A 111,572-nucleotide genomic window follows, 5' to 3' on the forward strand; every position below is an offset into this window, starting at 1 on the left:
CGCTGTGGATCAGGCCGCGGGCGGCTTCAATACGCGTCTTCATATCGGCGATTTTGAAAGAGGTGCCCTGGAATTCGCCGATCTTCTGGCCAAAAGCCTCGCGCTCGCGCACGAATTGCACGCTGGCCTCGTACGCTGCTTCGGCAATGCCCAGGGCCTGGGTGGCGATGCCGATGCGGCCGGCGTCCAGCACGGTCATGGCGATCTTAAAGCCTTCGCCTTCTTCGCCCAACCGTTGGCTGGCCGGCACGCGGTAGTCCTCGAACAGGATCTCGCTGGTGGCCGAAGCGCGGATGCCCAGCTTGGGCTCTTTCTTGCCGCGTGTGAACCCGGGTTTGTCAGCCTCCACCAGGAAGGCGCTGATGCCTTTGGCGCCTTTGCTCGGGTCGGTGATGGTGAAGAGCAATATGTAGTCGGCCACCGGGCCGCTGGTCACCCAGGACTTGCGGCCGGTGATGAGATAGTCATCGCCGTCGCGCAGCGCCCGGCTGCGCATGGTGGCCGCGTCAGAGCCGGACATGGGTTCAGTGAGCGAATAAGCGCCGATCTTTTCGCCGGCGGCCACCGGGCGCATGAATTGCTGCTTTTGCTCTTCAGTGCCAAATTTATAGATGGCGTAGCAATACAGCGAATTGTTGACCGACATGATCGTGCCGTGCGAGGCATCCGCCTTGGAGATCTCTTCCAGCGCCAGCACATAGGCCATGGTGTCCATCCCGGCCCCGCCGTACTGCTCAGGGATCTCAATGCCCATGAAACCCATCTGGCCCATTTTGCGGATGGTCTCCAGCGGAAATTCGCCGCTTTCGTCAAACTCCGCAGCGATCGGGGCGATCTCGTTCTGGGCGAACTCGCGGGCTGCCTGGCGAATCATTTCATGTTCTTCGGTGAGCTGTCCTGCAGGGGCTTTTGTAGCCATGCACTGGCCTCCAAATGGCGGATGGAATTGTGATTTTTGGATTATAGCAGAGGGCAAAACTCGCGATGGTATACTGCCCCAATGGCCGAGGAAATTACCCCCGAACTCTTTAATCACCTGGTTGAACTGGCTGCTTTGGAGCTGACGCCCCAAGAGGGCGAGTACCTGCGTGGCGAGTTGAACAACCAGCTCAAATCCATTGACGAATTGGCAGCCATCCAAATCCCCGAAGGCACGCCGCTGGCCGCCCATGGCGTGCCTTTCCCGCCTGAGCTGCGCCCAGCCGCCCGCCCGGATGAAGCCCAGCCCTCCGGCCTGAACGCTGAGATCGTGGCCGGCGCCCCGGAAACCGCCGAGGGCTACCTGCATGTGCCCGGCATCCCCCACCAGGAGCTGGACTAGGCATGACCCATCTGGCTGATCTGTCCGCCCACGAACTGGCCCGGCGCATCCGCGCCGGGGAAGTCACCGCCGTGCAAGCGCTGGAGGCGGCTTTGGAGCGCATCCAGGCCGTAGATGGTGCGCCCGGCCGCCTGGGCGGCGACCGCAACGAAGGCAGCGACAAGGTGCATGCCTTTGTGACCCTGACCGAGGCGCGCGCCCGCGCCCAAGCCGAAGCGGTGGATGCCCAACTGGCCCGCGGCGAAGACCCCGGCCCGCTGGGCGGCGTGCCTTATACGGCTAAAGATATTTTTACGGTCAAAGATGTGATTTCGACCGCCGCCTCGCGTATCTTGTCCAATTTCAAGCCTCCCTACACGGCCACGGTGGTGGAGCGTATGGAAGCCGCCGGGGCGGTTATGCTCGGCAAGGTCAACCTGGACGAGTTCACCTACGGCTCCTCCAATGAGTCTTCGGCCTACCAGCCTTCCACGCGCAACCCCTGGGATCCCAGCCGCGTGCCCGGCGGCTCCTCCGGCGGCAGCGCCGCGGCGGTGGCGGCGGGTGAGGGCGCCATCTCGCTGGGCACCGATACCGGTGGCTCCATCCGCCAGCCGGCTTCGTTCTGCGGCGTGGTCGGCCTCAAGCCGACCTACGGGCGCGTTTCGCGCTATGGGCTGATCGCTTTCGGTTCCTCGCTGGATTGTCCTGGCCCGGTGACGCGCAACGTGCGTGATGCGGCGCTGACGATGAACGCTATCGCCGGCCCGGACCGCCGTGACAGCACCGCCGCCACGGCGCCCGTGCCCGATTACACCGCCGGGCTGGACGGCGGCGTCCAAGGCTTGCGCATTGGCCTCTCGCCGGATTACGATAAGCTGACCTTCTTTAACCACGACAGCGGCAAGATGGAAAGCCGCCAAATGCCGGAAGAGATCTCCAAGGCCGTGCTGGACGCGGCTGAAGCACTGGCCAAGCAAGGCGCCGAGATCGTGGAAGGCGTGCCCATGGCGCACACACGCTACGGCATTCCCTGCTATACGGTCATCTCGCGCGTCGAAGCCGCCTCCAACCTGCACCGCTACGACGGCGTCAAGTTCGGCTACCGCAGCGCCGCCAAGGCCAAAGACCTGCGTGAGTTGTATCGCCGTTCACGCAGTGAAGGCTTTGGCCAAGAGCCCAAGCTGCGCATTCTGATGGGTATGTACGTCAGCGCCGCCCAATACAGCGAGCAGTACTACCGACGGGCGCTGCAGGTGCGCTCGCTGATCCGCGACGATTTTGATGCGGCCTTTGATGCCAAAGGCGCCTACAAGTTGGACGCGCTGCTGACTGCCACCACGCCCACCACCGCATTCGGAATGGCCTCCATGTATGGCGATTCGGTGCTGATGCAGTTCGCCGACCAGCTGACCGTCACCGCCAACCATGCCGGCGTGCCGGCCCTCTCGCTGCCCGGCGGATTGAGCGCCGAGCGCCTGCCGATTGGCATCCAGCTCATCGGACCGGATTTCAGCGAAGCGGCCTTGCTGCGCATCGCGCAGTCTTACGAAACCGCCACGGCCGACGCGGCTTGGCGCGTCGAACGCCCGGCGGTGCTGGCCGGCGCGTAGGGTCATTGCGAGCGCTGGACGCATGGAATGCGGCCAAGCGCAGCAATCCCCAGCGCAGGCTTGAAAGCCACCGAATTTTTGTTCTATAATTGTGGCGATGTCTGAACGCATCGTCGTGGACAAAGCCCAGGCCCGGCGCTTTCTGCTGGGCCACCAACACCTGCTGCCGCCGCGCAAGCTCAGCGGCAAGCAAGGTGTCCTTGACTTCATCCGTAAGCTCAACTGCATCCAGTACGACCCCATCAACGTAGTCGGCCAGAACCCGCACCTGGTGCTGCAGTCGCGCGTGCGCAGCTACAAGCCCGCTATGCTGAATGCCCTGCTCTACGCAGACCGGGCGCTGGTGGACGGTTTTGACAAGCAAATGGCGATTTACCCGGCCGAAGATTGGCCGGATTTTGCCTATCACCGCAGCCATATGGCCAAAACCTACATGGAGGCCTCCAGTACCGCTCCGGCGGTCAAGCTGGTTGAGGCGATCCGCCAGGCCATAGAGCAGCGCGGCCCGCTGTCTTCGCTGGAATTTGAAGACAAAACCAAGATGGATTGGTGGTTGACTGGCTCTGCCCGCGCGGCCCGGATCGCCATGGACATCTTGTTTTACAGCGGAGCCACGCTGGTTCACCATCGCGTCGGCACCCGGCGCTATTTTGATCTTAGTCACCGACTGTTGCCTGCGGCCCATAGCCAATTGCGCCAACATGCTTCACATGAAGACTACCTGGAATGGCACGTCTTACGCCGGGCGGGTGGCATTGGCCTGTTGCACGATAAGACCACCGCGGAATATGGCGGGCTTGTGGGTTGGGCGGCTGGCAAGGTCAAGGCGGCCGTGACGCGTCTGTTGCACAAGGGGCACTTGTTGCCAGTTGAGGTCCAAGGTGTCTCACGCCGGGTGTTCTATATTCGCCCAGCAGACCTGCCGGCGCTGGAGGCGGCGGCCAAGCCGCCCAAGGGGAAGCCAGGCGCCGCCCTGATCGCCCCGCTGGACAACTTAATGTGGAACCGCGATCTGGTCAGGTCCCTTTTCGATTTTGATTACACCTGGGAAGTGTACGTCCCTGAGCCCAAACGCAAGTATGGCTATTATGTGTTGCCGGTTTTGTATGGGGATCGGTTGGTGGCGCGCATGGATCCCGAGTTTGAGCGCAGCAGCAAAGCTTTCGGCATCAAGAACTGGTGGTGGCAGGAGGGCGTGGACCAGAAAGATGAGGCGATGCTCTCCGCCATTGCGGAGTGCCTGGCGGCCTTTGGCAAGTATCTGGGCGCCAACCAGATTCGCTTGGGAGATAATGCCCGGGTGGACGCGGGACTGAAACGGGCGATTGCCGCAGCCAACAAGGGCTAGCCGTAATGACGCGAGCGCTGGATGCAATTCTTGCAGAGCTAAAGCAACATGGCAGCCAAACCGACCGGGCCGGCATGGCGCGCTTCGGCATCGCTACCGAGCGTGCCTTCGGCGTCAAGCATCCGCTGCTGAAGCAAATCGCCCGCCGCCACCGCAAAGACCATCCGCTGGCCTTGGAACTCTGGGACAGCGGCTATCACGAAGCCCGCCTACTCGCCACGCTGGTCGCCGACCCGGCGCAGGTCAGCGAAGTGCAGCTGGAAGCCTGGTTGGCCGATATCAATTCCTGGGACCTCTGCGATGGCTTCACCGGCAACCTGGTCGACAAAACGCCTTTCGCCTACGCCAAGGCAGTCGAATGGGCGCGGCGCGCCGCGGAATTTGAACGCCGCGCCGGTTTCGCCTTGATGGCTTGGCTGGCGGTGCACGACAAACAGGCGCCCAATGAAAAGTTTGCGCCGTTCTTCGATCTCATCCAGCAGCAAGCTGCGGATGAGCGTAATTACGTCAAGAAAGCCGTGAACTGGGCGCTGCGCCAGTTGGGCAAGCGCAACCGCGCCCTGAATGCGCAGGCCATTGCGGTTGCCCAGCGCATTGCACAGCAAGGCAGTAAATCGGCGCGTTGGATCGCCGCCGATGCCTTGCGCGAGCTGCAGAGCGAGGCGGTGGCCGCACGCCTGGCGGCAAAGGAGCTATAGCAATGGCACAGGATTGGCGAAAAGTGCTGCTCAGCAAGCCGGGGGCCGAGGCCAGCTACCCCTTCGGTCCCGGCGCGTTGGTCTTCAAGGTGGGCGGGCGCATGTTCGCCCTGCTGGGCGAAGGGGAGCAGATCGAGAACCTAAACCTCAAGTGCGATCCCCAGGATGCGCTGGCCCTGCGGGCGGCCCACAAAGCCATCACGCCCGGCTACCACATGAACAAGCAGCATTGGAACACGCTGCTGCTGGACGGCAGCTTGGCGGATGATCTGGTGTTGGAGTTGATCGACCACTCTTACGACCTGGTCACGGCCAAACTTCCCAAGGCCAAGCGCAAAGAGCTCGGTCTCGAGCTTTAGCTAGACTGCCGCCGGTGGCAGATAGATCGTGAATTCCGTTTCCGGCTGGACCAGCAAGCTGTAAGGCTGCTGTTGCTCCTCAATATCAACAATGCCCATGCGTTCAAGCACATCAAAGCGCGCCGCCAGCAGCCGCGCCGGTTGCATGTGCAGCCGGTCGTGCCAGATCGAGTAACTGCCCAGCCGTCCGTCCCGGCGGTAATAGTAGCCAGTCAGCGGATGGGTCAGGGTTACCAGCGCGCTCTCCTCGTCGGGAAATCCGGGGTGGTTTTGCGTCAAGCCAGGCTCCTGGCGCAGTTCCAGGCGGGCCTCGGCCCAGCGTGAGTGCGTCTTGAGCTGGTACTGCGTATACTGCCCATCTTGCAAAGTGCAGTCGAACTGCATGCGGCCGTAGTGCCAGGGTAGTTTCCACAAATAGCGCGGCACCACCACCGTCGGCGAATCCAACAGGCTGCCGATGAACCATACGCAAGGCTCACCGGTTTGGCGGTCAGTCACATAGAAGCGGTAGTTGGTTTGGTTGAAACGAAATTGCGGTGAGGGGTAGGCGGCCAGACGAAAGTCCAGTTCACAGAACGGCACGATCGAAAGCAGGGCGCGCGGCTGGCCGCCGGCTTGGATGGTCAGCAGTTCAAAGCGCTCGTCCACCCAGGGCCGCAGGCGCGCCGGGTCCACTGCGTAAGTGCAGATGGCGAAGTGGCGCAACGTGCTGACCACGTCGATCCCGCTGGGCCGCGGGCGCGGCCGCTCGTAGTCGGCGAAGCGCAGCACTTGCGGAGCGGCCATCTCAGCTAAGCGGGTTCAGGCTGCCGTCTGGCCCCAACTGCTGTACGCGTTGTTCGGCCTGCGCCAACAGTTGGGCGCAGTGGGCGGCCAGCTGCTGGCCGCGGGCGTACAGGTTGACTGAGGCGTCCAGGTTGCCCAGCTCGCCTTCCAGCTGGCGCACCACGGCCTCCAACTCTTGCAGGGCTTGTTCGTAGCTCAGGGTCTCGATTGGCGTTTCGCTCATCGCTTCCTTTAGGGTTTCGGGTTCACTGTCAGGCCCAGGCGGCCGTCGCGCAGGCGCGCCTCCAACGCTTCCCCGGGCTGCGCCTGGCTGGCGCTGGACAGCACCGCGCCGTCCGGCCGGGCCAGAATGGCATAGCCGCGCTGCAAGACCGCTTCAGGGTTCAACGCCGTCAGGTGGGTTTCAGCGGTATTCAGGCTGGCGCGTACTTGCTGCAGGCGGCCGCCCAGCGCCCGGCTGGCCCGCAGGGCCAGCTCGTCCAGGCGTTGCTGCTGGCGCGCAATTTGTGCTGCCGGTGAATAGCGCCCCAATTGCTGGCGCACGGCTTCCAGCTGGGCGACCAGATCCGCCTGGCTGGGTGTGGCCAGTTCGGCGGCGGCTGTTGGGGTCGGCGCACGCAGATCAGCGGCAAAATCGGCCAGGGTGAAGTCGGTCTCATGACCCACGCCGCTGACCACCGGCGCGGCCGAAGCGGTCACGGCGCGCACCAGACGTTCGCTGTTGAAGGCGGCCAGGTCTTGCGGTGAGCCGCCGCCGCGCGCCAGCAAGATCACATCCGGCTGGGCGAATTGGTTGAGCGCTGCCAGGGCGCGCAATATCTCCGTCGCGGCTTCTTCGCCCTGCACAGCCGCGGGAGCCAGCACGACCTCGGCCATGGGAAAGCGGCGCGCCAAAGTTTGCAGCACGTCGTGCAGGGCAGCCCCGCTGGGCGAAGTAACGATGCCGATGCGCTGCGGCCAGGCCGGCAGGGCGCGCTTGCGCGCCGGGTCAAACAGGCCTTCGGCTTCCAGCTTGGCCTTGAGCTGCATAAAACGTTGGTAGAGCGCGCCTTCGCCGTCGGTGCGGATCTCATCCACATACAGTTGGTAGCGGCCGCCGGCTTCGTACACGCTCAGGCCGCCGTGCACTTCCAGCTGATCACCGTCCTTGGGGACCTGTGCTTGCAACTCGGCGGTGCTGCGCCACATCACGCACGGCAACTGGGCATTGTGGTCCTTGAGGGTGAAATACCAGTGACCGGACTTGGGTCGTGAAAAATTGGAGATCTCGCCGCGGATCCACACATCTTGCAGCATGCCTTCCGATTCAACCAGGGCGCGCAGCAGCCGGGAAATATCGGTCACTGTCAGGGTGGGGCGCGGCCCTCTGAACATGGACAACTGTTCCATGATCTGAGGATACTACAGATCGTACAGGGGCGGTCTGCTACAATGGGTGTGGAGCCCCATGAAGCGTCTCTTTTCTCCTTGGCGCAAGCCGTACATCGAACGCGAAAAGACCCAAGAGCAAGCTTGCGTCTTTTGCTTGGCCCTGCAGCAGACGGACGGGCCGGATAATCTGATCGTGCACCGCGGTCAGCACGCCTTTGTGATGCTCAATCGCTTTCCCTATACCAGCGGCCATCTGATGACCCTGCCCAACACGCATCTGGCTGATTTGGAAGAGCTTACCCCGGCGGCCCGGGCCGAACTGTTTGAGCTGGCCAACACGGCGATTGGCGTGCTGCGCGGCGTGTATGCCCCCGGCGGATTTAACCTGGGCGCCAACCTGGGCGCGGCGGCCGGTGCCGGCATTGCCGAGCACCTGCACCTGCATGTGCTGCCGCGCTGGAACGGCGACACCAACTTCATTTCCACTCTGGGCCAGACCCGGGTACTGCCTGAAGAGCTGGAAGATACCTGGCGGCGGGTCAGCGCCGCCTGGCCGCAGACATAGCCACGCTTTATAATTCAGGAGTTCTTCCCGAACACTCTCTTTCCTCAAAGGAAGGTCCATGTCCAATTCCAACTCGCAGAACCAACCGATCATCCTTAGCGCGGTGCGCACGCCGATCGGAAAATTTCTCAGCAGCCTCAGCAGCCTCAGTGCCCCGCAGCTCGGCGCGGTGGCGGTGCGCGCGGCGGTGCAGCGCGCCGGCCTGACCGGCGAGGCGCCCTTTGACGAGATCATCATGGGCAATGTCGTCTCCGCCGGGCTGGGCCAAGCCCCGGCCCGCCAGGCCGGTATTTTTGGCGGCGTGCAGGCCGCCAGCGGCGCCACCACCATCAACAAAGTGTGTGGCTCCGGGCTCAAGGCAGCTATGCTGGCCAGCCAGGCGATCAAGGCCGGCGACGGGGAGCTGTTCATTGCCGGCGGCATGGAGAGCATGAGCAAGGCGCCCTTCCTGGTGGACGGCCGCGGCGGCGGGCTGCGCTACGGCAACGCCCAACTGACCGATGCGCTGCAATACGATGGTCTGTGGGATCCTTTTGAGAACTGGATTATGGGTGAGGCGGCCGAGTTCATTGCTGAAGAATATGAAGTCACGCGCCAGGCCATGGACGAATACGCCCTTAAGAGCCATGAAAAAGCGATCGCTGCCATCGACGGCGGCAAGTTCAAGCACGAAATTGCTCCCGTGGAAATTACGGACAAGAAGGGCAAAGTTACCCTGGTCGATACTGACGAGAGCCCGCGGCGCGATACTTCGCTGGAGGTGCTGGCCAAGCTGCCGCCGGCTTTCAAGGCCGACGGCCGCGTGACCGCCGGCAATGCGCCCGGCCTCAACGACGGCGCATCGGCCGCCGTGCTGGCCAGCCGCGCCAAGGCCGAACAACTCGGCCTCAAGCCGCTGGCCCGCGTGGTGGGCTATGCCCAGGCGGCCGTGGATCCCAAGTATATTTTCATTGCTCCCGCCCGCGCTATCCCGGTGCTGTTGGATAAGGTCGGCTGGACGCTGAAAGACGTGGATCTGATCGAGCTCAACGAAGCTTACGCCGCCCAGGTGCTGGCCGACGGCTATGCCCTGGCCGATCAGGGCTGGGATTGGGACAAGGTCAACGTGAACGGCGGCGCCATCGCTCTGGGCCACCCGCTGGGGGCCAGCGGCACCCGCGTGCTGGCTACGCTGATCTACGCACTGAAAGACCGCGGCCTGAAGCGCGGCATCGCTTCGCTGTGTCTGGGCGGGGCCGAAGCGGTGGCCATGGCCATCGAGATCGAGGACTGAGATGGACGCGAATGAGCGCAACCAATTGATCGAAGCCTATCGCACGGCTTTTGATGAGTTTGAGCAAGCCCTGGCAAGTATCCCGCAGGAAGCTTGGCAGTTTCGGCCAGCGCCGGGCGAGTGGAGCGTGCACGAGGTGATCATCCACCTGGCCGACAGTGAGACCAACAGCTACCTGCGGGCGCGCCGTTTGGCCGTGGATCCGGAACTGCCGCTGATGGCCTACGACCAGGACGCCTGGGCCGCCAAGCTGGACTATCACAGCCAGGACACCGACACTGCGCTAGCACTTACGCGTTTGGCGCGCGCAGCGACCTATGATTTCATCAAAGATCTACCCGATGAGGTCTGGGCGCATGTGGGCGTTCACCCTGAATACAAAGATCCCTATACCTTTGAGCGCTGGCTGAGCATTTATGCCAACCACCCGCGCCAGCACACAGAGCAGATCTTGAACAATTACGCCGCCTGGCAGGCGGGGCAGGAGTAGCGCATGGCGATCGAGCATATCTTCGTTGTAGGCGCCGGCACGATGGGCAACGGCATCGCCCAAACCGCGGCCGTCTCCGGCTATCAGGTGACCATGATGGACGTGGCCGCTGAGCAGGTGCAGCGCGGCAAGGCCGCCATCGAAAAATCTGCCGCCAAGCTGGCCGAAAAAGGCAAGCTCAGCGCCGAGCAGCAGGCGGCCGCCGGCGCCATTGCCATCACCACCCAACTGGCCGGAGTGGCTGAGGCAGACTTGGTTATCGAAGCCGCCACCGAAAACCCGGAGCTCAAGTTCAAGCTCTTTCAGGATCTGGACGCCATCGCCCGCCCCGGTGTCATCCTGGCCTCCAATACCTCTTCGATCAGCATCACCAAACTGGCGGCTGCCACCGGGCGCCCGGGTGAAGTGATCGGTATGCACTTCTTCAACCCGGTGCCGCTGATGAGCCTGCTGGAAGTGGTGCGTGGCTCGGCCACCGCGGACATGACTGTGTCTGCCATACTGGAAGCCGGCGCCCAAATGGGCAAGACGGCCGTGGTGGTCAAAGACTCGCCGGGCTTTATCTCCAATCGCATTCTTTGCCCCATGATCAACGAAGCCATCCTGGCTTTTGAAGAAGGCGTCGCCGACGCCGAAGGCATCGATACCATCATGCGCCTGGGCATGGCCCATCCCATGGGACCGCTGACCTTGGCAGACCTGATCGGCCTCGATGTGGTGCTCTTCATCATGGAAGTGCTGCACCGCGACTTTGCCGACGACAAATACAAGCCGGCTGAACTGCTGCGCCAGATGGTGGCTGCCGGCGAACTGGGCCGCAAAAGCGGCAAAGGCTTTTACAGCTACTGATCGCAACGACGCATCAAAAAAGGCCGGGCGAAAGCCCGGCCTTTTTTGTTCGGGTTAGGTGATGAAGCTGGGGTAGATCTTGGCGGCAATCGCGATCAGGATAGCTGCCATCACGGCCAGCAAACCCAGGTCGAAGGCCAGGCCAAACTGGCTCTGCGCCCCGACCAGGATCAACGAACGCAGCGCATCCACCATGTAGGTCAGCGGGTTGTAGAGTGAGATGTTTTGCAGCCACCCCGGCATCATCTCGATGGGATAGATGGCGTTGCTGGCGAAGAACAGCGGCATGGTCAGCACCTGACCCACACCCATGAAACGTTCACGCTCTTTCATCCAGATGGCGATGATCAGCGAGAGTGTGGCGAAAACGATCGCCCCCAAGATCACCGTGACAAAAACGCCCAGCAGGTTGAGCAGGTTCCAGTTGGCCTGGATGCCCAGCAGGTAGATGGTCAGCATCACAATGGCAGCTTGTGAGCAGCCGCGCATGCTGGCGCCCAGGCCCTTGCCCAACACCAGGGCGGCGCGCGGCGCCGGGCTGGCCAGGAACTTGTGGATGATGCCCAGATCACGCTCCCAGATCAGCGCCAGGCCGTAGAAGATGGCCACGAAGAGCACGCTCTGCGCCAGAATGCCCGGCGCCATGAATTCGATGTAGCTGTACTCGCCGGTGGGGATGCCGCGGGCGCCCGCCAGCACCTGGCCGAAGATCAGCAGCCACAGCAGGGGCTGGATGGCGCGCGTCAGCAGGTTGAACGGGTCATGGCGGATCTTGCGCAGCTCCATCTCGAAGATGTTAAAGGTCTTGCTCCAGAAATAGGCGAAGCTGGCCAGGGGTCCACGGGTGGTGATGGCTGGGGGGCTAGCGGATTCTGCGAACGTCATCTCGGGTCCTCGATACATTGATATAAGAGCCGCTGGCCTCGATGGCCCCGCCGGCATAATGGCTGAACACGTCGTCCAGGCTGACCCCATTGCGGTTGAGGCCGGCTTTGAGCTCGCTAGGCCCGCCAATGGCGGCCACCTGGCCGTGGTGCAGGATGGCGATGCGCTGGCACAGTTCGTCGGCCTCATCCATGTAGTGGGTGGTCAGCAGGATGGTGGTGCTGAACTCCTGGCGCAGCCGCTGGATGTGCTCCCAGACCGAGGCGCGTGCGATCGGGTCCAGGCCCACGGTGGGCTCGTCCAGGAAGAGCACCCGCGGCGCATGCAGCACAGACTGGGCAATTTCCAGCCGGCGGATCATGCCGCCGGAATAGGTCTTGACCAGCTTGCCCGCCGCGTCTTGCAGGCCCATAATCCCCAGCAGGTGGTGAATGCGCTCGTCGCGCTGGGCGCGCGGCAGGTCGTAGAGCTTGGCGAAGATCAGCAGGTTCTCATAGCCGGTCAGCGTGCCGTCGGCGGAGAGCAGCTGGGGTACGTAGGCGATCACCTGGCGCACCAGATTCGCCTGCCGGGCGATGTCATAACCGGCGACTGTGGCGCTGCCGCGAGTGGGCGGAAGCAGGGTGGTCAGCATGCGCAGCATGGTAGTTTTGCCGGCCCCGTTGGGTCCCAGCAAGCCAAAGATCTCGCCCTCAGTCACGCTCAGATCAACCTGGTCCACGGCGGTGAACTTGCCAAACTCACGGGTGAGTCCCCGGGTTTCGATGATGTTCAAGGCTTCTTCCTGTCTTGCTGCTCCGGGCCTGCAAAGGCCTCCCGCAGCATCTGCAATGATTCCAGCAGCTGTTGCTGCTGTTGTGGTGAAAGGTGTGCCAGCTTGGCAGAGATAAAGCGCCGGGTGTGCGTGTTGGCTGTCTCGATGCGCTGCTTGCCTTCCGGCAGGATGCTGAGCTGTACCCGGCGGCGGTCGCTGCTGTCTGTTTCCCGCGCCACCAGCCCGCGGCGCACCAAATCGTCCACCTGCTTGGAGGTGGAGGGCGCCTCCAGGCCGATGTGCTCGGCGACCTCATTGAGGGAGCAGCCCGGATTGCGGTTGATGTAGGCCAGGGCGCGGAACTCCGGCAGGGTCAGGTTGGGGTCGCGCTGCGAACGGAACTCCTTGCGCAGCACGCGCATGACCCAGGGAATGACTTCCAAGACACTGTCGACTGCCGATTTGGTTTCTGGCATAGTCTGAATTAGTTTCTTTTTGAAACTATTTGATAATGAATATACTTCAGTGGCCCTCTACTGTCAAGCCGCCCAAACTCGTTTCCCGCTACCCAGCGGTTGGATGTATTCCTTTACAGGTACAATCGTAAAGAAAGCGAGGTAAAGATGGGTATTCTAGGTCAAATTGGCCAGTTCACGTTTTGGATTCTCCTGTTCCTGTTTCTGTTCTTTAGCGCAGTCTTCACGGTGCAGCAGCAGACTGCGGTCATTGTGCAGCGTTTTGGTAAGTTCGTCCGCATTTACAAAGCCGGTCTGAACTTCAAGATCCCCTTCATCGAGATGATCGCCGGGCGCGTCAACCTGCGTTTGCAGCAACTGGATGTTGAGATCGAAACCAAGACCCGCGACAACGTCTTTGTGCGCATGGTGGTCTCGGTGCAGTACTTGATCCGCGAAGACAAGGTGTACGACGCTTTCTACAGGCTGCAAGAGCCGCTGACCCAGATCCGTTCCTTCGTCTTCGATGTGGTGCGTGCCAACGTACCCAAGATGCTGCTGGATGAAGTCTTTGAGAACAAAGAAGACATCGCCACAGCCGTGCGCAATGAACTCTCTGACGCCATGGACGACTTTGGCTATGACATCCGCCAGACCCTGATCACAGACATCGATCCGGATGATAAGGTCAAGCAGGCCATGAATGAGATCAACACTCAGCAGCGCCTGCGCCTGGCGGCTACGGAAAAGGCTCAGGCCGAGTACATCATGACTGTGCGGGCGGCCGAGGGTGAAGCAGAAAGCAAGCGCCTGCAGGGTGTGGGTATCGCCAACCAGCGCAAGGAAATTGCGCAGGGCTTGAGTACGGCAGTGGCCGACTTCCAGAAGGAGATCAAAGAAGTCGCTCCGCAAACCGTGATGGACTTGCTGATGGTCACCCAGCACTTTGACATGCTTAAGGACATCGGCGCCCACGCCGGCAGCAAAGTAGTGTTGATCCCCTATTCCCCCAACGCGGTCTCTGACCTGACGGACCAGATGCGCAATGCGATCTTCGTCGGCGAAGAAATGACCCGCGGAGACAAGTAACCTCGTTTGCGATTTGCCAAGAGGCGGGCCAACTGGCCCGCCTCTCTTTTTTAACCCAGTACAATCAAAGGCATGGACGACTCTGCTCTCTTGGCCGAACAACTGGCTTACTACCAGGCCCGAGCACAGGAATATGACGAATCTGTCCAGCAGACCGGGCGCTTTTCCGGGCCGGGGATGCCTGCGGTGGACGCCGAATGGAACCACATCGTGCAGGCTGTGCTGGCGCTGGGGCCACAGGGCACGGCCCTGGAACTGGCCTGCGGCACTGGCCTGTGGACCCAGCACCTGGCCGAAATCGCCGGGCAGCTGACTGCTCTGGACGGGGCGGCGGAGATGCTGGCGACCAACCGCCGCAAGCTGGGCAACCCGGCCATCCAGTATGTTCAGGCGGATCTGTTCGATTGGCAGCCCCAAGCCCAATACGACCTGGTCTTTGCGGCTTTTTGGCTCTCGCATGTGCCTGCTGACCTGCTGGCCGGCCACCTGCAGCAGATCCGCCGGGCTGTAGCGCCCGGCGGGCGGCTGTTCCTGGTGGACGAGCCCGCCCGCGGCCAGCAGCTCTCCGGATCCACTGAAGGCCAAGTGCAGGAGCGCCAGCTGCATGACGGTAGCCGCTTCCGGATCGTTAAGGTGTACTACGACCCCGACCAGCTTGCCGAGCAACTGGGCGCCTTGGGCTTTGGGCAAGCTGATGTTTGGCAGGGCGACTATTTCTTTTGTTTGCAGGCGCGCGCCCAAGAGTGAGGCCATGATGACCCATCCCTCCTTTTCTGACCCCGTGGTCTGGCAGCCGAGCGAGGACTATATTGACAATGCGCGGCTGACCGAATTCATGCGTCTTCACGGCATTGCCGATTACGCCGAGTTGATGCAGCGCTCCACCCAGGACGTGGCCTGGTTTACCGAAGCCGTGCTCCAGTTCCTGGATATCCAGTTCTACGAGCCTTATTCCCAAGTGGTGGACCTCTCCAAAGGCATTGCCTGGCCGCAGTGGTGCGTAGGCGGGCAGATGAACATCGTGCACAACTGCCTGGACAAGTACATCGGCACGCCCACGGAGGCGCAACCGGCGCTGGTGTGGGAGGGCGAAGATGGCGCCACGCGCACACTGAGCTATGCCGAGCTGCACGCCCAGGTGAACCAGGCGGCCAACGCCCTGCGCAGCCTGGGGCTGCGCAAGGGCGATGCCATCGGCATCTTCATGCCGATGGCGCCCGAGATCGCCGTGGCCCTGCTGGCCATCGCCAAGATCGGCGGCATTATCCTGCCGCTGTTCTCCGGCTACGGCATGGAAGCCATGGCCAGCCGCCTGGCCGACGGCGACGCCAAGGCGCTGTTCACCGCCGACGGCTTCCCGCGCCGCGGCCGGCGAGTGAACATGAAAGCGATCGCCGACCTGGCTGCCGCCCAGCTGCCGCAGCTCAAGCACATCATCGTGCTGAACCACGCCGGGCTGGATGTGCCCTTCACCCAGGGCCGCGACCATTGGTGGCACGACTTAGTGGCCACCCAGTCCCCGCAGGCGGAAACCGAGCGCACCGCGGCGGAAGACCCGCTGATGATCATTTACACCTCCGGCACCACCGGCCGGCCCAAAGGCGCGCTGCACACTCACTGCGGGTTCCCCGTGAAAGCCGCTCAGGACATGGCCTTTGGCACCGACGTGCGCCCGGGCCACCTGATCTATTGGATGACCGATATGGGCTGGATGATGGGCCCCTGGCTGGTGTTCGGCGCCCTGCTGCTGGGCGCCAGCTTCTTCCTGTACGATGGGGCACACGACCATCCCTCCCACGACCGGCTGTGGGCCTTGGTGGCACGCCACCGCATCACCACGCTGGGCGTTTCGCCTACATTGATCCGGGCTTTGATTCCGTTCGGCGCCCGGCAATTGAACGGACACGACCTCTCCAGCCTGCGCTACTTCGCCTCGACCGGTGAGCCGTGGAACCCGGACCCCTGGCGCTGGTTGTTCGAGGTGGTGGGCGAATCGAAGCGGCCGATCATCAATTATTCGGGGGGCACTGAGATCTCCGGCGGGATTGTGATGGGCAACCCTATCCTGCCGCTGAAGGCGACCGGCTTTGCGGCGGCCTGCCCGGGGATTGCCGCCGATGTGTATGACGAGAACGGTCAGCCGGTCACCGGCCAGGTGGGCGAGCTGGTGATCACTGCGCCGTGGATCGGCATGACGCGCGGTTTTTGGCAGGATGCGGCGCGCTATAAGGAAACCTATTGGTCGCGCTGGCCGGATGTGTGGGTGCACGGCGATTGGGCGGCGCGTGATGCGGATGGGCAGTGGTACATCCTGGGCCGCTCCGACGACACGATCAAGGTAGCCGGCAAGCGCCTGGGTCCAGCTGAGGTCGAATCGGTGCTGGTGGCCCACCCGGATGTGGTGGAAGCCGCGGCGATCGGCGTGCCGGATGAGTTGAAAGGCAGCAGCGTGGTGTGCTTTTGCGTGCTGGCCGCCGGCGTGGCGGCGGATGATGCGCTGCGGCGGGAACTGCGCGCCAGCCTGGTGGCTGCGCTGGGCAAACCGTTGGCGCCGCGGGCGATCCTGTTCGTGAGCGACCTGCCCAAGACGCGCAACGCCAAGGTGATGCGCCGCATGGTGCGGGCGGCCTATCTGGGTGAAGACCCCGGCGACACCTCCTCCCTGGTGAACCCACAGGCGATGGACGAGATCCGCCGGGCGCTTTAGCCTTACAGCCCCCAAAAGATATATTAATCCCCGCGGGGGCGGGGGTTTTAATATAACTTGACAATTAATACAACTTTTCATCGCCGGTTCCAGGCACCTTAAGATACAACGCTTGGACGACAGGCGCGCATCGCTCCCTCAAAATGTCAAGCGGTTGGCGGCCCTGGACGACTAAGCCACGGTATGATTGCCAGCATATTTTTCCGCGGAGATTTCTATGGCTTTGTCTCGAGAATCCCTTACCCAACAGTTCAGCGGCGAGATCGTTTTGCCGGAAGACAGCACTTATGCCGAGCTGACCTTTGCTTTTGGCGCGTCCAGCGCCCCGGCGGCGGTGCTGCTGCCCAAGGACACGGCGGAAGTGGCGGCGGCGTTGGCGCTGGTGCGCCAACTGGGCCTGCCGCTGGCGGTGCGCAGCGGCGGCCACAGCAATGCCGGGTTAAGCACCAACGTGGGCGGCCTGGTGATCAACTTGAGCCGCATGAATACGGTGGAGTTGATCGACACCGAGCAGGGCTTGGTGCGGGTAGGCGCCGGGGCGACCTGGGGCCAGGTGGCGGAGACGCTGCGCCCGCATCAGCTGGCGATCTCCTCCGGCGACACGCGCAGTGTGGGCGTAGGCGGTCTGACCCTGGGCGGCGGGATCGGCTGGATGGTGCGCAAGTACGGCCTGGCGCTGGACCAGCTCCAGGCCGTGGAGCTGGTGACGGCGGATGGCCGCGTCTTGCGGGCCAGCCGCGCTGAGAACAGCGAACTGTTCTGGGCTTTGCGCGGGGCGGGCGGCAATTTTGGCATAGTGACCTCCTTTGAATTTGAGGCGCACCGCGTGGAAAAGGTGACCTATGCCACGATCATGTATCCGGTGGATGGCTTGGCGGGGCTGCTGAGCGCCTGGCGCCAGGCGGTGCGCGCCAGCCGCGAGGAGCTGAGCAGCTCATTTTCGCTGCTGCCGCCTTTTGGCGAGGGCGATGTGCCCAAGGCGATGGTGCTGGCCTGCTACGCCGGCGGCGGGGCGGAAGCCGAGGCGCAGCTGGCGCCCCTGCGCCAGCTGGCGACGCCGATGTTTGCGGACATCAAAGAGATCGACTACGCGGATGTGCTGGAAGAAGGCCAGCCTCCCGAAGGCATGCAGATCGTGGTCAAGAACATCTTCTACCCGGCCTTGACCGACGAAGTGATCGCGGCCATCACGGCGGCGCAAAGCCAGCCGGGCATGCGCGTCTTCCAGCTGCGCCATCTGGGCGGCGCCTACGGCCGGGTGCCGGCCGAGGAAAGCGCTTTTGCCTTCCGCGACAGCGAGATCATGATGTTCGGGGCGCACTTCTTCCCTGGGGATGCCACGCCTGCGGATATCGAGGCCGGTTTGCAACCCTGGCGAGAGGTCTCGGCGCTGGGGCGCGGCAGCTACATCAACTTCCTTAGCACGGCGACGGCAGAGGATGTGGACTTGATCTACCCAGACGAAACGCGGCAGCGGCTGGCGCAGCTGAAGCGCACCTATGACCCGGACAACCTGTTCCGGGGCAATTACAACATTATTCCAAGTTAGAAGAAGGAACCCATGGCCGCGATCTTTTATGCGCTGTCCGCAGCGCTTTCTTGGGGTGTGGGCGATTTTGCCAGTGGCCTGGCCGCCCGGCGGGTTGGCCCGGCTTACACGCTGCTGCTGTCGTTCTATGCTGGCATCGCTACGTTGGTGGTGCTGGGCCTGGCGACCGGGGAGCCGCTGCCGTCCAGCCGCGACCTGTGGATTTCGGTGGCGGCCGGCGCAGTGGGCGTGGTGAGCTTCTTCGCTTTGCTGCACGGCTTCACCACCGGGCGGATCAGTGTGGTCTCGGCAGTGTCTTCGATGCTGGCCGCCGGCGTGCCGGTGCTGTTCACGATGTTCACCGACAGCCTGCCCAGCTCGCTGCAATTCTTCGGCTTTGGCTTGGCTCTGTTCAGCATTTGGCTTTTGTCCCGGCGGCATGAGAGCCACACTGGCCCCAGCGGTTTTGGCGTGGCCGTGCTGGCCGGTTTTGGTTTTGGGCTATTCTTCATTCTGGTGGGGCAATACGCACAGGGCTCGATCTTTTGGCCGCTGGTCAGCGGGCGGGTGGTGGGCATTGGCCTGCTGATCGCTTATTTCCTGATCAGCCGCCAGCCGCTGTCGCCGCCAGCCCCGCCGCTGGGGATGCTGGCGGCGGTCGGCGTGCTGGACGCGTTGGGCAACCTGTTCTTCGTCAGTTCGGTACAGTCCGGGCGGCTGGATATTGCCTCGGTGCTGGTGTCGCTGTACCCGGCGGTGACGGTGCTGCTGGCGCGTTTCGTGATCCAGGAGCACCTCAGCCGGCTGCAGGTGCTGGGCATTCTGCTGGCGATGACGGCGACGGTGCTGGTGAGCTTATAGGCTTATCAATGCGAAGTATTCTGCATAGAGCCTAAGAACCTGCCATCGGTAAGCCTGGCTTATAGCAAGCGTAAGGATAGCCCTTCGCTCACGCTCAGGGCGACACAAAATTTACCACTGCACCGGCTCGATGCTGTAGTTCTGCAAATACTCGTTGGTTTTGGAGAATGGCTTACTGCCGAAGAAGCCGTTGTGCGCCGAGAGCGGCGAGGGGTGGGCTGACTCGATGACCAGATGCTTCATGCGGTCAATGAAGGCGCCTTTGCGGCGGGCGTAAGCGCCCCATAGGATGAAGACCAGGTTCTGGCGCTCGCGGGAGAGCACGCGCAGGGCGGCGTCGGTGAACTCTTCCCAACCCTTGCCCTGGTGCGAGCCGGCCGCGCCGCGGCGTACGGTCAGGGTGGCATTCAGCAGCAGTACGCCCTGCTGGGCCCAGCGCTCCAGGTTGCCGCTGGCGGGCGGCTGGACGCCCAAGTCATCTTTGAGTTCCTTATAGATATTGATCAGGGAAGGCGGCAGCGCCACGCCGTCGTTGACCGAGAAGCACAGCCCGTTGGCCTGCCCGGGGCCGTGGTAGGGGTCCTGGCCGAGGATGACAACCTTGACCTGCTCGAAGGGGCAGCTGTCGAAGGCGTTGAAGATCTTGCCGCCAGGCGGGTAGATGGTGAACTGTTTGTACTCGTTGCGCACGAACTCAGCCAGCTGCTGGAAGTAAGGCTGCTCGAATTCGGCGGCCAGCCTTGCTTTCCAACTGGCTTCAATGCGGACATCAGCCATGATCCAAATTCTACTCGCAAAGCCGCAGGCATCCTTCGGTATACTCAAGTTATTCCCCCAAATCATGAGGTTGGATGTTCCATGAATTTTGATCTGAGCGAAGAGCAAATCCTGTGGCGTGACGCCGTGCACGACTTTGTGGCCAAAGAGGTGCAGCCCAAGGCCAGAGAGGTGGACGAGCGCAGCGAATTCAACTGGGATGCGGCGCGCAAGATGGGGCCGCTGGGCCTGCTCGGCCTGAATGTGCCGGAGGAGTATGGCGGCAGCGGCATGGACGCGCTGAGCGCGGCGCTGGCCGTCGAACAGCTGGGCTGGGGCTGCGGCAGCACGGCGCTGGCCATCGCTGCCCACAACGGCCTGGGCTGCGCGCCGATCGCCAACTACGGTTCCGCCGAGCTCAAGCAGCGCTTTCTGCCAAAAGCCGCAACCGGTGAAGGCCGGTTAGCCGCGTTAGCGCTGACCGAGCCGGGCGCCGGATCCGACCTGAAGGGCGGCGTGCAAACCCGGGCCGAACTGCAGGGTGACGAGTGGGTGATCAACGGCAGCAAGATGTGGTGCACCAACGCTTCGATCGCCGATTTTATCGTGACACTGGTGCGCAGCGAGCCCGAAGCGCTGAGCCTGATCGTGGTACCGACGGATGCGCCTGGCCTGTCCATCGGCCCGGCGGAGAAGAAGATGGGCCTGCACGGCTCGCCGACCCACGCGGTCAGCTACCAGGACGTGCGCGTGCCGGCCGCCAACCTGGTGGGCGAGCGCGGCAAGGGTTTGGCCTATACACTGGCCACGCTGGACGGCGGGCGCATCGGCATTGGGGCGCTGTCGCTGGGCCTGGCCCAGGCCGCGCTGGACGAGGCGCTGAAGTACGCCCAGGAGCGCCATACCTTTGGCCAGCCGATCGCCCAGCACCAAGCCGTGCAGTGGATGCTGGCCGACGCCGAGACGCAGCTGCAGGCCGCCCGCCTGCTGGTATACAAGGCGGCCTGGACCAAACAGCAGGGCCGGCCCTTCAGCCAGCTGGCAGCCATGGCCAAGCTGTTCGCCACCGAGGCCGCCGAGAAGATCTGCCGGGACGCCATCCAGATCCACGGTGGTTACGGCTATTCGAGTGAGTATGCGGTGGAGCGCATTTACCGCGATGCGCGGCTGATGACGATTGGCGAAGGCACCAGCGAGATCCAGCGGCTGGTGATCGCCCGCCACCTGCTGGCGGGCAGTAATTAGCTGCTGACCGCCGGCTTAGTTGGCGGAGGCCATCGCTGCTGCGAACATGATGAAGGTGGCGATGAACCAGTGGATCAGGAACGGATAGACGAATGAGCGCGTGCGCCAGGCGATCAGCCCGAACATGAAGCCGCCGAAGATGGTGGAATAGGTTTCCAGGGCCGGTTTGCTGACGTGCGCCAGGGCGAAGGGCACGGCGTGCAGCCACAGGGCGTGCGCGCCGAAGACGCGGGCGTAGCCGAAGAGCAGCAGGCCGCGGAAGAAGAATTCCCAGCCAATCAGATCGAGAAGGGTCAGGATGGGCGTCTGCACGCCCCAATGGCGGGCATAGTAGTGCTGCAAACTGGCGTCGGTTTGGCCTAAATACCAGAGCAGCGGGGCGGCCAGGCCCACCACCAGGGCGGTCAGCGCCAGGCCGGCTTTCCAGTCGCCCAACTGGAAGCCGAATTCCCGAGGGTGTTTGCGGAAGCCGAAAATGATGACCAGCAGCGGCACGAAGAGGTAGAGCCCGACGCGGTCGATTTCCTTGAGCGGCGTGAGCCGTTCGTAGTAATCCACCAGCAGCAGCAGCGTGCTGAGGATGGTGATGGCCACCACCTCGCGGTCGAAATGCAGGTTCTCGAATTTGAAGAGATGGCGCATTAGTAGGAAAATCCTGCCCGGTTGCCTTCGGGCCCAAACAGTATCGTCAATTTCTCCCAATCGCGCCAGATCTCGCCGCCCCAGTTGAGCCACAGCAGCGCCAGCAGCAGAGCCGCCAGACCCAGCCGCCAGCGCTGGGCGCGGGCCGCGGCGGTCAGTTCGGCCCGGCGGGTCCAGGTGTCGCCGGCCAGGGCGGCGATGCCGGGCAGCAGGGCCATATGGAAGCGGTCCTCGGCGATCAGGATCAGGTGCGGCAGGGTGTAGCCGGCGATGAGCAGGTAGAGCAAAACGCGCTGGCGGGAGATGTGCGCCAAACGCCCTGCGAAGGGCAGCCCGGCGGCGGCCAGGCTGGTCAGCAGCGGGAAAGGCAGAGTGAACACGGCGAAGAGCGCCGCCAGCGGCAGGCTGGGGATGTGGCCGAAGAAATCGTTGCCGTAGAAATAGGTCAGGGCGCGGCGCTCCAGGCTGAAGAAGAAGCCCAGCTTGTCGGCCGCCAGGCGCAGAGCGCGGCCGGGGTCCTGGCGGATGAACTCCAACCCGGCCTGGGTGCCCAGGTCATTGCGCAGGCTGTCGTCCAGGTAGGGCACCAGCTCCAGCGAGATGCCGAACTGGAAAGTGCCGTTGCCCTGGGGGTGGAAGCCCATGTGCAGGTTGTAGCCCATCGAATTCTCGACGAAGGTCGGCTTGCCGTGCAGCAGGCTGTTGCGCAGGCTCCAGGGGACGACGAAGACCAGCACGGCCAGCAGGAAATAGAGCGCCGCCGAACGCCGCGGGGCGTAGAACCACAGCCAGAGCACCGCCAGGCCGACGAAACCGAAGATGACCGAGCGGGTCAGCGTGGCCAGGCCGAAGAGTGCCCCGGCCAGCAGGTAGTCACGGGCGCGGTCATGTTCCACGGCGGCCAGGGTCGCCAGCAGGCCGGCGGCCACCAGCGGGATGAAGAGATTCTCGGTGGCCAGCGCCAGCGGGTAGAGCAGCAGCATGGGGTAGACGGCCAGCGCGCCGCCGGCGAAGCGGGCGGCCTGCTGATTGCCCGGGAACAACCGCTGGGTCAGCCAATAGGTCAGCGGGGCCAGGCTGGCGCCGAGCACGGCCTGCGCCAACCGGGCGGCCAGCAGGCGCCACTGCAGGCCGCTGATGGCGTAAATGGCGGCCAGCAGGGCCGGGTAGCCCGGGGCGCGGAACGAAGTCAGCACGCCGCGCGGGTCGTAGTCGCCGATGAAGTCGATGGCGATGAATTGGCGGATCAGGTCAATGTCTTCCTGCCCGTACCAGCGGAAGCCCTGGCCGGCGGCCAGGCTGCGGGCCAGCATGTCGTATTGGAACATGTCGTCCAGCCCGATGGGCAGGTGCACGGCGAGAAGCACCGGCAGCAGGCGCAGCAGCAGCGCCAGGCCGAACAGGCGCAGGGGCAAGGGCAGGGAGCGGAGTTTATTCACGCGGCAGGCGCCCGAACCAGCGATAGCGGTTGTGGGCGATGAGATTGTAAACCGGGTCGCGCAGGAAGGGCGGGATGAGAATGAAGGCGTACAACAGCGGCCAGGGGAAGCGCAACTGGCGTAAGGCGCGCAGGGCGGCCGCCGAGCGCAGATAGGCGCGCCCATCCTCCAGCAGCACTACCGTGCTGGTGGAGAGGTCCGCCAGGCCGGCGGCGGCCAGCAGCTGCTGGCCGCGCGGCGACTGCTGGGCGACGTACTGCAGTGCGCCGGGCTTCTGGCGGGCTTGCAGGAACTCGACCACGCCGTTGCACAGCACGCAGTAGCCGTCGTAAAGGATGGTGGGTTTCATGCGGGGCGCCACATCACCAGCAGCTGCTCGTCTGCCTTCTTCAGCGAGAGTACCACGCCGGCCAGCTTGCTGACCCGGCGAAAGTAGGTCGGCATGTCCGGCGCGGCCACGGGCTGGAAACCGAATTTGGCATACAGCGGACCCAGGCGCGACTGGCACATTAGGTACAGCTCGCCGTGGTTCCCCGCCAGCAGAGCTTCAAGCAGGGCGCGGGCCAGGCCGCGCCCCTGCCAGGCGGGGGCGACGGCCAGCGAGGCCAGCTCGCGGCTGCCGTCGGCGTGCGGTTTGATCTGGATACAGCCGATGAGCTCATCTTCCGCTGAGAGGGCCACCAGGAAACGCTCCCAGGCGAGGCCGGTGGGGTTGATGCCGGCGGCGCGCACCAGCTGCCGGATGGCGGCCGCGTGCGCTTCTTGTGCCGGAACAATGCGGAAATGGGGCGGGGTGGGCTGTGGTGCGGCGCTCATCCGTCCAGCAGGGCGCGCAGGATGGCTTGCACCGCCTTGGGGTCGGCTTTGCCGCCGGTGCGCGCCATGACCTGGCCGACGAACCAGCCGATCAGGGCTTGCTTGCCGCTGCGGTAGCTGGCTACGTTGTCCGGGTTGGCGGCCACGATCTCTTCGGCCAGGGCGCGCAGTTGGCCTTCATCGCTGACCTGGCCCAGGCCCTCCGCTTCCACGATGGCGGCCGGAGCTTCTCCGCTGGCCTGCACTTTGGCCAGCAAGGCCTTGCCGGTAGGCGTGTTGACCGTGCCGGCGTCCATTAGCTTGAGGATCTCCGCCAGGTACTGCGGGGTCAGCTTGAGCTCGGCGGCACTCAGTCCGCTTTCGTTGAGCATGGCCAGGATGTCGTTCATCAGCCAGTTGGAGACGCGTTTGGGGTCGCCGGCATAGCTGGCCACGGCCGTCTCGTAATAGTCGGAGAGGGCGCGCTCGCCGCTGAGGATGTCGGCGTCGTATTCGGGCAGGCCGTATTGCTGCACAAAGCGCGCCCGGCGGGCCAGGGGCAGCTCGGGCAGGCCGGCGTGCACGGCGGCGCGCCAGGCTTCGTCCAGCACCACCGGCAGCAGGTCAGGCTCACGGAAGTAGCGGTAGTCGGCTTCGGTTTCCTTGCTGCGCATCTTGCTCAGCGTGCCGCTGTTCTCGTCCCAGCCCAGCGTCCAAGGTTGAATGGTCTCGCCGTTCTCCACGGCGCGGATCTGGCGCTCGATCTCGACCTCAATGGCCGAGCGCAGCGAGTCGATCGAGTTGACGTTCTTGATCTCGGTCTTGGTGAACAGCTCAGTGCTGCCGGCCGGCCGGATGGAGACGTTGCCGTCGGCGCGCAAGTGGCCTTTTTCCATGTCGGCTTCGGAGATGCCCAGCCAGCGCAGCAGCTGGCGCAGGCGGATCAGGTACTGGGCCGCCTCCTCGGCGGAGCGCAGGTCCGGCCCGGTGACCATCTCGACCAGCGGCACGCCGCAGCGGTTGAAGTCGATCAGGCGGCTGCCGTCGGCGCGGTGCACGGTTTTGCCGGCGTCCTCCTCGATGTGCAGCTTGTGGATGCCAATGCGGCGCACGCCGTCGGCGGTGGGCAGGTCCATGCCGCCGCCCAGCGCTAAAGGCTGGTCGAACTGCGAGATCTGGTAGCCCTTGGGCAGGTCCGGGTAGAAATAGTTCTTGCGGTCAAAGAATGACAGCGGATTGATCTCGGCGCCCATGGCGGCCGCCAGCACGGCAGCTTTTTCCACTACGCCCCAGTTGAGCACGGGCAGCACGCCGGGCAGGCCGGAGCATACCGGGCAAATGTTGGTGTTGGGCGCATCGCCCCAGGAGTCGGCCTTGCAGGCGCAAAAGATCTTGCTGGCGGTGTTGAGTTGGATGTGGGTTTCCAGACCAATGACGGCTTCGTAGGCAGGCATGCAGGGGATTTTACCAGTGGGTTGGCAGGTAGACGTGTGATCCTGAGCTGGCAGCTTGAGCGCCAAAGTCGCCCCGCACCTGTGTCACCCTGAGCAGGCAGCATAGCTGCCGGGCGAAGGGTAATTCTGGTGCGGAGTTGATCTATTCGCTTGCAGAAGAGAGGTCGTACCAGTCAGCACTCAAATCCGCAAATTTGGGATTGTGCTGGCGAACCAGGGCCAGCTTCTTGCTGCGCAACCAGCCTTTAATGCGTTTCTCGGCCGTAATCGCATCCAGTATGTGGCCGAATTCTTCAAAGTACCATAGTTGATTGATGGAGAATTTGCTGGTATAGCCAGGGATGGCTTTGGTTTTGTGTTCGTACACACGTCGTTCCAGGTCGTTGGTGACACCGACGTAGAGCATGCCGCCGTTGTTGCCGAGGATATAGACGTAGGCTTTGACCATTGTGGGTTTCCCCTCTGCTGCCCGCGTGAACGTTTTGGCAATTGATTACCCTTCGTTGGGCAGCTGCGCTGCCAACTCAGGGTGACACGGTTGGAATGTGTGTAAAAGGCATACTCATGTACATGAGTTGATTTTCTGGCCAGCTGACTTGGTTTGCGATCCCCTGCAGTGGTTATTCTTCGCGGGCGGCTTCGCTGCCGCTCAGAATGACACGCGAGGCGAAAGGATCAGCCTTGTTGCTGCTTGGCACTGCGGCGCACGTAGAGGATGCGCTGCAGGGCGGTCAGGTTGGCGCCCAGGGCCATGATGATGACCATGATCAGCGGCTGGCTGAAGAGCAGACCCAGCACCAACACAAAAAAGCGCTCCACGCGGCTGAACCAGCCGCCCTTGGCCTCAAAACCCAGGCTCTGGGCGCGGGCGCGCACATAGGAGACCAGCACAGACCCCATCGCCGCGAAATACGTGAACATCGCCAGCAGCGCATCGCCCTGCGTCTGGGCCACCCACAGCAGGCCGGCGAAGACGGCCAGCTCGCTGTAGCGGTCGGTGACCGAGTCGACGAAGGCGCCCAGGGCCTGCGGCTCGCCGCGGCGGCGGGCCAGGGCGCCGTCCAGCGCATCCAGCGGGGTGCTGAGCAGCACCAGCAAGCCGGCGTGCAGGTAATGCTGCTGGGCCACCAGCACCGCCGCGCCCCAGGTGCCCAGCACCCCGGCCAGGGTGATCTGGTTTGGGTGCACGCCCAGCTTGTACAGCGCTTCCACCAGGGGGTTCAGCACCCAGGTCAGGCTGCGCAGCCGGTCGGTGAAGGTCAGTTCCGCGGTGGGTGCGGCGGAGGCGGGCTTGGCGGTAGGTTGGCTCATTCGGGGTCCTCGTCGTTGTTGGCTTCGTAGTTGTCCAGGTCGATCAGCACTTCACGGTCTTTGCCGCCGCTCTGCACCGGGCCCAGCACGCCCATCTCTTCCAGTTCGTCAACCAGGCGGGCGGCGCGCGGGTAGCCAATGCGCAGGGCGCGCTGCAAGTGCGAAGCGCTGGACTTGCCCGTGCGGCGGATGACCTGCATGGCTTGCTCGATCAGCTCATCCTTGTCGCCCATGAGGGCGTCGCGCTGCATCAGCCCTTCCCAGGGCGCCCCTTCCGCCTCCAGTTCAGGCTCGGCGGCGGCTGGCGCCCAGGCTTGTTTCCAATAGTTGATCACCGCGTCGATCTCTTTGTCGTTGATCATCACGCCCTGCGAGCGCAGCGGGGCGGCTGCCTCGGGCGCCAGGTAGAGCATGTCGCCGCGCCCCAGCAGGGCCTCGGCGCCGGTGGTATCCAGGATCACGCGCGAGTCGACCGAGGAGGCCACCGCAAATGAAACCCGCGCCGGGAAATTGGCTTTGATCAAGCCGGTGACCACGTCGGTGCTGGGGCGCTGGGTGGCGACCACCAGGTGAATGCCCACGGCGCGCGCCATTTGCGCCAGGCGCACCAGGGTGCTCTCGGTGTGCTCGGCGGTGGACATCATCAGATCGGCCAGTTCGTCCACCAGCACCACGATGCGCGGCAGGTGCTGCTCTTGCGCGACCTTTTGGTTGAAGCTGGCCAGGTCGCGGGCGCTCTTCTGCTCCAGCAGTTTGTAGCGCCGCTGCATTTCAGAGACCAGCCAGCGCAGTACGGCGCCGATGCGCTCCAGGTCGGTTTCGACCTTGCCCAGGATGTGCGGCAGCTGGTTGAAGCGCACCAGTTCCACGCGTTTGGGGTCCAGCATCACCAGGCGCAGGTCGTTGGGGGTGTTGTTCATCGCCAGACAGATGGCGATGGCCGCCATCAGCACAGATTTGCCGGAGCCGGTGGTGCCGGCCACCAGCAGGTGCGGCATTTTGGCCAGGTCGGCGGCGATCGGTGCGCCGGAGACGTCCCGGCCCAGAGCCAGACCCAGGGATGAATTCAGTTTGTGGAAGGCCGGGCTTTCCAGGATGGGGCGCAGGCGCACCAGCGCAGTGCTGGCATTGGGCACTTCAATGCCCACGTAGGGCCGGCCCGGCACAGGGGCCTGGATGCGCAGGCGCTGGGCTGAAAGGGCCAGCGCCAGGTCGCGCTGCAGGGCGGAGATCTGCGCCACGCGCACCTTCTGGCGGTTTTCACCGTCCTCTTCGCCGGGGCGTTGAATATAGCCCGGCTCGACGGCGAATTGGGTCACGGTAGGGCCGACCTGGTAGCTGAGCACCTGGGCGGGGATGCCGAAATCCCTGAGCGCTTCTTCCAGCTTGGCGGCCATTTTGTTGATCTCGCGCTCGTCCGGCCGGCCGCCCTTTTCTTCCATCAGCAAATTGAGCGGCGGCAGTTCTGCGGCGCGGGCTATGCTGCGCAGGGCCGCTTCTGGGGCTGCGTTCTGTTCCTGCGGAATTTTGCGAAGACTGGCGGGGCGCGGTGCACTGGAGCGGGCAGGCGGCTCGGCCATCTCGAAGTCGGTCTCGTCGTGCCCAAGTGGAGAGACGGACAGCATCGGTTCGATGCTGTGGGCGGCGGGGTGCAGGCGGGCTGCGCTGCGCCGGCTGATCATCACCAGGGTGGAGTAGCCCAGCAGGGCCAGCAGCAGCAGCCAGACCAGGCCCAGCGCCAGCCAGTTGGGCAGCAGGCTGGCAAACAGCAGGCGCAGGCTTTCTGCCAGGCCCCAGCCGATCAGGCCGCCGGCCTGCCCGGCTTCAGCTACTTCCAGCGATTGGCCGTAGCCCAGGCTGAGCAGACCCAACGCGGCGAAAGTGGCCGCCTCCAGGGCGATCAGCCGCGCCAGCGGGAACGAGTTTGTGGCCCGGCGCCGGGAGAGCAGGCTCCAGCCCACCAGGGCCAGGCCGGCCACCACCAGCCAGCTGCCCCAGCCCAGCCAGCGCCGCCACAGGCCCACCCAGGGGTCCAGCCAGGCGCCGCTGGTGGCGCCGGAGAGGCCCAGCAGGGTCAGCAGGGCCAGGGCCAGCACCAGCAGACCGGCCGCCTCGGCGGCAAAGCCGCCCAGCCCGCCGCTCAGCAGCGCTTGCAGGCGCTGCCAGCGGCTGGGGCCGGACGGTGGTTGGGCGTAGGGACCGCGGTTGGCCATGCTGCCTCAGTCGAACCGGCTGGGGGTGTCCAACCACTGCGGGTCGGTGCCGGTGTCCTTCCAAGGTTGGCCGATGAGCTGCAAGCTCAGGCGCTGGCGTTCCGGCTCCACCTGCAGCACCGAGACGCGGATCTTCATGCCGGGTTCCAGCACCAGGCGCGGGTCCAGGCGCTCATGCAGGCCCATCTGCGAAATATGGATGAGACCCTCCAGCCCCTCTTCCAGCTTGGCGAAGGCACCGAAGTGCACCACTTCGGTGACTTCGGCTTCGACTTCCTTGCCGGAGGGGTAGCGCTGTAGGGCCTCTTCCCAGGGGTTGGGTTGGCCGCGCTTGACGCTGAGCGAGACGCGGCTGCGGTCGCTTTCCAATCGCAGCACCACCACGCGCAGGCGGTCGCCGGGGGCGGCGACTTCCCGCGGGTGGCCCACCCGTCCCCAGGACAGCTCGGAGATGTGCACCAGCCCTTCCACGCCGCCCAGGTCAATAAACAAGCCAAAGGGGGTCACATTGGTGACCACGCCTTCCAGCATTTGGTTTTCCTGCAGGGTCTCCAGCAAGTTTTGGCGCGAGCCGGGCGCGCTTTGGGCGGCCCGTTCGGAGAGTACAATGCGGCCGCGCTCCGGGTCGCACTCGATCACTTTGAGCTCCATCTCGGAGCCCATTAAGCCTTCCAGGAAGCGCTCAGTGATGCGGCGCCCGTCAGCGCTGGCGGCCAGATGGGAGCGGGGGACGAAGCCCTGAAACTCCTGGGCGCGCACCAGCAGGCCGCCTTTGTTGAACCCCACTACCTCGGCGTAGCACACCGCTTCGGCTTCCTGCAGTTCCAACACACGCGTCCAGTCGACCCAGTCCATCACGGGCTCATTGGCCTCGCGGGGTGGCCGGGGTGCATGGCGCGGGGTGCTGCGTTCTGCGCCGCGCGGGTCCTGCCGCGGGCCGCCGGGCTTTTGGCCGGCGGTTTGCGGTTTACGCCGAGGCGGCTTGTTGGCCGAGGCGGGCGCGTACTTCTGCTCATCCGCCATCAGCGACTGCCACCAGCCATCATCTGGGCCAAAAGAGGCCGATGGCTTGCGCGAAGAATTGCGCCGGTCGTAGTTGTTCATTCTGCGACTTCCTTTCCACGGGTTCCATTGCGACTGAGTTCTTGGGTTTCCATTTCCAGCAGGCTGCGCGCCACGGATTCGATGGCGACGCGTTGTTTGCGATACAGGTCGGCCTCGGACACGGCCAGGCGCAGGGCTACTTCGCGGACCTTGCGGCCCTGCAAGAACTTCATTTCCAGCAGGTTGTAGAGCAGCCATTCGCCGTTCAGCTTGGGGCTGCCCTCGGGCTTGTTGTGCTCGATGGCCGTGCGCAGAATGCTGCGCATGGCCTGGGCTGGGTTGCCTTCGTTTTCGTCGAGCGCCTTTTGCACCACCTTGAGGCTGCGCAAGGGGTTGTCGGTCAGCTTGGGCCCGCCCCAGTAATGGCTGAGGGCGTCCTTGACCCAGTTGGCCAGATCCGGGTATTCCGGCGGGGTGGCCGTGTCGGCCAGCACGCCGCGCTGGTCGAAGCGGGCGGCGGCGCGCAGCCGCTGCACCAGGTCGGCGCCGGGGCCGAGGGACTGCAGGGACTGCAGCGCCAGGTATTGCTGGCGGCTGCTGTCCAGCGCCAGGGCTGCCCGGGAGCCGAGCTCCTCCAGCGCATCGCGCTGGTCGTCGCGCAGCTCGACCCGGCTTTTGCGCATGACGCCCAGCAGCCCCAGCAAGTCACTGCTGCCGGGGCTGTAGAGCGGCAGCACCCAATACTTGCCCCAGGTGAAGAGCTGCGAACCGCGCTGGTCCTCCAGGGCGCGGTGCAGCTCGCCCGGGGCTTTTTGGCTGGCCAGGGGCTTGGGACGGCCCACTTCCACCACGGCGCGCAGCTCGCCGGCCTGCAAGCTGGCAATGAAGGCCGAAGGGCTTTGCAGGCGGTCGCAGACCGCGGCCAGCAAAGCTTCCAGGAATTGGCGCAGGTCGGCCTGGGTCAGGAAGCGCTCCGGCAGCTTTTGGATGAACTCCACGTCCAGCGCCTCGGACCCGAACAGCAGCCAGCGCTCCAGGGTGGGAGTGACCAGCGTAAAGGCGTGTGAAACGGCCAGCAGGGTCAGGGCCACAATGATGGGCAGGATGATATTGCTTTGAATGCCCAGCAGACCGCTGAGGCGCGTGGCCAGCGGGATGATGGAGAGCACGATGAAGACCAGCACCGGCCCGCGCAGCAGCCAGCGGAACAGGCGGGTTTTAACCACACGGTCCGGCCAGGGAGCGCCAAAGAAGGCCGTGGCGTAGGCCATGGCCACCAGGGCCCAGAAGATGAAGATGTTGCCGATGGCGGCGCTGATCAGGAAGAGTTCAGGCCAGGCCGCCGCCGCGCCGGAGCTGACCAGCAAATAGGGGTAGGCGCTGAGCGCCAGGGCCAGCGAGCCGGCAAAGAGGTAGAGCATGCGCCGGCGGCTGGTGCTGAGCACGGTGCGCTGCCAGGCGCGCCAAATGGTGGACAGCGCCAGCAGGATGACCAGCACGTAGTAGCCGCTGAAGACCAGCGACAGGTTGGTGGCGCTCAGGTGCGGCACGGGGGCGCTGTCCACCGCCGGCGGGCCGAGCAGTTGGCCGGAAAGCAACTGCACCAGGAAAAAGGCCGAGACGGCGTAGGAGAAGCGCACCGCCCAGCGCCGCCGGCCGCGCGAGGGCCGCCCGGTGGTCTCCAGCAGGGCGTCTGAGAAATGCAGGAAGGCGGCCGGCAGGAAGATGGTGCCGACCCATTGCAGGCGCAGCCAGGCGGCCCGGTTGGCAGCCACGGGCACCAGGTCGCTGATGGCTTCGCCTGCTGAAGCGACCATGATGCAGGCCAGGATGACGGCAAAGGAGCGTGAGACCCGGTCACGCAAGTTAAAGGTCAGGGCGCGCAGGAATAAGGATAGGGCGGTGATCGCAATGCTGGCTTCGAAGACTCGGTTTAGCGTTTCTAAATTATTCAGCACCAATCGCACTCGCTACTACAGGTTGATAAAGTGTTGCGGCTAGGTCAATCGCTTGGCAAAGAACAGAGCAATGTCCTGATTGTCGTAGTACCCGTCGCTGTATCCGCTAAAGCTGAAGGCCAGTTTATGCGCCAAGGAGATGGCCGGGTGGTTCTTGGATTGCATTTCCAGCACCAGGCGGTTGCAGTCCTGCTGGCGGGCCCACTGCTGGGCGGCCAGCACCAGCCGTGCGCCAATGCCCTTGCGGCGCAGTTGCGGCGCCACCACCAGGTCGGTCAGCCACACCGCCCCGGGGGCCAGCCCGGTGGACAGGGCCGCGTAGCCGCACAGTTGGCCGCCCTCTTCAGCCACCAGCAGCGCGCTGCGCTGCTGCCACTGGCTGCCCAGCGCCTCTTGCGGGCGCGGGTACTTGACGCTCATCGGCCGCGGCAGGCGGGTTTCGCGGAAGCGTACCCCGCTGGCCGGGTGGGCGCCTTCCACATCCATTTGCCAGGCATAGTCGGTGGAATAGCCGTGGTCCAGCGCCACCAAGGCGGGGATGTCCTCTTCACGGGCTGGGCGAATGCTGATTTGCAGAGTTGTCTCGTTCATGGTCCCACCTGTATTTGCACGGGGATGCGGCAGGGTGGCAGATCGGCGCCGCTGCTGTCGGTGACCACCAGTTGCAGGACGTAGTCGCCGGCGGGCAGCCGGGAGGTGTCCCAGCTTTCCACCAGCACGCCTTCACGCACCACGCCGCGCCCGGCCTGGATGGTCAGCCACAGCTCTTCTTCGGCGCGGGCCACCTCAAATTTGTAGAAGCCAAAGTTGGGCACGTCCACCGTGCCGCTGACCTGCACCGCGCCGGAAAGGCTGTCGCCCGCTTCGGGTTCACTGATGAAGATCTGCTCCGGCACACAGCCTTCAGGGTCAATGCTGACCGTGGGCAGCGGAGTGGGCGTGGTGAGTACTATCTGGTCACTGGTCGCCAGCGGCGTGTTGACCTGGGCGGCCATCTGTTCAAAGTCCAGGGTGGGGGTGGCCAGTAGCTGCTGGGCGGGCAGGGTGGTGGCGACAAAAGTGGTCATGATGAAAACGACCACCGCCAATACCAGCAGGACGAATAGGGAGAGCGCCGCTTGGTTAAGCCGCCCGCGCGAGGCTTCACGCTCCAGGTCAAATATGGCCGCACTGATCTCTTGCCACGCCAGCCAGAACCGGTAGATGTAGACAATCCCGCCCAATCCCAATACAAAATAGAGGACTGCTTCGTATTGAACAAAGAACCGTAAAACTTCAGCCATTGCTCAGGGACTACGCTAATTTGCTCAATACCCCTCGAACCAATGCGGTCAGTTTTGGCACCAGGACTTTGCCAGCTTCCAGCACTTCTTCGTGGGTGGTCTCGGTGTTGCCGTCCAAGTTGGCCTTGTTGCTGATGCCCGAGACGCCCATCACACGCGTGCCGGAATGGCGGGCCACGATGGCCTCAGGCACGGTGGACATGCCCACCGCGTCCACGCCCACCGCCTGCAGGAAGCGCAGGTCAGCGGGCGTCTCGAAGCTGGGGCCGGCCAGGCAGCAGTACACGCCTTCTTGCAGGCCAATGCCCGCCTCGGCGGCGGTCTGGCGGGCCAGCGCCTGCAGCTGGCGGTCGTAGACCTGGCTCATGTCGGGGAAACGCGGGCCGAGCTCCTCAATATTAGGCCCGCGCAGCGGGTTTTGCCCGGCCATGCCCAGCAGGTTGAGGTGGTCTGTCAGCAGCATCAACTCGCCCGGTTCGAACTGGGGGTTGACCGCGCCGGCGGCGTTGGTGATGAAGAGCTCCTGGATGCCCAGGCTCTGCATCACGCGTACGGGCAGGCCCAGGCGCGGCATGTCATAGCCTTCATAGTAATGGGTGCGGCCCTGCATGACCACCACAGACACGCCTTCCAGGGTGCCCAGCACCAGCTGGCCCACATGCCCTTTTACACCGGACACGGGCCAGCCGGGGATATCAGAATACGGGATGGCTTGGGCGTCTTCGACCGCCTCGGCCAGAGGGCCGAGGCCGGAGCCCAGGATCATGCCGACCCGCGGCCGGTGCTGGGTGCGCTCTTGCACGGCTTGGGCCGCTTTTTGAATATCGCTCAGGGTGAGGAAATCGCCCATTAAATTCAACTCCCAGAAAATGGCTAAGGACTAAGACGCGAATTATATCATCCGCGCTTTTTCGGCACGCTCAAGCCAGGATGCGGCGGAAGGCGGCCAGGGTCTTGTCCACCGCGGCGTCATCGATCCAGTAATGGGTCACGGCGCGGAAGCCCATGTAGGCGCCGTGGCCGATGCGGATACCCTCAGCGACCAGGCCGGCCACGATCTGCTCGGCGGGCAGGCTGGCGTCCTCGGCCAGCTGGAAGCGCACGATGTTGGTCTGCGGAGGGTGCACCTGCAGGGCAGGGAGCTCGGCCAGGCCGACCGCCAGGCGGGCGGCGCGGGCGTGGTCTTCATCCAGGCGTTGGCTCATCACTTGCAGGGCGATGATGCCGGCGGCGGCCAGGATGCCCGCTTGGCGCATGCCGCCGCCCAGCTGCTTGCGGATGCGGCGGGCGCGGCGGATGAAGTCGGCTGAGCCGCACAGCACAGAGCCGACCGGAGCGCACAGCGCCTTGCTCAGGCAGAAAGTGACGCTGTCGGCCGGGGCGACCAGCTCGGCCACCGAGGCGCCCAGCGCAGTGGCGGCGTTGAAGATGCGCGCCCCGTCAATGTGCAGCAGCAGGCCGTGCTGGCGGGCCAGCTGGCCCACTTCGGCGGTGTAGGCGGCGCTCAGCGCGGCGCCGTTGCAGCGGTTGTGGGTGTTCTCCAGGGCGATCAGACGGCTGATGGGGAAGTGCACATCGTCGGCGCGGATGGCCTGGCGTATATCGTCCAGGCGCAGCGTGCCATCAGCCTGGTTGGGCAGCGTACGCGGCTGGATGCCGCCCAGGGCGGCCAGGCCGGCCGTTTCGTAGATGTAGGGATGCGATAGATCGCCCAGGATGGCTTCGTCGCCGCGCTGGCAGTGGGTCAGCAGGGCGGCCAGGTTGCCCATCGCCCCGGAGGGCACGAACAGGGCCGCCTCTTTGCCGGTGGCCTCGGCGGCCAGGTCCTGCAGGCGGTTGACGGTCGGGTCTTCGCCGTAAACGTCATCGCCCACCTCGGCGGCGGCCATCGCCTGGCGCATCTCCGGCGTGGGCTGGGTGACGGTGTCGGAACGCAGGTCGATGAGGGTCATAGGGCTATTTTAGGCCCCTTTTCGGCCGGCAGCCCGCAATTCATCCAGCACGGCTTGCAACTCTGCCGGCAGCGGGGCTTCGAACTGCTGCGGCGTGCGCTTGCCGGGCAGGATGATCTGCAGGCGGGCGGCGTGCAGGAAGTGGCGCTCCAGCGGCAGGCTGGCTTTGCGCCGCCCGTAGACGCGGTCGCCGGCCACCGGGCAGCCGATGAAGGCCAGATGCACGCGGATCTGGTGCGTGCGCCCGGTCAGCAGGTCGACCTCCAGCAGGCTGTGGTCTGGGAAAGTCTCCAGGGTACGGTACTCACTGACCGCTTCGCGGCCTTTGCCGGCCCGCATCACCGCCATGCGCTTGCGCTGCTGCGGGTCACGGCCGATGGGCGCCTCGATGCGGCCGCTGGGGGTGCGCGGCTGGCCGTCGGTCAGGGCCAGGTAGGTCTTGGAAACGCTGCGCTCCTGGAACTGCTTCTGTAGGCTGCGCTGGGCACGTTCGTTCTTGGCCAGGATGATCAGGCCCGAGGTGTCTTTGTCCAGGCGGTGCACCAGGCCGGGGCGCAGTTCGCCGCCCACGCCTTCGATCTCCGGCGCGTGGCCCAGCACGGCATGCACCAGGGTGCCCACGCTGTGCCCGGCGGCGGGGTGCACCACCAGCCCGGCGGGCTTGTTGACGATGATGACTTGCTTGTCTTCGTAAACGATGTCGAGGGGAATGTGCTCAGCGATCAGTTCAGTGGGCTGGGCGGCGGGCACGCTGACCTGCACCAGCTCGCCGCCTTCCAGCGGGTAGCTGCTCTTGCTGACCGGCTGGCCGGCCACGCGCACCTGCCCGGCCTTGATCAGCGCCTGCAGGCGGGCACGCGAGTGCTGCGGCAGGGCTGCCGCCAGGAACTTGTCCAGGCGCTGCGGCTGGTCGGGCGGCGCCTGCAGGTCGTGCAGGGTCTCAGTCACTGGCGAGCTGTTCACTGGCAGCCTTCTCTTTTTGGCTGTCCAGATCGCCGTTCAGCCACAGGCTGAGCAACAGCAGGGCTACGCCGATGCTGATGCTGGCATCGGCCACGTTGAAAATGGGGAAACCACCCACGGCGACGAAGTCGGTCACATAGCCCAGCCGCAGGCGATCGATCAGGTTGCCCAGCGCGCCGGCCAGCTGCAGGCTCATCGCCAGGCGCAATGCCCACTCCTCGCGCGGGATGCGCGGGAAGTAGTACAAGATCATCAGCGCCACCAGCACGGCCAGGATGGCGAAGATGCCGCCGCCTTCCTGGAACATGCCGAAGGCGGCCCCGGTGTTCTTCCAGTGCAGCAGGCGCAGGAAGGGCAGCTGCGGCCAGGGGGTCAGGCTGTCGCCAAAGGCCAGGTGCTCGCGGATCCAGCCTTTGGTCCACTGATCGAGGGCGATGATGCCGCCCGCCACGGCGAACAGGGAGAGGTAGGCGTGCAGCAGCGAGCTGCCTTGGGGGGTAGTGCTGGGAGGGCTTTCGGTCACGATAGGTCCTTTGGCTGGGGTTGGTCGTCTTGCCGGTAGACGCGCGGCACGCGGGTGTTGATGTTGGTGAGGATCTCGTAGGGGATGGTGCCGGCCCACTCGGCCAGGTCCTCGGCGCTGATGCGCTCTGCGCCGTCCTGGCCGATGAGGGTGATGCCGTCGCCGTTGTAGGCTGAGTCGTTCTCAATATTGACCATGAACTGGTCCATGCAGATCGTGCCCACCACCGGGTAGCGCGCCCCGCGCACCAGCACCTGGGCCTGGCCGCTCATCGCCCGGAAATAGCCGTCGCCGTAGCCCACCGGCACGGTGATCACGCGCACCGGGTGGTCGCTCTGCCAGGTAGACCCGTAGCTGACCGGGTGGCCGGCCTGCACCACCTTGAAATACACGGCGCGTGAGGTCCAGGCCAGGGCCGGTTCCACCGCCAGGCTGCGTTGCACCTCTTTGGCGGGGTAGACGCCGTACAGCAGGATGCCGGGCCGCACCAGGTCCAGATGGGCTTCGGGCAGCTGCAAAATGGCCCCGGAATTGGCCATGTGGCGCAGAGGCGTGGGCAGGCTGCGCTTTTCATAGAAGTGCAGCACTTCGGCAAAGCGCTCCAGCTGCAAACGGGCGGAACTGAGGTCGGCGGCGTCGGCGTTGGCGAAGTGCGAGAAGATGCCTTCGACCTCGAGGTGCCGGCACTTCAGGGCGGCTTCCAACAGGCCCTCGGCGTTGTAATAGTGCACGCCGATGCGCTCCATGCCGGTATCGATCTTGAGATGCACTTTGGCTCGGATGCCCTGGGCAGCGGCGGCCTGCTCGACGAACTCCAGTTTTTCGATGGACGAGGCGGTGACGGTCAGGTTGTGCTGCAGGAACAGCGGGGTCTGGCTGCCCAAAATGCCGCCCAGCACCAAAATGGGCATGCTCACGCCGGCCTCGCGCAGCAAAATGCCCTCTTCCAGGTAAGCCACGCCCAGCATTTTGGCGCCGATGGCCTGCATGTGCTGGCCGACACGCACCAGGCCGTGCCCGTAGGCGTTGGCTTTAAGGATCGGCATGACCTGCGCCGCGCCCACGTGGCGTTGGATGGCCTGCAGGTTGCGCGTCAAAGCCTCCAGGTCCACCTGGACCTGGGTGGGGCGCAACGTGAAACGGGTGCTGATCGTGGGGTGGTTGCTGGCCTGCATGCCAGCCCATTCTATCCCAGCAGGCGGCGGGCCAGCGCCAGGGCGGCGGCCCGATCGGCCAGCTCGCCGGCCGCCTGGGCTTCGCGCAGCGCCTCCAACAGGCGGCCGATCTCGGGGCCGGGCGCTAAAGCCAGTTCGGCCATCAGCTCGGCGCCATTCAGCAGCGGGGCCGGGGCCACCACCTCGGCCTGCTGCTCGTAATAGGCGGCCAGCAAGGCCCGCAGCGTCTCCAGGTGGGCGCTCAGCTCGGCCTGCGGCAGGTGGGCGTGGTACTTGCCCATAAAGTCGGCGGCGGAGAGCAGGCAGATGTCCACGCCGGCCTCGCCCACTTCTCGAAAGAAGCGGTAGATCGCCCGGCGGGTGGGCGCCTGGCCGGTGAGGGTCAGCGCGTAAGGGCGCATATGCTCGGCCACCACGGTGTGCAGGTAGCTGCGCTCGCTGTTGCTCAGGTGCAGGGCGGCGGCGCGGGCGGCGATGGCTTCAGCCGAGAGGGCTTCATGGCCGAGGAAGCGAATGCGCCCATCGGCCTGCTGGCTGCGCGCCGCCGGCTTGCCGCTGTCGTGGTACAGCGCCGCCAGGGACAGCAGGCTGCGCCGGCCCCGGCCGGGCGAAAGCTGGCTGCCCAGCAGTTGGCTGATCTGCGTGCGGAAGCGCCCCAGGTGCAGCACCACCAGGCCGCCATACAGATCGCCGGCCCCTTCGGCTGGGTAGTGCTCGTCCAGCAGGCCAAAGATCTGCTCCAGCCGGTCCAGGGTGCGCAAGCTGTGCTCCCACACGTCAAAGACGTGCGGCGGGGACTGCTCCACGCCCTGCATGGCGGGCAGTTCCGGCAAGACGGGAGCCAGCGCGCCCAGCCGGTCCAGGGCGCGCAGCGAGGTGGCCAGCTTGGGCGTCTCCAGCAGGCGGAACAGCTCGTCGCGCAGGCGCTCGGCGGACACCCCCGCCAGCCCCGGCGCCGCGGCGCGCATCTGCGCCCGGGTCTCGGCGTCGACCTGCATGCCCAACTGGGCCGCCAGGCGCAGGGTGCGCAGCACGCGCACCGGGTCGCTGGGCAGCGAACCAGGCCCGCAGGCGCGCAGGCGTTTGGCGGCCAGGTCGGCGGCGCCGTTCAGCGGGTCGATCAATTGGTCGGGTTGGTGGAGGTCCAACGCCATGGCGTTGATGGTCAGGTCGCGGCCCGCCAGGTCGGCGGCCAGGCTCTCGCCCTGCTGGGCGATGAAATCCAGCACCACGCGCTCGCCGTCCGCCTGCAGCAGCACCCGGCCGGCGTCGCGGGTCTCGTCCAGCACGAAGAAGTCGGCCTTAAGCGCCCCGGCCACCTGGCGGCCGGTACGGATCGCCCCGGCCGGCAGCACGAAGTCAAAGTCGTGGGGCGGGCGGCCCAGCAGCAGGTCGCGCAGCGCCCCGCCCACCAGGTAGGCGGGCTGGCCGGCGGGCAGCGCCGCCTGTACCCGGCTCAGCAGCGGCGGGAGTTGAAAAAGCATGAGGAGATTCTACCTGAGGGACTTAAAGTTACTTCGGTGGCTGGTACTTGTCCAGATCGACCACGCCGATGAAGGGCAGGTTGCGGTAGTACTCGTCCAGGTCCAGGCCGTAGCCGAAGACGAACTTGCTCTCGATGATGAAGCCGGTGTAGTCGATCGGCACCGGCGTTTGGCGGGCGGCGGGCTTGTCCAGCAGCGTGCAGACCTTCAGGCTGGCCGGCCCGCGTGACTGCAGCAGCTTGAGCACCGAGGCGATGGTGTTGCCGCTGTCCACGATGTCTTCGACCAGCAGCACATGCCGCTTGGCGATGTCGATGCTCAGGTCCATATTGATGCGCACCTGGCCGCTGGTTTGGCGCGCCCCGGCCCCATAGGAGGAGACAGCCATGAAGTCAATCGAGTGCGGGGTCTCGATGGCGCGGATCAGGTCAGTCAGGAACATGACCCCGCCGCGCAGGATGCAGATCAGCAGCAGGTCCTGCCCGGTGTAATCGCGGCTGATCTGGGCGCCCAGCTCGCCGATCCGTTTCTGCAAGGCATCCTCAGGGATGAGGATTTCGGCGAGGAGGTCTTGGTAGGGCGGGGGCAGCGGCATGCTAGTTGGGGACTTGGTGATGGCTTCGGCAGCGGGCTTCGTACATCTCGTCGGCGCCTACGATGACCACCGGGTCGTTGTAGTTGGCCGGCTGGCCGTTGACCAGGCGCTGGGTGCGGGCGGCGTCGGCGCCGCAGACCATGCAGATGGCGTGCAGCTTGTGCACCTCTTCAGCCTGGGCGATCAGCAGCGGCATGGAGCCGAAGGGCTCGCCGCGAAAGTCGGTGTCCAGCCCGGCCACGATCACGCGCAGGCCGTTGTCCGCCAGCCAGTTGACCACCAGCACGATCTCGGGGTCGAGGAACTGCGCTTCGTCCACCGCCACCACGGTCGTGGCGGCCTCCAGCAGGGTGCGGATGTCGGCAGCCGTCTCGATCGGCGTGGCGTCGAATTCGCTGCCGGCGTGCGAAGTGACTTTTTCTTCGGCGTAGCGGTTGTCGATCTTGGGTTTGAAGACTTGGATGTGTTGGCGGGCGATCTTTGCCCGGCGCAGCCGGCGGATCAGTTCATCTGTCTTGCCGCAGAACATGGAGCCGGTGATTACTTCTACAGAGCCTTTGCGTGGGTCCATTGGGCGTAGTGTACTTGAAAATAGCTGTTGGCAATTAGCAATTAGCGCTTAGTTTTAGGCAAGCCATAAGCTGTAAGCAACTTGGGCAAGGCCCCACCAGTTCGCAAAAACAAAAAAAAGAGCGTGCCATTGGCACGCTCTTTGCTTCTCGTTTCGGGTTACTCCGCCGCTTCGGCTTCGGCCGGGGCGGCCTCGGGCAGGTCGTAGCCCAGGCGGCGCAAGGCCTTTTTGGTGTCGGCCAGGGCTTTGGCGCCCACGCCGTCAATGTCCAGCACGGCTTGGTCGCCCTGCGCCAGAAGCTCGATGAATTGCCCGGCATTCTCGATGCCGGCCTTCTTGTAGGCGTCCAGGGTGCGCTTGCTCAGGTCCAGCTCGGCCAGCGTGCGGTCCGGGGAGGTCTGGGCGGCCGACTTGGCGTCCAGCTCTTCCTTGTGCTTGTTGCGCACTTCCAGACGCTTGTAGAAGCGGTCTACCTGGCCCTCGGTGTCCACGATGCGCTGCACGCCGGTGTAGAAGGGGTGGCAGGCAGAGCAGATGTCCACGCGCAGCTCCTGCTTGGTGGAGCCGGTGGTCCAGCTGTTGCCGCAGGCGCAAGTTACCTTGGCGTCGGCGAAATATTTGGGGTGAATAGCTTCCTTCATCGTCAATCCTTGGCCGGGCTAGGCGCCCGGCTCCACGCTGACGCGCTTGCGGCCTTTGGGGGTCGTGTCGTACACCACCTGGCCGTCCATCGTCGCGAAGATCGTATAGTCCTTGCCCAGGCCCACGTTGCGGCCGGGGTGGATCTTGGTGCCGCGCTGGCGCACGAGGATGTTGCCGGAGCGCACTTGCTCGCCCGCATACACCTTGACGCCCAAGCGCTTGGATTTGCTGTCTCGTCCGTTGCGGCTGGAACCGCCGCCTTTTTTATGTGCCATGTCTTCCTCTTTTAGCCCTTGGCTCTAGCTCTCGGCCGCGGTTTCTTTGGCCGCAGCGGCCTTCTTGGCGCCGCTCTTCACGTCGATCTTGTCGATCATCAGCCGGGTGAAGTGCTGGCGGTGGCCGGTCTTCACCCGGTAGCGGATCTTCGGCTTGTACTTGAAGACGGTGATCTTGGGGCCTTTGTCCTGCGCCACCACGGTGGCACTGACCTTAGCTCCGGCGATGTGGGGCGTGCCAACCGAGACGTTCTCCCCGTCAGAGACGAGCAGAACCAGGTCCAGTTCAACTTTCTTGCCCACTTCCACATCCAGGCGGCCGACTTCAATGGCCTGGCCTTCGACGGCCTTGTACTGCTTGCCGCCGCTTTCAACAATCGCGTATCGCATTAGTTTCTTCTCCTAGAACCCGGTCCACTCTGGTGGCCAGGTGAACTACGCAAAACCGCCCCAGCAGCTCGCCGGGGCAAGGCGGATGAGATTATAAGGCCATGGCGGGCGAATGTCAACGGGGCTAGCAGCTATTAGCCAATAGCTATTAGCTACCACCCCTCAATGTAATTTGACCATTCCTGATTGGCTTTCAGGTAGCGGCTGAAAATGTATTCCGCCGTGGCGGCCGGGGTGCTCGGTTTGCTCAGCAGGGCCATGTTGGCCTGCTCCACCGTGCGGCCGCCCTTGCTGTGGTTGCAGGCCCGGCAGGCGGTGACCAGGTTCTGCCAGCTGTGCCGGCCGCCCAGGCGGCGCGGGATGATGTGGTCCAGGGTCAGGTCGTCGCTGTGGCTGCCGCAATACTGGCAGGTGTAGTTGTCGCGGCGGAAGATCTCTTGTTTATTGAGCTTTACTTGAGGGCGGGGGCGCTTGACCATGCGGTCCAGGCGAATGATGGAGGGGGCGGGGAATTGGCTGCGAGCCGTGTGGACCTCGCCGCGTCCGTTGACCAGCATTGATGCCTTCTCGGCAAAAATCAGGCCCATGGCCCGCCGGATGGTACAGACGTTTAGGGGCTCGAAATTGGCGTTGAGGACAAGTACAGGTTCCTTAAGGTTGCTTTGCATGTCTGCCGAACTTGAGCGATTTTATACAATAGGCGGGATTATAGCATAGCGGCTCCCATGCTATAATCCTGGCGATGCAGACAGACTGCCGCCCCGCCTATTACCCGCAGACCCGCTGACTGGCGAAGGTCTGCTGCGCTGCGCCCTCGCCTTCGAGGGCGTCTTTGTTTAACTGCTAGGATGCTGAGATGACGATGACGATCGACGAACAAGTAGCCACCCTGATGCAGGGTACCGAGTACGGTGACCCCAAACTGCAGGCCGCCATGCAGACCGAGCTGCGTGAACGCCTGATGCTGGCCGAAAAAGAGGGCCGCAAGCTGCGCGTCTACGCCGGTTTTGACCCGCGCACCACCGATCTGCACCTGGGCCACACCATCCCCATGCGCAAACTGCGCCAGTTTCAGGACCTGGGGCACCATGTCATCTTCCTGATCGGCACCTACACCTCGCTGATCGGCGACCCCTCCGACAAGGACAAGCTGCGCCCGCAGCTGACCGCGCAGGATGTGGAGGCCAATGCGCGCACCTATGCCGAGCAGGCTTTCCGCGTGCTGGACAAGGACAAGACCGAAGTTCGCTACAACGCCGAGTGGCTGAGCAAGGTGGACTTTGCCCAGCTGATCACCTTCGCCTCCAACTTCACCGTGCAGCAGTTCCTCACCCGCGAGAATTTCCGTGAGCGCTGGGATAAGAATGATCCGATCTACCTGCACGAGACCTTTTACTCCATCATGCAGGCCTACGACGCCTACATGCTGGAGGCCGACGTGCAGGTGGGCGGCACCGACCAGTTGTTCAACATCCTCACCGCCGGACGCAAGCTGATGAGCGCGCTGGGCGCCAAGCCCAACATCGGCGTGATCATGGACATCCTGCCCGGCACCGACGGCGAGATCAAGATGAGCAAGTCGCTGGGCAACCACATCCCGCTCAACACCGACGCCAACGACATGTACGGCAAAGTCATGAGCGTGCCGGATAAGGCCATGGGCCTCTACATGCGTTTGGTGACGCGCTGGACGGCGAGCGAAATTGCCGCCAAAGAGCAGGCATTGGCGGATGGCAGCCTGCACCCGCGTGACGCCAAGGCGGCCATCGCCGCCGAGATCACCGGGATCTTCTACGGCGTCGAAGCCGCCCAGGCGGCGGCTGAGAACTTCACGCGCGTCTTCCAGCAGGGCAGTACGCCCGAAGAAATGCCGGAATACCCGCTGGCCGCCGGCCAAAGCGTGCTGGACGTGCTGCTGGCCGCCGGGCTGGCCGCCAGCAAGAGCGAGGCACGCCGCCTGATTGAGCAAAAGGGGGTCAAGCTGGATGGAGAAGTCTTGGCGGATGCCGGCCAGCCGTTCCCGGGGGCCGGCGTGCTGCAGGTGGGCAAGCGCCGCTTCGTAAAAGTCGTGGCTTAGTCGCCGGCCAGCAAGGCCCGCGCCATATCCTGGGCCAGGCTGGGGTGGGCGCCTTCCAGCAGCACCACCACACAGCGGTTGGATTGGCCCTGTACGGCCAGGTCGCCTGCCAGGTGCCAGGTGTAGCCCCGGCCTTGCGCGTCAAAGGCCCGGGCGCTCAGTTCCCAGATCCCCAAAGGGTTGTTGCCCAGTTGCTGGGCCATGCTGGCCGCAAAGGCACTGGGCAGTGCGTTCAAGGTTGCCAGCTCGCTCTCCGGCTGCAACCAATGTTCGTCCCCATCCACACGTTCGATCCCCAGAACCATGCGGCTGGCCGGCAGCTCACCGAAGTTGCTGAGCGTGCAGGCCGCCCGGGCCATTTGCAGCGGGCTGAGCAGCAGGCCGTCCTGCCCGGTGGCGGCCGCCCCGGCGCGGCTGAGGCTGGCGGGCATATTTTGCGCGGCGATCTCAAAGGGGATGCTCGGCGCGCTGTAGAAGCCCAGGTTGCTGAACAAGCTGAGCAGCGCATCGCCGCCCAGCCCCAGGCCCAGTTGGGCCAGGGCGCCCGGGCAGCCGGCGGCCACCAACTCCGGCCACGACTGCATGTTCTGTGGCTGGCGGTTGCAGCCGAAATAGCGTTCGTTGACCCAGAACCCCAGATCATCCGGCAACTCCGGCGAAGCCCCTGCGGCGCGGGAGGCGGCCAGCAGGAACGGCCCCAGAGCATTGCCCGGCGGATAGGCCACCTGCACCGCCTTGTTGGCCAGCGAGCCGTCTTGCGTGGCGCTCAGTTTGGCCCAGTCCTGGTCCAGCGTGCGCGGGTCGTAGGCGGGGGCAGAGGCCATGGCGATGACTTCGCCGCTGGCCGCATCCAGCAGCACCATCGCGCCGGACTGGCCGGCCAGCAGGCTGGCGGCCTGCTGGCTCAGCGCCGCATCCAGGCTGAGGCGCACGTCCAGCCCGGGCGAGGGCTGCCCGTACAGCACGTGATTGATCCACAAGGAGAGGGCCGGCTGGTAGTGCTCGCCGCGCAGGATCGGGTCCAGGCCGTCTTCCAGGCCAGACTGGCCCAGGTTGGAGTGCGAATAGCCCAGCACATTGCCCAGCGCAGGCACCAGGTATTCACGCTGGTAGCTGCCCGGCGCGCCCTGGGTCTGGCTGAGCACGACGTCGTTGCGGTCCAGCAGCGCGCCGCGCGGCACAAAGCGGTCAGAGCGCGCCCGGCGCACATTGTCCACGCGGGTCAGCAGGTCAGGCCCGCGCGCCAGGGTCCACCAGGCGGTGACAATGGCGGCCAGCGCGAAGCAGGCCAGGATCAGGTTGCCCAGCACCAGGGTGGACTGTGCTTGGCGGGTGGGAGCCGCCCGCCGCGCCCCATCGTCGCTCACCAGGCAGAGCAGCAGCAGGGCAATGAATGAAGCCAGTAGGGACGAGCCGCCGTAGGACACAAAGGGCAGCGTCACACCGGTCAGAGGCAGCATACGGATGTTGCCGCCGATGATCAGCAGGCTTTGGCAGGCCAGGTAGGCCGCCAGGCCGATCGCCAGGTAGCGCTGGTAGGCGTCCCGGGCGTGCAGCGAGATACGCAAAGCGCGCAGGCACAGGAAGGCCACCATTGCCAGCAGGGCCAGCGCGCCCACCAGGCCGGTTTCCTCCACCATCGAGGTGTAAATGAAATCGCTGTGCGAAACCGGCACCACCCCGGGGCTGCCCATGCCCGGCCCGCGGCCGAACAGCCCGCCGGAAGCCACTGCCAGCAAACCCTGCACGATCTGGTAGCCTGTGTTGCTGGGGTCGGCCCAGGGGTTCAGCCAAATATCCACGCGCTGGTGCACCAGGCCGATCAACTCATAGCCGGCCACCAGGGCGATGATCAGCAGGAACAAGCTGGCCAGCAACACCCGCCGTTTGCCGGCCACGGTGTAGATCAGCAGCATATAGATGAAGATAAAGATCCAGGCCGTGCCCAGGTCGCGCTGCACGAAGAGCAGCAGCAGGGCCAGGCCGGTCATCAGCGCCGTGGGGGCCAGCAGCGGCAGCCAGCCGCGCGTCAGCGGCTGCTGGTCGGCCAGGTAGGCCGCCAGATAGATGATCAGCAGCAGTTTGAGGATCTCAGAAGGCTGGAAATAGATTGGCCCAAAACCCAGCCACAGGCGCGGTTCCGGCGCCGAGGGGTTGGTGCCGAAAAAGAAGGTCAGGGCGGTCAGCAGGAAGCCGCCCAGCAGCCAGACGTATTTGTAGCGGCGCAGGTAAGCCAGCAACTGTTTGCGGTAGTGCAGGCCCAGCAGGAACACGCCGCTGCACACTGCGATCCAGATGGTTTGGCGCAGGCCAAAATAAGGCGTCAGCCGCCAGACGGTCATCAGCCCCCAGCCGCTGAGCAGGGCGGCCAGCGGCAGCAGCAGCGGGTCGCGGTTGGGCAGCAGGCGGCGGGTCTGGCGGTCCAGCAGCAGAAAGGCGCCCAGCCACACGCCCAGCCCCAGCCAGTGGCCCAGGCGCAGGCCGGCCAGGTCCACCAGGCCGCGCTCGCGCACCAGGGGCGAGAGGCTGAGCCCCAGCGCGTAAGCGCTGAGGAACAGCGCCGCCAGCCGCAGCAGGCTGGCGGACAGGCTGCTGGGCAGCAGGCGGCGGATGGGGCGCGAAATGTTCACGAGTTGAGGTACTTGTCCAGCAGCAAGCCCAGTTGTTGGCGCTGGCCGGCGCTGATCTTGTCGTGCTCGGTGGCGATGGCGCCCTGCAGGGCGCTGCCGCAGGCGCACTCCTGGCCGGCGTCCAAAGCCGTCGCCAACTGGCGGATGCTCTCCTGCGCCAGGCTGAGGTTGTGTTGCATAGTGCGTGTCACCATCTCCACGCTGACCGGCTCCTTGTGCCACACATCGTAGTCGGTGACATGCGCCATCACGGCATAGCACAGCTCGGCCTCACGCGCCAAAAAGGCCTCCGGCGAAGTGGTCATGCCGATGATGGAGTGGCCCCAGGCGCGGTAACTGTCGGATTCGGCCCGGGTGGAGAAACGCGGCCCCTCGATGGTGATGTAGCTGCCGCCGGCGTGCACCGTGCCGCCCGCCCCTTGGCAGGCGGCCTGCACCTGGCGGCCGAAGGCGTTGCAGAACGGCTCCGCTACGCCCACATGGGCCACAAAGCCCGCTTGGTCAAAGAAACTGCGCGCTCGCTGGCGGGTGAAATCGAAAAGTTGGTCCGGAATGACGATGTCCCCAGGCGCATAGTCCTCGCGCAGCGAGCCGCAGGCGCTAACCGCCAGCACGAAGCGCACGCCCAGCGCTTTGAGGGCATAGATGTTGGCGCGGTAGTTGACCTGGCTGGGCGGAATGGTGTGGCCGATGCCGTGGCGCGCCAGGAAGGCCACCGGCTGCCCGGCCAGTTTCCCCGTGATCAGAGGGGAGCTGGGTTCGCCGAACGGGGTATCGACTTGACGCGACTGCACGTCTTCCAGCCCTGGGATGGAATACAGCCCAGAGCCGCCGATGATCGCCAGAGATGGAATGGGGGTCATTCTTCCTCCCGGGGAGCATTTTCAAAATGAATGGTGAAGCCCACCTGGCCGCAGAAGATCTGGTCCTGGTCCGCCAGCACCACCGGCGCGCTGAGCGGCTCGCCGTTCAGGCGTGTGCCGTTGCGGGAGCCCAGATCCTCCAGCCACCACTGGTCATGGTGGAAGCTGAGCCGGGCATGCTGCGAGGAAACCGTGTCGTCCCCCAGCAGCCATTCGCAGCTGGGGTGGCGGCCAATTGTGATCTCCGGCGCGGTGAAGCGCAGGGCTTCTTCGCCTTCCAGCAGCACGGCCAGCAGGGAGGGGGCGCGCTGCTCGATGGTTTGCTTGGCCTGCTGGCGCAGATCGCGCCACAGGGTGTAAAAGCCCCAGCCGAGGAAGCTGTATAAGGCCGCGGCCATTAACAGGCGCAGCGCCAGCAAAATGTAAGCGCTGAGGTTCTCCATGGACTAAGGCTGGCCGGCTTGCGGGCGGAATTCCTGCGTCTCAGCATGCGGGCCGGCGTCCTGGCCGTAGATCAATGGCACGCCCGCCAGGCTGATCACGTCACCCGCCGAGAGCACGGCGGTCTTGACCTCTGCGTTGTTCACGCGTGAGCCACCAGTGGAACCGAGATCGAAGAAGTGATATTGGCCGGAAATAGCGCGCAGCTGGGCGTGGCGGCGTGAGACCGCCGGATTATCGATCACCAGATGGTTGTCTTTCTTACGGCCGATGTTGACGATCGGCAGACTGAGTTGGAAGATCTCCACCCCGCCGACGATCAGAAAGGCATCCGGCGGCAGCTGCTGGTTGGCAGCTGCGGGCGCCAGCGGGCGCAGCACTTGGGTCTGCGAAAGGCTTTCGCCCAGCCCCGAGGAGCGTACCCGGAACTGCCCGGCGCTCAGCTCCGCTTCGGCGGCGATGTGCAGCACCGGCGGGCAGGCCAACTGAACGCCGGAGCTGTTGGCGGCGGTCAGCAGGCTCTGCTTGAGCTCATCCAGCAGCGCCTGGTTGCCGCGCAGCTCCTGAGCGTGTTCTTCGCTGGCATGAATAGTGTAGATGCCGGGCGCCAGCAGGCTGTCACCTTGGCCAAAGTGCACTTCATGCTGCATCGCCTCGATCAGGTTGGCGGCCAGTTGGCTTTTGGTGTCCTTGGCAGAGAACAATCGTGAAGTGCCTTCTTCTATAAGGCGCTGCAAACGGGCTTCAAAGCGGCTGAGGGAGCTCATCGGAATTATTGTATCTTTTCCTGGCGGGCTGGGCGGGCGTCAGCCTGCAGGATTTATTCAAGATTAATCGCACGGGAACTTATTCGGCAGCCCGTTCGTTATGACTGTATAAGTGATCTATAGGAGGACGCGATGAAACAATTCCTATTCCTGGCCCTAATGGCCGTCTTGTTGTCCGCTTGTGCAGCCTCGACCCCCGAGCTGACGCCCACACCCGACCCGGGCCCGGTCTGCTGCGCACCGCAGCCCTCCGGTGGGGCGGTCTTCGTAGATCAAGCCGAGTTGCTGGTGATGGAGAGCTTCCCGGTACAGATCATGCTCTCGGTCAGCGGCAACTTGCCCACGCCTTGCCACACGCTGCACGCTGACGTGGCCCAGCCGGATGCAGACAAGCGTATTCAGGTGAGCCTGTGGTCCGAAATTGACCCGGCCGTGATGTGCACCCAGGTCTTGCAGCCGTTCGAAGAAAGCATCCGCATCCCGATGGAAGGCGCCGCCGATGGCAGCTATTCTGTATGGCTGAACGGAGAGCTGGTAGGCGAATTCAGTTATCCGGGGTAAGCAGGAGTCATTGCGAGGAGCGCTATACGCCCCGAAGTAGGCACAACCAAAACGTCTTTGCGAGAGCGCTGCTCTGCAGCGCTCTCGCAATCCCCAAGCCAGTTTGCAAGACCAACTCGGGGATTGCTTCGCCCGCTTATAACGGGCTCGCAAAGACGGTCGGTGTAGGTTGTCTGCCCGGCTACTTGTTCAGCCGTTCCTTGAACGCCTGGGTCAGCGCCGGCAGCAGCTCATACAGGTCGCCGACGACGCCGAAGCGGGCCACCTTGAAGATCGGCGCATCAGCGTCTTTGTTTATGGCGACGATGACCTTGCTGGTGCGCATGCCCGCCAGGTGTTGGATGGCGCCGGAGATGCCGGCGGCAATGTACAGGTCCGGCGAGACCACCTTGCCGGTCTGGCCCACCTGGTGGGCGTAGGGCACGTAGCCCGCGTCCACCGCGGCGCGGCTGGCGCCCACTGCGGCGCCCAGCACTTCGGCCAGCTCGGTCAGCAGGGCAAAGCCCTGGTGCGCCAGCCAGATTTCCTTCTCTTTGGCGTCAGTGATCTCGGCTGGCGGCGTCAGGTTGGGGTTGGTAGCCACGCCGCGGCCGCCGGAGATGATTACCCCGGCATCCCCCAGCGAAACCCGGCCATCCCCGGCGGCGTAATCCACCACCTTGGAGGCGATGTCGCCCTCGGCCAGGGCCGCGGCTACGCTGCTCACCGAGCCGCTGCGGCTGCTGTCGGCGGCGGGCTTGCCGAAGGCGCGGGCGCGCAGGGTCAGCAGCTGCGGCGTGGCATTGCATACCACCTTGGCCAGCAGCTTGCCGGCGTAGATCGGGCGGGTGGCCACCAGCTTGCCGTCCTGCAGGTTAATGGCGGTCACATCCGGCAGCACGCCGCTTTCCAGGTCGATCGCTAGCATGCCAGCCAGTTCACGGCCGCGGGTGGTGGTGGGGAATAGCACGGCCTGCGGGCTGTGCTCTTTGGCCAACTGGGCCAGCAGGCTGGTGTAGGCTTCGGGGCGATAGTCACTGAGGGTCGCGTCGGCGCAGGCCAGGGCCTCGTCGGCGCCGTAGTGGATGGCGGTCTGCGCCAGGGCTTCCGCCTCGGGGCCGAAGACCAGCGCGCTGACGCTGCCGCCGGCCTGGTCGGCCAGTTGGCGGGCGGCGGTCACCACTTCCCAAGAGGCCGGCAGGGCCTGGCCCTTGAATTGGTCAATAAAAACGAAGAACTTGCTCATTACAGCACCCCTTCGCCAATGATCTTGTCCACCAGCTTGGCGGCGATGTCCGCCGGGCTGTCGCCGGTGATGATCTCGTTGCTCACTTCACGGGCGGGCGGGGCGCTGATCTCCAGCGTCTCCACCGTGTTGGCTGGGGCGCTGATGCCCAGGTCGGCCAGCGTCCAACTGGGGATCTGCGCCTGAGCTGCCTTGCGGATGCCCATGAACGAGGGGTAGCGCGGCTCCGCATAGTCTTTGACAATACTGAGGGCGGCGGGCAGGCGGCTCTCCACCACTTGGCGGCCTTCTTCAATGGCGCGCTCGACCTTGATCGTCTTGCCGGCCGGGTCCAGCGCCGGGACGGCGGCCACCAGCGAGAGCGCCGGCCAGCCCAGCACACGGGCGGTCATGGACGGCGTCACACCGGAGTCCCAGTCGATGGCTTGTTTGCCGAACAGCGCCAGATCGGCGCCGTCCTTTTGGGCGGCGGCGGCCAGCGCCCGGGCCACGGCGGCCGTGTCGGCATTGGCCAGGGCCGGGTCAGAGATCAGCACGGCTTGCTGGCAGCCCATCGCCAGGGCGTGCTTGAGCGCCTCTTTGGCGTTTTCGTCGCCCAGGCTGTAGGCGGTCACTTCGCCGCCGTGCTTTTCAGCCAGCAGCAGCGCGGCCTCCACGGCGTACTCATCCCAGGGGTTGATCACCAGGGGCGCATCGCCCCAGTTCACCACACCGTTCTCGACGGTGATCTTGGCCGCCGAGTCCGGCACTTGTTTTACGAACACTGCAATTTTCAAGAAATCCTCCTGTACTTACGACTAGGGAGTCGTGCAAATTAACTCGACCCTACGAGATTGCTTCGCTGCGCTCGCAATGACATCTTGTCATAGCGAGGAGTAAGCCGTTGCAAAGCAACGGCGAGCGACGAAGCAATCTCTGGTCGCAACGGGTTTAGAAATCAACAAGTTCCTTAGCCAAATCTCTCCAGTTTGGGTTCACGCTGTGGATTAAGTCCAGTTTCTTTTGTCTCGAACCTGCTTTTATCTGCTTCTCTCGAAGTATGGCGGCCTCGATATCGTCTGTAACTTCGTAAACACGAGTTTGTCCACGTTATATCTTGCGGTGAAACCATTGCTGCCTTTGCTTTTGTGTTCGAGTACGCGACGCGGCAAATCGTTGGTCACTCCAGTGTACAGCACGGAATGTCGCACATTCGTCATTATGTACTGAGGCCAACTGGTCTTTGCGCATCTATCCCTGTGCTTGCCAGTACTCCGCATCGTAGGCGGGCAGCTCGCAGCGCAGCTCGGCGTCCTGGCGGTAGCCCAGGGCGTAGCCAGCCTGCATGATCTGGTGGATCTCGCTGGTGCCTTCGTAGATCACGCCGCCCTTGGAATTGCGCAGGTAGCGCTCCACGTCGTACTCGTCGCTGAAGCCGTAGGCGCCGTGCACTTGAATGGCCTCGCTGGCCGCCTCGAAGGAGGCGTCGGTGGCGTACCACTTGGCCAGCGAGGTTTCCTTGGTGTTGCGCTGGCCCTGGTTCTTCATCCAGCCCGATTTCAGATACAGCAGACGGGCGGCTTCATAGGACTGCATCATGTAAGCGATCTTTTGCTGCACCAGTTGGAACTGGCCGATCTCTTTACCGAAGGCTTTGCGCTCATGCGCATACTTCACGCTGGCTTCCAAGCTGGCGCGCACTAGGCCGGTGGCCCCCGCCGCTACCGTGTAGCGCCCGTTGTCCAGGCAGGACATGGCGATCTTGAAGCCTTCGCCTTCTTCGCCCAGACGGTTCTCGGCCGGCACGCGCACGTCCTGCATCGAGATCCAGCCGGTGGAGCCGGCCCGCACGCCCATCTTGCCGTGGATGTCACCGGTCTTCACACCGGGTCGGTCCAGCTCGAGGATGAAGGCGCTCAGGCCGTCATGCGGGTCCACATCCGGGTTGGTGCGCATCACCACCAGGGCATGGTGCGCCTTGCTGGCCAGCGAGATCCACATCTTCTCGCCGTTCAGCACGTATTCGTCGCCTTCCCGGCGGGCGGTGCCCTTCATGCCAGCCACATCAGAGCCGGCCCCGGGTTCGGTCAGGCCGAAACAGGCGTACTTCTCGCCTTTGGCCTGCGGCACCAGGAACTTCTGCTTCTGCTCTTCAGTGCCCCACTGCAGCAGGGCCATGCTGTTCAGGCCCATATGCACGGACATCACCACCCGCAGGGTGGTGTCGGCCACTTCCAGCTCTTCGCAGACCAAACCCAGCGAAATGTAGTCGAAGCCCTGTCCACCGTAGCGCACTGGGATGTTGATGCCCAAAATACCCAGTTCGGCCATGCGCGGCAGGATGAACGGGGCCATTTCCTGCTTGCGGTCCCATTCTTTGATCACGGGAATCACCTCTTTATGAGCGAATTCCCGGACCATGTTCTGCACCATGCGGTGCTCTTCAGTGAGTTGAAAATCCATGTGCCCTCTTGGAAAAGGATTGTGATAGAACGCACGGGCATTATACCGCGAGGCCCGGCCCCACCTGAAGCACACCAGCCCCGTATAATTTAGGCGTGCTCCGTTTCCTGAAACGCGTCGTTTTGGTCCTTTTGGTGGCCCTGGCCCTGATCGTGCTGCCCAGTACCTGGCTGCGCGGCTTCACCCCGCATGAAGGTCCGCTGCCCACGCTGACCTACACGCCCACGCCAGATACCCTGGGCGATGCTTACCAGCACGGCCTGGCCCTGGCGGCCCAGCAGCCGTTGGAGGCCCTGCCGCAGCTGGAAGAGGTCATGCTTAGCGAGCACCCGCAGGCGGAGCAAGCCCGCCTGCTGGCCCGTGCCATTCAGGCCGCCCGGCTGGCGGACAACCAGGCCTACCTGTACACAGCCACCGCCCAGGCCTTGGCCGCCCTGGGCCACTGGGACCTGGCCCAGCAAGCCTTGCTGCAAGCCGTGCTGGCCGACCCGGACTACGCTGAGGCCTGGGCCTATCTGGGCGAGGCCCGCTACCAGAACGGGGCGGACCCCTGGGATGCTCTGCAGCGCGCCCTGGAACTCAACCCGCGTTCGGTGGCCGTGCAGCTCTTCCATGCCCTCTACCAGCAGCGCCGGGGCAATTTCAGCCAAGCGGACAGCCATTTTGCTTTTGCCGCCCAGCTGGACCCTGAAAACCCGGCCATCTATGTGCAGTGGGGGCAGGGGGCCATGCTGGCCGGCGACCCGTTGGCTGCCCGCCAGCATTTTGAGCAGGCCGCGGGCCTGACGCCCAACGACCCGCAGGTCTGGCTGGCCCTGGCGCGCTACAGCCTAGACAGCGAGCTGTATGTGGAGCAGCTGGGCCTGCCGGCCGCCATAGAAGCCCACCGCCTGGTAGGCAGCCAGCCGGAAGTGCTGGTGCTGCTGGGCCGCGCCTATATATTGAAGGGCGACCGCGCCGTGGGTTTGCGCTTTCTGCAGCAGGCCGTGCGGGCTGATGCGGGGTACGCGCCCGCCCATCTCTACCTGGGGCTGTTTTATCTAGCAGATGAGGAGATTGCCGCCGCTTTGGCGGCGTTCAATCAGGTCATCGACCTGGCGGCGGGCAGTCCCGAAGCCATTTGGGCCCGGGAGTTGATTTTGCAGTACTCGCAATAATTGAGTTTGCCTTGGCGAAGGATCCCCGCCGCGATGGTTTGATCCTGCGGAATGACACGGCAGCCTGCGCGAAACACTTGATTTCCCGGTCAAATCTCAGCCAGCGACCATACCTGTGCTTTAATCCGGCCGTGGGATCGCCGCAATAAACATGTAATATGTAACAAATACCGCCCCCGCTGATTGTTATTATTACAACTTGACAGAGGAGCCGCCATGACCGAAGCCAACTGCATCTTTTGCAAGATCATTGCCGGGGAATTGCCGGCCGAGATGGTCTATCAGGATGAACAGGTCAGCGCTTTTCGCGACCTCCACCCCAAGGCGCCTATTCACATCCTCATCGTGCCCAACATGCACATCCCCAGCACCAATCAGCTGACCTCGCAGGATGTAACCATTGCCGGTCACCTGCTGGCCGCCGCCCCCAAAATCGCCGAGATTGAGGGCATATTCGAGCGCGGCTACCGCCTGATCGCCAACACCGGCAGCGACGGACGCCAGGAAGTGCCGCATTTGCACATCCATTTTTTGGGCGGGCAGCCCATGCAGCACCCCCTCGGATAGCGCTGCTGGCATTTGTTTCCCTGTAATGGGTGCCAATCGGTATAATTAAAGCCTTATGAGCAAGAAAGCTGAACTCGAAGTAGCGCTGAAAGAGGCCATGAAAGCCAGCGATGTGGTGCGCAAGAACACGCTGCGCATGACCCTGGCGGCCGTCAAAGAAGCCGAAGTGCAAAAGCGCGGCGACTTGGATGATGCCGCCGTATTGGCCATCCTGCAGAAGGAAGTTAAATCCCGCCAGGAGGCGATTAACGAGGCGGGCAAAGCCAACCGGCCGGACCTGGCTGAGGCGGCCCAGGTCGAGATTGCAGTGTTGCAAGACTACCTGCCGCAGGCGATGGACGCCGCAGAGCTTGAAGCGATCGTCACTGCCGCCATTGCGGAAGCAGGGGCGGCCAGCCCTGCCGATATGGGCAGGGTGATGAAACTGGTCCTGCCGCAGCTGCAGGGACGCGCCGACGGCAGCCAGGTCAGCCAGCTGGTGCGCGACAAGCTGCAGTCCTAAGCTTTTCTTATGGCCATCCAAACCAGCCCCCAGCGCGCCCCCCGCTGGTCCACCCGCCGCCTCTACTTTCTGGGCCTTGTCTGGTTGCTGGGTTTGCTGGCTGCCTTATTCATCCTTACCCTCCCTTATACAAATCAGCAAACCTCGCTGACGCTGGAAGCCGGGCAGGTGGCGGTGCAAGACGTGCTGGCGCCTTACACGCTCAGCTACCAGAGCGAAGTGCTCACCGCCCGGCAGCGTGAGGAAAGCGCCAATGCGGTGGCGCCCATCTACGGCGCGCCGGAAGCTACTGTGGCGCGTGACCAGCTGGAGCAGCTGCGCCAGGCGCTCAACTTCATCACCACCGTGCGCCAGGACAATTTCGCTTCGCTGGAACAGCAGATCAATGACCTGGCGGCTTTGCAAAACGTCAACCTGAACCAGGAGACGGCCCAGGCCATTTTGCTGCTCGACGGCGGCGCCTGGCAGAATGTGCAGCAGGAAAGCATCGTGGTGCTGGAGCAGGTCATGCGCAGCAGCATTCGCCAGGGACGCTTGGAGGAAGCTCGCCGCAGCGTGCCGGCCCTGGTGACCCTCTCCATGCCGGAGAGCCAGGCCCAAATTGTGGCCCAGCTGGTCTCCAGCTTTGTGGCCCCCAACAGTTTTTATTCTGAAGTCGCCACTGAAGAAGCGCGCGCCCAGGCGCGCGCCACGGTGCAGCCAGTCACACGCACGTTTCTGAGCAATGAGGTCATTGTGCAGCGCGGCCAGGTGGTCTCCGAGGTCGAGCTGGAGGCCCTGGAACAGTTCGGCCTCATCCAGCCCGAGGCCCGCTGGCAGGATTATGTCGCTGTCGGCGCGCTGACCCTGACCCTGTTTACCCTGGCGGCGCTTTTCGTGCGCTCCCGCCCCGAATTACTGCAAGATGCGCGCAGCCTGGTGCTGGTCACCCTGCTCTTCCTGGCCTTTCTGGCTCTGGCGCGTTTACTGCTCATCGAGCGCACGGTGGCGCCTTACATCTTCCCGGTGGCGGGCTTCGCCTTGCTGGTGGCCAGCCTGTACAGTTCGCAAGCCGCCATGGTCTTCACCCTGGTCCTGAGCGTGCTGATCGCCTACAACCTGCCAAACGGCTTTGACTTGACCCTCTATTATTTCCTCAGCAGCCTGTTCGGCATCCTGCTGCTCAAGCGTGCCAAGCGCATCATGGCTTACTTCTGGGCGGGAGCCGGGGTGGCCCTGGCGGGGGCGGCCGTGCTGTTGGCCTACCGCCTGCCGCTGGCTTCCACAGATGTGGTCGGCATGGTGACCCTGCTGGGGGCCGCCGGGCTGAACGGCTTTGGCGCTGCCAGCCTGACCATCGTGCTGCAGCTCTTGCTAGCGCAGTGGCTGGGGCTTACCACCACCATCCAGTTGATGGAGCTGGCCCGGCCGGACCATCCTTTATTGCAATTCATCTTGCGGAATGCGCCGGGCACCTACCAACACAGCCTGCTCATCGCCAACCTGTCGGAGCAGGCCGCCGAGGCCATCGGCGCCGACCCGGTGCTGACCCGCATCGGCTCGCTGTATCACGACGCCGGCAAGGCCCGCCAGCCGCACTTCTTCATCGAGAACCAGGTGCCGGGCAGCAAGAACCCGCATGATGCGCTCACTCCGCAGGAAAGCGCCAAGGTCATCTTGCAGCATGTGCCGGATGGGTTGCAGCTGGCCGCCAAGCACCACTTGCCCAAGCGCATTCAGGACTTCATCGCTGAGCACCACGGCACCTTGTTGGCGCGCTACCAGTACGCCAAGGCGCTCGAAGCCGCCGGCGGCGACGAGAGCAAAGTGGACGTAAACGAGTTCCGCTACCCAGGCCCCAAGCCGGGCTCGCGCGAGACTGCCCTAGTCATGCTGGCCGACGGCTGCGAAGCGCGCACGCGCTCCGAGCGGCCGGACACGCGTGAAGAGTTGCGCGCCCTGGTGAAGAACGTGATCGACAACCGCCTGGCTCAGGGCCAGCTGGAAAACACCGACCTGACCCTGCAAGACCTGAAGGTCATTGAAGACGTGTTTGTTTCTGGCCTGCGCGGCGTCTATCATCCCCGGCTGGTGTACCCTGAGTTGGACGAGACCACCATTGCGGCATCTGACGCCCAGCCCAGCTTGAAACCCAAGCAATGATCCATTTTTATATCGAGTCAGACTATCACCAGCCGGGCCGTACCGACTTGCTCAATCGAGCTGCTGAGCTGACCCTGCAAGACCAGCAAGCCAATCCGGATTACACCTTTAGCCTGGTGCTGACCGGCGATGAAAAGCTGCACGAACTCAATCTGCAGTTCATGGGCCAGGACAAACCCACAGACGTGCTCTCTTTCCCCTCCGGGGACGCCGAGGAGAGCCTCTACCTGGGCGATGTGATCATCTCCGTGCCGCGCGCCCAGGCCCAGGCCGAACAGCGCGGCCACAGTCTGGAACAGGAGCTGCAGCTGCTGGCTGTGCATGGTTTGCTGCACCTGCTGGGCCATGACCACGCCACGCCGCAAGACAAGGCGCAGATGTGGGCGGCCCAGGGGCGCGTGCTGCAGGCCCTGTACATTCCGCTGGAGATTGTGCACGAAGGTGAAGATGATTGACTTTTTGCGCGGCCGCCTGGCTTCGTTTGGCCCCGCCTTTTCCGGCATGGCCTATGTGCTGCGCACCCAGCCGAATGCCTGGGTGCACGGTTTTGTCACCCTGGCTGTGGTGGTTCTGGGCCTGTGGCTGCGGGTGGGTCTGGGTGACTGGGTACTGCTGGCCGTGGCGGTCGGGTTGGTGTGGGTCGCCGAGTTCTTCAACACCGCTCTGGAGGCGATTGTGGACCTGGCCAGCCCGCAGCAGCACCCGCTGGCCAAGGCCGCCAAAGACGTCAGCGCCGCTGCAGTGGTGCTGGCCGCGCTGACATCCTCTGTGTTGGGTGTGCTGGTGCTGGGGCCGCCGCTGTGGGCGCGGCTGTTTGGTTAGGCCAGCCCTTCCTGCGCCAGGACTTCATCCAGTTGGGCGTTGCTCGGTTCGGTCAGGATCACCTTGCGTTGGCCTTCACCGAATACGATGGTCGGCGTGCTGCGGAAACCGCCGTTGATAAAGACCACAAACCGTTCGGCTTCCGCATCCAGGTCAATATCCACTTCCCGAAAGGGAATATTGCGCTGGCGCAGGTGCTGCATGCTGCGCAGCGAATCTTCGCAGTGACTGTCGCCGTAAAGAGTGAGGAGCATAGACATAGTGGCTATTGTAGCCCGCCCCAGGAATGGCTCACGATCCATAATACAATCCTCGCGCACCTGACCTGAATTCCGCATGAACTCCACGCAATCCTTCCAATTCGGCACGGTTGGCTCGCCGATCAGCAACCCCAAGAAGCCGGGCGGCAGCGCTGGCGCGGCCTTGCACATCGCCGCGCTGGGCCTGGGCGCCTTGGAACTGGGCTGGGTGCAGTCCGTGCGGGTCAGCGAAGCCACCTGCGCCCAGATTAAGGCCGCCGCGCAGCAGGCGGGCATTTCGCTCAGTATCCACGCACCGTATTACATCAACCTAAACGCCAGCCAAGAAGAATGGCCCAAGGCGCGCCAGCGTTTGATGGACGCCGCGCACTACGGTTACCTGGCTGGTGCCCGGGACATCATCTTTCACCCCGGCGGTTACCAGGGGAGATCGCCCGCTGCGGCTCTGGCGCTCTCCATCCCGCGCCTGGCCGCCTGCGTCGAGGCATTGCGCGCCGCCGGCAACCCGGTCACCTTGCGGCCGGAGACGATGGGCAAGGCCGGCCAGCTGGGCAGCTTTGCCGAAGTGCTGGAGCTGGCCCGTGCCGTGCCTGGCGTGCAGCCCTGCCTGGACTTTGCCCATCTGCACGCCCGCACCGGTGATGGCAGCCTGAACAGCTATGCCGAGTGGGTTGCCTTGCTGGAGGCCTACGGCCGCGCCCTGGGCGAACCTGCGCTCAAGACGCTCAGCTGCCACCTCTCGGGCATTGCTTACACGGCCAAGGGCGAAAAGCACCACCTGACCATGGCCGAAACCGACTTCCGTCTGGAAGAGCTGATGCGCGCCCTGCATGACATGCGCTGCGCCGGGCGTATCCTGAGCGAAAGCCCCATCATGGAAGAGGATGCGCTGCTCTTTCAGTGCGTCTGGCGTGAGGTCTCCGGCGAATGAAGGCGCAGCAGGCCTTCGCACAGCTGCAAGGGGACATGCGCGCCTGCCGGGTTTGCCTGCAGGCAGGCTATTACATTGAGCCGACGGCGGTCACGCAAGGCCAGCTCTCCGCCCGCATGATGACGATCGGCCAGGCTCCTGGCGTGACCGAAGTGGAGGCCAAGCGGCCCTTCAATGCGGGCAGCGGCAAGCGCCTGTTCCAGTGGCTGGGCCAGGCGGGCATTGATGAAGATTGGTTCCGCCGCACACAGTACATGACCTCGGTCACCAAATGCTTCCCCGGCAAGGCTCCATCCGGCGGCGGAGACCGCGTACCTTCCCGCGCCGAGCAGGAGTTGTGCCGGCCGTTTCTGGAACGCGAGTTGGCCCTGGTGCAGCCCGAGCTGATCATCCCCATCGGCCGCCTGGCCATCGAGCGGTTCTTTCCCGCCAAGCCGCCGCTGGAAGCCTTGATCGGCAGCCAGCACGAGCTGGACGGCCGCTGGCTGGTGCCGCTGCCGCATCCCTCCGGGGCCAGCCGCTGGCATCAGATCGCCGAGAACCGGGAGCGCATTGAGCAGGCCATCCAACTGATCGCCGCCCACTACCGCCGGCTGTTCCCTGACTTGGCTAAAGCTGCTTGAGGAAACGGGCCACGATCTCTGCCCAGTGAGCCCTGGCTGCTTCGTTGAGTTCCAGGGTTTGCAAGCCCATGTGCTGCACCACCAGCGATGCCGTTCCGTTGGCTTTGGGCTCGCTGATGATCACAAGCGAAGAACCGTCCTTGGCCTTGGCGCGCCAGGTAATGCGCCTCTGCGTGCCACTCACGCGCGGCTCGGCGCCGATCAGGGCTTGCACGGCCGTGTCTTTGGCGGCAAAAGCGGCCCAGTGGTCCATCAGCGCTGGCATGTTCAGCTGGGTAGCCTTGCTGACGCTGGTCTGGAAAGTGCCGTCCGGCCGCTGGCCGGGGATGCGCCGGCCAATGTATTGTTCATAGGCCACCGTGACCGACTGCGCCCACCAGCCGGGATTGTCGATCTTGTCCATCAACACTTCAAGCACTTTGCTGGCGATCTGGTGGTGCGTCAGGCTTTGGGCGTCAATGCTTTCCATGAACTGCAGCCACTCCTGCCAGGTTTGCTGGGTGGCTCGTTCTATCGACTCGATGCGAGAGTTGGCTTTCATGCCTGGCTCCTATTCGGCGCTTAGGCCGGCCTGGTAGCGCTCGGCGAAGAGCGCCGGCGCGCCGCCCGTGTGCCAGAAGAGAACACTTTCCTCTGGGGTGAAGTGACCACGGCGGATCAGGTCGATCAGTCCCGCTGCAGCGCGGCCGGTGTACACCGGGTCCACCAGCAAGCCCTCATGCCGGGCAAACAGACGGATGGCCTCGGCTTCGGCCTCACCCATCTGCGCATAACCTTGCCCCAGATAGTCCGCATTGACCAGAATGTCTTGCGGCTGGAAGCCAGCGGGCTGACCCAGGAGCTCGCTGGTCTGCGTGGCCAGTGCCGCTACCTTGGCCTGCAATCCGGCGGCGGGTTCGTCCACGCTGATGCCCAGGATGCGTCCGGAGTAGCCCAGCAGGCGCGCCGCGGCGACCAGCCCGGCCTGTGTGCCGCCGGAGGAGCTGGCGAAAACGATCCAGTCCGGCGGGGGACCCTGAGCCAGCAGTTCTTCCAGAGCATAGGCATAGGCGGCAGCCCCTTGTGGACTGGAGCCGCCGTAAGGGATCAGATAGGGGGTCTTTCCAGCGGCGCGCAGCCTGGCTTCACTGGCCTGCAGGGCCGCCGGGCGTTCGGCGAAGGTGGTCCAGACGATTTCGGCGCCGAACAGCCCGTCCAGCAGCAGATTGCCGGAGGGCAATGCTGGCGGCTCGCCAGCCAGCACCAGGGTGCAGGCCAGGCCCAGCCGGGCGGCGGCCGCCGCGGTCTGGCGGCAGTGGTTCGATTGGATGGCGCCGGCAGTGATCAGGGTATCCGCGCCGGCGGCCAGGGCCGCAGCACACAAGGTTTCCAGTTTGCGGGTCTTGTTGCCGCCCAGGCCCAGGCCGGTCTGGTCGTCCCGTTTGACCCACAGCTGCGGCCCGCCCAGCGCGGCAGAAAGCCGCGGCATGGCTTCCCGCGGGGTGGGCAAGTGGGCCAGGGGGAGGCGCGGCAAGGACTTCATGTGTTTAGCTGGCGGCGGGTTTGGCCGCGGCCGCGCCACTGCATCAGCGCGATCAGGCGCGGCAGGGCTTGGGTATACAGCGAATAGGTCGTGGGCTGCAGCGGCAAATCCCAGGCGCCAATGTGGCGCACAGCCTGGGCGCCCAGGCCCTGCTTGAAACGGAAGACGCCCCACATGCTGTCACTTTCGTTGAATTCGTCCGGCGCGCCCCACAGGTCATAGGTTTCGCAACCGGCCGCTTTGCTGATCTTGATGGCTTCCCATTGCAGCAAATAGTTGGGCATCCACTCACGCGCCATGTTGCGCGACATGCCGTAAATGTACCAGGAGGTCTTGCCAAAGATGAACAACATCAGCCCGGCTACTGCTTCGCCTTCCACTTCGGCGACCAGCGGGATCAGCATGCCAGCGGCATGGAATTCATCCCATACTGCCCGGTAGTACGCCTCGCTGCGGATGACGAATTTGTCGCGCAGCGAGGTCTCGGCATACATGCGATACAGGGCTGGGAAGTCCTGCGGCCCGCCCTGGCGGATGCGCACACCCTTGCGCTCGGAAAGGCGCAGGTTGTAGCGCGTCTTCTGCTTCATGGCGGCCAGCAGCTCATCCTCCGATCGGCGCAGGTCGACCAGCATCGTGTTGGGCATCTGCACTTGTTCATTGGAATAACGCCAACCCTCTGCTTTGAGCTCAGCGATGATTTCCTGCGCCAGCGGGTTTTCCTGGGCGCCCTCTTCGCCGGGTACACCGCGGCCAAGCGGAATGTCCGGATCGATCTTGATGAAAAAGGCGCCCAGCTGCTGCGCCTTCTGGCGCAGGTCTGCCAGCACACGGCGGCGCAGTGGGGCAATGCCCCAATCGCTCAGCAGCGGCCCTTTGGGTACATAGAGCATGGAGAGCGACTTGCCCAGCAGCGGCAGGCGCTGGCTGCGCTGCAAGATCTGGGCAGCGGCATCCAGACGGCCATCCGCGGCTGTCCAGGTCTGCGTGTGGGCCGTCCAGCCGAAAGGCTGCTTGGCGCGCGCCCACTCGGCGGTTTGCAGCAAATGCGGCTGGGGCAGCCCGCCGATCAATTGGTTCCAGGGGGTCGGGTCTGTCATTAGCTGATCGAGCGGAAATCCGGGGCGGGCACGCTGCCCACTTCAGAGCCGGGCAGCAGGGATTGCAGCGTGGCGATGATGGCTTTGCTGTCGCCGGCCTCGGCGGCGGCGCTGAGCTTTTGCACGGCGCCGGTCAGCGCCTCCCCAGAAAGCCGCTCCGGTTCCAGCACCCGGTGGATGTGCGGGTGGGCGGTGTCTTCATAGCCCGCGCCGTTCTCCCACAGCTGTTCTTTGAGCTTCTCTCCCGGGCGCAGACCGCTAAATTCGATGTGGATGTCTTCACCCGGCGTGAGGCCGGAGAGACGAATAAGATCATTGGCCAGATCCAGAATGCGCACGGGTTCGCCCATCTCCAGCATGAAGACGCGGCCCTGCTCATCGAAGGCGGCGGCTTGCAGCACCAGGTGCACCGCTTCGGGGATGGTCATAAAGTAGCGCTCCATCTCGGGATGGGTGACGGTCAGCGGGCCGCCAGCCGCGATCTGACGCTTGAAGAGCGGCACCACGCTGCCCCGGCTGCCCAGCACGTTGCCAAAGCGCACCACGGAATAGGCTTTGCGGGCGCGGGTGGCCGCATCCAGCACAATCCATTCGGCCACGCGCTTGGTTGCGCCCATGATGCTGGAGGGGCGCACAGCCTTATCTGTGGAGATCATCACCAGGCGCGGCACGCCTGCTTCGAGGGCGGCGTTGACCACATTGCGCGTGCCTCCCACATTGTTGGCTACGGCTTCACCCACATTGACTTCCATCAAGGGTACATGCTTGTGAGCGGCGGTGTGGAAGACCACATCCGGCTTGTGATCGGCAAAGATGGTTTGCATGCGCTGAGCATCACGCACGTCGGCAATGATCGGGGTCAGCTGCAGTTGGGGGAAATCGCCCGCCAGTTCGATCAGGATTTCAAAAATGCTGTTTTCGCCGTGGCCCAGCAGCACCAGCTGAGCGGGCTGCCAGCGGGCCACTTGGCGGCAGAGCTCACTGGCGATCGAGCCGCCGGCGCCGGTGACCAGCACGCGTTTGCCGCGCAGGCTCTTACCCACACCCTCGCGGTCAATTTGCGAGGGCTGGCGACGCAGCAGGTCGGTGATGTCGACTTCGCGCAAGCGGTTGACGCTGACCTTGCCGCCGATAAGTTCATAGATGCCCGGCATGGTGCGGAAGGGCAGGCCGGCGCGACGGCTGGCCTCAGCGGCCTGGCGCAGCACCGCCCCCGAAGCGCTGGGGATGGCCATGACCACTTCGTCCACGCCGTGTTCGCGGGCCAGGCTTTCCAAGTCAGACAGGGCGCCCAGCACCGGCACGCCGTGAATGTGTTGGCCGTGCTTCTCCGGCTGGTCATCCAGCAGGCCGATTGGCGCAATGCCCGCCTGCGGGTTTTTTTGCATTTCGCGCACGACCAGCGCGCCGGCATCGCCGGCGCCCACCACCAGGGCGCGGCGCAGCCCGGCACCGGCCATGCGCTGCAGCGTGCTGCGCTGCTCCGCCAGCAGGCGCAGGCCAAAGCGCAGGCCGCCCACCAGGGCCAGCGAGAGCAGCCAGTCGAAGATGGGCAGCGAAAGGGCGAAAGGCTGGAAAACGCGCAAATAATACAGAGGGTAGATGATGGCCGCCACGATCAGCGCCGCGGCGCTCACCGCCCGCACGATCAGCTTCATTTCTTCGATGCTGGCATAGGCCCAGACGCGCTGGTACAGGCCGAAACGCCTGTAGATGAACGGCTTGACCAGCAAGGCGACGGCCAACATCCAGAAAAGCGGCGGCAAATAGTCCAGAAAGAACTGTTCCGGGTTGAGGCGCAGCACAAAGCTGAGCACCACACTGAGCGCCACCAATACCAGATCGGCCATGAACAGCCGGTTGGTCTTGAACCAGCCCGGGGTCACGCTCGGGTCTCCTGGCTGCATTGGCGCAGCCCTTCGCTCAGCGAGACCTCAGCGCGGAAGCCGAGCACTTCGGCGGCCAGCGTTGGGTCGCCCAGCGAGCGCGGCACATCGCCGGCGCGCGCTGGCGCAAATTGCGGCTGCGGAGCGTCTGGGTACAGGCTGTAAAGCACATCCAGCAGGTCCAGCAGGCGGGTTTCGGCGCCGGAGCATACATTGATGGCGCGTCCGGCGGCGGCCGGCGTCTCGGCGGCCAGCAGATTGGCGCGCACCACATCGCCCACGAAGACGAAATCGCGTGTTTGGGTGCCGTCGCCAAACACCATAGGCGCTTGGCCGGCCTGCACGCTGTGCATGAAGCGCGGGATGGCGGCGGCATAGGCCGAGGTGGGCGATTGGCGCGGGCCGTAGACGTTGAAATACCGCAGAGCGGTCACGGGCAGGCCAAAGCTGGCCGTGTACAGCTCGGCCAGCGTTTCAGTCATGTGTTTGGAGGCGGCGTAAGGGGAGAGGCTCTGCGTCGGACCGCTTTCGCGCAGCGGAAAGTTGTCCAGGCTGCCGTAGACGGCCGCGCTGGAAGCCAGCACCACCTGGCGCACGCCGGCGGCGCGGGCGGCTTCCAGCAGGTGGATAGTGCCATCCACATTGGTGGCGTAGCACTCCGCCGGGTCTTCCAGCGACTGCGGTACCGAGACGAAGGCGGCCTCATGAAAGATGATGTCCACATCTTTCACCGCCGCGCGCACATCATCCGCCTGGCGCAGGTCGCCTTGGTGCAATTCGATCTGGTCTTGAACGCCTGCCAGGTTGACAGGACTGCCGCTGGAGAAATTGTCCAAGACCCGCACTTGGTCGCCGCGCTGCACCAAGGCGTGTACAAGGTGCGAGCCGATGAACCCGGCGCCTCCGGTAACCAGTACGCGCTTCACTAACGCCCTCGGAAGCCCAGGATGGTACCGATGGTGCGCAGCAGAATGATAAAGTCCAGAAAGGGGCCGCGGTGCTTGATGTAGTACAGGTCGTATTCCAGCTTGATCGACATTTCGTCCAGCGTGGCGTAATAGCCGTGGTTTACCTGGGCCCAGCCGGTAATGCCCGGCTTTTCCAGCAAGCGCGCCCGATAGAAGGGGATGTGCTTCTCGAAATGTTCCATTAACTCAGGGCGTTCCGGGCGCGGCCCCACCAGCGACATATCGCCGCGCAGCACATTGTAGAACTGCGGCCATTCATCCAGGCGCGTCTTGCGCAAGATGCGGCCGATGCGCGTGCTGCGCTCATCGTCTTCTTTGGCCAGCTGGGGTTTGCCGGCGACTTCGGCGTTTACACGCATAGTGCGGAACTTGATGATGCGATACGGGCGCCCGCCTTTGCCGGCGCGGGTCTGTGAGAAAGTGATCGGGCGGCCTGTGTCCAGCAGGGTCGCCAGCGCCACCAACGGCCCGATCACCAGCAGCGAAGCCATACCCACCAGCCCACCGAAGATGTCGATCAGGCGTTTGCCCATTAAGTAGAAGCGATTGGCACGGGCGTCATCCACAAAAGAGCGCACCAGCCAGTCGGCTTCCAAATAATTGACCGGCACACGGTCGAGCATTTCTTCGTAGGCCACCGGCATGCGCTTGATCTCGATGCCTTGCTCCTGTGCTTCCAGTAAGGCCCGAAAGGTCTGCTCTTGCATGCGCCCATTGATCGCCACTAGAATATCGGTGACTTCATTCTTTTTGAGCAAGGAAGTGAGCAAAGCTCCGCCCCCCCGCACCTTGTGGCCCGCAGCGGTTTTGCCCTTTTTCTTGGGATCGTCATCCAAGACCGCCACGAGGCGATAAGGCATGGGCTTGATGTTGTTGATCACGTTGAGCAGCGCCTGGCCGCTGGTGCCGGCGCCGACCAGCACGGCCTGGCGGGTGAAGCCCGGCAGGCTGAAGATGCGGATATAGACCAGGCGCCAGATGGCGGTGAGCACCCAGGCTGCCAGGGCAAAGATGGCCACACCGGTGCGGGGCAGGGAGCCGGGTTCCGAGGTGAAGTAGACCAGCACATACGTGCCCATGCCCATGGCGGCGGCGGCCAGCAGGCTGATGAAGGTCTGCCGCCAATTCAATGAGCGATAAGAACTGTAAGTTTCCACCAGCATTAGCAGCCAGACAACCGGCAATGCGAAGAACCAGCCAGGCACCTGAGCCGGCAAGAGCTTGCTGAAATTGCCTATATCTTCAAGCTCAAACCCGATCGCCCAGAGATAAAGACTGATGGCCAGAGCAGCGAAAGCCATCAGCAAATCGCCGACAATCAGAACGATGCGGCGTTCACCAATGCCAAGGCGCCAGGCTTTGGCAGAAGAAGCTCGTTTGGCCTCAACCATGTGTAGTGGGAGTTTCTACCTTCCTAATAATGCGCCCAGCAGTGAGCGGAGAAATGCCCCGCCCCAGGAAATGTGCATAGTGGCAATAGCCAGAGGCATTCCAAATAGCAGGCCGATATTGCGGGTTCGGATGGCCCGTTCGGCCGCGGCCGCCAGGAGCAGCAAAACATATGATACCACCTGGGCTATCAGCAGTTTGTGCAGCCACGGCCACCACAGCCCGCCCAGCGACAGCCCCAGCAGGGCCAGTACGAACAGTGGCGGAATGGCCTGCCGCCAGCGCAGCGAGCCGGGATAACGGCGTAGCATGCGCAGTTTCCAGTAGCCGTAACGAGCGTATTGGCTCGCCAGGGCGGGTAAGCTGCTGCGGGCATAGTACAGCGACTTGATCTGCGGGTCCAACCAGATCTTGCCGCCGGCGGCGCGGATGCGCGTATTGAATTCGTAATCCTCGTTGCTGTGCAGGCTCTCGTCAAAGCCGCCAATCTCTGCGACCAGCGCCCGCCGGAAGGCGCCAAACGGCACTGTATCCACCTCCTGCGCTTGGGTCGTGTAGCGATAGAGCGCATCACCTACGCCCAGCGGGTGCGCGGCGGCGGCGGCGATGGCAGCCGCCATCCACCCCGGGCCGCCCGGCACCACCTGCCACACGCCGCCCACGTTCCAGCCGCGGCCCGCCTGCAGGGCTTCCAGGCTGCGGGCAATGTAGCCTGGCTGCGGCACGCAGTGGGCGTCCAGCCGCAGGATCACTTCGCCGCGCGCCGCAGCGATGGCCCGGTTGAGCGCAGCCGGGATCAGCCGCTGCGGGTTGTCGACCACGGTGATGCTTAGGTCAGGGTGCTCAGTTTGAAAGGCGGCGATCGCCGTCCGGGTGCCGTCGGTCGAGAGGCCGTCTGCGATGACAACTTCCAGGTCGGCGTGGGGGAAATCCTGCGCGTAAACGGCCTGCAGGACGCCTGCAATCGTGCTTTCTTCATTAAAGCAGGGGATGATGACGCTGACTTGCGGCATGATGCGAAATTCTATTCGATTTGCCCTTGAAGCGTGCTGCCCGGAGGAACGGGCTTAGAGGCGCGCAATCGCCTCGAGTTCGACCAGGGCGCCGCCGGGCAGAGCTGCCACCTGAATCGTGGAGCGGGCCGGGAACGGCTCGTTGAAATGCCGGGCGTAAATTTCGTTGACCGCGGCGAAGTCGTTCATGTCCGTGAGAAACAGGGTGGTCTTGACCACTTGGTCGAAACTGGCGCCGGCGCCTTCCAATAAGGTCTTGAGGTTTTTGAACATCTGCTCGGCCTGGGCGGTCACGCCGCCTTCGGGGAAGCTCCCGGTGGCCGGATCCACGCCAATTTGTCCGGAGGCGAAGACAAAGTCACCGCTGCGGATAGCGGGGGTGTAGGGGCCGATGGGTTTTAAAGCGCCGGCGGGGAAGATGGGTTGTTTTTCAGCCATAGATGCCTCTTTTTTTTTGTTTTTTTAGATGCGTGCAGCGGATTGATTGTACTCGTAGGGGGCAGGTCACCCCGCCCCTACTCTGGAAAGGAAATGGCTACCCCACCGTGCGCGCCCGGTACTGCAGTGCTTCGGCCAAATGCTGTGGGGCGATCTGCGCCGCACCCGCCAGGTCGGCAATCGTGCGGGCCAGTTTGAGCACGCGGTGGTAGGCGCGGGCGGTGAGCTGCATCTGCTGGGTGGCGGCTTTGATCAGACTGCTGCCTTCGGCGTCCAACTGGCAAAACTTGCGCACGTCGGCCAGGGTCATATCGGCATTGTGGCGGGCGCGGCTTTTGGTGAAGCGCTGCGCCTGCAGGTCGCGAGCCGCCTCGACCCGTTGGCGCACCATGGCCGAAGGTTCGCCCAGGCGCGCCTCGCTGAGCTTCTCGTAGTCCACGCGCGGCACTTCGACATGGATGTCGATGCGGTCCAGCAGCGGGCCGGAAAGCCGCTTTTGGTAGCGCGTGACTGTGCTGGCAGGGCAACTGCAGGCGCGCAGCGGATCGCCAAAGTAGCCACACGGGCAGGGGTTCATGGCGCCCACCAGCTGGAAGCTGGCCGGGAAGGTTAGCGCTCCCTGCGCCCGGCTGATGGTGACCTGCTTGTCCTCCAGCGGCTGGCGCAGCACCTCCAGCACGCGCGGAGCGAATTCCACGATCTCATCCAAGAAGAGCACGCCCCTGTGGGCCAGCGAGATCTCGCCGGGCTGCGGCCAAGTGCCGCCGCCCACCAGGCCGGCGTGCGAGATGGTGTGGTGTGGGGCGCGGTAAGGCCGCGTCCGGATCAGTGGGCGGCTGGCCTGCAGCCGGTCGGAGACGGAATAAATGCGCGTCACGTCCAGCGCCTCTTCCACGCTCAGCCGCGGCAAAATGCCGGGCAGGGCGCGAGCCATCAGCGTCTTGCCCGCCCCGGGCGGACCGACCATCAGCAGGTTGTGCCCACCCGCGGCGGCCACTTCCAGGGCGCGCTTGGTGTGCTCCTGGCCCTTGACTTCTTGCAGGTCTGTGTAGCTAGGCTCTTCGCTGGCTTCATCCGGCGGCTGGGGTTGGTAGGGCGCCAGGGGCGCGAAGCCATTGAGGTGGCCGACCAATTCGGCGAGGTGGCGCACGGGAAAGACTTCCACATCAGGGATCAGGGCGGCTTCAGCGGCGTCTTCGGCCGGCACGAACAGGCGGCGGATACCCCGCTCGCGGGCCAGAGCGGCCATGGGCAGCACGCCGCGCACATGGCGCACACTGCCGTCCAGCGAGAGCTCGCCCAGGATCAGCGCGCCTTCCAGGCTGCCGCCGGGCAACTGGTCGCTGGCGGCCAGCACGCCCAGGGCGATGGGCAGGTCATAGACCGGGCCGGCTTTGCGTACAGAGGCCGGGGCCAGGTTGACGGTGATGTGTTTGCGCGGGAAGCTGAGTTGCGAATTCTTGATGGCGGACTGCACCCGCTCGCGGCTCTCTTGCACAGCCGCGTCAGGCAAACCGACCACGATCACTTTTGGCAACCCCTGGCTGGTATCTACTTCGACTTCGACAATCACCCCATCCAGGCCGATGACGGCGCAGGATTGCACCCTGGCGAGCATGGGCCAAGTGTAGGTGGGCGCGGCGGTCTTGTCAAACGCTTGGCGGCGGGGCGGCGGGCGGATAGAATCAGTGTATGTCTCTTTCCCGGCGCGAGTTCCTCAAGTTGAGCGGTCTGGCGGCACTGACTGCTGCGGCACCACCCTTGTTCAGCGGCCGCCAGACACGCCTGGGCGCCGGGCTGGGGCGGGTAGCCTACGAGTCGGTCTCGGTGTTTGACGCGCCGCTGCTGAATGCGCGTACAGTGGGCTATCGCTTCCGGGATGAGTTGCTGGAGTTTCACTATCAGCTCAGCCCATTGGCCGGGCCAGCCTACAATCCCCTGTGGTATCGCATCGAAGAAGGCTATGTGCACGCCGCTTTCCTGCAGCCGGTGCAAGAGGTGCTCAACCCAGTGCTGGAAAGCTTGCCGGAAACTGGCCAGCTGTGCCGGCTGAGCGTGCCCTTTACCCAGCCCTATACCTATTCCCGGGCAGCAGGCTGGCAGCCCGAAAACCGCTTCCGGCTGTACTACGACTCGAATCATTGGGTCACGGACATCGTTGACGGGCCGGATGGCAGCCCCTGGTACCAGATCACCGAATCTTGGTCAGGCGTGCAGTACTATGCGCAGGCCGCGCACCTGCAAAGCATCCCATACGAGGACATGACGCCCCTTTCGGTGGATGTGCCCGCCGCAGACAAGCGCATCGAGATCTCGGTGGCCCAGCAAAGCCTGACCGCTTATGAAGGCAATCAGGTGGTATTGCGCACTTTTATCTCCAGTGGGGTGCGCAATACGGGTGCGGCCGGCCTGCCTACACAGACCCCCACGGGCAGCTTCAATATTGCCTCCAAGATGCCTTCCATATATATGGGCGACAACCGGCTGACCGACACGCTGGGCGACCGCTTTCTGACCGGCGTGCCCTGGACGGCCTTTTTCGCCGAAGGCGGCTATGCCATCCACGGCTCGTACTGGCACAACAACTACGGCGCGCCGATGAGCCGGGGCTGCGTGAACATGCGCCCAGACGAGGCCCGCTGGCTGTACCGCTGGGTGACACCGCAGGCCAGCCCCAGCCAGCAGGAAGTTCGCGGCAACGGCACGCGGGTCATCGTGCGCTAAGACCGAGCATGGTAAACTCGGCAGTTGCTTATCCCGGCGGCGCAAGCGTCGCGGGCTTTCTTTTTAAAGGCCAAGGACAACTTCGTGAGCACACAGGTTCCAGCAAATTCCGCCGCCATGCCGAAGCATTCGCTTCTTTCGGCAATGTACTTTTTTCTTTTTCTGGCCCTATCGGCTGTGGTTCCTTATTTGACATTGTATTTGTCTGATGTGGCCCAGCTTAGCGGCTCGCAGATTGGCGTTGTGCTCAGCGTGGGGCCGGTGATCGGCTTGTTTGCCACCCCGTTTTGGACCGGGCTGGCCGACGCCAGCAAACGCCACGCATTCATTTATGCCTGCGCGATTGGGTCAGCCGTGTTGCTGTATGCGCTGGTGCCTTTCGTGGGCAGCTTTGTGGTCCTGCTGGCTATTTTCACAGCGCTGGCTTTTTTCGGTTCCCATCTGCTGCCAATGCAGGATAGCGCCACCATGCACATGCTGGGCAATTTCAAAGACCGCTATGGGCAGGTGCGCTTTTGGGGTACTGTGGGCTGGGGCTTGGGTGGTTTGTTGTTCGGCTGGTTGTTCGACTTCACGGGTCTGGTTTGGATGTTCTGGATCTGCAGCGGCTTTCTGGCGATTGCCCTGAGCCTGGCGGGCAGAATGCAATTTGACCAGGCACAGAGCCAAAGCGTCTCTTTCTTTAAAAACCTACGCGAACTGATTAGCAAAGCCCCGATCCAGTTGTTCTTACTGGCCACTGTGTTGGCGGCCACCGGCCTAAGCACCCACAACAACTACCTCTCTTTATTGCTCAACGAACTCAGCGGACCCGACGCAACTGTTTTCGGCTGGAGCCTGCCAGTCGCCAGGCTGATCGGCATCGTGGTAGTGATTGGCGTAGTCTCGGAGCTGCCGGTGATGTTCCATTCAGAGCGCCTGCTGGCCCGCTTGGGCACGCGCGGCCTGGTGATTATCAGTTTGCTGATCATCGCCGGCCGAAATTTGCTGTACGCCCTGAGCGATGAGATTTGGCCTATTCTGCTGGTACAGGCCCTGCATGGCCTGACGTATGCTTTGCTCTGGGTCGGTGGGGTCAGCTTCATGGCGCGGCATGCCCCCAAAGGGTTGAGCAGCACGGCCCAAGGCTTGTTCAGTACCGCTCAGGTGGGCGTAGGCTACGCGGCTGGCAACTTGTTTGGCGGAGTGCTGATGGACACCGCCGGGCTGCAAGGCATGTTCGCCATCAGCGGGCTGGTGGTGCTGGCCGGTTTTGGTTTGCTGATGCTGCTGGATCGCCGCTACCATATCTTCTAGACATCTTGAGGATACGCGGCGCGTGGTAGACTGACGAATACATCTCACCGGGGCATATTGTGTGCCCCGGTTTTGCTTTGTACGCCGAGGATCTGTGAGCACGCGCAACGATAAAGAAGCAGCTGCCCTGCAAGGCATCGGTTTTTTGCCCAGTATGTATTTCTTCACATTTCTGGGGTTGTCTGCGGTCATCCCATACCTGGCCCTGTACCTGGATTCGATTGGGTTTAACGGGTCTCAAATTGGCGTGATCCTGAGCATCGTCCCTTTTGTTAGCATGTTCTCCACACCCTTCTGGAGTGGGCTGGCGGATGCCAGCAAACGCCACAAAGCCGTGCTGGTTGTTGCCATCGCTTCGGCCATCTTGCTTTACGGCATCACTCCCCTGGTAGGTTCATTCAACTGGATGGTGGTGGCCTTTGTTGCTTTGGCCCTGTTCAGCTCCCACTTGCTCTCATTGGCCGATAGCGCCACCATGCATATGCTCGGTGAGTTCAAAGAGCGCTATGGGGGCATTCGCTTCTGGGGAACGGCAGGTTGGGGCATTGGCGGCCCGCTCTTTGGCTGGCTCTTCAATTACACCGGCTTGGTGTGGATGTTTTGGTTCTCCAGCGCCATTCTGGTGTTGCCGCTGCTGCTGGTCAGGCATCTGCAGTTTGACGTCCAGCAGCAAAAGGAAAGTTTCTTCAACGATTTGCGTGGGCTGATTGGCGACCGGCGCTTGTTGCTCTTCCTGTTTGCCACCTTCCTGGCCGCCGCCGGACAAACCGCCCACGGCAGTTATCTGTCCTTGTTGCTCAATCAACTAGGACAGGATGGCGCCACCCTGTTTGGCTGGGCCATCCCCGTGGCCGGCCTGCTGGGCGTGGCTTTGCTGTTGTCCATGCTCTCCGAAGTGCCCATCATGGTCCATTCGGCCCGGCTTTTAAACCGTCTGGGCACGCGTGGCCTGCTTTTCATCAGCCTGTTGGTCAGCGCCGGCCGCAACCTGCTGTATGCCTTTACCGATCAGCTGTGGGTGCTTCTGTTGCTGCAATTGCTGCATGGCCTGACCTTTGCCTTGTTATGGATCGCCGGCGTGCACTTCATGGCCCGCAATGCCCCCAAGGGCTTAAGCGCCACCGCACAAGGACTGTTCAACGCGGCGTTGTCCGGCATTGGTTATGGGTTGGGCAACCTGGTCTGGGGCATTTTCATTGACCAGTATGGCGTGCAGAACATGTATGGGATCAGTGGTGTGATCATCATGGCTGGGTTTGGTCTGGTGGCCCTGTTGGAACGCCGTTTTCAGATTTCTTAGGGCCACGTCTTTACAAGTCTTCTTAGCGGGGGTACAATCGTTGACTGTGAAATCAGTAACAATATAAATGCTGGAGCTTGCCATGACGGACACCTCAACTCAACTCACGAAAAAAGATCGCATCAGCGGCAAGGTGGTGAAGACCACCCTGGCTGGGGCTGTGGTGGACATTGGCAGTGGCAAGCTGGGCGTGGTGCCGATTTCCCAGTTGCGCAAGGAACCCGTGCGCAAAGTGGAAGAAGTGCTAAAAGAAGGCGACCAGGTGGAAGTCTGGGTGCGCCGGATTAATGCCGACAACGGCCATATCGAATTGACCATGATCGAGCCCCTGGCGATGGAATGGCGCGAGCTGAAGAAGGACATGATCCTGACTGGCAAAGTCTCCAAGATGGAGAAGTTTGGCGCCTTTGTGGATCTGGGAGCGGAGCGCCCTGGCCTGCTGCACGTCAGCGAGATGTCGCATGATTATGTGCGCCGCCCGGAAGATGTGGTCAAAGTGGGCGATGAAATTGAAGTCAAAGTCCTGGGTGTGGATCGTCGCAAGAAGCAGATCAAGTTGAGCATCAAAGCCCTCAATCCGGAACCCGTGATCGAAGAAGAGCCGGAACAAGAGCCGCAGAAGCCCGCGCCGACGGCCATGGAAGTAGCCCTGCGCAAGGCGATGGCGCTCAGCGAAGAGCGTAGCGATGCGCCGCAGTCCGTGGCCACCAAAAAATCCCCATCGCCCGTAATGGACGACATCCTCAGCCGCACCTTAGAAAATCGCCGTCAATAGCGGCGATTTTTTTATTCGAAGTCCTCCATTCGCAGCAACCCCAGTGGGTTAAGCACCATCTCCGGCTTGTGCGCGGCTTTGCTCTGTGAGGTGGGCAGGGCTTGCAATGAAAGCCGTCCCAGACTGCTTACGAAATAGCTTTGACTGGAAGTTTCCTCTACCAAAGGTGCGTAGCGCAGCGCCCGCTGCAAACAAGCATTTCCATTCTCCAGGTCATCCAGTTGGAAAAACGCCGCCGAGCGGAGCAGCTCCAGATGAGCGCTTTCTCGCTGGTTGCCCGGCATGCTTTGCAACATGTCCATCGCCAGGGCATATTGCTTCAACGCTTGAGGCAGCTGACCCGCCATTTGCTGGCACAGACCGCGTTGTATGCGCAACTGCACTTGCAGCGCAGTGGAGTGTGTGCGCCCCAACAGGCTCAAGGCGCGGGTGAAGTGCTTTTCCGCCGTCCGGAAGTGCCCGCGCGAATACGAGACCAACCCTCGCAGCGCCCGCAGGCGCGGATCAGCCGGCGCCAAGCCTTGGGCTGTCTGCGCTTGCTGGGCAGCCTGGCTGTGCTCCCCCTGTGCCCAATGGCACAGGCAAATCCCCACCAGAGCAGTTTGCTGATGCCCAAGAGCCTCTGCCAGTTTTAGAGCTTCCGCAAATGAAGCCGCCGCGCGCGGATAATCCTCCACCAGCCAGGCCAAGGCGCCGAGCTGATTGTGCAGGCGAGCGAGTGGCGCGGCCTGGCTGGGCTTGGCCTGGATGGCTTGCTGATAGAACTCGATCCAGCGCACGGCGGCGGCTTTGCTGCGCAAGTGGGGGAAAAGCTTGCCCAGCAGTTCCAGGCAATCGGACCAAAGCGCGGGGGATGCCAGACCGCTTTGCAACGCCCGAGCCAGGTTGCCCTCTTCTATCGCGTAGGCAGGATCTGCGTTGAGCATACGGCACCAAAAACGCAGATTGGCCGCCCGGCGCTTTTGCTGTTGGCTGTTCTTTTTGGGCGCATTGCGCAGATGAGCCAGGAGAAAAGTTTGGGTGAGCCGGTGCACGCCATAGCGCGGTTGCCGCGTGGCGCCGCGCAATTCCAATAAAGACAACCCGGTGAGCTGCTGCAGCGCATCATGGCGTTGGCGTTCGCTCAGGCCGTCTACGGCTTCCAAATGGGCCAGGCTAGCGCCTTCCTCGCCCACCAGCACGAAGGTCAGCAGCAGGTTGCGCGCGGCGGGCGACAGGGTGTCCCAGGCCGTTTCGTAGATGGTCTTGTACAGCGCTTCTGTGCGGTCAGAGCTAGCATTGCGCAGGGCGGCCAGCACGCTGGCTAAGCTCAGCGAATGCAGCAGCCCGGCCACCAGCTTTAAGGCCAGCGGATTGCCTCCTGTGTAGGCAAGTATGTCCGCCAGCGGCTGAGCCTCTTGATTGGCATCTGCCAATCCCCGCAGCTGAATGTGATTTCGCAAGAATTCTTCCGCCTGAGCTTGGGAGAGTTCTTCCAATTGAATGACGCGCACATCGTGCAGTGCGGCTGGCAGGCGACGGTGAGTCAACAGGAATTTGCTGGGATGGCAGAACGCCTGTAATTCCCCCAGCCAGTCCTGGGCCGCTTCCGCCTCCAGGTTGTCCAGGATCACCAGGTGCGGATGCTGCTTCAGCCGCTGCAGTAGCTCGGCCTCAAAGTGGCTGCCGGGCACATAGCCCGGCAGTAGCTCTTGTGCCAGGCGTTCTTGGATGGCTTGCCAGCTGGCCTTTTCCTCATCTCCGTGGATGCGCAACCAAACCACGTTCTCGAACGCCCAATCGGCAATCAGCTGGCGCACCGCCGCGTCGGCCAGGGCGGTCTTTCCCAGCCCGCCCAGCCCGGTGACGGCCACCACGCCTGGGCCATCCGCCTGCTTTAGCAAGCGCACCAGCTCGTCCACCTGGGTCTGGCGGCCCACCAGCAGGCTGTAGCTGCTGGCGGGCAGCTTGGCCAGCAGGCGACTCTGTTCCCGGTTACGCAAGGCCTCCTCCTGGCTGTGCAGCCACAGCGCCAGGTTCTGGATGGCTTCTCGCTGCAGGCGGTTTACTTGGTCTGGGCTGCAGTGCCAGTCAAAAGCGATCTGCTGAGTGCTGTCCCCGCTTTTAAAGCGGCGTTGCAATACCTCGGCGTGCCGAGGCTGCACTGCGGCCTGTGTAATGACCGCCTCCAAGCGGGCGAAGTTCTCCTCGATCATTTCTACGCTGGGTTTCCCGAAGGCCTCCGGCGGGGCGCGGAAGTACAGCAGCGTATTGAACAAGCTTTGAGATCGCCGCGGCGCATTTTGCCAGGCGCGCAGGGAGCGGTGCAGTGCGGATTGCACGAAACTGTGGGTAGGCAGGGGACTTGGATTCATGATGGCTCGCTTCAATGGATTTCCCTCAAAGGGTATTCTAATGAACCTGCTTAGATAAATACACCACTTTGGTAAAATACCTGCATAGACCCCGCAAGGGGCCGGGAGTGAAAATGCCGCGTGGTGCTGAATGGATCATTATCCTTGTGATTGTCGTCCTGGTGTTTGGGGTGGGGCGCCTGGGTCAATTGGGGAAAGACCTGGGTGAAGGCATCCGCTCTTTCCGCAAAGGATTGGCGGGCGATGAGGAACCCAAGGACGAAAAAGACGCTTAAAAGTTTCGCAGCTAGTTGATTCCCTGGCTTGTTTCGTGATAAATTACGCTTAGTTTTGTCCACCCCTTACGGAGGAAGAAGAATGAAGAAGCTGAATGTAGTATTTTCCCTGCTTGTTCTCGGTAGCCTGGTTCTGGCTGCATGCGCTGGTGCTCCAGCAGCCGGCGATGGCCCCGCCAGCGGTGGCTCCAGCACCGAAGGGTTGCCTGATCTGGGTGGCCGCGAAGTGACGATTGCCATCGAGAACGCCTACCTGCCCTTCAATTACATTGACGAAGTCAGCGGCGAAGCCGGTGGCTGGGACTACGCGGCCTGGGACGAGATCTGCGCCCGCCTGAACTGCGTTCCGGTCTATGTGGAAGCCGCTTGGGAAGGCATGATCCAGGCTGTGGCCGATGGCCAGTATGACGCTGCTGCCGACGGCATCACTATTACCGAAGACCGCGCTCAGATCGTGGACTTCTCCGTTGGCTATGTAGCCATCGAGCAGCGCCTGCTGGTGCGTGTGGATGAGGATCGCATTGAGAGCATTGACAGCATCGTCAATGACGAGAGCCTCGTCCTGGGCACCCAGACCGGCACCACCAACTACGAAACCGCCCTGCAGTATCTGCCGGCCGACCGCATTCAGGCCTTTGAGCAATTCCCCTTTGCTGTTCAGGCTTTGATCGCGGGTGACGTGGACGCGGTGATCATCGACGAGACCGCTGGTCAGGGTTACCTTGGCGCCAACGCCGAGGACCTGAAGCTGGTTGGCCCCTCAATGTCCAGCGATGAGCTGGGCTTCATCTTCCCCAAGGGCAGCGACTTGGTGGCCGCAGTGAATGCGGCTTTGCAGTCCATGATGGCTGATGGCAAGCTGAATGAGCTGAACGCCATTTACTTTGGCGCCAACTTCAACTGCGAGTATACCGATACTGGTATCGGTTGCGGCGGCTAGTAAGACTACCTGCGAAGCTTAACGTGTAGTAAAAACGCGGTGCAGGACTGTGAAGTTCTGCACCGCGTTTTCATTTCCCAGTTGAGAGGTGATTTTGGCTAAAGCTGCATCAAAAGAGACTCCGCTGATTGTCGAAAGTCTTTGGGATCGGTTTGCCCGCTTCCCCTGGTGGCTGGTGGCAATCATTCTTGTGTTGATCGGGTCAGCCTATTTTGTTGCCACCAACGAAAGCTATCAAGCTTCACTGCTCTTTATTGTTCAGGGCATCAGTATCACCGTCCAAACCACTCTGTATGCTTATGCGTTGGCGCTGGTGATTGGCCTGATCATGGGCCTGGGTCGTGTTTCGCGTAACGTGGTTTTTAGCAACGTGGCGCGTTTTTATGTCGAAGTGGTGCGCGGCATTCCCATGCTGGTGCTGATCTTCTATATTGCGTTTGTAGCCGTGGTGGACTTTGCCGGGTTCTTCGGCATCGCCGGACGTGATGTGCCCATGAACGTGCGCGCCATTATTGCCCTGGCCGTGACCTACGGCGCTTTCCTGGCGGAGATCTTCCGGGCCGGCATCCAGTCCATCGACCGCGGCCAAATGGAGGCGGCTCGCTCACTGGGCATGAGCTACACCAAGGCGATGCGCTATGTGATCCTGCCGCAGGCTATCCGCAATGTGCTCCCAGCGTTGGGCAATGATTTTGTTGCCATGCTCAAAGACTCTTCACTGGTCTCTGTCCTGGCGGTGCGTGACATCACCCAGGTCGCCCGCTTGCATGCGGGTTCCACTTTCCGTTTCCGTGAAGCCTATACCGTATTGGCCGTACTCTATCTCAGCATGACACTAGTGCTTTCCGCCCTGGTGCAATGGCTGGAAAGGCGTTTGCATGCCGGTCGCAAGTAAGCCCATCATTGAAATCAAAAGTCTGCATAAGACCTTTGGCAAGGATATTCACGCCTTGCGCGGCGTGGACCTCTCCGTGGAGCGCGGCAAAGTGGTCGTGATCGTCGGCCCCAGCGGCTCCGGGAAGAGCACGCTGCTGCGCTGCATCAACCACTTGGAAGTAGAGACGCATGGTGAGGTCTGGGTGGATGGCAAGCGCTTGAACGAAAAGAACAAAGACATCAATGAGATCCGTGCCGAAATTGGCATGGTCTTTCAGTTGTTTAATTTGTTCCCGCACCTCACCGTCATGGAGAACATCATGCTGGCTCAGCGCGTGGTGCGCGGCCGCAGCAAAGCCGAGGCGGAAGAGGTTGCCAAGAAGCAATTGGAACGCGTGGGCATTTCTGAGAAAGCGCACTCCTTCCCGGCTCAACTCTCAGGCGGCCAGCAGCAGCGCGTGGCCATCGCCCGCGCCCTGGCGATGAACCCCAAGATCATGCTCTTTGACGAGCCGACCAGCGCGCTGGATCCGGAAATGATCAAAGAAGTGCTGGATGTGATGCTGGATCTGGCCAAGGACGGGATGACCATGATCGTGGTCACGCATGAGATGGGCTTTGCACGCGCCGCCGCTGATCAGGTAATTTTTATGGACCAGGGCTTGGTCGTGGAGCAGGGTACCCCACAACAAGTTTTTAACAACCCCATCCAGGACCGCACCAAGCTGTTCCTTTCGCAGATCCTGCAGCATTGATTTAGGCGTTGAAGAAAGACATTATTGACCGCTGAAATGAAAGCCCCTATAATGACCTGTTAAACCCTGTGAGAGGAGGTGGTTAGCAGATCGTTGTTGACAGTACGTGTTGTTTTCTAGAAGAAGAGAGACAAAACCTAGGAGAGTATATGAAAAGGCAAAAGCTGTTTAGCGTGTTGGCGCTATTGGTAGTGGCCAGCTTGCTGTTGGTCGCCTGTGGAGCCGGTGCGGCTCCAGCGACTGAAGCGCCCGCCGAAGAAGTTCCTGCTGGGGAAGAAGCCCCGGCCGGAGACTTTGTCGGCGACATCTTGGATGCAGGCAGCTGCGATTACGGCGGCAAGGTCCTGTCCATCGAAGCTGTCGACCGCCTGACCGTGCAGTTCAATCTGTGTAAGCCGGATCCGGCCTTCCTGGCCAAGATCGCCTTTACTCCCTTTGGCATTCAGCCGAAGGAGTGGATCGCCTCTACCGGCGGCACCGGCGAATTGCTGGAACGCCCGATTGGTACCGGCCCCTACATGGTCAGCGAGTGGGTACGTGGTGACCAGGTGGTCTTCACCCGCTTTGACGGATACTGGGGTGAAGCTGGCCCGGCCCAAACCGCTGTGCTTCGCTGGGCTACTGAAGGCGCCGCTCGTCTGCAGGAACTGCAGGCTGGCACGGCCAACTTCGTGACCAACATCAGCCCGGATGACTATGCCACTGTGGAAAGCGACCCGAACCTGGTGTTGATCCCGCAAGACAACCCCAACGTCTTCTACATTGGTTTCACCAATACCTTTGCGCCCTGGGATGACGTTCGCGTACGCCAGGCCGTTGCCATGGGTATTGACCGCCAACGCATTGTGGATAACTTCTATCCTCCTGGATCGGAAGTGCCGCACTCCTTCACCCCCTGCGGTATCCCCAATGGCTGCGAAGGTGAAGCTTGGTATGACTTTGACCCCGAAGCGGCTCGCGCCTTGTTGGCTGAAGCCGGCTTCCCGGATGGTTTCGACACCTCCATCTACTATCGCGACGTGTTCCGCGCTTACCTGCCGGAGCCCCCGCTGGTAGCTGTGGAAATCCAGGCTCAGCTGCGTGAGAACCTGGGCATCAACGCCCAAGTGGTTCCGATGGAATCTGGCGAGTTCATTGAACTGGCTACCACCGGCGCCCTCGACGGTATTCACCTGTTGGGTTGGGGCGCGGACTACCCGCACATCACCAACTTCTTGGACTTCCACTTCGGCGCGGGCAACCCGCAGCTGGGTACCGCCCACCCTGAGATCTACGAAGTGCTGCAGCAGGCTTCCTCGATCGGTGACTTGGCTGAAGCGGCCCCGTTGTACGCCCAGGCCAACAATGCCATCAAGGAACTGGTGCCCATGGTGCCGGTGGCTCACGGCTCTGTGGCCCATGCGGCTTCCGCCAGCTTGGGCGGCGCCTACTATCCGCCTTTCGGCTCCAACGAGTTCTATCGCTTGGATCCGGGTGCGGATACGCTGGTCTATGTCCAGAATGCTGAACCGATCAGCCTGTACTGCGCTGACGAAACCGACGGTGAATCGCTGCGCCCCTGCCAGCAGGTGGTGGAAACCCTGCTGGACTACGCTACCGATTCCGGTGACACCGTGCCTGAACTGGCTACGGCTTGTACCCCGAATGACGACTCCACGGTTTGGGTCTGCACGCTGCGTGATGGCGTGAAGTTCCACGATGGCTCTGACTTTGACGCCAACGACGTGGTGGCTTCCTTCGCCGCCGGTCTGGATGCTTCCAATCCGTACCATGTGGGCAACACAGGCAGCTTCGATTACTTTGCTTACCTGTGGGATGCCTTGATCAACGCGGAATAAGGAAAAGAATCTTCCATCCGCGCAAGGCTCTGACGTTTAGAGCTTGAGTGCGCGGGGTGGGGCCGCCCAGGCGGAACTACCCACCCCGCGCACTTTTGGACACTGCTATGATCCAATACATCGTACGCCGCGTACTGCTGGCCATTCCTGTTATCCTCGGCATCCTGGTTGTTACCTTCCTTATCGCCCGGGCCATTCCGGGGGATCCATGTCGTTCGGCCTTGGGCGAGCGTGCTACAGAGGCGGCCTGCGAGGCTTTTAATCAGCGCATGGGTCTGGATCAACCTGTGCTGGTGCAACTGGGGATCTACATGCGCCAGATCTTGTTGGAAGGAGATTTTGGCAGCTCCATCCGCTACAGCCGACCGGTGTCGTTGATGCTGATCGAGCGTTTGCCGGTGACGCTGGAGCTCGGGGTTTCTGCCCTAATTCTGGCCGTGATGGTTGGCATTCCTGCTGGCATCCTGTCTGCGGTGAAGCGCAATTCGCGCATTGATGTGGCCGCCATGGTCGGCTCCAACATTGGCGTATCCATGCCCGTCTACTGGCTGGGATTGATGCTGGCCTATGTCTTTTCCATTTTCCTGAAAGATACGCCTTTTTGGCTGCCCCCCAGCGGCCGCTTAACGGCTGGCGTGATTGCTGCCCCCTTCTACAAAGTGTGGGATTGGCAGTTAATTTCTGGCAGCCTGGGAGCGCAAGCAGCTGATTTCCTGAGTAACCTGGTCTTATTTAATTCATTTATCACCGGCCAATGGCACGTCTTTTCGGACGGCATCAAACATCTGATCTTGCCCGCCGTGGCCCTCAGTACCATTCCCTTGGCCATTATTGCCCGCATCACACGCTCCAGCATGCTGGATGTGCTGGGTGCTGAATATGTGCGCACAGCCCGGGCCAAAGGCCTGGCCGAACGTGCCGTGATACTCAAGCACGCATTGCGCAACGCACTGTTGCCCATTATCACGGTAGTTGGTTTGCAGACCGGCACATTGTTTGCCGGCGCGGTGCTCACCGAAACCATCTTCAGTTTTTCGGGGGTGGGCCGCGCCCTGTTTGATGCCATCACTGGGAGAGACTTTCCTGTCATCCAGGCTTTCACGGTGGTGATAGCCGTGGGCTATGTAGCCATTAACTTGATTGTCGATATCTGCTATGCCTTTATTGATCCACGCATCAAGATTGAGTAGGTGAGCGCCATGGCTGTTCAAAGTCCCCCTGTCGCTTCGGTTGAGCAAGTGCAAGACTATCGCAACAATAGTCTGCTCTTTCTTACATTTCGGCGCCTCTTCCGCCAGCGCAATGCCCAGGTTGGCATGCTGATTCTGGGTTTTCTGGTTTTGGTGGCCATCTTTGCCCCGGCCCTGGCCCCTTATGACCCCGACCAATCGCTGATTGGCGTGGAAAGCATTGACAAGCGGGCTGGGCCATGCATTCACTTGCTGGGCTGCTCCGCAGACCAGCCGGAGCATTACATGGGTGTGGACGGCAACGTGCGCGACCAATACAGCCGCATTATCTACGGCACGCGGGTTTCCCTGTTTATTGGTTTCTCCACGATTGGCTTGGCCGTCATCTTTGGCACCATCATTGGCGCCGTCTCCGGTTACGCCGGTGGGTGGGTCGACAACATCATCATGCGCATCATGGATGTCATTCTGGCGTTTCCCTCTTTCTTGCTGGCCATTGCGATCATCACCGTATTGGGGCGCGGCCTGCAGAATGCGTTGTATGCGATTGCGATAGTGAACGTACCCGTGTTCGCCCGTCTGGTGCGCTCCAGTGTCATCTCCCTCAAAGAGTTGGATTTTGTCACTGCTTCGCGTTCGCTGGGCGCCAGTCCGCTGCGCATCCTCTTTATCCGCATTCTGCCCAATGCCATCCCGACCTTGATCGTGCAAGCCACCCTCAGCATCGGCGGCGCCATTCTGGAAGCCGCGGCGCTCTCTTTTCTGGGCCTTGGCGCTCAGCCGCCGTTGGCGGAGTGGGGCACCATGCTAGGCACGGAGCGCAACCAGGTCTTCACTTCTCCACATCTGGTCTTTTTCCCCGGCATCGCCATCATGGTCACGGTGCTGGCCTTCAACCTGCTGGGCGATGGTTTCCGCGACGCTATGGACCCCCGCCTGGCGCAACTGGCCAAGACCTAGGATGGCTGCAAGCATGTCGACCAAGAAAACCGCCCCCCAACCTTTGCTGGATGTCCAGAATCTAAAGACCTACTTCTATACCGATGACGGCGTATTGACGGCGGTTGACGGTGTGGACTTCCAGGTAGCCCCGCGCCAGGTCTTTGGCCTGGTGGGCGAATCGGGTTGTGGCAAAAGCGTTACCTCGCTATCCATCATGCGCTTGGTGGACACCCCAGGCAAGATCGTGGATGGCCAAGTCTTGCTGCAAGGGGAGAACTTGCTGGACAAAACCCCTGCTGAAATGACCAAGGTGCGCGGCAGCCAGATCTCCATGATCTTCCAGCAGCCAAAGAGCAGCCTCAATCCTGTGTTCACCATTGGCGACCAGATCGTGGAAGTCTTCAAGATCCATGAAACCATCAGTGAAAAGGACGCCCGCCAGCGAGCCGTCGAATTGCTGCGCCGGGTGGGCATCCCGGACCCGGAGCGCAAGGCCCAGGCCTATCCGCACGAACTGTCGGGCGGCCAGGCCCAGCGCGTGATGATCGCCATGGCGCTGGCGCTAAAGCCGCGGCTGCTGATTGCGGATGAGCCCACCACCGCGTTGGACGCTACTATCCAAGCCCAAATTCTGGACTTGATGCAAGACCTGCGCGACACGACCGACACGGCGGTGATCCTCATCACGCATGACTTGGGCGTGATTGCCGAGCTGGCTGACCGTGTGGCCGTAATGTACGCGGGCAAGATCGTGGAGGAGGGCGACACAACGGCGCTCTTCGACAAGCCCTTGCATCCTTACACCCAGGGTCTGATGGGCTCCATCCCGGTTTTGGGGGACACCAAGGAACGTTTGGAAGTTATCCCGGGCAATGTGCCCAGCCTGATCAACTTGCAGCCGGGCTGCCGCTTTGCTTCCCGCTGCGGCGCTCGGGTGGAGCATAACCTGGAGATTTGTACGCAGGTCGAACCCGACTTGATCGAATTTGATGCGGGCCACAAAGTGCGCTGTTGGCTGTATCAGGAGCATGCCGGCCACACACCGCCTCTAAAAGCGTTTGCCGGCAAGAAGGACCGCAAATGAGCGCCAAAAGCCAAACGTCCCCAGAGCGTAGCCCCTTGATCGAGGTGCGCAACCTCAAGAAGTATTACCCAGTGCGCGGCGGCTTACTGCGTCGAAAAGTGGCAGATGTTAAAGCTGTGGACGATGTCAGCTTTGCCATCTACCCTGGTGAGACACTGGGCCTGGTAGGCGAATCGGGGTGCGGCAAGACCACGGTGAGCAAGACCATGCTGCGCCTGGAAGAGGCTACGGCTGGGCACATCTTCTTCGAAGGAGAAGATGTGCTGGCCGCCGACGCGGCCGGGATGAAAAACCTGCGCCGCAATATGCAGATCGTCTTTCAGGACCCGTATTCTTCGCTGGACCCGCGTCTGCCGGTGGGCGAATCGATTGCCGAGGCCCTGGTGGTTCACGGCATTGGCGATCCGCAGGAGCGTTTTGAGCGCGTACTTGAGGTGCTCAAGAAGGTTGGGCTGGAAGACTATCACGCCACCCGCTACCCGCACCAGTTCTCCGGAGGACAACGCCAGCGCATCGGCATTGCCCGCGCTTTGATCTTGGATCCCAAGTTCATCGTCCTGGATGAGCCAGTCTCGGCCCTGGACGTATCGATCCAGGCGCAGGTGCTCAATTTGCTTTCCGACCTGCAGCAGGAACTCGGGCTGACCTACCTGTTCGTGGCCCACAACCTGGCGGTGGTGGAACATATCTCGCACCGTGTGGCGGTCATGTATCTGGGCCGTGTGGCGGAGATCGCGCCGCGCAAGGCGCTTTTCAAGAAGCCCTTGCATCCTTACACACAGGCGCTTATGTCTGCCGTGCCCAAGAAGCACCCGGCAGAGAAGAAAGAGCGCATTCTGCTCACGGGGGACGTGCCCAGCCCGCTGAACCCGCCCAGCGGTTGCCGCTTCCACCCGCGCTGTCCGGTAGCGCGCATGGGCCACTGCAACGTGGAAGAACCCCAACTGCGCCAGCTGGAGCCCGAGCACTGGGTGGCCTGCCATTACGCCGAAGATTTCCTCTAGATCAGCCTGCAAAGCCAGTTAGAATCTTCGGGCATGAACTTCGCTCCTGTGCCTGAGTTTGTTTCGCGCCGTTCGCCGGTCGTGGGCCGCGGTGGCATGTTGGCCAGCAGCCAACCGCTGGCCACCGCCGCCGGCCTGGAGATGCTGCGCGCCGGCGGCAGCGCCGCCGACGCGGCAGTAGCTACCGCTGCGGCGCTCAACGTCACTGAGCCGACCAGCACGGGTATCGGCGGTGATTGCTTTGCCCTCTATTATGAAGCGGCCACGCGGCAGGTGCATGCCCTGAATGGCTCCGGCCGCGCCCCGGCGGCCCTTAGCCTCGATCTGCTGAACCAGCAGGGTTTGACTGAACTGCCCCTGTACCATGCTCACACGGTCACGGTGCCTGGCGCGGCGGCGGGCTGGTGCGACACTGTGGCGCGCTTTGGCCGCCTGCCGCTGGGGCAGGTGTTGGCCCCGGCCATCGAGCTGGCTGAGGCGGGCTTCCCCGTGGCCCCGGTCACCAGCCATTTTTGGGAGCGCGGGGCGCAAAATCAGCTCAGCCGCGCGCCTAACGGGCACGAATTGACCATCGAAGGCCGTGCCCCGCGGCCGGGCGAGATCTTCCGTAACCCCGGCCTGGCGCGTACCTTGCGCCGTCTGGCAGAAGGCGGTGCACAGGCCTTTTATCAAGGCGAGATCGCCGAGGCGATCGTGGCGGTGCTGGCCGAGGCCGGCGGCGTGATGACGGCTGCTGATCTGGCAGCCCACCACAGCACCTGGGATGAGCCCATCTTCGCCGACTACCGCGGCCTGCGCGTGTGGGAGTGCCCGCCCAATGGGCAAGGCCTGGCCGCTTTGCTGGCCTTGAACATATTGGAAGGCTTTGACCTGGCCAGCCTGGACCCCTTGGGGCCAGAGCGCTGGCACCTGATAGTTGAGGCGATGCGCCTGGCCTTTGCCGACACGCGCTGGTTCGTGGCCGACCCGGCCAGCCACCCGGCGCCGCTGGAGGCGCTGCTTTCCAAGGACTATGCCGCCCAGCGCCGCGCCCTGATCGACCCAGGGCATGCCGTGGCGGATGTGGCCCGCGGCCGCCCCACGGCGGGCAGCGACACCGTGTATTTCAGCGTGGTGGACGGCGAGGGCAACGCCTGCTCGTTCATCAACAGCAATTATCACGGCTTCGGCACCGGCATGGTGCCCAAGGGCTGGGGCTTCACCTTGCAAAACCGCGGCTATGGTTTCAGCCTGGACCCGGCGCACCCCAATGCGCTGGCCCCGGGCAAACGCCCGTACCACACCATCATCCCGGCCATGATCACGCATGCCGACAGCGGCGAGCTGTTTGCCAGCTACGGGGTAATGGGCGGGTACATGCAGCCGCAGGGTCACATGCAGGTCGCCGTGGGGCTGATCGACGATGGGCTGGACCCGCAGACGGCCCTGGACCGGCCGCGCTTTTGTATTGAAGACGGCAGTGCCTCGCTGGAGCTGGCGGTGGAACATGGGCTGCCCGAAGGCACCCAAACCCAGCTGGCTGCCATGGGCCACCAGCTGAAAGAGGTGGACGGGCTGCCGCGGGCCTTGTTTGGCCGCGGGCAAGTGATCTTGCGAGAACGGGAGACTGGCGTGCTGTGGGGCGGCAGCGACCCGCGCGCCGATGGATTGGCGATGACCTTATGACCCAGGCAACTGCTGTCGCACACCCCAACATTGCCTTCATCAAATACTGGGGCAACCAGGACCAGGCTTTGCGCCTGCCTTCGAATGGCTCGATTTCCATGAACCTGGATGGTTTGCATTCCCATACCTCGGTGCGGTTCACCAGCAGCCTGGCTGGGGATGAATTGCTGCTGGACGGCAAAACCGCCAGCCCTGAGCAGACCCAGCGCGTGACGGCTTTTCTGGACCTGGTGCGCGGGCAGGCCGGCATCGCCAGCCCGGCCCGCGTGGAGAGCCGCAACAATTTCCCCAGCGGGGCTGGGATCGCTTCGTCCTCCTCAGCCTTTGCTGCGCTGGCCTTGGCGGCCAGCGCATCTGCCGGCCTGCAGCTGGACGAAGCCGCCCTCTCGCGCCTGGCCCGGCGCGGCTCTGGCTCCGCCAGCCGCTCGGTGCCGGGCGGTTTTGTGGAATGGCGGCCGGGCAGCGACGCCGAAAGCTATGCCAGCAGTATTGCCCCAGCGACGTACTGGGATCTGGTGGACTGCATTGCCGTGATCAGCGAAGCCCATAAGGCCACCGGCTCCACCGCCGGGCATGTGCTGGCCGGCAGCTCCGCGCTGCAGGCCGCCCGCCTGGCCGGCGCCCCGCAGCGCCTGGAGCAGTGTCGCACGGCGATCCAAAAGCGAGACTTCGAAGCCCTGGCAGAAGTGGCCGAGCTGGACTGCCATTTGATGCACGCGGTGATGATGACCTCGCAGCCCGGCTTGCATTACTGGCTGCCGGCCAGCCTGGAGGTGATGGAGGCGGTGCGCGCCTGGCGCGCGGCCGGCACCCCCGCCTTCTATACGCTGGACGCCGGGCCGAATGTGCATGTGCTCTGCCCGGCCAGCGGCGCAGACGCGCTGAGCGCCGCGCTGCAGCAGGTGCCCGGCGTGCTGCGTGTGCTGCGGGCCGGCGCCGGCGGCCCGGCGCAGCTGCTGCCGGCTTCCTAATTCCCGTCTTAGTTTGCCCCGGCGGTTTCGCCGGCGGCAAACGATATAATTTCCGGATTGGACTTTGGAGAACAGATCATGACGTTAATTCTTTTTGTGGTTGCCTTGGTATCCCTGATCGTATTGCATGAATTGGGGCATTTTTTTGCCGCCAAATTCAGCGGCATCAAGGTCAAGGAATTTGGGATTGGTCTGCCGCCGCGCGTCATGACCCTCTTCAAGTGGGGCGAAACCGATTTCACATTGAATGCGCTGCCCCTGGGCGGGTTTGTTCTGCCCGAGGGTGAAAATGACCCGGATGTGCCCGGAGGCCTGTCTGCCGCCCCGCCGCTTAAGCGGATTTTCGTGCTGTTGGCCGGCCCGGCGATGAACCTGCTGGCTGCGGTGGTTCTGTATTTCATCATCTTCATGCAGATCGGGGCGCCGGACCTGAGCCGGGTGGAAGTGATGAGCATCTCGCCCGATTCGCCGGCCCAGACCGCCGGCCTGCAGGTGGGGGATGTGCTGCTGCGCGTGGACGGCCAGCCGGTGACCAGCAGCCAGAGGCTGCAAGAACTGATCTATGCCAGCCTGGGCGAGCAGATCGAACTGACGATTGAGCGCGCCGGCGAGGAACACAACCTGTACCTGGTGCCGCGCGACCCACCCCCGCCGGATGGCGCGATTGGGATTGCGATGGGCAACCCCAGTGTGGCGGCCAACCCGGCGCAGGCGCTGAGCCTGGGTGTGCAGATGGTGCGCCAGCAGGCCGATAACCTGCTGCGCCTGCCGGGCCGCCTGCTGAGCGGGACGGCCAACGAAGATGAAGGCCGCCTGATCGGCTACAAGGGCATGTACGACATCTTCACCGCGGTACGGGCCGCCGACACAGCCCCGCAGAGCCCCACGCCCGCCGGCGTGAACACCATGTCTTTCTTCGCCTCCATCTCGATTTCGCTGGGCATCCTCAACCTGCTGCCCCTGCCGGCGCTGGACGGCGGCCGGATCTTGTTCACCCTGCCGGAGCTGCTCTTCCGCCGCCGGGTGCCTGCCGTCTACGAGAACACGGTCAACTTCGTCGGCTTCGCCTTGCTGCTGATGCTGTTGATCTATATCAATGTTCAAGATTTCCTCAACCCGATCGTGCTTCCCTAAAAATGCAAGAAGACCTGACCCCCACACCGGAAGATATTTCGTTTGATGAGGTGCTGAGCGCGCTGCGCGACGAGTCGCAGCCTATGCCGGCGCGCCTGCTGTATGGCTTCTCCAACCTGGACGGCGTGGAAGCCGGGGCGCTGCGCGCCGTGTGGCCGGGCTTGTCCGCCGCCCGCCGGCTGGGCGTGCTGGAGGACCTGGAGGCTTTGGCCGAGGGCAACGTGATCTTGTCGTTCGACGCGGTCAACCTGATCGCCCTGGACGATGAAGAGCCGCGGGTGCGCGTGACCGCCGTGCGCGCTTTGTGGACCTCTGAGCAGCCGGCGTTCCTGGAACGGCTGCTGCGCTTGGTGCAAGATGACCCGGTGGGGGAAGTGCGCGCCCAGGCCGCGGCGGGCCTGGGCCAGTATGTGCTCTGGGGCGAGCTGCAGTCCATCCGCCCGGCAGACCTGCAGCAAGCGGAACAAGCCCTGCTGCGCACCTACGAAGACGACCCCGATGAACTGGTGCAGCGCCGCGCCCTGGAAGCCCTGGGCTATTCCAGCCGCCCGGAAGTGCCTGACCTGATCGAGCAGGCCTATGAGCGTGACGACGATGACTGGATCGGCAGCGCCCTGTATGCCATGGGCCGCTCCGCCGATGACCGCTGGACGCGCCCGGTGCTGGACCGGCTGAAGGACCACAACGCCGAGCTGAGCCGCGAGGCGGCCCGGGCGGCGGGCGAGCTGGAGATCGGCGAGGCCCTGCCGGCCCTGATCGACCTGCTGCAGGACGAGGACGCTGAGCTGCGCCTGACGGCGGCCTGGTCGCTTTCGCAGATCGGCGGCGAGGGCGTGGAAGACGCCCTGGAAGAGCTGCTCGAGCGCAGCGAGGACGAAGAAGAGATCGAGCTGCTGGAGGACGCGCTGGAAAACCTGGCCTTCACCCATGAAATGTCCGAGATGCCCATTTTGGATTTTTCGCCGGATGACCTGGAAGACCTGGTGCGCCCCGACCTGCCCATCGACGAGGATGACGACCCCGAACTGGATTAGTCGGGCCGGGTTGTGCGCGGCCGCGCTGGGCTGCCTGGCTGTGCCAAGCCTGGCGCCACTGGCCGCTCCGGCGTCTGCTGCGACCGCGGCTGCCGCCCAGCAAGGGGTGCAGGTGGTGGAGCAAACGCACAGCTATCTGTTCAACGATTCGCTGCATTTCCAAGCCGAGTTTGCCGCCAGCATGCGCATCATGAACGCCTTTGTCTTCTATGAGTGGGAGGGCAGCGGGCGGCACTGGGTGTATGAAGGCGAGCTGAGCGAGAACCGCCTTTTGGATGTTAACGTGCCCCTGGAGGCGGCCAACCAGCCGCCGCCCTTTACTGAAGTCCGCTATTGGTTCCGCTTCGCCGATCTGCGCGGCCTGGTTCACGAGAGCCAGGTCTATTCATTCTTCTACGACGACAACCGCTACGCCTGGAACAGCTACCAGGACGGGCCGTTCACGCTGCACTGGTATGCCGGCGACGCGGGCTATGCGGCTTCGATCCTGGCGGCCGCTCGCCAGGGCGTGCTGCGCACCCAGGCGCTGCTGCCGGGCGCGCAACTGGCCGCGGCCACACTGCGCGTGTATGAGGACGCCGCCGATGTGCAGCTGATCGCCGGGCGTTCCGGGATCGCCTGGCAGGCCGGCCACACGGACCCGGCGGCCGAGATGCTCTTGCTGGCCCTGCCGCCCGGCCCCGGCCAAAGCCTGGAGGTGCAGCGCCAGGTGCCGCATGAAGTGGCGCACCTGATGCTGTACCAGACCCTGGGGCCGGAGCCGTATGCCCGCTTGCCGGTCTGGCTGAATGAGGGCATTGCGGCGCAGGCCGAACTGTATTCCGACCCGGAAGCGGCGGCGCTGCTGGCCGCGGCGGCCGGGCAGGGCAGCCTGCTGCCGCTGGCGGCGCTGTGCGCCAGCTTTCCGCAGGATGCGGCCAGCGCCCGGCTGGCCTATGCCCAGGCGGGCGACTTTGTGCACTACCTGGTGGAAACCTATGGCCAGACCGGCTTCCACCTGTTGGTGGACGCTTATTTGCACGACGGGGAATGCCTGGGCGCCCCGCAACAGGACTTCGGGACCGACCTGAACGGCCTGCAGACCGCATGGCAAACGGCGCGCTTCACCGCCTCGCCGCAGGGCGTTGAATTTTGGCTGGCGGCGGTGCCGTGGCAGACGATCCTGGCTTCGGCCGGGGCAGCGCTGGCCCTGTTCCTGGTGCTGCGGCTGAGTGGGCGGAGATAGCGATCAGCAGTCAGCAATCAGCGTTCAGCAATACATAAGCCCATGTCCAACCAACGACTCCACATCTTGATATCCGGCCATGTGCAGGGTGTGGGCTTTCGCTATTTTGTGATGCGCCAGGCGCAGGAGCTCGGCCTGAGCGGCTGGACCCGCAACCTGCATGACGGCCACGTGGAAGCTGTGGCTGAGGGTCCGCGGCCAGCACTGGAGCGGCTGTTGGTTGCCGCCCGTCAGGGGCCGCCGGGCTCGGCGGTGAGCGATGTGCAGGCGGAGTGGGGCGCGGCGACGGGGGAGTTCAGCGGGTTTGAGGTGGTTGGGTAGGGGCGGTTTGCAAACCGCCCCTACGCGATTGGTGTGGTAGGCAGTTGCAAACCGCCCCTACACCTCTACCACCTTCATCACTTCATCACCATAGTGATTGATGACCTTGACCGCGATTTTGCCGGTCTTCGGTTTGGGGAAGGGGCGCGAGGTGGTTGAGTACAGTTCATCCCAGACGTCTTCGTTGATTTCTGCCTTGAGTGCTTTCTTGAGTTTCTCGTAAGGCTTGTCTGCGCCCAGGAAGTAGGCCTGGGTGACGAAGAAGGCTTCGTCGTTGTAGTTGGTGTCCACGAACCAGGCGGCGATGTCGTGCTCCGGATCACCGCTGCCGCTGCTGCGGATTTCGCTCTTCACCGGGTCGTAGACGTCCACGCCCAGCACCTCCACCTGCGCGCCGCCTTCGGCTTCCCTGACCTTGATCTCGGGCTCGCCGAAGGCCAGGAAGAGGTTGCCCGAGCCAGTCTTTTTGAGCAGGTCGCCCATCGACAGGTCGGGGTTGATTTTGACCTTCAACACCCGCAGGCCATTGACCTGGCTGGGTTCGGAGAAGGCAGATGCATCGAAAGAAGTGGCGGCCACCACAAGCAAATCGGCAAACTTTTTGGATACGCGGGCTGCCTGGCGGATGAAGTCGTCGTCCACGCTGCCGAATTCCGGGCCGATGGAGACAGCCACCTTTTTGACGCCGTTTTCGCTCTGATACTCGCCGACGGCTTGTACTTCCGGCCCGCTGGGCAGGATGTCCAGATTGGTGAATTCCAAGCGGGCGTCCTTCTCGCCGGTTTGCACGCCGGCCTTGAGCATGTTCTCGACGATGGTCTGCGCAAAGCGCTCGGTGGAGAGCAGCTCTTGCCGGTCCGAGACGCGATGCGGCGAAAGCGATTCGACTGTGAACGGGCCGGCGACGCGCACCAGGTCTTTGGCCTCCAGCGGCTGGTCGTAGAGGATTTCCTGGGCGGGCTCCTCATCGTTGGCCAAAGATTTCAATGTGATGTGCGGCACGGTCTTGTATTCAAAGCCCATGGAGATACTGGCCTCGTCCTTGAGCCGGTAGTAGGGATATTTGGCGCTCATCAGCCGAGTGCGGGCCAAGGCCAGGGCTACGCGCGAAGTGTCCGTGGTGATCCAGCGCCGACCCCATTGCTCCGCCACATAGGCTGTAGTGCCCGAACCGCAGGTGGGGTCGAGCACTATGTCGCCGGGGTCGGTGGTCATGAGGATGCAACGCTGAATTACAATTTGGTTCGTCTGAACTACATAAACCTTTTGCATTCCACTCCCAGATGCAGTATCGCTCCAAAGGTTTATTAACGGTGTTACAGGCAAGTCATCCAGATACCGCTTGTAAGACAGACCGGATCCGGTCTTAACTATCCTGCCTAGAGCAGCAAGTTTTTCCAAACCATCCAAAGAGGTTTTCCAGTGCGCGCCGCTTGAAGGAGTGTATTTTCTTCCCTCAAAGTTAAAAATCTGATCTTTGCTTGACGCACCAGCAGATTCCAGAATCTGGGTTCGGAAGATTCTGCCGCTAACGGTTCCCCAATCTTGCTTTTCTTGCTTACTTAGATTCCTAACTGTCCCATCTGCTAGTTCAACTTTGTTGTACGCCTCATATCCCTGATCCGGCGTCTTTAAATAATAAAGTTGCCGATATTTAAGGTTTGACTTGTCTTTAGCGTACCAAACAATATAGTCCGACACGTTATCCAAGGTTGATGAGCCGAAACCGCCAGTTTTTTGAAAGGTGATTTGTGAGACAAAATTGTTAGCCCCAAAGACCTGATCCATTAAAGTTCTGACAAAGTGAACATTTTCGTCTGAAATTTGGACAAAGCATGAACCGCTTTGATCTAACAATTCCCTGGCAGTTGTTAGCCTTTGCAGCAGATAGGTCAGGTATGAATGGATGCCCAGTTCCCATGTGTCACGAAAAGCCTTTACTTGCTCAGGTTGGCGAACGAAGTCTTCTACTTTGTTTTCTTTTACATCTCGTTTCCTTGTAGACACCTGCCAGTTTGAGCCGAACTTAATCCCATAGGGCGGGTCAATATAGATGCACTGCACCTTGCCGCGCATGCGCTCTTTTTCCAGCAGGCTGTTCATCACCAGCAGCGAATCGCCCAATATCATGCGGTTCTGCCAGTTGTCCTCGTGCTCGTAGAACTCCACGGCTTTGGCGATCTGTGTCTCCGCCGTCTCGCCAAAGAGCATCATCTGCGCGTTTTCGTCCGCGCCCAGCTTCAGGCGAGCAATGATGGCCTCCGGCGCGATCTTCTCCTGCACATAAATCGGCACGGTGGGCACGGAGAATTCGGCGCCTTGCTCCTCTTTGCCCGCCCAAACCAACTGCGGGTCCAGCGAGGGGTCGTAGGCGTATTTCTTCTTCACCGGCTGCTTCTGGCGCGCGGGCAGCTTCTCGGACTCCTCCTGGGTGGGGATGCGCACCCGTTTGGTCTCGTGCTTGTAGGAGCTAACCGGCGCGGCGGTGGTGACGGGTTTCTTCTTGATGGGTTTTCGTTTTGGCATGGCAGTCTCGTTAAACCAATTCTTGTGGGCTCAGGCTCTCAAAGCCTTTGTCCATCCCCAGGCGGATCAGGTTCTGCACTTCGTGGATGTCCTGCACCTCCAGCATGGCCCAGCGGCCGTGCTGGCCCAGGTTGTTCACCGCGGGCACCCAATATTCCCGGGCGGTCTTGACCTTCAGGGCCTTCTTGTCGTCCTTCTTGCCGGTCACTTCGACTATCAAGTTCAGTTTTTCTTTGTCCGGCATTTCCAGCACAGCGATGAAATCCGGATGGTAGGAGAGCGAGTTGCCCTGGTGCTCGTAGGGGATGACGAATTGCAGGCGCTCGTTCTTCACATAGGCCAGCACTTCAAGCATCTGCTCCAGGCGCTTGGCTACGCCTTGCTCCCACATCTCCGTGTCGGCCACCACGTAATTCACATGGCTCTTCACCGTTTCGTGCACCTCTTTGGTGGTCAGGAAATCTACATAGCGGGTGGAACCGAGCGCATCGTAGGGCGCCAGGATGGGCAGCAGTTTCTTCTCGCCGTCCTCGCTCAGGTGGTCGGCCACAATGCCCTGCTGTATCTTGGTCAGTGCGCCGTTGAAGTACTCACCGATGGATAAATAGCCGATGACCATGCGGTCCTTGAGTACCACCTGGGTTTGCACGTATTGCTCAACAATGCGCTTAAGTTGCGGGTACAGCCAGATTTTCGGATCCCCGTCTGCATCTTCGTAATAGCGACTGAGCAGGGCTTCCGTAAGGTGGGTGATGACGGTGCCTTCGCGGCGCTCTTTGATTTTTTCCAAATCCTCTTTGATTTCCTGGCCCACAACTCCGCCCAGCACCACTTCGGTGGGCTCGTTTTCAATAATCGTCCTGGATTCTTCAGTGAATTTTGCGGAGAGCTTGCCTTCGTTGAGCTCATAGCGATAGCCAAATACGCGCGGGAAAGTGATTTCGTATTGTGAACGACTCTCCAGGGCGTGTACGCGGTGGTGCACCTTGGGCGCCACTGGCGGCGGGTTGCCCTCGAAGCGCAAGAAGTTGAAGGGCACGCCGTATACCTCGGCGTATTCCTCATTGAGCAGGCCGTTCTCGTTCACCGTGTAGTCCACGCGGCGCAAGGCCCGGCCGACCACCTGCTCGCAGAGCAACTGCGTAGAGAAGGCGCGCACGCCGAGGATATGCGTCACCGTGTTCACATCCCAACCTTCGGTGAGCATGGAGACGGACACGACGCACTTGATGTTTTCGCCCAACTTGCCGGGCTTGCCCACCGTGTTCATCACTTCGCGCAGCAAATCTTCGTCCGTTGGCTCGTCGCGGCCGGGGAAGCGCTTGCGATACTCTTTGCGATATTCCTCTATTTCGCGCGCGAAGACCTTCTTGAAATTGGCGTCTATCTTCTCGCCGCTCTCCAGCTGGTGCGAATCGATGATCAGCGTATTGGGCTTGTCGAAGAAGTGAACGCCATCTTCGTTTCTGAAGATGGGCAGCTTGCCGGGAACGATCTTGCCAGTAGTAGGGTGCTCGAAGCCAGCAATCCAGCGATAGACCAGCTCGGAAACCGTGGTGTTGTTGCACACCACGATCATCACCGGCGGCAGAGCGTGGGAGCTAACTACATGGCTGGCTGGCTGGCTGGCTGGCTGGCTGGCTGGCTGGCTGGCTGGCTGGCTGGCTGGCTGGCTGGCTGGCTGGCTGGCTGGCTGGCTGGCTGGCTGGCTGGCTGGCTGGCTGGCTGGCTATTTCATACTTTTGATAATTTTTTTCGTAATTTCCATACAACGAGAGCAGGGCCGCGGAGAGCTTGGTCGGCAAATCCACCTTGGAGAGATCGTAGTCTCCGGTGCGGAGGCCCCTCTTGGGCAGTTCGTCGCGCACGTGTACCCAGAGGTTGCGGAATTCTGGCATTTCCTCTTGCCGGATGGTGTCTGATTCCACCGGCAGCCGTGGAATTTTCACAACTCCGCTTTCCAGCGCGTCTAGCAGTGAAAAGTCATATAGCGTCCAGGGGAACATCGTGCCCTCCGGATAGCCGGAGCCGCGCAGGAAGTAGGGCGTGGCGGAGAGGTCGATCACGGCATTGACCTCGATTTTTTCTGCCAGGGCTTTAATGCCGTTTATCCACACGCGGGCTTCTGCATTGTTCTCATCGGCTTCTTTGCGGTCGTCGCCAGCCAGCTTCTCTTCGCTGGGGCGGGCCTGGTAACAGTGGTGCGCCTCATCGTTGATGACCAGCACTCGGGACTTGCCGGCAATCGACTTGAAAGCGCGGTTGACCATTGCGGTGGCTGATTCTTTCGTCACTTGTTCATCAATCAGCCCGGTGGACTTTAGCACGGCCCCCATTTTGATTCTCGGATTGCTGCGCAGTTCCAGTTGGTGGTAGTTGGTGATCAGGATTTTTGCCGCCTGCAACTGCTCCATATCGTGATGGGAAACAATGTCGCGTTCGCGGTAATAGTTCTTTTGCTCGCTGGGTTGCAGCACGCGCAGACGGTCGCGGATGGTGATGCCGGGCGTGATGATGACAAAGGTATCCGTGAAACGAGTGTCCGCCGGATAGCGCACCTTGTTCAAGGTGTTGTAGGCGATCATCATCGCCATAACCACTGTCTTGCCGGTGCCGGTTGCCATTTTGAAGGCCAGGCGGTACAAGCCGGGGTTGGCTTCCTGGTTCGCTTTGGTGAGTGCGGCGATTGCCCAGGCCTCCCCGGCTTTTTCAGCCACCTCATTGATGTAGATAAGGGTTTCCAGCGCTTCAATCTGGCAGAAGAACAGCTTGTTCTCCCGGCTTTCATCCCGCCAATACAAGAGCAGTTCCCGCGAAGTGCGCGTAATGCCAGGATACTCGGCTGCCCGCCAGTCGCCTACCTTCCCCCGGACCTTGTTGATGAATTCGTTTTCTTGCTGGAGTTCTTCGCCAAAGGCGCCTTCCGCATCGGCCAGTTCCAATTGTTGTTTACGATTCCTGGCACGCGGTACAGGGATGTAGAAGCTGCTTGGCCGGCGGCCTTCGATAATTTCGTCGCTCAAGCCGCGCTGGTCGGCAGCGAAGTGCCGAGTGGGCTCGTAATATGGAGAATTGAGAATTGGTGACGTTTTCATCCCCTGACAATTAAACCATTAAACCCAGCGTTAGGTTTGTGTAGGGCGGTTTGCAAACCGCCCTACTATCGATATTCATCCTGTTCCCAATTGATTGGATTGGCCTGGATGTACGCGTAAACAGCCTCGTATTCTCGTTCGTTGCGAATGATGCGCTCGTAATAATTGCGCTGCCAGAAACGCAGTCCAGCTGTGTTTTCGGCAGCGTTTATTTGCACGGTGGTGTGGGTTTTGTATGCGCCGACAATTCGCCCTAGGGGCTTCGGCCGAACAGAATCAGACGTGGGGCCGCTTTTGCTAGGGTCGGTTTTGGTAGGGGCGCTTTGCAAAGCGCCCCTTCGAGAGTTGCTGACAACAATAATGGCGTGGGCATGGTTGGGCATTATGCAGAATACGGGAATGCTGACCAGCGGAAAACGCTCTGGCAGCCAGCCCCATGCCTGCGAGGCAATCATTCCCAAGCCACTATACTGCATTCCACCCCCGATAACTGCCCCCAGGCGATGCTCCTTGCCTTCGACGCAAAGGGTCACAAAATATGCGCCGGGTTGGCTGTAATCGTACTCCGGCAGACGGATGGAACGGCGTTGTCGTGGCGGCATGTTTACCCGGACTTTCTGGCATGCAAAACAGCATCGCGTAGTAGGGGCGGTTTGCAAACCGCCCCTACCGGTCCGCTAAAACGCCAACTTCTGCTCTTTCAGCGAGACGTAGCGACCCTGGCCGATGATCAGGTGGTCGAGCACCTCGATCTCCAGCAGGCGGCCGGCTTCGCGCACCTGGCGGGTGAGGGCGATGTCGTCGGCGCTGGGGGTTGGGTCGCCGCTGGGATGGTTGTGGACCAGGATCAGCGCGGCGGCATTGCGGCGGATGGCGGCTTTGAACAGCTCGGCCATGCGCACTTGGGCGGAGTTGAGCGTGCCCTGCGAGACCTCGTCGATGGCGATGACCTTGTTGCGCGTGTCCAGCAGGATGGCGCGCAGGTGCTCCTGCTCCAGCCCGGCCATCTCGTACTGCACCAGGGCGGCGGCGTCCGCCGGGCTGGCGATGGCGGGGCGTTCGCCCGGCTCTTGCACGGCCAGGCGGCGGCCCAGTTCGATGGCCGCCTTGAGCGTGGCCGCCTTGGCTTCGCCCAGGCCGTGCTGGCTCTTGACATCGTCAAAGTCGGCGCGCTGCAGGCCGGCCAGACCGCCGAAGTGACTCAGCAGCCGCTCGCCCAGGCGCACGGCGCTTTCGCCCGGCACGCCGGTGCGCAGCAGCACGGCCAGCAGTTCAGCGGTGCTCAGCGAGCGGGCGCCCTGCTGGCGCAGGCGCTCCCGCGGTCGTTCGGCGCTAGGCAAATCAGCAATGCGATATGGAGTGCTCATGGGTGTCCCCGTTCTTAGGCAGGATTAGGCTAGGATAAGCTCCGCTTGTAGTTTGCATTGACACGCCATTTTGCGCAAGGTATAGTCCTGCGCATGAAGCGCAATGCCTGGCTGCTGGGGCTGGCCGCGCTGGTGCTTGCCGGCGCCGCTTGCAACCTGCAACGGGTATTGGACCCCTCGCTGCCCACTTCCACCCTGGCCAGCAGCCCGCCCCAAGAACCCAGCGCCACTCCTCCGCCGCTCACCCCGGTGCCCACACTCACTCTTGAAGCGCGCATTGAAGCCGCCGACCAGCTGTACTTCTTCGGCGACTGGGAAGGCGCGCTGGCCGAATACGAACGCGCCTTCCGCCAGAGCGAAGACCCCGAGTGGCAGGCGGCAGCGCGGCTGGGCATGGCCCGCGTCTACCGCCAGCGCGGCGAGTTCACCCGCGCCCGCGACACGCTGCAAGCTCTCTCGCTCGACTATGCCGGCACGCCTTCGGCGGCGCGGGCCTATTACGCCCTGGGCCAGGTGTATCAAGACCTGAACAACCCACTGGCGGCGGCTGAGGCCTACCAGCAATATATGGACGCCAGCCCCGGGCTGCTCGACTCCTATGTACATGAACGCCGCGGCGACCTGTTCTACCAGGCGGCCAATTACCCGGCGGCGATCGAGGCTTACCAGCTGGCAGCGGACAGCCCGCGGCTGGGCGACCCGCTGAACCTGCAGGTCAAGATCGGCAATATGCAGCTGGCCGCCGGCGACAGGGCCGCCGCCATCGTCAGCTACCAGGCAGTCTTCGAGGCCACCGGCAATGATTACCTGCGGGCGGACCTGGACCTGCTGATCGGCCGGGCTTATCGCGACCTGGGCGACACGGCTACGGCCTACGAGCGCTTTCAGCACGCGGTCAACAGCTATCCGCTGGCCTTCTCCAGCCACGCGGCGCTGGTGGAGCTGGTCAACGCCGGCCAGCCGGTGAGCGAATTCCAGCGCGGCCTGGTAAATTACCACGCGGCGGTGACCACGCAGGCCGCCACCTGCGGAGCCAGTTCGCAGGCGGCGGTGGAGCTGTACATCCTGGCGATTGCGGCGTTTGACCGCTATTTGCAGGCCAACCCGGACACGACCGACGACTCAGCCGCCTACTACCGCGCCCTGTCCCTGCGCGCCATGGGCGATTATCCGGCGGCTTTGCAGGCCTGGGACCGCCTGATCAACGACTATGCCTATGCCGCCAATTGGGTGGATGCTTACCGCCAGAAGGCGCGCACGCAGTGGCTGTGCCAGCAAGACTATGACGGGGCGATCGAGACGCTGCTGACTTTTGTGGCGCGCACGCCCAGCCAGCCGGCTTCGGCGGAGTTCCTGTTCCTGGCCGGGCAGATCGCCCAGAATGGCGGGCGCCTGACGCGTTCTGTGGAGATCTGGCCTCGGGTGGCCAACGAATACCCTTCTTCCAGCCATGCCTATAACGCCATTTACCGGGCCGGCATCAGCGCGTATCGCTTGGGGAACTTTGTGGAGGCGCAGGGCCTGTTCCTGCGCGCGTTCCAGTCCGCGCTGAGCCTGGAAGAAGAGGCCCAGTCGCAGTTCTGGTTTGGCAAGGCCTTGCAGGCCCAGGGCGACGCAGACGGCGCGCGCAGCGCCTGGACCCGGGCGGCGGCAGCTGACCCGACCGGCTATTACAGCGAGCGCGCCGCAGACCTGCTGGCCGGCCGGGCGCCTTTCCAACCCCCAGCCAATTTCTCCTTCGACTACGATGTGGAAGCCGAACGGCGTGAGGCCGAAGCCTGGCTGCGCACGGCCTTCGCCCTGCCGGCGGATACCGACCTCAGCGTACCCGGCCCGCTGCTGAGCGACCCGCGCTTCCAGCGCGGTACCGAGCTGTGGAAACTGGGCGAGTACGAGCTGGCCCGCGCCCAGTTTGAGAGCCTGCGCCAGAACCTGACCACCGACGCGGCCAATTCCTACCGGCTGGCCAATTACCTGATCGACCTGGGGCTGTACCGCACCGGCATCTTCGCCGCCCGGGAAGTGCTGAACATGCAGAGCATGAGCGACGCGGCCACGCTGACCAGCGCGCCGGTCTACTTCAACCGCTTGCGCTTTGGGGCCTATTACAAAGACCTGGTGCTGGCGGAAACCGCCAAAGAGGGCCTGGACCCGCTGTTCTTCTACAGCATGATGCGCCAGGAGAGTTTATTCGAGGGTTTCGTCACTTCTTCGGCGGGCGCCTATGGGCTGATGCAGATCATCCCCGCCACGGCGGATTACCTGGTGGGCCTGACCAATTGGCCGCCGAACTTTGAGTACGACGACCTCTACCGGCCTTATGTCAGCATTCCGCTGGGGGCACATTACCTGGCGATCCAGACCAATGGCTACGACGGCGATATGTACGCGGCCCTGGCGGCCTACAATGCCGGGCCGGGCAATGCCTCCTATTGGCAGGGCTTGCTGGATGAGGACGACCCCGACCTGTATTTAGAGGTAATCACTTTTGCGGAGACGCACAACCACATCCGCAGCATTTACGAGCTCTACAACATCTATAGAGATCTGTATTCGACGCCGTAAGGGCTAATTTTCGGTCTGAGGGGTGACTTCCAGCGGTGCGTCCAGCTCTTCGGCTGCGCTGCGCGTGACCAGGAACCATTCGTGGATGTTGGCGAAGCGGTCGCTGGACTGGTAGATGGGACCCATCGACACGCCGCGCACCTGGCTGGAGATGGCGTAGCTGTAGACGGGGAAGTAGAGCGGCAGCGCGGGCAGTTCAAAACCAAAGTGAGTTTGGAAGTTGCGGTACAGGCGCTGGCGCTGGTTCTGGCTGATGGAGACGCGCGCTTGCTCCAGGTATTCGCTGGCACGGCGGTCGTCCCACTTGGAATAGTTCTGCCCGCCGGTGATGCCGGACTGGTGCCAGAATGGGTAGGGGTCCGGGTCGGGTGAATTGGCCAGGTTGAGGTCCACCAGGGCGGCCTGGTAAGTGCGCGGGTCGAGGTAGTCGCTGACCAGTGTCTCGTAGGGCAGGCCGCGCAGGGTGACGATCACGCCCAGCGCGCTGAGATCCCGGCGGATGTTTTCGGCGATGCTGGGGTAGGGCTCAATGTCGGGGTGCAGCAGCTCGAACTCAAGGGCCAGTCCGTCGCGCACACGCACTTGTCCACCTTCGGCGGGGATGATATAGCCGGCCTGGCGCAGGGTGTTCGTGGCAGCCTGGGTGTCGAACGGCAGGGAGGGGATATTCTCGTTGTAAGCCCAACTGCCGGGCAGCACCGGCCCGTCGGCGATGAAGGCCTGGCCCAGCAGGTGCTGGTCTATGATCTGCTGGCGGTTGATGCCACTGAGCAGGGCCTGGCGCACTTCGACTTCCTGAAAGAAGGGCACCGAGGAATTGTCCAGGTTGAGCAGCAGGATGCCCAGTCGCGGCAGGCGGCCGGTGTAGAGGTTGAGCGTAGGCTCATTCAATATACTGGGCAGGGTTTGGTTGTCCACGTAGCTGATGCCGAGGATGTCGCCGTTCTGGTAGGCTTGCAGGGCCGCTGCGGAACTCTCGAAATATTCGAAGGTGATCTCATCAATGAAGGGCCGCCCGGCGTAGTAGCCGTCCCAGGCCTGCAAGACCAGGCCGGTCAGCGTGCCATCTTCGGTCAGGCGTTCCACAAAACGATAGGGGCCAGAGCCCACCGGCTCCAGGTTGAAGGGCGCATTGAGCAGGGCGGCTGGGTCCATCTCGCCCAGGATGTGCTGGGGCAGCACGCCGAAGCTCAGGCTGTCCATAAAGGGCGCAAAAGGCGCCGGCAGCAGGAACTGGATGTTGAGGGCGTCGAAGACGTTGACCTCCACGCTCTGCCACAGAGCGCGCACATCTTCGGAGATGGGCAGGGCAGGGTTGCGCATCAGCTCCACGGTGAAGGCAATGTCGGCCGTGGTCAGCGGCTGGCCGTCATGCCACTGCAGGCCCTCGCGCAGTTTGAGGTTGTATTGCAGGCCGTCCAGGGAGATGCCCCAGATTTCCGCCAGGTCAGGCTGCGGGTTGCCGCGGTCGTCGAAGCGCACCAAGCCGCTGAAGATCAGGCGGTTCACGTCCTGATCGACGGCGTTGTCGTCATCCAGCAGGGGATTGAGGCGGCCGAGGCTGCCGACCAGGCCCTCAATATAGATGCCGCCTTGCGCCGGGGCGGCGCTAAAGGCGTTCAGCAAAGGCTGTTGGGTCAGCAACAGAACGGCGATGGCCAGCAGAGCCACCGCGACAAGCATGACCTGCCAGCGCAGTTTACTCATTTGAAGAGAAGCAGATTAGCCGGTGACGTATACCGTGTACAGCGCCAGGGCGAAGAACAAAACGCTGAGCAGAATGGTGACGCGGAACAGCGTCTTTTCGATGCCGCGGCGAGCGGTAAAGGAGCCGCCACCCATGTCACCGCCGGTCAGGCCGCCCAGGCCCGCGCCCTTGCTCTGCACCACAATGCTGGCTACCAGAGCGATTGAGAGGAGGATCATTGCGATATTCAAAAGGGATGCTTGCATCAGGTCACCAATCTTTCGAGTTAAGTCGCCGGATTATACCTTTTGCACTGCAAATGCGTCAATGAGTGGACTGGCGCCAGCGCTGGGCAAAAGCTGCTCTTTTCGTTGCGAAACTTTTGTTCTATAATCTTGCACTATGGCCGGCTTCAATCTGCATGCCCCTTTTCAGCCCACTGGCGACCAGCCGGAGGCCATTCGCCAATTGATGGAGGGCATTCGCCGTGGGGACAAGGAGCAAGTGCTGCTGGGCGCCACTGGCACAGGCAAGACCTATACGATCGCCAATGTGATCCAGCAGATGCAAAAGCCGACCTTGGTGCTGGCGCACAACAAGACCCTGGTGGCGCAGCTGTACGCTGAGTTCAAAGAATTCTTCCCTGACAATGCGGTGGAGTTCTTCACTTCGTATTACGACTATTACCAGCCGGAAGCCTATGTACCGCGCAGCGACCTCTATATAGAAAAAGAGACCGATATCAATGAAGAGATCGAGCGTCTGCGCCTGGCGGCGACGACTTCGCTGATGTCGCGTTCGGATGTGATCATCGTGGCTTCGGTGTCGTGCATCTATGGCTTGGGCAACCCCGAAGCTTATGGCCGGGTGGTGATCAACCTGGACAGCGGCAAACCCTACCGCCGCGAGACGCTGCTGCGCCAACTGGTGGACATCCATTATGAGCGCAAGGACACCGACCTCGGCCCCGGCGTGTTCCGGGTGCGCGGCGACACGCTGGAAGTGGTGCCGGCCTACCAGGACAAGCTGGCCTACCGCATCACCTTCTTTGGCGACGAGGTTGAGCGCATTGCGGAGATCCACACCGTCACCGGCGAGATCGCCCGCGAGATGGACACCATCGCCATCTACCCGGCGCGGCACTTCATCACCGACGAAGACAAGCTGGCTGCGGCGATCATTGGCATTGAGCAGGAGCTGGAAGAGCAGATTGCCTATCTGAAAGCCAACGACAAGCTGCTGGAGGCCCAGCGCATCGAGCAGCGCACACGCTACGACCTGGAGATGCTGCGCCAGGTGGGCTACTGCACCGGCATCGAGAACTATTCGCGTCACATGGACCAGCGCGCCCCGGGCACGCCGCCCTGGACGCTGATCGACTATTTTCCCGCCGACTTCCTGATGGTCATCGACGAATCGCACATGACCATCCCGCAGGTGGGCGGCATGTACAACGGCGACCGGGCGCGCAAGGAAGTGCTGGTGGAGTACGGCTTCCGCCTGCCTTCGGCGGTGGACAACCGCCCGCTGACCTTTGATGAATTCGAGAACCGCCTGGGCACCATCATCTACACTTCGGCCACGCCGGCAGACTATGAGATGCGCCGCGCGGCGCAAGTGGTGGAGCAGATCATCCGGCCCACCGGGCTGGTGGACCCCGAGGTGGAAGTGCGGCCTATCGAGGGCCAGGTGGATGACCTGATCGGCGAGATCAGCAAACGCGTCTCCGCCGGCGAGCGCGTGCTGGTGACCACCCTGACCAAACGCATGGCCGAGGACCTGACCGAGTATCTGCAAGAGATGGGCATCAAAGTGCAGTATTTGCATTCCGAGGTGGACACGCTGGACCGCATCAGCATCCTGCGTGACCTGCGTCTGGGCATGTACGACGTGATCGTGGGCATCAACCTGCTCCGCGAAGGCTTGGACCTGCCCGAAGTTTCGCTGGTGGCGATTCTGGACGCCGACAAGCAGGGCTTCCTGCGTTCCGAGACCTCGTTGATCCAGACGATTGGCCGGGCAGCGCGGCATGTGCGCGGCCGGGTGATCATGTACGCCAACAAGATGACCGATGCGATGCGCTACGCCATCCAGGAGACCAACCGCCGCCGCGAGAAGCAGACGGCTTACAACGTGGCCCACGGCATTGAGCCGGTGGGCATCGTCAAGGCGGTGCGCGACCTGACCGACCAGCTGAAGCGCACGGCGGTGGCCGAGGACGGGGCGGAGTACGACGGCGAAAAGGCGCGGCGCATGCCGCGCCGCGAGCTGGAGGGAGCCATCCGTGCGCTGGATGCCCAGATGCGCGAGGCGGCCAAGAACCTGCAGTTCGAGCAGGCCGCTTTGCTGCGCGACCAGCTGTATGAGATGCGCACCCTGCTGGCTGAGGAGGGCAACCTTAAGCCCTGGGAGCGGATGCGCGTGATCGCCGGTTTGGATGATGAAGAGTAACTGTCATTGCGAGGTCGGCTGCGTTTCAATGCAGCCGACCGAAGCAATCTCCGACATGCGATACGGATCTGATTTTAGATTGCTTCGTCGCACTTGCTCTGCAAGTGCTCCTCGCAATGATGATTGATATGCCCCCCACCAACAACGTCACCCGCATGCTGGCCGCCAAGAAAGTGGCCTTTGCCGCTCATGAGCTGCCCGCTGAGAAGCTGGGCGGAGAGGAGGCGGCGGCCTATCTCGGCGTGCCGGCCCAGCAGATGTTCAAGACCATCGTAGCCGTGCGGACCAGCGGCGGCAAGCCGGTGCTGGCCCTGGTGCCCGCGCCGGCCCAGCTCTCGCTGAAGGCGCTGGGCCGGGCGCTGGACGCCAAACTGCAGTTGGCCAGCCTGGCGCAGGCCGAGCAGCTGACCGGCCTGCAGACCGGCGGCATCTCGCCACTGGCGCTGATCGGCAAGGGTTTCGACACGGTGCTGGACCAGTCTGCGCTGGACTTCGAGACGATCTATTTATCCGGAGGACAGCGCGGGATCAATATCTCAATGAACCCCAAAGATCTGGTGGCGCTGACGCGGGCGAGGGTGGTGGGGATTGCAGAAAGCTGACTGCTAGAAGCACATTTGAATTATGAAGTCAGAATTGTAGGCTGCCCACTGCTTCGCGAATTATTGAGCCAGTTTTTCCAAATACTCGATTCCCAGAGCCAGGGCCGCTTCGGCGGCTTGCTCTTTGACCGCCAGGCGGTCGCCATCAAAGTTGAACTTGCGGGTCCAGATGCCGTCGGCGGCGCTCAGCGCCATCCACACCGTGCCCACCGGCTTATCCGGCGTGCCGCCGCCTGGGCCGGCAATGCCACTGATGGCGATGCCGATATCGGCGGCCAGCGCCCGGCGGCAGCCCAGCGCCATTTCGCTGACGGTTTCGGCGCTGACCGCGCCATGCTGCTCCAGCGTGGTCCAGCTGACGCCCAGCAGGCGCACTTTGGCTTCGTAGGCATAGGCGGTCACGCTGCCCATGTAGTAGGTGGACGAACCGGCCACGTTAGTCAAGCGGTGGCCCACCAGGCCGCCAGTGCAGGACTCGGCCAGGCCCAGGCGCAAACCGCGCTCACGCAGTTTGTCGCCGATTAAGGTTTCCAAATTTTGGGTCATATTGGCTGGGATTGTACTGCACGCCTTCGGGTTTCTCGATAGAATATCTGTGCGATGATGTTGCCTGAAATTCAAGCCCAGCTCAAGACTTTGCCCAACAAAGCCGGCTGCTACCTGATGAAGGACGCGGACGGCAAAGTGATCTATGTGGGCAAAGCGATCAACCTGCGCAGCCGGGTGCGTTCGTATTTCCACAGCGCCGCCCAGCAGGACAATAAAACGCGGGTGCTGGTCAATCACATTCGTGACATCGAATGGATCATCGTCGCTTCCGAACTGGAAGCCTTGATCCTGGAAATGAACCTGATCAAGAAGCACAAGCCGCGCTACAACGTGCGGCTCAAGGACGACAAGCGCTACCCCTACATTAAAGTACACTTGGCGGACGTGTTCCCTAAGGTCACTGTCACCCGCAACATGCAAGCGGACGGCTCACGCTATTTTGGGCCGTACACCAGCGTGTGGGCGGTGCACAAAACGCTGGATGTGCTGCGCCGCATCTTCCCCTACCTGACCTGCGACCGCGAGATCACCGGCCAGGACGAACGTGCTTGCCTGTATTACGACATCAAGCTGTGCAATGCGCCCTGTATCGGCAAGATCGATCAGGCTGATTACCGCCAGATGATCAGCGATTTGTGCGATTTCCTGAATGGACGCACCGAGCCGGTGGTGCAGCGGCTGCAAGCCGAGATGGCTCAGGCTTCGGATGAGCTGCGCTTCGAGAAAGCCGCGGGGCTGCGCGACCAACTGGAGGCGATCCGCACCATCGTCGAGCGTCAGCGCGTGGTGTCCAACGATTACGCCGACTCGGATGTGATCGCCATGGCGCGCTCCGAGCGCGAAGCCTGCGTGCAGGTCTTCTTCATCCGCAACGGCAAGCTGATCGGCCGCGAGTACTTCATGATGGAGAACACCGCCGAAACCCCGGATGCGGACGTGCTGGCCGAATTCATCAAGCAGTTCTACGACCAGGCCGCCAGTGTGCCGGAAGAAGTGCTGCTGCCGCACGAAGTGGAAGAAGCCCAGGTGATCCGCCAGTGGCTGAGCAAGCAGCGCGGCAATGGCGGCGTGGAGATCAAAGTGCCGCGCCGCGGCCAGAAGCGTGACCTGATCCGCATGGCGGCCGAGAACGCCAGCGAGACGCTCAATGCGCTGCAAACGCAGTGGAAGGCGGACGCCCACCGCCAGACCGAAGCGCTGACGGAGATTCACGATGCCCTGGAGCTGCCGCGGGCGCCTGAGCGCATTGAATGCTACGACATCTCCAACACGCAGGGCACGGCGGCGGTGGGCAGCATGGTGGTCTTCGAGCGCGGCGTGGCCAACAACCGTCTGTACCGGCGCTTCAACATCAAGAGCGTGCAGGGGCCGGACGACTTCGCCAGCATGCAGGAGGTGCTCACCCGCCGCTTCCGCCGCTGGCAGGCCGCCCAGGAAGACGCTGCCCTGCCGGGCGCCAAACCGGACCCGGCCTTCGGCGGCCTGCCGGACCTGCTGATCGTGGACGGCGGCAAGGGCCAGCTGGCGCGCGCCGTGGCCGTCTTGGACGAATTCGGCCTGCTGGAACGGGTGCCGGTGGCCGCGCTGGCCAAGCAAAGTGAAGAGATCTTCCTGCCAAGAGCCGAACAAGGCATCCTGCTGCCGCGCAATTCGCAGGGCTTGTTCCTGCTGCAGCGCATCCGCGACGAAGCGCACCGCTTCGCCATCACCGCGCACCGCGCCCGCCGCAGCAAGAGCGGCGTGGCTTCGCGGCTGGATGAAGTGCCCGGCATCGGCCCCAAGCGCCGCCGGGCCTTGTTCAAGGCTTTCGGTTCGATCGAGGCGATGCGCGCCGCCAGCCTGGAACAGCTGACTGCGGTGGAAGGCGTCACGCTGGCTTTGGCGGAACAGCTCAAAGCGCACCTTGAGTAACTGCCAGGTCTTGGGTTAAACTGGCGGCATGAGCAAAAAAGACAGGCAAAAACAGAAAATCAGCTTCAGCCAGATGGTGTTTTCAGTGATCGCCGTTCTGGTCATCATCGCCATGGTGCTGGGGGCGGTGCTTAGCCTCTAGCAGCTCCATTCGCACATAGGCAAATCTATCAAAACCTCCAATTCTGCAGCTGATTGCCCTTATAATCAGCCGATCGAATTGGAGGATTATCTTGACATATAAATTGAACAGCACGTTATTGGTACTGGTCGCGCTATTGCTGGCGGCCTGTGGTGGGGCCGCAGTTGAGGCGACACCCGAAACGATCATCGTTGTAGTCACTGCCACCCCCGAAATTGTTGAAGAGCCTGTTGAAATAGATAGCACCGTTGAGGTTCGCACGATTCAGGACGTCAATATGCGTGCGGGCGATGGTACCGCCTATGGTGTCGTCACGATCGTGCCTGGGAATGCCACGGTCGAAGTGATCGGCAAGAACAGCAGCGGTTCCTGGCTCCAGGTGGTTTACAACGGTGCAACTGGCTGGATTTCTACACCTTTCACTGAAGGGGAAGTGCCTGCGGATGTTCCGGTAGTGCAGGCTCCCCCGCCGCCGGCAGGCGGTGGGCAGGCTGCTCAGCCGACCAGCACCAGCGCTCCGGCCGCTGGCGGCGGGGGAGGCAATGCGGGTGGCGGTGGTGGTAATGCGGGCGGTGGCAACGATGCTGGGGGTAACGCCGGCGGAGCCCAAGTGGCGCCAGCCGACAGCAATATCTCAGTCAGCGCTAACATCAAGAACCAGAGCAGCACCCACACCGGCGAGATTTCCTACCCGGAGGGCGATGCCCAGGACCGGGTGGCCGTGAACGTGTCTGGCTTTGACAGCAACACTACCTCGGGTGAATTGCGCTTTACGCTGACCTGTACCGGGCAGGGCGTGGCCAATGTCAAGGTGACCGCGATCAGCAGCAATGGCGGCACCCCGGCTTGTAACAATACTTGGACGGCGTTTTTCACCAACGTCAGCACCAATCACAACATCACCATCTTGTTGGATGCGGGTGCGGCGGCTTACGTCAACTGGACACTGCTGATTACCAAATAAGCAAGCATGTAAAATAAAAAAAGCCCCGCTGAATCTCAGCGGGGCTTTTTTGTGGCATCTCGGGTAGGAGTGGGTTTGAGAGTTTTTGATAGGCCCGGGTGGGATAAATAGCCCAGTGCGGCACATCGCCGCCTGGAGGTGTGATGGCTAAGAAAGCTCATTTGTGGCTGTTCCCGGCCGCTGTGATTCTGGGAATCGTGTTCGATTTCCTATTCTGGGGACGCGGCATCGGTTTTTCTTTTTCGGTTTACATGGCTTTGCTGCTGGCCGCCGGCTTCTGGCTGGCGCAGCGCACCGGGTTAAAGCCAGCACCCCCAGCCCTGTGGCTGCTGCTGCCCATTGCCTTGCTCTCCCTGGTCAGCGGGGTGCGCACGGAGCCGCTGACCGTGCTGCTCAGCCGCACGGCCGCGGTGGGTCTGCTGGCTTTGTTCGCCATCAGCTTTCTGGGCGGGCAGTGGCCGCGCTTCGGCTTCGTGGACTATGTTTACAAGCTGCTGGGCTTCATCCCGCAGGGGCTGGGGTTGATGCGCGCCAATGGAGCGGCGCCCAAGAGCGGGGCGCTGCGCTGGCTGCTGCCTGTGGGGCGCGGCCTGCTGCTGGCCCTGCCGCTGCTGGGCTTTCTGATGGTGCTACTGGCTTCGGCCGATGCCTTTTTTGCCGAATGGGTGGAGCGCTTCTTCGCTGACTTTGAGCGCCTGCCGGAATTCCTGTTGCGCGGCTTCATCATCCTGGTCGTGGCCTACATGCTGGCCGCGGCGTACAGCTATGCCTTTGAACGCAGCCAGAAGCAAGCCCTGATCGGGGAAGACAAACCCTGGGTGTATCCTTTCATTGGCTTCCCGGAAGTGACTACTGTGCTGGTCAGCGTCAATCTGCTGCTGATGGTTTTCGTTTTCGTGCAGTTCCGCTATTTCTTTGGCGGTTTGGCCAACATTGTCGAAGGTCCGGCCGGGTTTACCTTTGCTGAATATGCCCGGCGCGGCTTTGCCGAGTTGGTGGTGGTCTCGCTGACCTTGCTGGGCTCTTTCATGCTCTTGAGCGCCCTCTCCAAGCGTGAGAACACCAGGCAGCACGCCTGGTTTGCCGGGCTGGGCTTTATGCTCTTCGCGCAGGTGGCGGTGATTTTGGTCTCCGCCTTCCAGCGGCTGCTGCTGCTGGAGCAGGCCTATGGCTTCAGCCGCCTGCGCACCTACCCGCACGTGTTCATGATCTGGCTGGGGCTGTTGCTGCTGGCCGTGGTTGTGTTGGAGGCCTGGCGCCGCCCGCGCGCTTTTGCGCTGGCTGTGCTGGCGGCCAGCCTGGGCTTTGTGCTGAGCCTGCCGATCCTGAATGTGGATGCCTTCATCGTGCGCGCCAATATTGCGCATGCCCGCGAGGCGCTGATCGGTTCGGTGCACCAGAACGACCCGGCCGCCTCCCGCCTGGGCAGCGACGGTCCGCTGGACTACGGCTATCTGGCCCAGCTGTCTGCGGACGCTATCCCGGCGCTGGTCGAAGGCTATCGCACCGCGCAGGCCCATGGCGATGAAGCCCTGGCCAAGCCGCTGGCCGCCGGGTTGGCCTGTTATTTCTACTTCAACCCCGAAAAGCTGCAGCCGGACTGGCGCGAGTGGAATGCAGCCGAGGCGGCCGCCCGCCGCGCCTGGGCCGACCTGCAGGCTGACCCCGCCTTCCCCGCATTCAGCTATACCGAGAGGGAAGACCTGCCGTCTGTCAACCTGGATGGCGAGGCCTGGTCTTGCTATCCGCAGTGGCAGCGCTAGGGGCGGCCGGCAAGCCAATGGTATGATTCCCGGCGTGACCGCCGCCCCAAATACGGCCCAGCGCAGCAACCCGGAATGGCTGGAGGCACTGCACGACGCCTCCCCCGAAGCCATTGAGGACCTGCGTGCGGTGCTGCTGCGCGGCCTGCGTGCCGCCCTGGCGGGCCGCGTGCAGGATGACCTGGACAGCCTGGCCGAGGACTTTGCCCAGGAAGCCCTGCTCAAAGTCCTCGGCAACTTGGATTCGTTCCGGGGCGAAAGCCGTTTCACCACCTGGGCG

Annotated in this window: 111 protein-coding genes (2 of these 111 cut by a window edge); 52 read left to right on the top strand and 59 right to left on the bottom strand. The window is 62.9% G+C overall.

Translation table 11 applies throughout. The features are described from left to right. Window positions 1–919: the 5' portion of an acyl-CoA dehydrogenase gene (locus KF885_06185; protein ID MBX3048741.1), read on the bottom strand. It extends 254 nt beyond the left edge of the window; only the first 919 of its 1,173 coding nucleotides appear in the window; its start codon is at window positions 917–919; its stop codon lies off the left edge, out of view. An 81-nt stretch (window positions 920–1,000) separates the two neighbouring features. Here KF885_06185 and KF885_06190 point away from each other — a divergent pair, with 81 nt between their 5' ends. The 5 genes from KF885_06190 to KF885_06210 all read left to right on the top strand — a co-directional run bounded on the left by KF885_06190 (window position 1,001) and on the right by KF885_06210 (window position 5,318). After that, window positions 1,001–1,321: a hypothetical protein gene (locus KF885_06190; protein MBX3048742.1), complete on the top strand. Its 321-nt coding sequence runs from the start codon at window positions 1,001–1,003 to the stop codon at window positions 1,319–1,321. Between the two features lie 2 nt (window positions 1,322–1,323). Continuing rightward, window positions 1,324–2,913 carry an Asp-tRNA(Asn)/Glu-tRNA(Gln) amidotransferase subunit GatA gene (gene gatA / locus KF885_06195; protein MBX3048743.1) on the top strand — a complete coding sequence of 530 codons (1,590 nt, stop codon included), beginning with the start codon at window positions 1,324–1,326 and terminating at the stop codon, window positions 2,911–2,913. 97 nt (window positions 2,914–3,010) lie between these two features. After that, window positions 3,011–4,261, top strand: a complete 1,251-nt coding sequence (locus KF885_06200; GenBank protein ID MBX3048744.1) for a YcaQ family DNA glycosylase — start codon at window positions 3,011–3,013, stop codon at window positions 4,259–4,261. A gap of 5 nt (window positions 4,262–4,266) precedes the next feature. After that, window positions 4,267–4,959, top strand: coding sequence for a DNA alkylation repair protein (locus KF885_06205; GenBank protein ID MBX3048745.1), 693 nt, complete (start codon window positions 4,267–4,269; stop codon window positions 4,957–4,959). 2 nt (window positions 4,960–4,961) lie between these two features. Next, window positions 4,962–5,318 (top strand): MmcQ/YjbR family DNA-binding protein, encoded by a 357-nt coding sequence (locus KF885_06210; GenBank protein MBX3048746.1) that lies wholly within the window; start codon window positions 4,962–4,964, stop codon window positions 5,316–5,318. On the opposite strand, the gene KF885_06215 is transcribed toward KF885_06210, so the two are convergent. From KF885_06215 to xseA, 3 genes are read right to left on the bottom strand one after another with little or no spacing between them, the layout of a single operon-like run. After that, window positions 5,319–6,104 (bottom strand): DUF2071 domain-containing protein, encoded by a 786-nt coding sequence (locus KF885_06215; protein ID MBX3048747.1) that lies wholly within the window; start codon window positions 6,102–6,104, stop codon window positions 5,319–5,321. A gap of 1 nt (window position 6,105) precedes the next feature. Continuing rightward, on the bottom strand, window positions 6,106–6,327 hold the full coding sequence (locus KF885_06220; protein MBX3048748.1) for an exodeoxyribonuclease VII small subunit: 222 nt from the start codon (window positions 6,325–6,327) through the stop codon (window positions 6,106–6,108). A gap of 8 nt (window positions 6,328–6,335) precedes the next feature. Continuing rightward, window positions 6,336–7,493, bottom strand: coding sequence for an exodeoxyribonuclease VII large subunit (gene xseA, locus KF885_06225; protein ID MBX3048749.1), 1,158 nt, complete (start codon window positions 7,491–7,493; stop codon window positions 6,336–6,338). A 58-nt stretch (window positions 7,494–7,551) separates the two neighbouring features. Here xseA and KF885_06230 point away from each other — a divergent pair, with 58 nt between their 5' ends. The 4 genes from KF885_06230 to KF885_06245 are packed head-to-tail and all read left to right on the top strand — an operon-like array spanning window position 7,552 to window position 10,652. Further along, on the top strand, window positions 7,552–8,040 hold the full coding sequence (locus tag KF885_06230; protein ID MBX3048750.1) for an HIT domain-containing protein: 489 nt from the start codon (window positions 7,552–7,554) through the stop codon (window positions 8,038–8,040). A gap of 58 nt (window positions 8,041–8,098) precedes the next feature. Further along, window positions 8,099–9,313: an acetyl-CoA C-acyltransferase gene (locus KF885_06235; GenBank protein ID MBX3048751.1), complete on the top strand. Its 1,215-nt coding sequence runs from the start codon at window positions 8,099–8,101 to the stop codon at window positions 9,311–9,313. A gap of 1 nt (window position 9,314) precedes the next feature. Then, window positions 9,315–9,803: a DinB family protein gene (locus KF885_06240; GenBank protein ID MBX3048752.1), complete on the top strand. Its 489-nt coding sequence runs from the start codon at window positions 9,315–9,317 to the stop codon at window positions 9,801–9,803. 3 nt (window positions 9,804–9,806) lie between these two features. Further along, a complete protein-coding gene (locus tag KF885_06245; GenBank protein ID MBX3048753.1) occupies window positions 9,807–10,652 on the top strand; it encodes a 3-hydroxybutyryl-CoA dehydrogenase in 846 nt (281 codons plus the stop codon). Window positions 10,653–10,706: 54 nt separating this feature from the next. Here KF885_06245 and KF885_06250 read toward each other — a convergent pair whose 3' ends face one another. From KF885_06250 to KF885_06260, 3 genes are read right to left on the bottom strand one after another with little or no spacing between them, the layout of a single operon-like run. After that, window positions 10,707–11,537 (bottom strand): ABC transporter permease, encoded by an 831-nt coding sequence (locus tag KF885_06250; GenBank protein MBX3048754.1) that lies wholly within the window; start codon window positions 11,535–11,537, stop codon window positions 10,707–10,709. After that, on the bottom strand, window positions 11,515–12,312 hold the full coding sequence (locus KF885_06255) for an ATP-binding cassette domain-containing protein (protein ID MBX3048755.1): 798 nt from the start codon (window positions 12,310–12,312) through the stop codon (window positions 11,515–11,517). The genes KF885_06250 and KF885_06255 overlap by 23 nt, the downstream gene beginning before the upstream one ends. After that, window positions 12,309–12,767: a MarR family transcriptional regulator gene (locus tag KF885_06260; protein MBX3048756.1), complete on the bottom strand. Its 459-nt coding sequence runs from the start codon at window positions 12,765–12,767 to the stop codon at window positions 12,309–12,311. The genes KF885_06255 and KF885_06260 overlap by 4 nt, the downstream gene beginning before the upstream one ends. Before the next feature lie 147 nt (window positions 12,768–12,914). Here KF885_06260 and KF885_06265 point away from each other — a divergent pair, with 147 nt between their 5' ends. The 5 genes from KF885_06265 (at window position 12,915) to KF885_06285 (ending at window position 18,931) form a co-directional block, all read left to right on the top strand. Next, complete coding sequence (locus KF885_06265; protein ID MBX3048757.1) at window positions 12,915–13,835, top strand: SPFH domain-containing protein; 921 nt, start codon at window positions 12,915–12,917, stop codon at window positions 13,833–13,835. A 72-nt stretch (window positions 13,836–13,907) separates the two neighbouring features. Beyond that, a complete protein-coding gene (locus KF885_06270; GenBank protein ID MBX3048758.1) occupies window positions 13,908–14,582 on the top strand; it encodes a class I SAM-dependent methyltransferase in 675 nt (224 codons plus the stop codon). A 4-nt stretch (window positions 14,583–14,586) separates the two neighbouring features. Continuing rightward, the gene (locus tag KF885_06275; GenBank protein MBX3048759.1) at window positions 14,587–16,542 is read left to right on the top strand and encodes an AMP-binding protein; all 1,956 of its coding nucleotides are present in this window, start codon (window positions 14,587–14,589) and stop codon (window positions 16,540–16,542) included. A gap of 217 nt (window positions 16,543–16,759) precedes the next feature. After that, complete coding sequence (locus KF885_06280) at window positions 16,760–18,091, top strand: FAD-binding oxidoreductase (GenBank protein ID MBX3048760.1); 1,332 nt, start codon at window positions 16,760–16,762, stop codon at window positions 18,089–18,091. 12 nt (window positions 18,092–18,103) lie between these two features. Next, a complete protein-coding gene (locus KF885_06285; protein MBX3048761.1) occupies window positions 18,104–18,931 on the top strand; it encodes a DMT family transporter in 828 nt (275 codons plus the stop codon). Between the two features lie 111 nt (window positions 18,932–19,042). Here KF885_06285 and ung read toward each other — a convergent pair whose 3' ends face one another. After that, window positions 19,043–19,708 carry a uracil-DNA glycosylase gene (gene ung / locus KF885_06290; GenBank protein MBX3048762.1) on the bottom strand — a complete coding sequence of 222 codons (666 nt, stop codon included), beginning with the start codon at window positions 19,706–19,708 and terminating at the stop codon, window positions 19,043–19,045. An 81-nt stretch (window positions 19,709–19,789) separates the two neighbouring features. Between ung and KF885_06295 the strand changes: the two genes are divergently transcribed. Next, window positions 19,790–20,932 carry an acyl-CoA dehydrogenase family protein gene (locus KF885_06295; GenBank protein ID MBX3048763.1) on the top strand — a complete coding sequence of 381 codons (1,143 nt, stop codon included), beginning with the start codon at window positions 19,790–19,792 and terminating at the stop codon, window positions 20,930–20,932. 15 nt (window positions 20,933–20,947) lie between these two features. Here the strand turns inward: KF885_06295 and KF885_06300 are convergent, their stop codons facing one another. The 24 genes from KF885_06300 to KF885_06415 all read right to left on the bottom strand — a co-directional run bounded on the left by KF885_06300 (window position 20,948) and on the right by KF885_06415 (window position 42,309). Next, on the bottom strand, window positions 20,948–21,574 hold the full coding sequence (locus KF885_06300; GenBank protein ID MBX3048764.1) for a CPBP family intramembrane metalloprotease: 627 nt from the start codon (window positions 21,572–21,574) through the stop codon (window positions 20,948–20,950). After that, window positions 21,574–23,013 carry a glycosyltransferase family 39 protein gene (locus KF885_06305; GenBank protein ID MBX3048765.1) on the bottom strand — a complete coding sequence of 480 codons (1,440 nt, stop codon included), beginning with the start codon at window positions 23,011–23,013 and terminating at the stop codon, window positions 21,574–21,576. Before KF885_06305 ends, KF885_06300 begins: the two co-directional genes overlap by 1 nt. Further along, window positions 23,006–23,362 carry a DUF393 domain-containing protein gene (locus tag KF885_06310; GenBank protein MBX3048766.1) on the bottom strand — a complete coding sequence of 119 codons (357 nt, stop codon included), beginning with the start codon at window positions 23,360–23,362 and terminating at the stop codon, window positions 23,006–23,008. Before KF885_06310 ends, KF885_06305 begins: the two co-directional genes overlap by 8 nt. Then, entirely contained in the window at window positions 23,359–23,829 is a 471-nt protein-coding gene (locus KF885_06315; GenBank protein MBX3048767.1) for a GNAT family N-acetyltransferase, read from the bottom strand. The genes KF885_06310 and KF885_06315 overlap by 4 nt, the downstream gene beginning before the upstream one ends. Further along, the gene (gene gatB, locus KF885_06320; GenBank protein MBX3048768.1) at window positions 23,826–25,262 is read right to left on the bottom strand and encodes an Asp-tRNA(Asn)/Glu-tRNA(Gln) amidotransferase subunit GatB; all 1,437 of its coding nucleotides are present in this window, start codon (window positions 25,260–25,262) and stop codon (window positions 23,826–23,828) included. Before gatB ends, KF885_06315 begins: the two co-directional genes overlap by 4 nt. Window positions 25,263–25,404: 142 nt before the next feature. Continuing rightward, window positions 25,405–25,710 carry a GIY-YIG nuclease family protein gene (locus KF885_06325; protein MBX3048769.1) on the bottom strand — a complete coding sequence of 102 codons (306 nt, stop codon included), beginning with the start codon at window positions 25,708–25,710 and terminating at the stop codon, window positions 25,405–25,407. 227 nt (window positions 25,711–25,937) lie between these two features. Further along, window positions 25,938–26,573, bottom strand: a complete 636-nt coding sequence (locus KF885_06330) for a CDP-alcohol phosphatidyltransferase family protein (GenBank protein ID MBX3048770.1) — start codon at window positions 26,571–26,573, stop codon at window positions 25,938–25,940. After that, window positions 26,570–28,786: a DUF87 domain-containing protein gene (locus KF885_06335; GenBank protein ID MBX3048771.1), complete on the bottom strand. Its 2,217-nt coding sequence runs from the start codon at window positions 28,784–28,786 to the stop codon at window positions 26,570–26,572. The genes KF885_06330 and KF885_06335 overlap by 4 nt, the downstream gene beginning before the upstream one ends. A gap of 6 nt (window positions 28,787–28,792) precedes the next feature. After that, window positions 28,793–29,890, bottom strand: coding sequence for a 30S ribosomal protein S1 (locus KF885_06340; protein ID MBX3048772.1), 1,098 nt, complete (start codon window positions 29,888–29,890; stop codon window positions 28,793–28,795). Next, window positions 29,887–31,788: a hypothetical protein gene (locus tag KF885_06345; protein MBX3048773.1), complete on the bottom strand. Its 1,902-nt coding sequence runs from the start codon at window positions 31,786–31,788 to the stop codon at window positions 29,887–29,889. Before KF885_06345 ends, KF885_06340 begins: the two co-directional genes overlap by 4 nt. Before the next feature lie 39 nt (window positions 31,789–31,827). After that, on the bottom strand, window positions 31,828–32,379 hold the full coding sequence (locus KF885_06350) for a GNAT family N-acetyltransferase (GenBank protein ID MBX3048774.1): 552 nt from the start codon (window positions 32,377–32,379) through the stop codon (window positions 31,828–31,830). Continuing rightward, window positions 32,376–33,071, bottom strand: coding sequence for a hypothetical protein (locus tag KF885_06355; protein MBX3048775.1), 696 nt, complete (start codon window positions 33,069–33,071; stop codon window positions 32,376–32,378). Before KF885_06355 ends, KF885_06350 begins: the two co-directional genes overlap by 4 nt. A gap of 10 nt (window positions 33,072–33,081) precedes the next feature. Further along, window positions 33,082–33,921 carry a purine-nucleoside phosphorylase gene (locus KF885_06360; GenBank protein MBX3048776.1) on the bottom strand — a complete coding sequence of 280 codons (840 nt, stop codon included), beginning with the start codon at window positions 33,919–33,921 and terminating at the stop codon, window positions 33,082–33,084. Window positions 33,922–33,991: 70 nt separating this feature from the next. Continuing rightward, on the bottom strand, window positions 33,992–35,023 hold the full coding sequence (gene ltaE, locus KF885_06365) for a low-specificity L-threonine aldolase (GenBank protein MBX3048777.1): 1,032 nt from the start codon (window positions 35,021–35,023) through the stop codon (window positions 33,992–33,994). Window positions 35,024–35,032: 9 nt separating this feature from the next. After that, complete coding sequence (locus tag KF885_06370; protein ID MBX3048778.1) at window positions 35,033–35,986, bottom strand: RluA family pseudouridine synthase; 954 nt, start codon at window positions 35,984–35,986, stop codon at window positions 35,033–35,035. After that, on the bottom strand, window positions 35,964–36,509 hold the full coding sequence (gene lspA / locus KF885_06375) for a signal peptidase II (protein ID MBX3048779.1): 546 nt from the start codon (window positions 36,507–36,509) through the stop codon (window positions 35,964–35,966). The genes KF885_06370 and lspA overlap by 23 nt, the downstream gene beginning before the upstream one ends. Then, the gene (gene alr, locus KF885_06380; protein ID MBX3048780.1) at window positions 36,506–37,684 is read right to left on the bottom strand and encodes an alanine racemase; all 1,179 of its coding nucleotides are present in this window, start codon (window positions 37,682–37,684) and stop codon (window positions 36,506–36,508) included. Before alr ends, lspA begins: the two co-directional genes overlap by 4 nt. A gap of 11 nt (window positions 37,685–37,695) precedes the next feature. Next, the gene (locus KF885_06385; protein ID MBX3048781.1) at window positions 37,696–39,168 is read right to left on the bottom strand and encodes an HD domain-containing protein; all 1,473 of its coding nucleotides are present in this window, start codon (window positions 39,166–39,168) and stop codon (window positions 37,696–37,698) included. A gap of 28 nt (window positions 39,169–39,196) precedes the next feature. Further along, window positions 39,197–39,763, bottom strand: coding sequence for a hypoxanthine phosphoribosyltransferase (gene hpt, locus KF885_06390; protein MBX3048782.1), 567 nt, complete (start codon window positions 39,761–39,763; stop codon window positions 39,197–39,199). Between the two features lies 1 nt (window position 39,764). Beyond that, the gene (locus KF885_06395) at window positions 39,765–40,334 is read right to left on the bottom strand and encodes a thymidine kinase (protein ID MBX3048783.1); all 570 of its coding nucleotides are present in this window, start codon (window positions 40,332–40,334) and stop codon (window positions 39,765–39,767) included. A 158-nt stretch (window positions 40,335–40,492) separates the two neighbouring features. Next, window positions 40,493–40,975, bottom strand: a complete 483-nt coding sequence (rpmE, locus tag KF885_06400; GenBank protein ID MBX3048784.1) for a 50S ribosomal protein L31 — start codon at window positions 40,973–40,975, stop codon at window positions 40,493–40,495. A gap of 18 nt (window positions 40,976–40,993) precedes the next feature. Further along, window positions 40,994–41,251, bottom strand: a complete 258-nt coding sequence (gene rpmA / locus KF885_06405) for a 50S ribosomal protein L27 (GenBank protein MBX3048785.1) — start codon at window positions 41,249–41,251, stop codon at window positions 40,994–40,996. 24 nt (window positions 41,252–41,275) lie between these two features. Next, on the bottom strand, window positions 41,276–41,641 hold the full coding sequence (gene rplU / locus KF885_06410) for a 50S ribosomal protein L21 (GenBank protein MBX3048786.1): 366 nt from the start codon (window positions 41,639–41,641) through the stop codon (window positions 41,276–41,278). Window positions 41,642–41,793: 152 nt separating this feature from the next. Next, the gene (locus KF885_06415; GenBank protein ID MBX3048787.1) at window positions 41,794–42,309 is read right to left on the bottom strand and encodes an HNH endonuclease; all 516 of its coding nucleotides are present in this window, start codon (window positions 42,307–42,309) and stop codon (window positions 41,794–41,796) included. A gap of 188 nt (window positions 42,310–42,497) precedes the next feature. On the opposite strand from KF885_06415, the gene KF885_06420 reads away from it, so the two are divergent. Beyond that, the gene (locus tag KF885_06420) at window positions 42,498–43,718 is read left to right on the top strand and encodes a tyrosine--tRNA ligase (protein MBX3048788.1); all 1,221 of its coding nucleotides are present in this window, start codon (window positions 42,498–42,500) and stop codon (window positions 43,716–43,718) included. Here the strand turns inward: KF885_06420 and KF885_06425 are convergent. From KF885_06425 to KF885_06440, 4 genes are read right to left on the bottom strand one after another with little or no spacing between them, the layout of a single operon-like run. After that, a complete protein-coding gene (locus KF885_06425) occupies window positions 43,715–46,348 on the bottom strand; it encodes an FtsW/RodA/SpoVE family cell cycle protein (GenBank protein ID MBX3048789.1) in 2,634 nt (877 codons plus the stop codon). The two genes, KF885_06420 and KF885_06425, sit on opposite strands and share 4 nt — an antisense overlap. Beyond that, window positions 46,345–47,211 carry an S-methyl-5'-thioadenosine phosphorylase gene (gene mtnP, locus KF885_06430; GenBank protein MBX3048790.1) on the bottom strand — a complete coding sequence of 289 codons (867 nt, stop codon included), beginning with the start codon at window positions 47,209–47,211 and terminating at the stop codon, window positions 46,345–46,347. Before mtnP ends, KF885_06425 begins: the two co-directional genes overlap by 4 nt. Then, a complete protein-coding gene (locus KF885_06435) occupies window positions 47,208–47,654 on the bottom strand; it encodes an FHA domain-containing protein (protein MBX3048791.1) in 447 nt (148 codons plus the stop codon). The genes mtnP and KF885_06435 overlap by 4 nt, the downstream gene beginning before the upstream one ends. A 3-nt stretch (window positions 47,655–47,657) precedes the next feature. After that, window positions 47,658–48,419: a DUF3662 domain-containing protein gene (locus tag KF885_06440; GenBank protein ID MBX3048792.1), complete on the bottom strand. Its 762-nt coding sequence runs from the start codon at window positions 48,417–48,419 to the stop codon at window positions 47,658–47,660. Between the two features lie 132 nt (window positions 48,420–48,551). On the opposite strand from KF885_06440, the gene KF885_06445 reads away from it, so the two are divergent. Then, window positions 48,552–48,980 (top strand): hypothetical protein, encoded by a 429-nt coding sequence (locus tag KF885_06445; GenBank protein ID MBX3048793.1) that lies wholly within the window; start codon window positions 48,552–48,554, stop codon window positions 48,978–48,980. Window positions 48,981–49,161: 181 nt separating this feature from the next. On the opposite strand, the gene KF885_06450 is transcribed toward KF885_06445, so the two are convergent. The 4 genes from KF885_06450 to KF885_06465 all read right to left on the bottom strand — a co-directional run bounded on the left by KF885_06450 (window position 49,162) and on the right by KF885_06465 (window position 52,647). Further along, complete coding sequence (locus tag KF885_06450) at window positions 49,162–50,205, bottom strand: electron transfer flavoprotein subunit alpha/FixB family protein (protein ID MBX3048794.1); 1,044 nt, start codon at window positions 50,203–50,205, stop codon at window positions 49,162–49,164. Then, window positions 50,205–50,969 (bottom strand): electron transfer flavoprotein subunit beta/FixA family protein, encoded by a 765-nt coding sequence (locus KF885_06455; protein ID MBX3048795.1) that lies wholly within the window; start codon window positions 50,967–50,969, stop codon window positions 50,205–50,207. The genes KF885_06450 and KF885_06455 overlap by 1 nt, the downstream gene beginning before the upstream one ends. Window positions 50,970–51,224: 255 nt before the next feature. Continuing rightward, window positions 51,225–51,395 (bottom strand): GIY-YIG nuclease family protein, encoded by a 171-nt coding sequence (locus tag KF885_06460; GenBank protein ID MBX3048796.1) that lies wholly within the window; start codon window positions 51,393–51,395, stop codon window positions 51,225–51,227. Between the two features lie 40 nt (window positions 51,396–51,435). After that, a complete protein-coding gene (locus KF885_06465) occupies window positions 51,436–52,647 on the bottom strand; it encodes an acyl-CoA dehydrogenase family protein (GenBank protein MBX3048797.1) in 1,212 nt (403 codons plus the stop codon). A gap of 95 nt (window positions 52,648–52,742) precedes the next feature. Here KF885_06465 and KF885_06470 point away from each other — a divergent pair, with 95 nt between their 5' ends. From KF885_06470 to KF885_06495, 6 genes are all read left to right on the top strand, one after another. After that, entirely contained in the window at window positions 52,743–53,804 is a 1,062-nt protein-coding gene (locus tag KF885_06470; GenBank protein ID MBX3048798.1) for a hypothetical protein, read from the top strand. A 216-nt stretch (window positions 53,805–54,020) separates the two neighbouring features. Next, window positions 54,021–54,371 (top strand): histidine triad nucleotide-binding protein, encoded by a 351-nt coding sequence (locus KF885_06475; GenBank protein ID MBX3048799.1) that lies wholly within the window; start codon window positions 54,021–54,023, stop codon window positions 54,369–54,371. 55 nt (window positions 54,372–54,426) lie between these two features. Next, window positions 54,427–54,873, top strand: coding sequence for a GatB/YqeY domain-containing protein (locus KF885_06480; protein MBX3048800.1), 447 nt, complete (start codon window positions 54,427–54,429; stop codon window positions 54,871–54,873). A 9-nt stretch (window positions 54,874–54,882) separates the two neighbouring features. Next, a complete protein-coding gene (locus KF885_06485) occupies window positions 54,883–57,015 on the top strand; it encodes an HDIG domain-containing protein (GenBank protein ID MBX3048801.1) in 2,133 nt (710 codons plus the stop codon). Beyond that, a complete protein-coding gene (gene ybeY / locus KF885_06490; protein MBX3048802.1) occupies window positions 57,012–57,470 on the top strand; it encodes an rRNA maturation RNase YbeY in 459 nt (152 codons plus the stop codon). The genes KF885_06485 and ybeY overlap by 4 nt, the downstream gene beginning before the upstream one ends. Next, window positions 57,463–57,837: a diacylglycerol kinase family protein gene (locus KF885_06495; protein MBX3048803.1), complete on the top strand. Its 375-nt coding sequence runs from the start codon at window positions 57,463–57,465 to the stop codon at window positions 57,835–57,837. The genes ybeY and KF885_06495 overlap by 8 nt, the downstream gene beginning before the upstream one ends. Here the strand turns inward: KF885_06495 and KF885_06500 are convergent. Continuing rightward, window positions 57,834–58,091: a glutaredoxin family protein gene (locus KF885_06500; GenBank protein ID MBX3048804.1), complete on the bottom strand. Its 258-nt coding sequence runs from the start codon at window positions 58,089–58,091 to the stop codon at window positions 57,834–57,836. The genes KF885_06495 and KF885_06500 overlap by 4 nt on opposite strands. Window positions 58,092–58,173: 82 nt before the next feature. Here KF885_06500 and KF885_06505 point away from each other — a divergent pair, with 82 nt between their 5' ends. Together KF885_06505 and KF885_06510 are read left to right on the top strand one after the other, a co-directional pair. Continuing rightward, entirely contained in the window at window positions 58,174–59,028 is an 855-nt protein-coding gene (locus tag KF885_06505; protein MBX3048805.1) for a TIM barrel protein, read from the top strand. Then, window positions 59,025–59,651 carry a uracil-DNA glycosylase family protein gene (locus KF885_06510; protein ID MBX3048806.1) on the top strand — a complete coding sequence of 209 codons (627 nt, stop codon included), beginning with the start codon at window positions 59,025–59,027 and terminating at the stop codon, window positions 59,649–59,651. The genes KF885_06505 and KF885_06510 overlap by 4 nt, the downstream gene beginning before the upstream one ends. Here the strand turns inward: KF885_06510 and KF885_06515 are convergent. From KF885_06515 to KF885_06555, 9 genes are all read right to left on the bottom strand, one after another. Next, window positions 59,638–60,192, bottom strand: a complete 555-nt coding sequence (locus tag KF885_06515; protein ID MBX3048807.1) for a hypothetical protein — start codon at window positions 60,190–60,192, stop codon at window positions 59,638–59,640. The genes KF885_06510 and KF885_06515 overlap by 14 nt on opposite strands. A 9-nt stretch (window positions 60,193–60,201) precedes the next feature. Continuing rightward, entirely contained in the window at window positions 60,202–61,173 is a 972-nt protein-coding gene (locus KF885_06520; GenBank protein ID MBX3048808.1) for a D-cysteine desulfhydrase family protein, read from the bottom strand. Next, window positions 61,170–62,273 carry a peptidoglycan bridge formation glycyltransferase FemA/FemB family protein gene (locus tag KF885_06525; GenBank protein MBX3048809.1) on the bottom strand — a complete coding sequence of 368 codons (1,104 nt, stop codon included), beginning with the start codon at window positions 62,271–62,273 and terminating at the stop codon, window positions 61,170–61,172. The genes KF885_06520 and KF885_06525 overlap by 4 nt, the downstream gene beginning before the upstream one ends. After that, the gene (locus KF885_06530; GenBank protein MBX3048810.1) at window positions 62,273–64,180 is read right to left on the bottom strand and encodes a polysaccharide biosynthesis protein; all 1,908 of its coding nucleotides are present in this window, start codon (window positions 64,178–64,180) and stop codon (window positions 62,273–62,275) included. Before KF885_06530 ends, KF885_06525 begins: the two co-directional genes overlap by 1 nt. Beyond that, a complete protein-coding gene (locus KF885_06535) occupies window positions 64,156–65,085 on the bottom strand; it encodes an SDR family NAD(P)-dependent oxidoreductase (protein MBX3048811.1) in 930 nt (309 codons plus the stop codon). The genes KF885_06530 and KF885_06535 overlap by 25 nt, the downstream gene beginning before the upstream one ends. After that, window positions 65,085–66,518 carry a sugar transferase gene (locus tag KF885_06540; GenBank protein ID MBX3048812.1) on the bottom strand — a complete coding sequence of 478 codons (1,434 nt, stop codon included), beginning with the start codon at window positions 66,516–66,518 and terminating at the stop codon, window positions 65,085–65,087. Before KF885_06540 ends, KF885_06535 begins: the two co-directional genes overlap by 1 nt. Before the next feature lie 15 nt (window positions 66,519–66,533). Continuing rightward, window positions 66,534–67,529: a glycosyltransferase family 2 protein gene (locus tag KF885_06545; GenBank protein MBX3048813.1), complete on the bottom strand. Its 996-nt coding sequence runs from the start codon at window positions 67,527–67,529 to the stop codon at window positions 66,534–66,536. A 54-nt stretch (window positions 67,530–67,583) separates the two neighbouring features. Further along, window positions 67,584–67,967, bottom strand: coding sequence for a RidA family protein (locus KF885_06550; protein MBX3048814.1), 384 nt, complete (start codon window positions 67,965–67,967; stop codon window positions 67,584–67,586). A gap of 97 nt (window positions 67,968–68,064) precedes the next feature. Next, window positions 68,065–69,585 (bottom strand): YifB family Mg chelatase-like AAA ATPase, encoded by a 1,521-nt coding sequence (locus KF885_06555; protein ID MBX3048815.1) that lies wholly within the window; start codon window positions 69,583–69,585, stop codon window positions 68,065–68,067. Between the two features lie 74 nt (window positions 69,586–69,659). On the opposite strand from KF885_06555, the gene KF885_06560 reads away from it, so the two are divergent. From KF885_06560 to KF885_06580, 5 genes are all read left to right on the top strand, one after another. Beyond that, on the top strand, window positions 69,660–70,691 hold the full coding sequence (locus KF885_06560; GenBank protein MBX3048816.1) for a L,D-transpeptidase: 1,032 nt from the start codon (window positions 69,660–69,662) through the stop codon (window positions 70,689–70,691). A gap of 8 nt (window positions 70,692–70,699) precedes the next feature. Continuing rightward, window positions 70,700–70,900 (top strand): hypothetical protein, encoded by a 201-nt coding sequence (locus KF885_06565; GenBank protein ID MBX3048817.1) that lies wholly within the window; start codon window positions 70,700–70,702, stop codon window positions 70,898–70,900. Further along, window positions 70,836–71,987: an MFS transporter gene (locus tag KF885_06570; protein ID MBX3048818.1), complete on the top strand. Its 1,152-nt coding sequence runs from the start codon at window positions 70,836–70,838 to the stop codon at window positions 71,985–71,987. The genes KF885_06565 and KF885_06570 overlap by 65 nt, the downstream gene beginning before the upstream one ends. Before the next feature lie 94 nt (window positions 71,988–72,081). Continuing rightward, window positions 72,082–73,287, top strand: a complete 1,206-nt coding sequence (locus tag KF885_06575) for an MFS transporter (protein MBX3048819.1) — start codon at window positions 72,082–72,084, stop codon at window positions 73,285–73,287. An 82-nt stretch (window positions 73,288–73,369) separates the two neighbouring features. Further along, window positions 73,370–74,062, top strand: a complete 693-nt coding sequence (locus KF885_06580; GenBank protein MBX3048820.1) for a S1 RNA-binding domain-containing protein — start codon at window positions 73,370–73,372, stop codon at window positions 74,060–74,062. A gap of 11 nt (window positions 74,063–74,073) precedes the next feature. Here the strand turns inward: KF885_06580 and KF885_06585 are convergent, their stop codons facing one another. Next, window positions 74,074–76,416 carry a hypothetical protein gene (locus KF885_06585; GenBank protein ID MBX3048821.1) on the bottom strand — a complete coding sequence of 781 codons (2,343 nt, stop codon included), beginning with the start codon at window positions 76,414–76,416 and terminating at the stop codon, window positions 74,074–74,076. Window positions 76,417–76,529: 113 nt separating this feature from the next. On the opposite strand from KF885_06585, the gene tatA reads away from it, so the two are divergent. From tatA to KF885_06660, 15 genes are all read left to right on the top strand, one after another. Beyond that, a complete protein-coding gene (gene tatA, locus KF885_06590; GenBank protein ID MBX3048822.1) occupies window positions 76,530–76,691 on the top strand; it encodes a twin-arginine translocase TatA/TatE family subunit in 162 nt (53 codons plus the stop codon). Between the two features lie 82 nt (window positions 76,692–76,773). Continuing rightward, a complete protein-coding gene (locus tag KF885_06595) occupies window positions 76,774–77,631 on the top strand; it encodes an amino acid ABC transporter substrate-binding protein (protein ID MBX3048823.1) in 858 nt (285 codons plus the stop codon). 88 nt (window positions 77,632–77,719) lie between these two features. Then, the gene (locus KF885_06600; protein ID MBX3048824.1) at window positions 77,720–78,526 is read left to right on the top strand and encodes an amino acid ABC transporter permease; all 807 of its coding nucleotides are present in this window, start codon (window positions 77,720–77,722) and stop codon (window positions 78,524–78,526) included. Continuing rightward, the gene (locus KF885_06605; GenBank protein ID MBX3048825.1) at window positions 78,510–79,262 is read left to right on the top strand and encodes an amino acid ABC transporter ATP-binding protein; all 753 of its coding nucleotides are present in this window, start codon (window positions 78,510–78,512) and stop codon (window positions 79,260–79,262) included. Before KF885_06600 ends, KF885_06605 begins: the two co-directional genes overlap by 17 nt. 149 nt (window positions 79,263–79,411) lie before the next feature. Beyond that, window positions 79,412–81,100 (top strand): hypothetical protein, encoded by a 1,689-nt coding sequence (locus KF885_06610; GenBank protein MBX3048826.1) that lies wholly within the window; start codon window positions 79,412–79,414, stop codon window positions 81,098–81,100. Between the two features lie 107 nt (window positions 81,101–81,207). Further along, the gene (locus KF885_06615) at window positions 81,208–82,290 is read left to right on the top strand and encodes an ABC transporter permease (protein MBX3048827.1); all 1,083 of its coding nucleotides are present in this window, start codon (window positions 81,208–81,210) and stop codon (window positions 82,288–82,290) included. A 9-nt stretch (window positions 82,291–82,299) separates the two neighbouring features. Beyond that, window positions 82,300–83,250, top strand: coding sequence for an ABC transporter permease (locus tag KF885_06620; GenBank protein ID MBX3048828.1), 951 nt, complete (start codon window positions 82,300–82,302; stop codon window positions 83,248–83,250). A 13-nt stretch (window positions 83,251–83,263) separates the two neighbouring features. Then, window positions 83,264–84,316: an ABC transporter ATP-binding protein gene (locus KF885_06625; protein ID MBX3048829.1), complete on the top strand. Its 1,053-nt coding sequence runs from the start codon at window positions 83,264–83,266 to the stop codon at window positions 84,314–84,316. Further along, complete coding sequence (locus KF885_06630; protein MBX3048830.1) at window positions 84,313–85,320, top strand: dipeptide ABC transporter ATP-binding protein; 1,008 nt, start codon at window positions 84,313–84,315, stop codon at window positions 85,318–85,320. The genes KF885_06625 and KF885_06630 overlap by 4 nt, the downstream gene beginning before the upstream one ends. Before the next feature lie 33 nt (window positions 85,321–85,353). Further along, window positions 85,354–86,985, top strand: coding sequence for a gamma-glutamyltransferase (gene ggt, locus KF885_06635; protein ID MBX3048831.1), 1,632 nt, complete (start codon window positions 85,354–85,356; stop codon window positions 86,983–86,985). Beyond that, window positions 86,982–87,956 carry a diphosphomevalonate decarboxylase gene (mvaD, locus tag KF885_06640; GenBank protein MBX3048832.1) on the top strand — a complete coding sequence of 325 codons (975 nt, stop codon included), beginning with the start codon at window positions 86,982–86,984 and terminating at the stop codon, window positions 87,954–87,956. Before ggt ends, mvaD begins: the two co-directional genes overlap by 4 nt. A gap of 78 nt (window positions 87,957–88,034) precedes the next feature. Then, a complete protein-coding gene (locus KF885_06645) occupies window positions 88,035–89,090 on the top strand; it encodes a site-2 protease family protein (GenBank protein MBX3048833.1) in 1,056 nt (351 codons plus the stop codon). Between the two features lie 2 nt (window positions 89,091–89,092). Then, window positions 89,093–90,124: a HEAT repeat domain-containing protein gene (locus KF885_06650; GenBank protein MBX3048834.1), complete on the top strand. Its 1,032-nt coding sequence runs from the start codon at window positions 89,093–89,095 to the stop codon at window positions 90,122–90,124. Then, window positions 90,102–91,349, top strand: a complete 1,248-nt coding sequence (locus tag KF885_06655; GenBank protein ID MBX3048835.1) for a hypothetical protein — start codon at window positions 90,102–90,104, stop codon at window positions 91,347–91,349. The genes KF885_06650 and KF885_06655 overlap by 23 nt, the downstream gene beginning before the upstream one ends. Before the next feature lie 42 nt (window positions 91,350–91,391). Beyond that, window positions 91,392–91,670: an acylphosphatase gene (locus KF885_06660; protein MBX3048836.1), complete on the top strand. Its 279-nt coding sequence runs from the start codon at window positions 91,392–91,394 to the stop codon at window positions 91,668–91,670. A 57-nt stretch (window positions 91,671–91,727) separates the two neighbouring features. On the opposite strand, the gene KF885_06665 is transcribed toward KF885_06660, so the two are convergent. From KF885_06665 to radC, 5 genes are all read right to left on the bottom strand, one after another. Next, window positions 91,728–94,196: a site-specific DNA-methyltransferase gene (locus KF885_06665; protein MBX3048837.1), complete on the bottom strand. Its 2,469-nt coding sequence runs from the start codon at window positions 94,194–94,196 to the stop codon at window positions 91,728–91,730. Window positions 94,197–94,206: 10 nt separating this feature from the next. After that, entirely contained in the window at window positions 94,207–95,778 is a 1,572-nt protein-coding gene (locus KF885_06670; protein MBX3048838.1) for a hypothetical protein, read from the bottom strand. A gap of 19 nt (window positions 95,779–95,797) precedes the next feature. Next, complete coding sequence (locus KF885_06675; GenBank protein ID MBX3048839.1) at window positions 95,798–97,291, bottom strand: DEAD/DEAH box helicase family protein; 1,494 nt, start codon at window positions 97,289–97,291, stop codon at window positions 95,798–95,800. Between the two features lie 65 nt (window positions 97,292–97,356). Next, entirely contained in the window at window positions 97,357–97,893 is a 537-nt protein-coding gene (locus KF885_06680) for a hypothetical protein (GenBank protein ID MBX3048840.1), read from the bottom strand. A gap of 75 nt (window positions 97,894–97,968) precedes the next feature. After that, complete coding sequence (radC, locus tag KF885_06685; protein ID MBX3048841.1) at window positions 97,969–98,658, bottom strand: DNA repair protein RadC; 690 nt, start codon at window positions 98,656–98,658, stop codon at window positions 97,969–97,971. Between the two features lie 93 nt (window positions 98,659–98,751). Here radC and KF885_06690 point away from each other — a divergent pair, with 93 nt between their 5' ends. Continuing rightward, a complete protein-coding gene (locus KF885_06690; protein MBX3048842.1) occupies window positions 98,752–101,223 on the top strand; it encodes a tetratricopeptide repeat protein in 2,472 nt (823 codons plus the stop codon). Between the two features lie 3 nt (window positions 101,224–101,226). Here KF885_06690 and KF885_06695 read toward each other — a convergent pair whose 3' ends face one another. Then, window positions 101,227–102,930 carry a hypothetical protein gene (locus KF885_06695; GenBank protein ID MBX3048843.1) on the bottom strand — a complete coding sequence of 568 codons (1,704 nt, stop codon included), beginning with the start codon at window positions 102,928–102,930 and terminating at the stop codon, window positions 101,227–101,229. Between the two features lie 15 nt (window positions 102,931–102,945). Beyond that, the gene (gene secG, locus KF885_06700) at window positions 102,946–103,176 is read right to left on the bottom strand and encodes a preprotein translocase subunit SecG (protein ID MBX3048844.1); all 231 of its coding nucleotides are present in this window, start codon (window positions 103,174–103,176) and stop codon (window positions 102,946–102,948) included. A gap of 136 nt (window positions 103,177–103,312) precedes the next feature. Between secG and uvrB the strand changes: the two genes are divergently transcribed. Then, a complete protein-coding gene (uvrB, locus tag KF885_06705; protein ID MBX3048845.1) occupies window positions 103,313–105,361 on the top strand; it encodes an excinuclease ABC subunit UvrB in 2,049 nt (682 codons plus the stop codon). Window positions 105,362–105,489: 128 nt separating this feature from the next. Then, window positions 105,490–105,963 carry a Cys-tRNA(Pro) deacylase gene (locus KF885_06710; protein MBX3048846.1) on the top strand — a complete coding sequence of 158 codons (474 nt, stop codon included), beginning with the start codon at window positions 105,490–105,492 and terminating at the stop codon, window positions 105,961–105,963. Window positions 105,964–106,023: 60 nt separating this feature from the next. Here KF885_06710 and KF885_06715 read toward each other — a convergent pair whose 3' ends face one another. Then, entirely contained in the window at window positions 106,024–106,509 is a 486-nt protein-coding gene (locus KF885_06715) for a CinA family protein (protein ID MBX3048847.1), read from the bottom strand. A gap of 54 nt (window positions 106,510–106,563) precedes the next feature. On the opposite strand from KF885_06715, the gene uvrC reads away from it, so the two are divergent. The 4 genes from uvrC to KF885_06735 all read left to right on the top strand — a co-directional run. Continuing rightward, entirely contained in the window at window positions 106,564–108,423 is a 1,860-nt protein-coding gene (uvrC, locus tag KF885_06720; protein MBX3048848.1) for an excinuclease ABC subunit UvrC, read from the top strand. A gap of 233 nt (window positions 108,424–108,656) precedes the next feature. Further along, a complete protein-coding gene (locus tag KF885_06725; protein MBX3048849.1) occupies window positions 108,657–109,529 on the top strand; it encodes an SH3 domain-containing protein in 873 nt (290 codons plus the stop codon). A 143-nt stretch (window positions 109,530–109,672) separates the two neighbouring features. Beyond that, the gene (locus KF885_06730) at window positions 109,673–111,292 is read left to right on the top strand and encodes a DUF4173 domain-containing protein (GenBank protein ID MBX3048850.1); all 1,620 of its coding nucleotides are present in this window, start codon (window positions 109,673–109,675) and stop codon (window positions 111,290–111,292) included. Window positions 111,293–111,326: 34 nt separating this feature from the next. Next, window positions 111,327–111,572, top strand: the start of a protein-coding gene (locus KF885_06735; protein ID MBX3048851.1) for a sigma-70 family RNA polymerase sigma factor. Its footprint extends 399 nt past the window's final position; 246 of the gene's 645 nt are visible here — the first part of the coding sequence; its start codon is at window positions 111,327–111,329; the stop codon falls past the right edge of the window.

Source organism: Anaerolineales bacterium (assembly GCA_019637805.1).
Classification (GTDB): Bacteria; Chloroflexota; Anaerolineae; order Anaerolineales; family UBA11579; genus JAMCZK01.

What these genes read in the sequence shown, in the direction of transcription:
- KF885_06190 (MBX3048742.1), top strand. Translation starts at nt 1,001, where the DNA reads ATGGCCGAGGAAATTACCCCCGAACTCTTTAATCACCTGGTTGAACTG.
- gatA (MBX3048743.1), top strand. Translation starts at nt 1,324, where the DNA reads ATGACCCATCTGGCTGATCTGTCCGCCCACGAACTGGCCCGGCGCATC.
- KF885_06200 (MBX3048744.1), top strand. Translation starts at nt 3,011, where the DNA reads ATGTCTGAACGCATCGTCGTGGACAAAGCCCAGGCCCGGCGCTTTCTG.
- KF885_06205 (MBX3048745.1), top strand. Translation starts at nt 4,267, where the DNA reads ATGACGCGAGCGCTGGATGCAATTCTTGCAGAGCTAAAGCAACATGGC.
- KF885_06210 (MBX3048746.1), top strand. Translation starts at nt 4,962, where the DNA reads ATGGCACAGGATTGGCGAAAAGTGCTGCTCAGCAAGCCGGGGGCCGAG.
- KF885_06215 (MBX3048747.1), bottom strand. Translation starts at nt 6,104, where the DNA reads ATGGCCGCTCCGCAAGTGCTGCGCTTCGCCGACTACGAGCGGCCGCGC.
- KF885_06220 (MBX3048748.1), bottom strand. Translation starts at nt 6,327, where the DNA reads ATGAGCGAAACGCCAATCGAGACCCTGAGCTACGAACAAGCCCTGCAA.
- xseA (MBX3048749.1), bottom strand. Translation starts at nt 7,493, where the DNA reads ATGGAACAGTTGTCCATGTTCAGAGGGCCGCGCCCCACCCTGACAGTG.
- KF885_06230 (MBX3048750.1), top strand. Translation starts at nt 7,552, where the DNA reads ATGAAGCGTCTCTTTTCTCCTTGGCGCAAGCCGTACATCGAACGCGAA.
- KF885_06235 (MBX3048751.1), top strand. Translation starts at nt 8,099, where the DNA reads ATGTCCAATTCCAACTCGCAGAACCAACCGATCATCCTTAGCGCGGTG.
- KF885_06240 (MBX3048752.1), top strand. Translation starts at nt 9,315, where the DNA reads ATGGACGCGAATGAGCGCAACCAATTGATCGAAGCCTATCGCACGGCT.
- KF885_06245 (MBX3048753.1), top strand. Translation starts at nt 9,807, where the DNA reads ATGGCGATCGAGCATATCTTCGTTGTAGGCGCCGGCACGATGGGCAAC.
- KF885_06250 (MBX3048754.1), bottom strand. Translation starts at nt 11,537, where the DNA reads ATGACGTTCGCAGAATCCGCTAGCCCCCCAGCCATCACCACCCGTGGA.
- KF885_06260 (MBX3048756.1), bottom strand. Translation starts at nt 12,767, where the DNA reads ATGCCAGAAACCAAATCGGCAGTCGACAGTGTCTTGGAAGTCATTCCC.
- KF885_06265 (MBX3048757.1), top strand. Translation starts at nt 12,915, where the DNA reads ATGGGTATTCTAGGTCAAATTGGCCAGTTCACGTTTTGGATTCTCCTG.
- KF885_06270 (MBX3048758.1), top strand. Translation starts at nt 13,908, where the DNA reads ATGGACGACTCTGCTCTCTTGGCCGAACAACTGGCTTACTACCAGGCC.
- KF885_06275 (MBX3048759.1), top strand. Translation starts at nt 14,587, where the DNA reads ATGATGACCCATCCCTCCTTTTCTGACCCCGTGGTCTGGCAGCCGAGC.
- KF885_06280 (MBX3048760.1), top strand. Translation starts at nt 16,760, where the DNA reads ATGGCTTTGTCTCGAGAATCCCTTACCCAACAGTTCAGCGGCGAGATC.
- KF885_06285 (MBX3048761.1), top strand. Translation starts at nt 18,104, where the DNA reads ATGGCCGCGATCTTTTATGCGCTGTCCGCAGCGCTTTCTTGGGGTGTG.
- ung (MBX3048762.1), bottom strand. Translation starts at nt 19,708, where the DNA reads ATGGCTGATGTCCGCATTGAAGCCAGTTGGAAAGCAAGGCTGGCCGCC.
- KF885_06295 (MBX3048763.1), top strand. Translation starts at nt 19,790, where the DNA reads ATGAATTTTGATCTGAGCGAAGAGCAAATCCTGTGGCGTGACGCCGTG.
- KF885_06300 (MBX3048764.1), bottom strand. Translation starts at nt 21,574, where the DNA reads ATGCGCCATCTCTTCAAATTCGAGAACCTGCATTTCGACCGCGAGGTG.
- KF885_06310 (MBX3048766.1), bottom strand. Translation starts at nt 23,362, where the DNA reads ATGAAACCCACCATCCTTTACGACGGCTACTGCGTGCTGTGCAACGGC.
- KF885_06315 (MBX3048767.1), bottom strand. Translation starts at nt 23,829, where the DNA reads ATGAGCGCCGCACCACAGCCCACCCCGCCCCATTTCCGCATTGTTCCG.
- gatB (MBX3048768.1), bottom strand. Translation starts at nt 25,262, where the DNA reads ATGCCTGCCTACGAAGCCGTCATTGGTCTGGAAACCCACATCCAACTC.
- KF885_06325 (MBX3048769.1), bottom strand. Translation starts at nt 25,710, where the DNA reads ATGGTCAAAGCCTACGTCTATATCCTCGGCAACAACGGCGGCATGCTC.
- KF885_06330 (MBX3048770.1), bottom strand. Translation starts at nt 26,573, where the DNA reads ATGAGCCAACCTACCGCCAAGCCCGCCTCCGCCGCACCCACCGCGGAA.
- KF885_06335 (MBX3048771.1), bottom strand. Translation starts at nt 28,786, where the DNA reads ATGGCCAACCGCGGTCCCTACGCCCAACCACCGTCCGGCCCCAGCCGC.
- KF885_06340 (MBX3048772.1), bottom strand. Translation starts at nt 29,890, where the DNA reads ATGAACAACTACGACCGGCGCAATTCTTCGCGCAAGCCATCGGCCTCT.
- KF885_06350 (MBX3048774.1), bottom strand. Translation starts at nt 32,379, where the DNA reads ATGAACGAGACAACTCTGCAAATCAGCATTCGCCCAGCCCGTGAAGAG.
- KF885_06355 (MBX3048775.1), bottom strand. Translation starts at nt 33,071, where the DNA reads ATGGCTGAAGTTTTACGGTTCTTTGTTCAATACGAAGCAGTCCTCTAT.
- KF885_06360 (MBX3048776.1), bottom strand. Translation starts at nt 33,921, where the DNA reads ATGGGCGATTTCCTCACCCTGAGCGATATTCAAAAAGCGGCCCAAGCC.
- ltaE (MBX3048777.1), bottom strand. Translation starts at nt 35,023, where the DNA reads ATGACCCTCATCGACCTGCGTTCCGACACCGTCACCCAGCCCACGCCG.
- alr (MBX3048780.1), bottom strand. Translation starts at nt 37,684, where the DNA reads ATGCAGGCCAGCAACCACCCCACGATCAGCACCCGTTTCACGTTGCGC.
- KF885_06385 (MBX3048781.1), bottom strand. Translation starts at nt 39,168, where the DNA reads ATGCTTTTTCAACTCCCGCCGCTGCTGAGCCGGGTACAGGCGGCGCTG.
- hpt (MBX3048782.1), bottom strand. Translation starts at nt 39,763, where the DNA reads ATGCCGCTGCCCCCGCCCTACCAAGACCTCCTCGCCGAAATCCTCATC.
- KF885_06395 (MBX3048783.1), bottom strand. Translation starts at nt 40,334, where the DNA reads ATGGACCCACGCAAAGGCTCTGTAGAAGTAATCACCGGCTCCATGTTC.
- rpmE (MBX3048784.1), bottom strand. Translation starts at nt 40,975, where the DNA reads ATGAAGGAAGCTATTCACCCCAAATATTTCGCCGACGCCAAGGTAACT.
- rpmA (MBX3048785.1), bottom strand. Translation starts at nt 41,251, where the DNA reads ATGGCACATAAAAAAGGCGGCGGTTCCAGCCGCAACGGACGAGACAGC.
- rplU (MBX3048786.1), bottom strand. Translation starts at nt 41,641, where the DNA reads ATGCGATACGCGATTGTTGAAAGCGGCGGCAAGCAGTACAAGGCCGTC.
- KF885_06415 (MBX3048787.1), bottom strand. Translation starts at nt 42,309, where the DNA reads ATGCAAAGCAACCTTAAGGAACCTGTACTTGTCCTCAACGCCAATTTC.
- KF885_06420 (MBX3048788.1), top strand. Translation starts at nt 42,498, where the DNA reads ATGACGATGACGATCGACGAACAAGTAGCCACCCTGATGCAGGGTACC.
- mtnP (MBX3048790.1), bottom strand. Translation starts at nt 47,211, where the DNA reads ATGACCCCCATTCCATCTCTGGCGATCATCGGCGGCTCTGGGCTGTAT.
- KF885_06435 (MBX3048791.1), bottom strand. Translation starts at nt 47,654, where the DNA reads ATGGAGAACCTCAGCGCTTACATTTTGCTGGCGCTGCGCCTGTTAATG.
- KF885_06440 (MBX3048792.1), bottom strand. Translation starts at nt 48,419, where the DNA reads ATGAGCTCCCTCAGCCGCTTTGAAGCCCGTTTGCAGCGCCTTATAGAA.
- KF885_06445 (MBX3048793.1), top strand. Translation starts at nt 48,552, where the DNA reads ATGAAACAATTCCTATTCCTGGCCCTAATGGCCGTCTTGTTGTCCGCT.
- KF885_06450 (MBX3048794.1), bottom strand. Translation starts at nt 50,205, where the DNA reads ATGAGCAAGTTCTTCGTTTTTATTGACCAATTCAAGGGCCAGGCCCTG.
- KF885_06465 (MBX3048797.1), bottom strand. Translation starts at nt 52,647, where the DNA reads ATGGATTTTCAACTCACTGAAGAGCACCGCATGGTGCAGAACATGGTC.
- KF885_06475 (MBX3048799.1), top strand. Translation starts at nt 54,021, where the DNA reads ATGACCGAAGCCAACTGCATCTTTTGCAAGATCATTGCCGGGGAATTG.
- KF885_06480 (MBX3048800.1), top strand. Translation starts at nt 54,427, where the DNA reads ATGAGCAAGAAAGCTGAACTCGAAGTAGCGCTGAAAGAGGCCATGAAA.
- KF885_06485 (MBX3048801.1), top strand. Translation starts at nt 54,883, where the DNA reads ATGGCCATCCAAACCAGCCCCCAGCGCGCCCCCCGCTGGTCCACCCGC.
- ybeY (MBX3048802.1), top strand. Translation starts at nt 57,012, where the DNA reads ATGATCCATTTTTATATCGAGTCAGACTATCACCAGCCGGGCCGTACC.
- KF885_06495 (MBX3048803.1), top strand. Translation starts at nt 57,463, where the DNA reads ATGATTGACTTTTTGCGCGGCCGCCTGGCTTCGTTTGGCCCCGCCTTT.
- KF885_06500 (MBX3048804.1), bottom strand. Translation starts at nt 58,091, where the DNA reads ATGCTCCTCACTCTTTACGGCGACAGTCACTGCGAAGATTCGCTGCGC.
- KF885_06505 (MBX3048805.1), top strand. Translation starts at nt 58,174, where the DNA reads ATGAACTCCACGCAATCCTTCCAATTCGGCACGGTTGGCTCGCCGATC.
- KF885_06510 (MBX3048806.1), top strand. Translation starts at nt 59,025, where the DNA reads ATGAAGGCGCAGCAGGCCTTCGCACAGCTGCAAGGGGACATGCGCGCC.
- KF885_06515 (MBX3048807.1), bottom strand. Translation starts at nt 60,192, where the DNA reads ATGAAAGCCAACTCTCGCATCGAGTCGATAGAACGAGCCACCCAGCAA.
- KF885_06520 (MBX3048808.1), bottom strand. Translation starts at nt 61,173, where the DNA reads ATGAAGTCCTTGCCGCGCCTCCCCCTGGCCCACTTGCCCACCCCGCGG.
- KF885_06525 (MBX3048809.1), bottom strand. Translation starts at nt 62,273, where the DNA reads ATGACAGACCCGACCCCCTGGAACCAATTGATCGGCGGGCTGCCCCAG.
- KF885_06530 (MBX3048810.1), bottom strand. Translation starts at nt 64,180, where the DNA reads ATGCAGCCAGGAGACCCGAGCGTGACCCCGGGCTGGTTCAAGACCAAC.
- KF885_06540 (MBX3048812.1), bottom strand. Translation starts at nt 66,518, where the DNA reads ATGGTTGAGGCCAAACGAGCTTCTTCTGCCAAAGCCTGGCGCCTTGGC.
- KF885_06545 (MBX3048813.1), bottom strand. Translation starts at nt 67,529, where the DNA reads ATGCCGCAAGTCAGCGTCATCATCCCCTGCTTTAATGAAGAAAGCACG.
- KF885_06550 (MBX3048814.1), bottom strand. Translation starts at nt 67,967, where the DNA reads ATGGCTGAAAAACAACCCATCTTCCCCGCCGGCGCTTTAAAACCCATC.
- KF885_06555 (MBX3048815.1), bottom strand. Translation starts at nt 69,585, where the DNA reads ATGCTCGCCAGGGTGCAATCCTGCGCCGTCATCGGCCTGGATGGGGTG.
- KF885_06560 (MBX3048816.1), top strand. Translation starts at nt 69,660, where the DNA reads ATGTCTCTTTCCCGGCGCGAGTTCCTCAAGTTGAGCGGTCTGGCGGCA.
- KF885_06565 (MBX3048817.1), top strand. Translation starts at nt 70,700, where the DNA reads ATGGTAAACTCGGCAGTTGCTTATCCCGGCGGCGCAAGCGTCGCGGGC.
- KF885_06570 (MBX3048818.1), top strand. Translation starts at nt 70,836, where the DNA reads ATGTACTTTTTTCTTTTTCTGGCCCTATCGGCTGTGGTTCCTTATTTG.
- KF885_06580 (MBX3048820.1), top strand. Translation starts at nt 73,370, where the DNA reads ATGACGGACACCTCAACTCAACTCACGAAAAAAGATCGCATCAGCGGC.
- KF885_06585 (MBX3048821.1), bottom strand. Translation starts at nt 76,416, where the DNA reads ATGAATCCAAGTCCCCTGCCTACCCACAGTTTCGTGCAATCCGCACTG.
- tatA (MBX3048822.1), top strand. Translation starts at nt 76,530, where the DNA reads ATGCCGCGTGGTGCTGAATGGATCATTATCCTTGTGATTGTCGTCCTG.
- KF885_06595 (MBX3048823.1), top strand. Translation starts at nt 76,774, where the DNA reads ATGAAGAAGCTGAATGTAGTATTTTCCCTGCTTGTTCTCGGTAGCCTG.
- KF885_06605 (MBX3048825.1), top strand. Translation starts at nt 78,510, where the DNA reads ATGCCGGTCGCAAGTAAGCCCATCATTGAAATCAAAAGTCTGCATAAG.
- KF885_06610 (MBX3048826.1), top strand. Translation starts at nt 79,412, where the DNA reads ATGAAAAGGCAAAAGCTGTTTAGCGTGTTGGCGCTATTGGTAGTGGCC.
- KF885_06615 (MBX3048827.1), top strand. Translation starts at nt 81,208, where the DNA reads ATGATCCAATACATCGTACGCCGCGTACTGCTGGCCATTCCTGTTATC.
- KF885_06620 (MBX3048828.1), top strand. Translation starts at nt 82,300, where the DNA reads ATGGCTGTTCAAAGTCCCCCTGTCGCTTCGGTTGAGCAAGTGCAAGAC.
- KF885_06625 (MBX3048829.1), top strand. Translation starts at nt 83,264, where the DNA reads ATGTCGACCAAGAAAACCGCCCCCCAACCTTTGCTGGATGTCCAGAAT.
- KF885_06630 (MBX3048830.1), top strand. Translation starts at nt 84,313, where the DNA reads ATGAGCGCCAAAAGCCAAACGTCCCCAGAGCGTAGCCCCTTGATCGAG.
- ggt (MBX3048831.1), top strand. Translation starts at nt 85,354, where the DNA reads ATGAACTTCGCTCCTGTGCCTGAGTTTGTTTCGCGCCGTTCGCCGGTC.
- mvaD (MBX3048832.1), top strand. Translation starts at nt 86,982, where the DNA reads ATGACCCAGGCAACTGCTGTCGCACACCCCAACATTGCCTTCATCAAA.
- KF885_06645 (MBX3048833.1), top strand. Translation starts at nt 88,035, where the DNA reads ATGACGTTAATTCTTTTTGTGGTTGCCTTGGTATCCCTGATCGTATTG.
- KF885_06650 (MBX3048834.1), top strand. Translation starts at nt 89,093, where the DNA reads ATGCAAGAAGACCTGACCCCCACACCGGAAGATATTTCGTTTGATGAG.
- KF885_06655 (MBX3048835.1), top strand. Translation starts at nt 90,102, where the DNA reads ATGACGACCCCGAACTGGATTAGTCGGGCCGGGTTGTGCGCGGCCGCG.
- KF885_06660 (MBX3048836.1), top strand. Translation starts at nt 91,392, where the DNA reads ATGTCCAACCAACGACTCCACATCTTGATATCCGGCCATGTGCAGGGT.
- KF885_06665 (MBX3048837.1), bottom strand. Translation starts at nt 94,196, where the DNA reads ATGCCAAAACGAAAACCCATCAAGAAGAAACCCGTCACCACCGCCGCG.
- KF885_06675 (MBX3048839.1), bottom strand. Translation starts at nt 97,291, where the DNA reads ATGAAAACGTCACCAATTCTCAATTCTCCATATTACGAGCCCACTCGG.
- KF885_06680 (MBX3048840.1), bottom strand. Translation starts at nt 97,893, where the DNA reads ATGCCGCCACGACAACGCCGTTCCATCCGTCTGCCGGAGTACGATTAC.
- radC (MBX3048841.1), bottom strand. Translation starts at nt 98,658, where the DNA reads ATGAGCACTCCATATCGCATTGCTGATTTGCCTAGCGCCGAACGACCG.
- KF885_06690 (MBX3048842.1), top strand. Translation starts at nt 98,752, where the DNA reads ATGAAGCGCAATGCCTGGCTGCTGGGGCTGGCCGCGCTGGTGCTTGCC.
- KF885_06695 (MBX3048843.1), bottom strand. Translation starts at nt 102,930, where the DNA reads ATGAGTAAACTGCGCTGGCAGGTCATGCTTGTCGCGGTGGCTCTGCTG.
- secG (MBX3048844.1), bottom strand. Translation starts at nt 103,176, where the DNA reads ATGCAAGCATCCCTTTTGAATATCGCAATGATCCTCCTCTCAATCGCT.
- uvrB (MBX3048845.1), top strand. Translation starts at nt 103,313, where the DNA reads ATGGCCGGCTTCAATCTGCATGCCCCTTTTCAGCCCACTGGCGACCAG.
- KF885_06710 (MBX3048846.1), top strand. Translation starts at nt 105,490, where the DNA reads ATGCCCCCCACCAACAACGTCACCCGCATGCTGGCCGCCAAGAAAGTG.
- KF885_06715 (MBX3048847.1), bottom strand. Translation starts at nt 106,509, where the DNA reads ATGACCCAAAATTTGGAAACCTTAATCGGCGACAAACTGCGTGAGCGC.
- uvrC (MBX3048848.1), top strand. Translation starts at nt 106,564, where the DNA reads ATGATGTTGCCTGAAATTCAAGCCCAGCTCAAGACTTTGCCCAACAAA.
- KF885_06730 (MBX3048850.1), top strand. Translation starts at nt 109,673, where the DNA reads ATGGCTAAGAAAGCTCATTTGTGGCTGTTCCCGGCCGCTGTGATTCTG.